This window comes from Citrobacter sedlakii (genome assembly GCF_018128425.1).
GTDB classification, from domain to species: domain Bacteria; phylum Pseudomonadota; class Gammaproteobacteria; order Enterobacterales; family Enterobacteriaceae; genus Citrobacter_A; species Citrobacter_A sedlakii.
Map to the genome: position 1 here is coordinate 460,519 of NZ_CP071070.1, position 113,408 is coordinate 573,926.

Annotated in this window: 118 protein-coding genes, 3 tRNA genes, 4 rRNA genes and 1 pseudogene (2 of these 126 only partly in view); 90 read left to right on the forward strand and 36 right to left on the reverse strand. The window is 53.7% G+C overall.

Going from position 1 to position 113,408, the window contains the following annotated elements; translation table 11 throughout:
- The 10 genes from JY391_RS02145 to bfr form a co-directional block, all read left to right on the forward strand.
- A protein-coding gene (locus JY391_RS02145; RefSeq protein ID WP_042286247.1) for a helix-turn-helix transcriptional regulator crosses the window boundary here: on the forward strand, positions 1-146 show its 3' end. Its footprint begins 577 nt before the window's first position; only the last 146 of its 723 coding nucleotides appear in the window; its start codon lies off the left edge, out of view; the stop codon is at positions 144-146.
- Positions 146-532: a sulfurtransferase complex subunit TusD gene (gene tusD, locus JY391_RS02150; protein ID WP_042286241.1), complete on the forward strand. Its 387-nt coding sequence runs from the start codon at positions 146-148 to the stop codon at positions 530-532. Before JY391_RS02145 ends, tusD begins: the two co-directional genes overlap by 1 nt.
- On the forward strand, positions 532-891 hold the full coding sequence (gene tusC, locus JY391_RS02155; protein WP_042286238.1) for a sulfurtransferase complex subunit TusC: 360 nt from the start codon (positions 532-534) through the stop codon (positions 889-891). The genes tusD and tusC overlap by 1 nt, the downstream gene beginning before the upstream one ends.
- A 7-nt stretch (positions 892-898) precedes the next feature.
- Positions 899-1,186: a sulfurtransferase complex subunit TusB gene (gene tusB, locus JY391_RS02160; RefSeq protein ID WP_211935169.1), complete on the forward strand. Its 288-nt coding sequence runs from the start codon at positions 899-901 to the stop codon at positions 1,184-1,186.
- A gap of 125 nt (positions 1,187-1,311) precedes the next feature.
- Positions 1,312-1,686, forward strand: coding sequence for a 30S ribosomal protein S12 (rpsL, locus tag JY391_RS02165; protein WP_000246815.1), 375 nt, complete (start codon positions 1,312-1,314; stop codon positions 1,684-1,686).
- A gap of 96 nt (positions 1,687-1,782) precedes the next feature.
- A complete protein-coding gene (gene rpsG, locus JY391_RS02170) occupies positions 1,783-2,253 on the forward strand; it encodes a 30S ribosomal protein S7 (RefSeq protein WP_002920113.1) in 471 nt (156 codons plus the stop codon).
- 96 nt (positions 2,254-2,349) lie between these two features.
- Positions 2,350-4,464, forward strand: a complete 2,115-nt coding sequence (gene fusA / locus JY391_RS02175; protein WP_042286235.1) for an elongation factor G — start codon at positions 2,350-2,352, stop codon at positions 4,462-4,464.
- 70 nt (positions 4,465-4,534) lie between these two features.
- Entirely contained in the window at positions 4,535-5,719 is a 1,185-nt protein-coding gene (tuf, locus tag JY391_RS02180; RefSeq protein ID WP_181822206.1) for an elongation factor Tu, read from the forward strand.
- Positions 5,720-5,899: 180 nt separating this feature from the next.
- On the forward strand, positions 5,900-6,094 hold the full coding sequence (gene bfd, locus JY391_RS02185) for a bacterioferritin-associated ferredoxin (RefSeq protein ID WP_042293128.1): 195 nt from the start codon (positions 5,900-5,902) through the stop codon (positions 6,092-6,094).
- A gap of 72 nt (positions 6,095-6,166) precedes the next feature.
- Positions 6,167-6,643, forward strand: coding sequence for a bacterioferritin (bfr, locus tag JY391_RS02190; protein WP_042293126.1), 477 nt, complete (start codon positions 6,167-6,169; stop codon positions 6,641-6,643).
- Here the strand turns inward: bfr and JY391_RS02195 are convergent.
- The gene (locus JY391_RS02195; RefSeq protein WP_211935170.1) at positions 6,633-7,109 is read right to left on the reverse strand and encodes a prepilin peptidase; all 477 of its coding nucleotides are present in this window, start codon (positions 7,107-7,109) and stop codon (positions 6,633-6,635) included. The two genes, bfr and JY391_RS02195, sit on opposite strands and share 11 nt — an antisense overlap.
- Positions 7,110-7,487: 378 nt before the next feature.
- On the opposite strand from JY391_RS02195, the gene rpsJ reads away from it, so the two are divergent.
- The 31 genes from rpsJ (at position 7,488) to arfA (ending at position 22,331) form a co-directional block, all read left to right on the forward strand.
- Positions 7,488-7,799 carry a 30S ribosomal protein S10 gene (rpsJ, locus tag JY391_RS02200; protein WP_001181005.1) on the forward strand — a complete coding sequence of 104 codons (312 nt, stop codon included), beginning with the start codon at positions 7,488-7,490 and terminating at the stop codon, positions 7,797-7,799.
- A 32-nt stretch (positions 7,800-7,831) separates the two neighbouring features.
- A complete protein-coding gene (gene rplC / locus JY391_RS02205; protein WP_042293120.1) occupies positions 7,832-8,461 on the forward strand; it encodes a 50S ribosomal protein L3 in 630 nt (209 codons plus the stop codon).
- Positions 8,462-8,471: 10 nt separating this feature from the next.
- A complete protein-coding gene (gene rplD / locus JY391_RS02210; protein ID WP_000424395.1) occupies positions 8,472-9,077 on the forward strand; it encodes a 50S ribosomal protein L4 in 606 nt (201 codons plus the stop codon).
- Complete coding sequence (gene rplW / locus JY391_RS02215) at positions 9,074-9,376, forward strand: 50S ribosomal protein L23 (RefSeq protein ID WP_000617546.1); 303 nt, start codon at positions 9,074-9,076, stop codon at positions 9,374-9,376. The genes rplD and rplW overlap by 4 nt, the downstream gene beginning before the upstream one ends.
- A gap of 17 nt (positions 9,377-9,393) precedes the next feature.
- A complete protein-coding gene (rplB, locus tag JY391_RS02220; RefSeq protein ID WP_000301864.1) occupies positions 9,394-10,215 on the forward strand; it encodes a 50S ribosomal protein L2 in 822 nt (273 codons plus the stop codon).
- Between the two features lie 16 nt (positions 10,216-10,231).
- Positions 10,232-10,510 carry a 30S ribosomal protein S19 gene (gene rpsS, locus JY391_RS02225; RefSeq protein ID WP_001138117.1) on the forward strand — a complete coding sequence of 93 codons (279 nt, stop codon included), beginning with the start codon at positions 10,232-10,234 and terminating at the stop codon, positions 10,508-10,510.
- Positions 10,511-10,524: 14 nt separating this feature from the next.
- A complete protein-coding gene (gene rplV, locus JY391_RS02230) occupies positions 10,525-10,857 on the forward strand; it encodes a 50S ribosomal protein L22 (RefSeq protein ID WP_000447529.1) in 333 nt (110 codons plus the stop codon).
- A gap of 17 nt (positions 10,858-10,874) precedes the next feature.
- Positions 10,875-11,576, forward strand: a complete 702-nt coding sequence (gene rpsC, locus JY391_RS02235) for a 30S ribosomal protein S3 (protein ID WP_000529945.1) — start codon at positions 10,875-10,877, stop codon at positions 11,574-11,576.
- Between the two features lie 12 nt (positions 11,577-11,588).
- Positions 11,589-11,999, forward strand: coding sequence for a 50S ribosomal protein L16 (rplP, locus tag JY391_RS02240; protein ID WP_000941208.1), 411 nt, complete (start codon positions 11,589-11,591; stop codon positions 11,997-11,999).
- Positions 11,999-12,190 carry a 50S ribosomal protein L29 gene (gene rpmC, locus JY391_RS02245; protein ID WP_000644742.1) on the forward strand — a complete coding sequence of 64 codons (192 nt, stop codon included), beginning with the start codon at positions 11,999-12,001 and terminating at the stop codon, positions 12,188-12,190. Before rplP ends, rpmC begins: the two co-directional genes overlap by 1 nt.
- Positions 12,190-12,444, forward strand: a complete 255-nt coding sequence (rpsQ, locus tag JY391_RS02250; RefSeq protein ID WP_002438707.1) for a 30S ribosomal protein S17 — start codon at positions 12,190-12,192, stop codon at positions 12,442-12,444. Before rpmC ends, rpsQ begins: the two co-directional genes overlap by 1 nt.
- A 162-nt stretch (positions 12,445-12,606) precedes the next feature.
- The gene (rplN, locus tag JY391_RS02255; protein WP_002919748.1) at positions 12,607-12,978 is read left to right on the forward strand and encodes a 50S ribosomal protein L14; all 372 of its coding nucleotides are present in this window, start codon (positions 12,607-12,609) and stop codon (positions 12,976-12,978) included.
- Between the two features lie 10 nt (positions 12,979-12,988).
- The gene (rplX, locus tag JY391_RS02260) at positions 12,989-13,303 is read left to right on the forward strand and encodes a 50S ribosomal protein L24 (protein ID WP_000729185.1); all 315 of its coding nucleotides are present in this window, start codon (positions 12,989-12,991) and stop codon (positions 13,301-13,303) included.
- Positions 13,304-13,317: 14 nt separating this feature from the next.
- Positions 13,318-13,857, forward strand: coding sequence for a 50S ribosomal protein L5 (gene rplE, locus JY391_RS02265; protein ID WP_001096202.1), 540 nt, complete (start codon positions 13,318-13,320; stop codon positions 13,855-13,857).
- A 14-nt stretch (positions 13,858-13,871) separates the two neighbouring features.
- Positions 13,872-14,177, forward strand: a complete 306-nt coding sequence (gene rpsN / locus JY391_RS02270) for a 30S ribosomal protein S14 (protein ID WP_012135425.1) — start codon at positions 13,872-13,874, stop codon at positions 14,175-14,177.
- A 33-nt stretch (positions 14,178-14,210) separates the two neighbouring features.
- Positions 14,211-14,603, forward strand: a complete 393-nt coding sequence (rpsH, locus tag JY391_RS02275; protein WP_000062611.1) for a 30S ribosomal protein S8 — start codon at positions 14,211-14,213, stop codon at positions 14,601-14,603.
- Positions 14,604-14,615: 12 nt separating this feature from the next.
- Complete coding sequence (gene rplF / locus JY391_RS02280) at positions 14,616-15,149, forward strand: 50S ribosomal protein L6 (RefSeq protein ID WP_012135817.1); 534 nt, start codon at positions 14,616-14,618, stop codon at positions 15,147-15,149.
- A gap of 9 nt (positions 15,150-15,158) precedes the next feature.
- Positions 15,159-15,512, forward strand: a complete 354-nt coding sequence (gene rplR, locus JY391_RS02285) for a 50S ribosomal protein L18 (RefSeq protein WP_000358960.1) — start codon at positions 15,159-15,161, stop codon at positions 15,510-15,512.
- A gap of 14 nt (positions 15,513-15,526) precedes the next feature.
- Positions 15,527-16,030, forward strand: coding sequence for a 30S ribosomal protein S5 (gene rpsE, locus JY391_RS02290; protein ID WP_000940121.1), 504 nt, complete (start codon positions 15,527-15,529; stop codon positions 16,028-16,030).
- A gap of 3 nt (positions 16,031-16,033) precedes the next feature.
- A complete protein-coding gene (rpmD, locus tag JY391_RS02295) occupies positions 16,034-16,213 on the forward strand; it encodes a 50S ribosomal protein L30 (protein WP_001140434.1) in 180 nt (59 codons plus the stop codon).
- Between the two features lie 3 nt (positions 16,214-16,216).
- Positions 16,217-16,651, forward strand: coding sequence for a 50S ribosomal protein L15 (gene rplO, locus JY391_RS02300; RefSeq protein ID WP_012908430.1), 435 nt, complete (start codon positions 16,217-16,219; stop codon positions 16,649-16,651).
- Positions 16,652-16,658: 7 nt separating this feature from the next.
- Entirely contained in the window at positions 16,659-17,990 is a 1,332-nt protein-coding gene (gene secY, locus JY391_RS02305) for a preprotein translocase subunit SecY (RefSeq protein WP_001118864.1), read from the forward strand.
- Positions 17,991-18,021: 31 nt separating this feature from the next.
- The gene (gene rpmJ / locus JY391_RS02310) at positions 18,022-18,138 is read left to right on the forward strand and encodes a 50S ribosomal protein L36 (protein ID WP_000868187.1); all 117 of its coding nucleotides are present in this window, start codon (positions 18,022-18,024) and stop codon (positions 18,136-18,138) included.
- A gap of 146 nt (positions 18,139-18,284) precedes the next feature.
- Complete coding sequence (gene rpsM, locus JY391_RS02315) at positions 18,285-18,641, forward strand: 30S ribosomal protein S13 (RefSeq protein WP_012908431.1); 357 nt, start codon at positions 18,285-18,287, stop codon at positions 18,639-18,641.
- Between the two features lie 16 nt (positions 18,642-18,657).
- A complete protein-coding gene (gene rpsK / locus JY391_RS02320; protein WP_001029684.1) occupies positions 18,658-19,047 on the forward strand; it encodes a 30S ribosomal protein S11 in 390 nt (129 codons plus the stop codon).
- A 33-nt stretch (positions 19,048-19,080) separates the two neighbouring features.
- Positions 19,081-19,701, forward strand: coding sequence for a 30S ribosomal protein S4 (gene rpsD / locus JY391_RS02325; RefSeq protein ID WP_012908432.1), 621 nt, complete (start codon positions 19,081-19,083; stop codon positions 19,699-19,701).
- A 25-nt stretch (positions 19,702-19,726) separates the two neighbouring features.
- The gene (locus JY391_RS02330) at positions 19,727-20,716 is read left to right on the forward strand and encodes a DNA-directed RNA polymerase subunit alpha (RefSeq protein WP_001162094.1); all 990 of its coding nucleotides are present in this window, start codon (positions 19,727-19,729) and stop codon (positions 20,714-20,716) included.
- A 40-nt stretch (positions 20,717-20,756) separates the two neighbouring features.
- A complete protein-coding gene (gene rplQ, locus JY391_RS02335) occupies positions 20,757-21,143 on the forward strand; it encodes a 50S ribosomal protein L17 (protein ID WP_001216372.1) in 387 nt (128 codons plus the stop codon).
- A gap of 108 nt (positions 21,144-21,251) precedes the next feature.
- On the forward strand, positions 21,252-21,620 hold the full coding sequence (locus tag JY391_RS02340) for a DnaJ family domain-containing protein (protein WP_042293094.1): 369 nt from the start codon (positions 21,252-21,254) through the stop codon (positions 21,618-21,620).
- A 10-nt stretch (positions 21,621-21,630) separates the two neighbouring features.
- Positions 21,631-22,056 (forward strand): Zn(2+)-responsive transcriptional regulator, encoded by a 426-nt coding sequence (gene zntR / locus JY391_RS02345; RefSeq protein ID WP_042293092.1) that lies wholly within the window; start codon positions 21,631-21,633, stop codon positions 22,054-22,056.
- A 56-nt stretch (positions 22,057-22,112) separates the two neighbouring features.
- Entirely contained in the window at positions 22,113-22,331 is a 219-nt protein-coding gene (gene arfA / locus JY391_RS02350) for an alternative ribosome-rescue factor ArfA (protein ID WP_211935171.1), read from the forward strand.
- Here the strand turns inward: arfA and mscL are convergent.
- The 5 genes from mscL to def all read right to left on the reverse strand — a co-directional run bounded on the left by mscL (position 22,328) and on the right by def (position 27,092).
- On the reverse strand, positions 22,328-22,741 hold the full coding sequence (mscL, locus tag JY391_RS02355) for a large-conductance mechanosensitive channel protein MscL (RefSeq protein WP_042293089.1): 414 nt from the start codon (positions 22,739-22,741) through the stop codon (positions 22,328-22,330). The genes arfA and mscL overlap by 4 nt on opposite strands.
- A gap of 139 nt (positions 22,742-22,880) precedes the next feature.
- The gene (gene trkA / locus JY391_RS02360; RefSeq protein ID WP_042293086.1) at positions 22,881-24,257 is read right to left on the reverse strand and encodes a Trk system potassium transporter TrkA; all 1,377 of its coding nucleotides are present in this window, start codon (positions 24,255-24,257) and stop codon (positions 22,881-22,883) included.
- Between the two features lie 21 nt (positions 24,258-24,278).
- On the reverse strand, positions 24,279-25,568 hold the full coding sequence (rsmB, locus tag JY391_RS02365) for a 16S rRNA (cytosine(967)-C(5))-methyltransferase RsmB (protein ID WP_211935172.1): 1,290 nt from the start codon (positions 25,566-25,568) through the stop codon (positions 24,279-24,281).
- 52 nt (positions 25,569-25,620) lie between these two features.
- Positions 25,621-26,568 carry a methionyl-tRNA formyltransferase gene (fmt, locus tag JY391_RS02370; RefSeq protein WP_060570675.1) on the reverse strand — a complete coding sequence of 316 codons (948 nt, stop codon included), beginning with the start codon at positions 26,566-26,568 and terminating at the stop codon, positions 25,621-25,623.
- A 14-nt stretch (positions 26,569-26,582) separates the two neighbouring features.
- Positions 26,583-27,092: a peptide deformylase gene (def, locus tag JY391_RS02375; protein ID WP_060570674.1), complete on the reverse strand. Its 510-nt coding sequence runs from the start codon at positions 27,090-27,092 to the stop codon at positions 26,583-26,585.
- A gap of 129 nt (positions 27,093-27,221) precedes the next feature.
- Here def and dprA point away from each other — a divergent pair, with 129 nt between their 5' ends.
- The 6 genes from dprA to JY391_RS02405 are packed head-to-tail and all read left to right on the forward strand — an operon-like array spanning position 27,222 to position 31,014.
- Positions 27,222-28,346, forward strand: a complete 1,125-nt coding sequence (gene dprA / locus JY391_RS02380; protein WP_042293077.1) for a DNA-protecting protein DprA — start codon at positions 27,222-27,224, stop codon at positions 28,344-28,346.
- Entirely contained in the window at positions 28,318-28,791 is a 474-nt protein-coding gene (smg, locus tag JY391_RS02385) for a DUF494 family protein Smg (RefSeq protein ID WP_211935173.1), read from the forward strand. Before dprA ends, smg begins: the two co-directional genes overlap by 29 nt.
- Positions 28,792-28,817: 26 nt before the next feature.
- The gene (locus JY391_RS02390) at positions 28,818-29,372 is read left to right on the forward strand and encodes a DNA topoisomerase family protein (protein ID WP_060570672.1); all 555 of its coding nucleotides are present in this window, start codon (positions 28,818-28,820) and stop codon (positions 29,370-29,372) included.
- Positions 29,365-29,937: an L-threonylcarbamoyladenylate synthase type 1 TsaC gene (gene tsaC / locus JY391_RS02395; protein WP_211935174.1), complete on the forward strand. Its 573-nt coding sequence runs from the start codon at positions 29,365-29,367 to the stop codon at positions 29,935-29,937. Before JY391_RS02390 ends, tsaC begins: the two co-directional genes overlap by 8 nt.
- A gap of 4 nt (positions 29,938-29,941) precedes the next feature.
- Positions 29,942-30,760: a shikimate dehydrogenase gene (gene aroE, locus JY391_RS02400; RefSeq protein ID WP_211935175.1), complete on the forward strand. Its 819-nt coding sequence runs from the start codon at positions 29,942-29,944 to the stop codon at positions 30,758-30,760.
- Positions 30,757-31,014, forward strand: coding sequence for a DUF1488 family protein (locus JY391_RS02405; RefSeq protein WP_042293067.1), 258 nt, complete (start codon positions 30,757-30,759; stop codon positions 31,012-31,014). The genes aroE and JY391_RS02405 overlap by 4 nt, the downstream gene beginning before the upstream one ends.
- Here the strand turns inward: JY391_RS02405 and JY391_RS02410 are convergent.
- Complete coding sequence (locus tag JY391_RS02410) at positions 30,990-31,544, reverse strand: gamma carbonic anhydrase family protein (RefSeq protein ID WP_211935176.1); 555 nt, start codon at positions 31,542-31,544, stop codon at positions 30,990-30,992. The genes JY391_RS02405 and JY391_RS02410 overlap by 25 nt on opposite strands.
- Positions 31,545-32,012: 468 nt before the next feature.
- On the opposite strand from JY391_RS02410, the gene JY391_RS02415 reads away from it, so the two are divergent.
- The 7 genes from JY391_RS02415 to rrf (JY391_RS02445) all read left to right on the forward strand — a co-directional run bounded on the left by JY391_RS02415 (position 32,013) and on the right by rrf (JY391_RS02445) (position 37,517).
- A 16S ribosomal RNA gene (locus JY391_RS02415) occupies positions 32,013-33,554 on the forward strand.
- Between the two features lie 69 nt (positions 33,555-33,623).
- Positions 33,624-33,700, forward strand: a tRNA-Ile gene (locus tag JY391_RS02420).
- A gap of 110 nt (positions 33,701-33,810) precedes the next feature.
- Positions 33,811-33,886 (forward strand) — tRNA-Ala (locus JY391_RS02425).
- A 172-nt stretch (positions 33,887-34,058) separates the two neighbouring features.
- Positions 34,059-36,963: ribosomal RNA gene (locus tag JY391_RS02430) — 23S ribosomal RNA — on the forward strand.
- A 192-nt stretch (positions 36,964-37,155) separates the two neighbouring features.
- A 5S ribosomal RNA gene (gene rrf, locus JY391_RS02435) occupies positions 37,156-37,271 on the forward strand.
- A gap of 14 nt (positions 37,272-37,285) precedes the next feature.
- Positions 37,286-37,361, forward strand: a tRNA-Thr gene (locus JY391_RS02440).
- A 40-nt stretch (positions 37,362-37,401) separates the two neighbouring features.
- Positions 37,402-37,517 (forward strand): 5S ribosomal RNA (rrf, locus tag JY391_RS02445).
- The 16S, 23S and 5S rRNA genes sit together here with 3 tRNA genes alongside, the layout of an rRNA operon.
- Before the next feature lie 104 nt (positions 37,518-37,621).
- On the opposite strand, the gene JY391_RS02450 is transcribed toward rrf (JY391_RS02445), so the two are convergent.
- From JY391_RS02450 to JY391_RS02475, 6 genes are all read right to left on the reverse strand, one after another.
- Positions 37,622-38,380, reverse strand: a complete 759-nt coding sequence (locus JY391_RS02450) for an amino acid ABC transporter ATP-binding protein (protein WP_211935177.1) — start codon at positions 38,378-38,380, stop codon at positions 37,622-37,624.
- A gap of 7 nt (positions 38,381-38,387) precedes the next feature.
- Positions 38,388-39,491: an amino acid ABC transporter permease gene (locus JY391_RS02455; protein ID WP_211935769.1), complete on the reverse strand. Its 1,104-nt coding sequence runs from the start codon at positions 39,489-39,491 to the stop codon at positions 38,388-38,390.
- A 9-nt stretch (positions 39,492-39,500) separates the two neighbouring features.
- Positions 39,501-40,682 carry an amino acid ABC transporter permease gene (locus JY391_RS02460; protein ID WP_211935178.1) on the reverse strand — a complete coding sequence of 394 codons (1,182 nt, stop codon included), beginning with the start codon at positions 40,680-40,682 and terminating at the stop codon, positions 39,501-39,503.
- A gap of 69 nt (positions 40,683-40,751) precedes the next feature.
- Entirely contained in the window at positions 40,752-41,777 is a 1,026-nt protein-coding gene (locus JY391_RS02465) for an amino acid ABC transporter substrate-binding protein (RefSeq protein WP_060571030.1), read from the reverse strand.
- Positions 41,778-42,297: 520 nt separating this feature from the next.
- Positions 42,298-45,411: an efflux RND transporter permease subunit gene (locus tag JY391_RS02470; protein ID WP_060571031.1), complete on the reverse strand. Its 3,114-nt coding sequence runs from the start codon at positions 45,409-45,411 to the stop codon at positions 42,298-42,300.
- 11 nt (positions 45,412-45,422) lie between these two features.
- Positions 45,423-46,586 (reverse strand): efflux RND transporter periplasmic adaptor subunit, encoded by a 1,164-nt coding sequence (locus JY391_RS02475; RefSeq protein ID WP_211935179.1) that lies wholly within the window; start codon positions 46,584-46,586, stop codon positions 45,423-45,425.
- A 406-nt stretch (positions 46,587-46,992) separates the two neighbouring features.
- Between JY391_RS02475 and envR the strand changes: the two genes are divergently transcribed.
- A complete protein-coding gene (gene envR, locus JY391_RS02480) occupies positions 46,993-47,655 on the forward strand; it encodes an acrEF/envCD operon transcriptional regulator (protein WP_042292027.1) in 663 nt (220 codons plus the stop codon).
- A gap of 27 nt (positions 47,656-47,682) precedes the next feature.
- Here envR and JY391_RS02485 read toward each other — a convergent pair whose 3' ends face one another.
- The 13 genes from JY391_RS02485 to acuI all read right to left on the reverse strand — a co-directional run bounded on the left by JY391_RS02485 (position 47,683) and on the right by acuI (position 58,975).
- A complete protein-coding gene (locus tag JY391_RS02485; RefSeq protein ID WP_211935180.1) occupies positions 47,683-47,847 on the reverse strand; it encodes a DUF2556 family protein in 165 nt (54 codons plus the stop codon).
- Positions 47,848-47,929: 82 nt separating this feature from the next.
- Positions 47,930-48,814, reverse strand: coding sequence for an adenine-specific DNA-methyltransferase (gene yhdJ, locus JY391_RS02490; RefSeq protein ID WP_042292021.1), 885 nt, complete (start codon positions 48,812-48,814; stop codon positions 47,930-47,932).
- Between the two features lie 85 nt (positions 48,815-48,899).
- Positions 48,900-49,196, reverse strand: a complete 297-nt coding sequence (gene fis, locus JY391_RS02495) for a DNA-binding transcriptional regulator Fis (protein WP_000462905.1) — start codon at positions 49,194-49,196, stop codon at positions 48,900-48,902.
- Positions 49,197-49,219: 23 nt separating this feature from the next.
- Positions 49,220-50,185, reverse strand: coding sequence for a tRNA dihydrouridine synthase DusB (dusB, locus tag JY391_RS02500; protein ID WP_181822458.1), 966 nt, complete (start codon positions 50,183-50,185; stop codon positions 49,220-49,222).
- Between the two features lie 326 nt (positions 50,186-50,511).
- Positions 50,512-51,252, reverse strand: a complete 741-nt coding sequence (locus JY391_RS02505) for a carbonic anhydrase (protein ID WP_211935181.1) — start codon at positions 51,250-51,252, stop codon at positions 50,512-50,514.
- 142 nt (positions 51,253-51,394) lie between these two features.
- Positions 51,395-52,276, reverse strand: coding sequence for a 50S ribosomal protein L11 methyltransferase (gene prmA / locus JY391_RS02510; RefSeq protein WP_042292014.1), 882 nt, complete (start codon positions 52,274-52,276; stop codon positions 51,395-51,397).
- A gap of 11 nt (positions 52,277-52,287) precedes the next feature.
- A complete protein-coding gene (gene panF / locus JY391_RS02515; RefSeq protein ID WP_181822459.1) occupies positions 52,288-53,739 on the reverse strand; it encodes a sodium/pantothenate symporter in 1,452 nt (483 codons plus the stop codon).
- A complete protein-coding gene (locus JY391_RS02520; protein ID WP_060571036.1) occupies positions 53,729-53,971 on the reverse strand; it encodes a YhdT family protein in 243 nt (80 codons plus the stop codon). The genes panF and JY391_RS02520 overlap by 11 nt, the downstream gene beginning before the upstream one ends.
- Positions 53,972-54,079: 108 nt before the next feature.
- The gene (gene accC / locus JY391_RS02525) at positions 54,080-55,429 is read right to left on the reverse strand and encodes an acetyl-CoA carboxylase biotin carboxylase subunit (protein ID WP_042292006.1); all 1,350 of its coding nucleotides are present in this window, start codon (positions 55,427-55,429) and stop codon (positions 54,080-54,082) included.
- A 10-nt stretch (positions 55,430-55,439) separates the two neighbouring features.
- The gene (gene accB, locus JY391_RS02530) at positions 55,440-55,907 is read right to left on the reverse strand and encodes an acetyl-CoA carboxylase biotin carboxyl carrier protein (RefSeq protein ID WP_042292003.1); all 468 of its coding nucleotides are present in this window, start codon (positions 55,905-55,907) and stop codon (positions 55,440-55,442) included.
- 383 nt (positions 55,908-56,290) lie between these two features.
- Positions 56,291-56,890 carry a protein-methionine-sulfoxide reductase heme-binding subunit MsrQ gene (gene msrQ / locus JY391_RS02535; protein WP_211935182.1) on the reverse strand — a complete coding sequence of 200 codons (600 nt, stop codon included), beginning with the start codon at positions 56,888-56,890 and terminating at the stop codon, positions 56,291-56,293.
- Entirely contained in the window at positions 56,891-57,895 is a 1,005-nt protein-coding gene (gene msrP / locus JY391_RS02540) for a protein-methionine-sulfoxide reductase catalytic subunit MsrP (RefSeq protein WP_042291996.1), read from the reverse strand.
- 105 nt (positions 57,896-58,000) lie between these two features.
- Positions 58,001-58,975 (reverse strand): acrylyl-CoA reductase (NADPH), encoded by a 975-nt coding sequence (gene acuI, locus JY391_RS02545; protein ID WP_211935183.1) that lies wholly within the window; start codon positions 58,973-58,975, stop codon positions 58,001-58,003.
- 205 nt (positions 58,976-59,180) lie between these two features.
- On the opposite strand from acuI, the gene csrD reads away from it, so the two are divergent.
- The 8 genes from csrD to tldD all read left to right on the forward strand — a co-directional run bounded on the left by csrD (position 59,181) and on the right by tldD (position 71,631).
- Positions 59,181-61,121 carry an RNase E specificity factor CsrD gene (csrD, locus tag JY391_RS02550; protein WP_042291991.1) on the forward strand — a complete coding sequence of 647 codons (1,941 nt, stop codon included), beginning with the start codon at positions 59,181-59,183 and terminating at the stop codon, positions 61,119-61,121.
- Between the two features lie 308 nt (positions 61,122-61,429).
- Positions 61,430-62,473, forward strand: a complete 1,044-nt coding sequence (mreB, locus tag JY391_RS02555) for a rod shape-determining protein MreB (protein ID WP_000913396.1) — start codon at positions 61,430-61,432, stop codon at positions 62,471-62,473.
- A gap of 63 nt (positions 62,474-62,536) precedes the next feature.
- Positions 62,537-63,562, forward strand: a complete 1,026-nt coding sequence (gene mreC, locus JY391_RS02560; RefSeq protein WP_060571040.1) for a rod shape-determining protein MreC — start codon at positions 62,537-62,539, stop codon at positions 63,560-63,562.
- Entirely contained in the window at positions 63,562-64,050 is a 489-nt protein-coding gene (gene mreD, locus JY391_RS02565; RefSeq protein ID WP_042291986.1) for a rod shape-determining protein MreD, read from the forward strand. Before mreC ends, mreD begins: the two co-directional genes overlap by 1 nt.
- A gap of 17 nt (positions 64,051-64,067) precedes the next feature.
- Complete coding sequence (locus JY391_RS02570; RefSeq protein WP_042291984.1) at positions 64,068-64,661, forward strand: Maf family protein; 594 nt, start codon at positions 64,068-64,070, stop codon at positions 64,659-64,661.
- Positions 64,651-66,120 carry a ribonuclease G gene (rng, locus tag JY391_RS02575; protein WP_042291983.1) on the forward strand — a complete coding sequence of 490 codons (1,470 nt, stop codon included), beginning with the start codon at positions 64,651-64,653 and terminating at the stop codon, positions 66,118-66,120. Before JY391_RS02570 ends, rng begins: the two co-directional genes overlap by 11 nt.
- Positions 66,121-66,214: 94 nt before the next feature.
- On the forward strand, positions 66,215-70,018 hold the full coding sequence (gene yhdP, locus JY391_RS02580) for an AsmA2 domain-containing protein YhdP (RefSeq protein ID WP_211935184.1): 3,804 nt from the start codon (positions 66,215-66,217) through the stop codon (positions 70,016-70,018).
- 167 nt (positions 70,019-70,185) lie between these two features.
- On the forward strand, positions 70,186-71,631 hold the full coding sequence (tldD, locus tag JY391_RS02585; RefSeq protein WP_042291977.1) for a metalloprotease TldD: 1,446 nt from the start codon (positions 70,186-70,188) through the stop codon (positions 71,629-71,631).
- Positions 71,632-71,731: 100 nt separating this feature from the next.
- On the opposite strand, the gene aaeR is transcribed toward tldD, so the two are convergent.
- Complete coding sequence (gene aaeR, locus JY391_RS02590) at positions 71,732-72,664, reverse strand: HTH-type transcriptional activator AaeR (protein ID WP_211935185.1); 933 nt, start codon at positions 72,662-72,664, stop codon at positions 71,732-71,734.
- A gap of 181 nt (positions 72,665-72,845) precedes the next feature.
- Here aaeR and aaeX point away from each other — a divergent pair, with 181 nt between their 5' ends.
- The 5 genes from aaeX (at position 72,846) to JY391_RS02615 (ending at position 77,800) form a co-directional block, all read left to right on the forward strand.
- Positions 72,846-73,049, forward strand: a complete 204-nt coding sequence (gene aaeX, locus JY391_RS02595; protein WP_000051841.1) for a p-hydroxybenzoic acid efflux pump operon protein AaeX — start codon at positions 72,846-72,848, stop codon at positions 73,047-73,049.
- Positions 73,050-73,056: 7 nt separating this feature from the next.
- Positions 73,057-73,989: a p-hydroxybenzoic acid efflux pump subunit AaeA gene (aaeA, locus tag JY391_RS02600; protein ID WP_060571045.1), complete on the forward strand. Its 933-nt coding sequence runs from the start codon at positions 73,057-73,059 to the stop codon at positions 73,987-73,989.
- A 5-nt stretch (positions 73,990-73,994) separates the two neighbouring features.
- Positions 73,995-75,962 (forward strand): p-hydroxybenzoic acid efflux pump subunit AaeB, encoded by a 1,968-nt coding sequence (gene aaeB / locus JY391_RS02605; RefSeq protein ID WP_042291969.1) that lies wholly within the window; start codon positions 73,995-73,997, stop codon positions 75,960-75,962.
- A gap of 87 nt (positions 75,963-76,049) precedes the next feature.
- A complete protein-coding gene (locus tag JY391_RS02610) occupies positions 76,050-77,498 on the forward strand; it encodes an NAD-dependent succinate-semialdehyde dehydrogenase (protein ID WP_042291967.1) in 1,449 nt (482 codons plus the stop codon).
- A gap of 29 nt (positions 77,499-77,527) precedes the next feature.
- On the forward strand, positions 77,528-77,800 hold the full coding sequence (locus JY391_RS02615) for a barstar family protein (protein WP_042291964.1): 273 nt from the start codon (positions 77,528-77,530) through the stop codon (positions 77,798-77,800).
- Positions 77,801-77,857: 57 nt separating this feature from the next.
- Here JY391_RS02615 and yhcN read toward each other — a convergent pair whose 3' ends face one another.
- Together yhcN and argR are read right to left on the reverse strand one after the other, a co-directional pair.
- Positions 77,858-78,121 carry a peroxide/acid stress response protein YhcN gene (gene yhcN, locus JY391_RS02620; RefSeq protein ID WP_042291961.1) on the reverse strand — a complete coding sequence of 88 codons (264 nt, stop codon included), beginning with the start codon at positions 78,119-78,121 and terminating at the stop codon, positions 77,858-77,860.
- Positions 78,122-78,488: 367 nt separating this feature from the next.
- Positions 78,489-78,959: a transcriptional regulator ArgR gene (gene argR / locus JY391_RS02625; RefSeq protein ID WP_012135369.1), complete on the reverse strand. Its 471-nt coding sequence runs from the start codon at positions 78,957-78,959 to the stop codon at positions 78,489-78,491.
- Between the two features lie 415 nt (positions 78,960-79,374).
- Between argR and mdh the strand changes: the two genes are divergently transcribed.
- The gene (mdh, locus tag JY391_RS02630) at positions 79,375-80,313 is read left to right on the forward strand and encodes a malate dehydrogenase (protein ID WP_211935186.1); all 939 of its coding nucleotides are present in this window, start codon (positions 79,375-79,377) and stop codon (positions 80,311-80,313) included.
- A gap of 201 nt (positions 80,314-80,514) precedes the next feature.
- Here the strand turns inward: mdh and degS are convergent, their stop codons facing one another.
- From degS to zapG, 3 genes are all read right to left on the reverse strand, one after another.
- A complete protein-coding gene (degS, locus tag JY391_RS02635) occupies positions 80,515-81,582 on the reverse strand; it encodes an outer membrane-stress sensor serine endopeptidase DegS (RefSeq protein ID WP_042291957.1) in 1,068 nt (355 codons plus the stop codon).
- Between the two features lie 90 nt (positions 81,583-81,672).
- Entirely contained in the window at positions 81,673-83,040 is a 1,368-nt protein-coding gene (degQ, locus tag JY391_RS02640; protein WP_211935187.1) for a serine endoprotease DegQ, read from the reverse strand.
- 168 nt (positions 83,041-83,208) lie between these two features.
- Positions 83,209-83,607 carry a Z-ring associated protein ZapG gene (zapG, locus tag JY391_RS02645; RefSeq protein ID WP_042292056.1) on the reverse strand — a complete coding sequence of 133 codons (399 nt, stop codon included), beginning with the start codon at positions 83,605-83,607 and terminating at the stop codon, positions 83,209-83,211.
- Between the two features lie 192 nt (positions 83,608-83,799).
- Between zapG and zapE the strand changes: the two genes are divergently transcribed.
- From zapE to nanQ, 11 genes are all read left to right on the forward strand, one after another.
- A complete protein-coding gene (zapE, locus tag JY391_RS02650) occupies positions 83,800-84,924 on the forward strand; it encodes a cell division protein ZapE (protein ID WP_211935188.1) in 1,125 nt (374 codons plus the stop codon).
- 241 nt (positions 84,925-85,165) lie between these two features.
- Complete coding sequence (gene rplM / locus JY391_RS02655) at positions 85,166-85,594, forward strand: 50S ribosomal protein L13 (protein WP_000847556.1); 429 nt, start codon at positions 85,166-85,168, stop codon at positions 85,592-85,594.
- Positions 85,595-85,609: 15 nt separating this feature from the next.
- A complete protein-coding gene (gene rpsI / locus JY391_RS02660) occupies positions 85,610-86,002 on the forward strand; it encodes a 30S ribosomal protein S9 (RefSeq protein ID WP_000829818.1) in 393 nt (130 codons plus the stop codon).
- A 304-nt stretch (positions 86,003-86,306) separates the two neighbouring features.
- The gene (gene sspA, locus JY391_RS02665) at positions 86,307-86,945 is read left to right on the forward strand and encodes a stringent starvation protein SspA (RefSeq protein ID WP_042291949.1); all 639 of its coding nucleotides are present in this window, start codon (positions 86,307-86,309) and stop codon (positions 86,943-86,945) included.
- Positions 86,946-86,950: 5 nt separating this feature from the next.
- Positions 86,951-87,448 carry a ClpXP protease specificity-enhancing factor gene (sspB, locus tag JY391_RS02670; protein WP_042291947.1) on the forward strand — a complete coding sequence of 166 codons (498 nt, stop codon included), beginning with the start codon at positions 86,951-86,953 and terminating at the stop codon, positions 87,446-87,448.
- Between the two features lie 118 nt (positions 87,449-87,566).
- Complete coding sequence (nanR, locus tag JY391_RS02675) at positions 87,567-88,349, forward strand: transcriptional regulator NanR (RefSeq protein WP_042291946.1); 783 nt, start codon at positions 87,567-87,569, stop codon at positions 88,347-88,349.
- 121 nt (positions 88,350-88,470) lie between these two features.
- Entirely contained in the window at positions 88,471-89,364 is an 894-nt protein-coding gene (nanA, locus tag JY391_RS02680) for an N-acetylneuraminate lyase (RefSeq protein WP_060571049.1), read from the forward strand.
- Positions 89,365-89,475: 111 nt separating this feature from the next.
- Complete coding sequence (locus JY391_RS02685) at positions 89,476-90,966, forward strand: MFS transporter (protein ID WP_042291941.1); 1,491 nt, start codon at positions 89,476-89,478, stop codon at positions 90,964-90,966.
- A 47-nt stretch (positions 90,967-91,013) separates the two neighbouring features.
- Positions 91,014-91,703: an N-acetylmannosamine-6-phosphate 2-epimerase gene (locus JY391_RS02690; protein WP_042291938.1), complete on the forward strand. Its 690-nt coding sequence runs from the start codon at positions 91,014-91,016 to the stop codon at positions 91,701-91,703.
- Complete coding sequence (gene nanK / locus JY391_RS02695; RefSeq protein ID WP_060571050.1) at positions 91,700-92,575, forward strand: N-acetylmannosamine kinase; 876 nt, start codon at positions 91,700-91,702, stop codon at positions 92,573-92,575. The genes JY391_RS02690 and nanK overlap by 4 nt, the downstream gene beginning before the upstream one ends.
- Positions 92,572-93,039 (forward strand): N-acetylneuraminate anomerase, encoded by a 468-nt coding sequence (nanQ, locus tag JY391_RS02700; RefSeq protein WP_211935189.1) that lies wholly within the window; start codon positions 92,572-92,574, stop codon positions 93,037-93,039. Before nanK ends, nanQ begins: the two co-directional genes overlap by 4 nt.
- Before the next feature lie 62 nt (positions 93,040-93,101).
- Here the strand turns inward: nanQ and JY391_RS02705 are convergent, their stop codons facing one another.
- Together JY391_RS02705 and codB are read right to left on the reverse strand one after the other, a co-directional pair.
- Complete coding sequence (locus tag JY391_RS02705) at positions 93,102-94,382, reverse strand: cytosine deaminase (RefSeq protein ID WP_211935190.1); 1,281 nt, start codon at positions 94,380-94,382, stop codon at positions 93,102-93,104.
- Complete coding sequence (codB, locus tag JY391_RS02710) at positions 94,372-95,622, reverse strand: cytosine permease (RefSeq protein ID WP_042291930.1); 1,251 nt, start codon at positions 95,620-95,622, stop codon at positions 94,372-94,374. The genes JY391_RS02705 and codB overlap by 11 nt, the downstream gene beginning before the upstream one ends.
- Before the next feature lie 885 nt (positions 95,623-96,507).
- On the opposite strand from codB, the gene JY391_RS02715 reads away from it, so the two are divergent.
- From JY391_RS02715 to JY391_RS02745, 7 genes and pseudogenes are all read left to right on the forward strand, one after another.
- Positions 96,508-97,068, forward strand: coding sequence for a fimbrial protein (locus JY391_RS02715; RefSeq protein ID WP_181822476.1), 561 nt, complete (start codon positions 96,508-96,510; stop codon positions 97,066-97,068).
- 127 nt (positions 97,069-97,195) lie between these two features.
- Positions 97,196-99,846, forward strand: a pseudogene (locus JY391_RS02720) (outer membrane usher protein).
- An 18-nt stretch (positions 99,847-99,864) separates the two neighbouring features.
- Complete coding sequence (locus JY391_RS02725; protein ID WP_060571053.1) at positions 99,865-100,608, forward strand: fimbria/pilus periplasmic chaperone; 744 nt, start codon at positions 99,865-99,867, stop codon at positions 100,606-100,608.
- 104 nt (positions 100,609-100,712) lie between these two features.
- On the forward strand, positions 100,713-101,129 hold the full coding sequence (locus tag JY391_RS02730) for a fimbrial protein (protein WP_060571098.1): 417 nt from the start codon (positions 100,713-100,715) through the stop codon (positions 101,127-101,129).
- A complete protein-coding gene (locus tag JY391_RS02735; protein WP_211935191.1) occupies positions 101,126-101,593 on the forward strand; it encodes a fimbrial protein in 468 nt (155 codons plus the stop codon). The genes JY391_RS02730 and JY391_RS02735 overlap by 4 nt, the downstream gene beginning before the upstream one ends.
- A complete protein-coding gene (locus tag JY391_RS02740) occupies positions 101,590-102,114 on the forward strand; it encodes a fimbrial protein (RefSeq protein WP_211935192.1) in 525 nt (174 codons plus the stop codon). Before JY391_RS02735 ends, JY391_RS02740 begins: the two co-directional genes overlap by 4 nt.
- A gap of 2 nt (positions 102,115-102,116) precedes the next feature.
- On the forward strand, positions 102,117-102,971 hold the full coding sequence (locus tag JY391_RS02745) for a StfH/YfcO family fimbrial adhesin (protein ID WP_211935193.1): 855 nt from the start codon (positions 102,117-102,119) through the stop codon (positions 102,969-102,971).
- 72 nt (positions 102,972-103,043) lie between these two features.
- On the opposite strand, the gene gltD is transcribed toward JY391_RS02745, so the two are convergent.
- Together gltD and gltB are read right to left on the reverse strand one after the other, a co-directional pair.
- Complete coding sequence (gltD, locus tag JY391_RS02750) at positions 103,044-104,462, reverse strand: glutamate synthase subunit GltD (protein ID WP_060571057.1); 1,419 nt, start codon at positions 104,460-104,462, stop codon at positions 103,044-103,046.
- 12 nt (positions 104,463-104,474) lie between these two features.
- A complete protein-coding gene (gene gltB / locus JY391_RS02755; RefSeq protein WP_211935194.1) occupies positions 104,475-108,935 on the reverse strand; it encodes a glutamate synthase large subunit in 4,461 nt (1,486 codons plus the stop codon).
- Between the two features lie 686 nt (positions 108,936-109,621).
- Here gltB and mnmL point away from each other — a divergent pair.
- From mnmL to elbB, 3 genes are all read left to right on the forward strand, one after another.
- A complete protein-coding gene (gene mnmL, locus JY391_RS02760; RefSeq protein ID WP_199957656.1) occupies positions 109,622-110,551 on the forward strand; it encodes a tRNA modification radical SAM protein MnmL/YtqA in 930 nt (309 codons plus the stop codon).
- A gap of 93 nt (positions 110,552-110,644) precedes the next feature.
- Positions 110,645-112,984 carry an aerobic respiration two-component sensor histidine kinase ArcB gene (gene arcB, locus JY391_RS02765; protein ID WP_042291921.1) on the forward strand — a complete coding sequence of 780 codons (2,340 nt, stop codon included), beginning with the start codon at positions 110,645-110,647 and terminating at the stop codon, positions 112,982-112,984.
- Between the two features lie 229 nt (positions 112,985-113,213).
- Positions 113,214-113,408, forward strand: the 5' end (the start) of a protein-coding gene (gene elbB / locus JY391_RS02770) for an isoprenoid biosynthesis glyoxalase ElbB (protein WP_042291918.1). Its footprint extends 459 nt past the window's final position; only the first 195 of its 654 coding nucleotides appear in the window; the start codon lies at positions 113,214-113,216; its stop codon lies off the right edge, out of view.

A 113,408-nucleotide genomic window follows, 5' to 3' on the forward strand; every position in this document is an offset into this window, starting at 1 on the left:
TCGTTCTGAATCTATACGAGAAAGGCATTTTTGATATTAAAGATGCGATCAACCAGGTCGCCGATCGTCTCAATATCTCCAAGCACACCGTGTATCTCTATATTCGCCAGTTCAAAAGCGGCGACTTCCAGGGGCAAGACAAGTAATGCGTTTTGCCATCATGGTTACCGGTCCGGCATATGGTACCCAGCAGGCGAGCAGCGCGCTGCAGTTCGCTCAGGCGTTACTGGAAGAAGGCCACACGCTAAGCAGCGTCTTCTTTTATCGTGAAGGCGTATATAACGCCAACCAGTTGACCTCGCCGGCGAGCGATGAATTTGACCTGGTTCGCGCCTGGCGGCAACTGCACACGCAGCATGGCGTTGCCCTCAATATCTGCGTGGCCGCGGCGCTGCGTCGCGGCGTGGTTGATGAAAGCGAAGCGGGCCGCCTTGGGTTGCTCTCCGCTAATCTTCAGCCGGGATTTACGCTAAGCGGCCTCGGCGCGCTGGCGGAAGCCTCGTTAACGTGCGATCGCATGGTACAGTTCTGATGAAACGCGTGGCTTTTGTTTTTTCCACCGCGCCGCATGGCAGCGCATCGGGCCGCGAGGGGTTAGACGCGTTGCTGGCGACCTCTGCTTTAACGGATGATCCCGGCGTCTTCTTCGTGGGTGACGGCGTGTTCCAGATCCTTGCCGGGCAAAAACCTGATGTCGTGCTGGCGCGTGACTATATCGCCACCTTTAAGCTGCTGGGATTGTACGATATCGAACAATGCTGGCTGTGCGCCGCCTCGCTGCGCGAGCGTGGGCTTGGCGATGACGCAGCGTTTGTGGTGGAAGCCACCGCGCTCGAGCCCGAAGCGCTGCGTCGGGAGCTGAGCCATTACGATGTGATCCTGAGATTCTGAGGCTCGTATGCTGCATACCTTACACCGCTCCCCGTGGCAGTCCGATTTCACATCCCTGCAGCGTTTACTCGCGGAAGGCGACGCGCTGTTATTACTCCAGGATGGCGTTATTGCTGCACTAGAAGGCTCTCACTTCCTTGAAACGCTGCACAACGCCCCCATAACGGTATACGCACTGAAAGAAGACATTGACGCCCGCGGCCTGGGTGGTCAAATTTCAGACAGCGTCGTCAGGGTTAGCTATACTGATTTCGTCAGACTGACGATCCAGCACACCAGCCAGTTGGCCTGGTGATTGTGTGATCGTTGTATATTTCTTGACACCTTTTCGACACCGCCCTAAAATTCGGCGTCCTCATATTGTATGAGGTCGTTTTATTACGTGTTTACGAAGCAAAAGCTAAAACCAGGAGCTATTTAATGGCAACAGTTAACCAGCTGGTACGCAAACCACGTGCTCGCAAAGTTGCAAAAAGCAACGTGCCTGCGCTGGAAGCATGCCCGCAAAAACGTGGCGTATGTACTCGTGTATATACTACCACTCCTAAAAAACCGAACTCCGCACTGCGTAAAGTATGCCGTGTTCGTCTGACTAACGGTTTCGAAGTGACTTCCTACATCGGTGGTGAAGGTCACAACCTGCAGGAGCACTCCGTGATCCTGATCCGTGGCGGTCGTGTTAAAGACCTCCCGGGTGTTCGTTACCACACCGTTCGTGGTGCGCTTGACTGCTCCGGCGTTAAAGACCGTAAGCAAGCTCGCTCCAAATACGGCGTGAAGCGTCCTAAGGCTTAATGGTTCTCCGTTAAGTAAGGCCAAACGTTTTAACTTAAATGTCAAACTAAACTCGTAGAGTTTTGGACAATCCTGAATTAACAACGGAGTATTTCCATGCCACGTCGTCGCGTCATTGGTCAGCGTAAAATTCTGCCGGATCCGAAGTTCGGATCAGAACTGCTGGCTAAATTTGTCAATATCCTGATGGTAGATGGTAAAAAATCTACTGCCGAAACAATCGTATACAGCGCGCTGGAGACCCTGGCTCAGCGCTCTGGTAAATCTGAACTGGAAGCTTTCGAAGTCGCTCTCGAAAACGTGCGCCCGACTGTCGAAGTTAAGTCTCGCCGCGTTGGCGGTTCTACTTATCAGGTACCAGTTGAAGTCCGTCCGGTTCGTCGTAATGCTCTGGCAATGCGTTGGATCGTTGAAGCTGCTCGTAAACGCGGTGATAAATCCATGGCTCTGCGCCTGGCGAACGAACTCACTGATGCTGCAGACAACAAAGGTACTGCAGTTAAGAAACGTGAAGACGTTCACCGTATGGCCGAAGCCAACAAGGCGTTCGCACACTACCGTTGGTAATCCCTTCGGAATTTTAGTCACCAGGCGGGCGCTTCCAGTAAGCAGCCCGCTTTGGGCTACTTAAATTGAACGCCTAAAAGATAAACGAGGAATCAAATGGCTCGTACAACACCCATCGCACGCTACCGTAACATCGGTATCAGTGCGCACATCGACGCCGGTAAAACCACTACTACCGAACGTATTCTGTTCTACACCGGTGTAAACCATAAAATCGGTGAAGTTCATGACGGCGCAGCTACCATGGACTGGATGGAGCAGGAGCAGGAACGTGGTATTACCATCACTTCCGCAGCGACTACTGCATTCTGGTCTGGTATGGCTAAGCAGTATGAACCGCATCGCGTAAACATCATCGACACCCCGGGGCACGTTGACTTCACTATCGAAGTAGAACGTTCCATGCGTGTTCTTGATGGTGCGGTAATGGTTTACTGCGCAGTTGGTGGTGTTCAGCCGCAGTCTGAAACCGTATGGCGTCAGGCAAACAAATATAAAGTTCCGCGCATTGCGTTCGTTAACAAAATGGACCGTATGGGCGCGAACTTCCTGAAAGTTGTTGGCCAGATCAAAACCCGTCTGGGCGCGAACCCTGTTCCGCTGCAGCTGGCAATTGGCGCTGAAGAAGCGTTCACCGGTGTTGTTGACCTGGTGAAAATGAAAGCCATCAACTGGAACGAAGCTGATGCAGGCGTGACCTTCACCTATGAAGACATCCCGGCTGACATGCAGGAACTGGCTGAAGAATGGCACCAGAACCTGATCGAGTCCGCAGCGGAAGCGTCTGAAGAGCTGATGGAAAAATACCTGGGTGGTGAAGAACTGACTGAAGAAGAGATCAAAAAAGCTCTGCGTCAGCGCGTTCTGAACAACGAAATCATCCTGGTTACCTGTGGTTCTGCCTTTAAGAACAAAGGTGTTCAGGCAATGCTGGATGCGGTAATTGATTACCTGCCATCCCCGGTTGACGTACCTGCGATCAACGGTATCCTGGACGACGGTAAAGATACGCCTGCTGAACGTCACGCTAGCGATGACGAGCCTTTCTCTGCACTGGCATTCAAAATCGCTACCGACCCGTTCGTGGGTAACCTGACCTTCTTCCGCGTTTACTCCGGTGTGGTTAACTCTGGTGATACCGTACTGAACTCCGTGAAATCCGCACGTGAGCGTTTCGGTCGTATCGTTCAGATGCACGCTAACAAACGTGAAGAGATCAAAGAAGTTCGCGCGGGCGACATCGCTGCGGCGATCGGTCTGAAAGACGTGACCACCGGTGACACTCTGTGCGATCCGGATCACCCGATCATCCTGGAGCGTATGGAATTCCCTGAGCCGGTAATCTCCATCGCCGTAGAACCGAAAACCAAAGCTGACCAGGAAAAAATGGGTCTGGCTCTGGGCCGTCTGGCTAAAGAAGACCCGTCATTCCGCGTATGGACTGACGAAGAATCTAACCAGACCATTATCGCCGGTATGGGTGAGCTGCACCTCGACATCATCGTTGACCGTATGAAGCGTGAATTCAACGTTGAAGCGAACGTCGGTAAACCTCAGGTTGCTTACCGTGAAGCGATTCGCGCGAAAGTTACCGATATCGAAGGTAAACACGCGAAGCAGTCTGGTGGTCGCGGTCAGTACGGTCATGTTGTTATCGACATGTACCCGCTGGAGCCGGGTTCCAACCCGAAAGGCTACGAGTTCATCAACGACATCAAAGGTGGTGTAATCCCTGGCGAATACATCCCTGCCGTTGATAAAGGTATCCAGGAGCAGCTGAAAGCAGGCCCGCTGGCTGGTTATCCGGTTGTTGACATCGGTATCCGTCTGCACTTCGGTTCTTACCATGACGTTGACTCCTCGGAACTGGCGTTTAAACTGGCTGCGTCTATTGCCTTTAAAGAAGGCTTTAAGAAAGCGAAACCAGTTCTGCTTGAGCCGATCATGAAGGTTGAGGTAGAAACGCCGGAAGAGAACACCGGTGACGTCATTGGTGACTTGAGCCGTCGTCGCGGTATGCTGCGCGGTCAGGAATCTGAAGTTACTGGCGTTAAGATCCACGCTGAAGTTCCGCTGTCTGAAATGTTCGGATATGCAACTCAGCTGCGTTCTCTGACCAAAGGTCGCGCATCGTACACTATGGAATTCCTGAAGTATGATGATGCACCGAGCAACGTTGCTCAGGCCGTAATCGAAGCCCGTGGTAAATAATCCACAGGATTAAAACCTAAGTCCCGTGCTCTCTCCATAAGGGGAGAGCGCTATAGTAAGGAATATAGCCGTGTCTAAAGAAAAATTTGAACGTACAAAACCGCACGTTAACGTCGGCACCATCGGCCACGTTGACCACGGTAAAACTACCCTGACCGCTGCAATCACTACCGTACTGGCTAAAACCTACGGCGGTGCTGCTCGCGCATTCGACCAGATCGATAACGCGCCGGAAGAAAAAGCGCGTGGTATCACCATCAACACCTCTCACGTTGAATACGATACCCCGACCCGTCACTACGCACACGTAGACTGCCCGGGCCACGCCGACTATGTTAAAAACATGATCACCGGTGCTGCGCAGATGGACGGCGCGATCCTGGTTGTTGCCGCGACTGATGGCCCGATGCCGCAGACCCGTGAGCACATCCTGCTGGGTCGTCAGGTAGGCGTTCCGTACATCATCGTGTTCCTGAACAAATGCGACATGGTTGATGACGAAGAGCTGCTGGAACTGGTAGAGATGGAAGTTCGTGAACTGCTGTCTCAGTACGATTTCCCGGGCGACGACACGCCGATCGTTCGTGGTTCAGCTCTGAAAGCGCTGGAAGGCGACGCAGAGTGGGAAGCGAAAATCATCGAACTGGCAGGCTTCCTGGATTCTTACATTCCGGAACCAGAGCGTGCGATTGACAAGCCGTTCCTGCTGCCGATCGAAGACGTATTCTCCATCTCCGGTCGTGGTACCGTTGTTACCGGTCGTGTAGAGCGCGGTATCATCAAAGTGGGCGAAGAAGTTGAAATCGTTGGTATCAAAGAGACTGCGAAGTCTACCTGTACTGGCGTTGAGATGTTCCGCAAACTGCTGGACGAAGGCCGTGCGGGTGAGAACGTAGGTGTTCTGCTGCGTGGTATCAAACGTGAAGAAATCGAACGTGGTCAGGTACTGGCGAAGCCGGGCACCATCAAGCCGCACACCAAGTTCGAATCTGAAGTGTATATTCTGTCCAAAGACGAAGGCGGCCGTCATACTCCGTTCTTCAAAGGCTACCGTCCGCAGTTCTACTTCCGTACAACTGACGTGACTGGCACCATCGAACTGCCGGAAGGCGTAGAGATGGTAATGCCGGGCGACAACATCAAAATGGTTGTTACCCTGATCCACCCGATCGCGATGGACGACGGCCTGCGTTTCGCAATCCGTGAAGGCGGCCGTACTGTAGGTGCGGGCGTGGTTGCTAAAGTTCTGGGCTAATTATTCATTAATTAGTATTGAACTGAAAAGGGCGCTTCGGCGCCCTTTTTGCTGCCTGCTACGCAGCTGTCACAAATCTTCGCAAATTTGTCTTTCCTTCCGCCGCGTAAGCAGAGTTGTGCTATTGTAATCATAACTATTCTCATTTACACTTTGCGCAGAAATTGAACGGGAGCGATCATGTACGTTTGTTTGTGTAATGGTGTAAGTGATAAGAAAATTCGTCAGGCTGTACGTCAGTTTCATCCTCAATCGTTCCAACAGTTACGTAAGTTTATTCCTGTCGGAAATCAATGCGGTAAATGTATACGAGCGGCACGTGAAGTCATGCAGGACGAATTGACGCAAATGCCAGAGTTTAAAGAAATCGCCTGAGTCACACTCTTTTTTTTGACATCCCTGTAGCCCCATCTACGCTCAAGAGAGTGGAAGCGGAGGGACTATAAAATGAAAGGTGATGTTAAAATCATAAATTATCTCAATAAACTATTGGGAAATGAGCTTGTCGCGATTAACCAGTATTTTCTTCATGCCCGTATGTTCAAAAACTGGGGACTCACTCGCCTTAATGATGTCGAGTACCATGAATCCATAGATGAGATGAAACACGCCGATAAATACATCGAGCGTATTTTGTTTCTCGAAGGGATCCCAAACCTGCAGGATCTTGGCAAGCTGGGTATCGGTGAAGACGTCGAAGAGATGTTACAATCCGATCTTCGGCTCGAGCTTGAAGGGGCAAAAGACCTGCGTGAAGCCATCGCCTATGCCGATACCATACATGATTACGTCAGCCGGGACATGATGATCGAGATCCTGGCGGATGAAGAAGGGCATATTGACTGGCTGGAAACCGAGCTGGATCTCATCGCTAAGCTGGGTATCCAGAATTACCTGCAATCGCAGATTCAGGTCACAAGCTAATACCCCCAGTCATCAATTGATGACATCCAGTGATGAAACCCGCCGCCGCCAGAAATGGCCCAAAAGGCAGCGGGTTTTTTAACGCTCTCTTTCCGCAAATGAGCGTCTCTACTGCGACGCACAGGCTGGCAAGCAGCGATGCGCAAAGCACCAACAGCGGTAACGATGACCATCCATGCCACGCGCCCAGCGCGGCAAGAAACTTCACATCACCATAACCCAGCCCCTCTTGTCTGCGAATAAACCGATAAGTCCAGTACAAGCCAGCAAATCCCATATAGCCTGCGACGGCGCCCCATAACGCATCGGCGAGCCGTGCCGGAAAGAAGCATTGATGAAAAACCAACCCGATCCACAACAGAGGGCAGGTGACGCGGTCTGGCAGCAAACCGGTGCGTAAGTCATAAAGCGCCAGATACAGGGTCGATGAAACATAGCAAAGCAGAAAGGGCAGGGCGGTTATCATTGGGCAATCTCCCAGCTAAAAAGCGCCACTGTAATGAAGGACTGCCGGAGAACAAGCGGCATTATCAGGATATGCGCGCGGATTTCCGCCGTCATTGTCAGCCGAGTTTGCATTGCAATACAACGCTGAAGGCCGCTCGCATTCAGGGGAAAATGTTTAATATCTACGCGATGCTTGCGTCAGGCTGAGATTTGCGTATAATGCGCGGGCTTGTCTTAATCGACGGCAGGTTCGATTTGAACCTCGGGTAACCGATTTGGTTATCTCACAATGCTCCCAATCGGGGAGCTACGTAAGAACGGTTACACTCTCCCATCAATCGTAATGGGTCTGAGGAGTAATCATTTTCGTTTATAAAATAATTGGAGCTCTGGTCTCATGCAGAACCAAAGAATCCGTATCCGCCTGAAAGCGTTTGATCATCGTCTGATCGATCAATCAACCGCGGAAATCGTCGAGACTGCTAAGCGCACTGGTGCGCAAGTCCGTGGTCCGATCCCGCTGCCGACCCGCAAAGAGCGCTTCACCGTTCTGATCTCCCCGCACGTTAACAAAGACGCGCGTGACCAGTACGAAATCCGCACTCACAAGCGTCTGGTTGACATCGTTGAGCCAACCGAGAAAACCGTTGATGCTCTGATGCGTCTGGATCTGGCTGCCGGTGTAGACGTGCAGATCAGCCTGGGTTAATCAGGTCATCGAGCGATTGAGAGGTTGAAACAATGATTGGTTTAGTCGGTAAAAAAGTGGGCATGACTCGCATCTTCACTGAAGATGGCGTTTCAATCCCAGTAACCGTAATCGAAGTTGAAGCAAACCGTGTTACTCAGGTTAAAGACCTGGCTAACGATGGCTACCGCGCAATCCAGGTTACCACCGGTGCTAAAAAAGCTAACCGTGTAACCAAGCCGGAAGCGGGTCATTTTGCTAAAGCTGGCGTAGAAGCTGGCCGTGGTCTGTGGGAATTCCGTCTGGCTGAAGGCGAAGAGTTCACCGTAGGTCAGAGCATTAGCGTTGAGCTGTTTGCTGAAGTTAAAAAAGTTGACGTAACTGGCACCTCTAAAGGTAAAGGTTTCGCAGGTACCGTTAAGCGCTGGAACTTCCGTACCCAGGACGCGACTCACGGTAACTCCTTGTCTCACCGCGTTCCGGGTTCTATCGGTCAGAACCAGACTCCGGGCAAAGTGTTCAAAGGCAAGAAAATGGCAGGTCAGCTGGGTAACGAACGTGTCACTGTTCAGAGCCTGGACGTAGTACGTGTTGACGCTGAGCGCAACCTGCTGCTGGTTAAAGGTGCGGTCCCGGGTGCAACCGGCTGCGACCTGATCGTTAAACCAGCTGTGAAGGCGTAAGGGGATAGCAATGGAATTAGTATTGAAAGACGCGCAGAGCGCGCTGACTGTTTCCGAAACTACCTTCGGTCGTGATTTCAACGAAGCGCTGGTTCACCAGGTTGTTGTTGCTTATGCAGCTGGTGCTCGTCAGGGTACTCGTGCTCAGAAGACTCGTGCTGAAGTAACTGGTTCCGGTAAAAAACCGTGGCGCCAGAAAGGTACCGGCCGTGCGCGTTCAGGTTCTATCAAGAGCCCGATCTGGCGTTCTGGTGGCGTGACCTTCGCTGCGCGTCCGCAGGACCACAGTCAAAAAGTTAACAAGAAGATGTACCGCGGCGCGCTGAAAAGCATTCTGTCCGAACTGGTACGTCAGGATCGTCTGATCGTTGTCGAGAAGTTCTCTGTTGAAGCGCCTAAAACTAAGCTGCTGGCACAGAAACTGAAAGACATGGCTCTGGAAGATGTGCTGATCATCACCGGTGAGCTGGACGAAAACCTGTTCCTGGCCGCACGTAACCTGCACAAGGTTGACGTACGCGATGCGACGGGTATCGACCCGGTTAGCCTGATCGCCTTCGACAAAGTCGTAATGACTGCTGATGCTGTTAAGCAAGTTGAGGAGATGCTGGCATGATTCGTGAAGAACGTCTGCTGAAGGTGCTGCGCGCACCGCACGTTTCTGAAAAAGCGTCTACTGCGATGGAAAAAACTAACACCATCGTTCTCAAAGTTGCTAAAGACGCGACCAAAGCAGAAATCAAAGCTGCTGTGCAGAAACTGTTTGAAGTCGAAGTCGAAGTCGTTAACACCCTGGTCGTTAAAGGGAAAGTTAAACGTCACGGACAGCGTATCGGTCGTCGTAGCGACTGGAAAAAAGCTTACGTCACCCTGAAAGAAGGCCAGAACCTGGACTTCGTTGGCGGCGCTGAGTAAGTCGGAGGAGTAATACAATGGCAGTTGTTAAATGTAAACCGACATCTCCGGGTCGTCGCCACGTAGTTAAAGTGGTTAACCCTGAGCTGCACAAGGGCAAACCTTTTGCTCCGTTGCTGGAAAAAAACAGCAAATCCGGTGGTCGTAACAACAATGGCCGTATCACCACTCGTCACATCGGTGGTGGCCACAAGCAGGCTTATCGTATTGTTGACTTCAAACGCAACAAAGACGGTATCCCGGCAGTTGTTGAGCGTCTTGAGTACGATCCGAACCGTTCCGCGAACATCGCGCTGGTTCTGTACAAAGATGGCGAACGCCGTTACATCCTGGCCCCTAAAGGCCTGAAAGCTGGCGACCAGATCCAATCTGGCGTTGATGCTGCAATCAAACCAGGCAACACCCTGCCGATGCGCAATATCCCGGTTGGTTCTACCGTTCATAACGTAGAAATGAAACCAGGTAAAGGCGGTCAGCTGGCACGTTCCGCAGGGACTTACGTTCAGATCGTTGCGCGCGATGGTGCTTATGTCACCCTGCGTCTGCGTTCTGGTGAAATGCGTAAAGTCGAAGCAGACTGCCGTGCAACTCTGGGCGAAGTTGGCAATGCTGAGCATATGCTGCGCGTTCTGGGTAAAGCAGGTGCTGCACGCTGGCGTGGTGTTCGTCCGACCGTTCGCGGTACCGCGATGAACCCAGTAGACCACCCACATGGTGGTGGTGAAGGTCGTAACTTTGGTAAGCACCCGGTAACCCCGTGGGGCGTTCAGACCAAAGGTAAGAAGACCCGCAGCAACAAGCGTACTGATAAATTCATCGTACGTCGCCGTAGCAAATAATTTTAGAGGATAAGCCATGCCACGTTCTCTCAAGAAAGGTCCTTTTATTGACCTGCACTTGCTGAAGAAGGTAGAGAAAGCGGTGGAAAGCGGAGACAAGAAGCCCCTGCGCACTTGGTCCCGTCGTTCAACGATCTTTCCTAACATGATCGGTTTGACCATCGCTGTCCATAATGGTCGTCAGCACGTTCCGGTATTTGTAACCGATGAAATGGTCGGTCACAAACTGGGTGAATTCGCACCGACTCGTACTTATCGCGGCCACGCTGCTGATAAAAAAGCGAAGAAGAAATAAGGTAGGAGGAAGAGATGGAAACTATCGCTAAACATCGCCATGCTCGTTCTTCTGCTCAGAAGGTCCGCCTTGTTGCTGACCTGATTCGCGGTAAGAAAGTGTCGCAGGCTCTGGATATTCTGACCTACACCAACAAGAAAGCGGCTGTATTGGTCAAGAAGGTTCTGGAATCTGCCATTGCTAACGCTGAACACAACGATGGCGCTGACATTGACGATCTGAAAGTTACGAAAATTTTCGTAGACGAAGGCCCGAGCATGAAGCGCATTATGCCGCGTGCAAAAGGTCGTGCAGATCGCATCCTGAAGCGCACCAGCCACATCACTGTGGTTGTGTCCGATCGCTGAGACTCTGGAGACTAGCAATGGGTCAGAAAGTACATCCTAATGGTATTCGCCTGGGTATTGTAAAACCATGGAACTCTACCTGGTTTGCGAACACCAAAGAATTCGCTGACAACCTGGACAGCGATTTTAAAGTACGTCAGTACCTGACGAAGGAACTGGCTAAAGCGTCCGTATCTCGTATCGTTATCGAGCGTCCGGCTAAGAGCATCCGTGTGACTATTCACACTGCTCGCCCGGGTATCGTTATCGGTAAGAAAGGCGAAGACGTAGAAAAACTGCGTAAGGTCGTAGCGGATATCGCTGGCGTTCCTGCACAGATCAATATCGCCGAAGTTCGTAAACCTGAACTGGACGCAAAACTGGTTGCTGACAGCATCACTTCTCAGCTGGAACGTCGTGTTATGTTCCGCCGTGCGATGAAGCGTGCTGTACAGAACGCAATGCGTCTGGGCGCTAAAGGTATCAAAGTTGAAGTTAGCGGCCGTCTGGGCGGCGCGGAAATCGCACGTACCGAATGGTACCGTGAAGGTCGCGTACCGCTGCACACTCTGCGTGCTGACATCGACTACAACACCTCTGAAGCGCACACCACTTACGGTGTAATCGGCGTTAAGGTATGGATCTTCAAAGGCGAGATCCTGGGTGGTATGGCTGCTGTTGAACAACCGGAAAAACCGGCTGCGCAACCTAAAAAGCAGCAGCGTAAAGGCCGTAAATAAGGAGCGTCGCTGATGTTACAACCAAAGCGTACAAAATTCCGTAAGATGCACAAAGGCCGTAACCGCGGTCTGGCTGCAGGCGCGGATGTTAGCTTCGGCAGCTTCGGTCTGAAAGCTGTTGGCCGTGGTCGTCTGACTGCCCGTCAGATCGAAGCAGCACGTCGTGCTATGACCCGTGCAGTTAAGCGTCAAGGTAAGATCTGGATCCGTGTATTCCCGGACAAACCGATCACTGAAAAGCCGCTGGCAGTGCGTATGGGTAAAGGTAAAGGTAACGTGGAGTATTGGGTTGCCTTGATTCAGCCGGGTAAAGTCCTGTATGAAATGGACGGCGTACCGGAAGAGCTGGCCCGTGAAGCATTCAAGCTGGCAGCAGCGAAACTGCCGATTAAAACCACCTTTGTAACTAAGACGGTGATGTAATGAAAGCAAAAGAGCTGCGTGAGAAGAGCGTTGAAGAGCTGAACACCGAGCTGCTGAACCTGCTGCGTGAGCAGTTCAACCTGCGTATGCAGGCTGCAAGTGGCCAGCTGCAACAGTCTCACCTGTTGAAGCAAGTGCGTCGCGATGTCGCACGCGTTAAGACTTTACTGACTGAGAAGGCGGGTGCGTAATGACCGATAAAATCCGTACTCTGCAAGGTCGCGTTGTTAGCGACAAAATGGAGAAATCCATTGTTGTTGCTATCGAACGTTTTGTGAAACACCCGATCTACGGTAAATTCATCAAGCGTACGACCAAACTGCACGTACATGACGAGAACAACGAATGCGGTATCGGCGACAAGGTTGAAATCCGTGAATGCCGTCCGCTGTCCAAGACTAAGTCCTGGACACTGGTTCGCGTTGTAGAGAAAGCGGTTCTGTAATACAGTACGCATTCTCAACGAATAAACGGCTCAGCGATGGGCCGTTTATTTTTTCTACCCATATCGTTTGAGCGGTGTTATAATGCCGCGCCCCCGATATGGGGCTTTTTTAACGACCTGATTTCGGGTCTCAGTAGTAGTTGACATTAGCGGAGCACTAAAATGATCCAAGAACAGACTATGCTGAACGTCGCCGACAACTCCGGTGCACGTCGCGTAATGTGTATCAAGGTTCTGGGTGGCTCGCACCGTCGCTACGCAGGCGTAGGCGACATCATCAAGATCACCATCAAAGAAGCAATTCCGCGTGGTAAGGTCAAAAAAGGTGATGTGCTGAAGGCGGTAGTGGTGCGCACCAAGAAGGGTGTTCGTCGCCCGGACGGTTCTGTCATTCGCTTCGATGGTAATGCATGCGTTATTCTGAACAATAACAGCGAGCAGCCTATCGGTACGCGTATTTTTGGGCCGGTAACTCGTGAGCTTCGTACCGAGAAGTTCATGAAAATTATCTCTCTGGCACCAGAAGTACTCTAAGGAGCGAATCATGGCAGCGAAAATCCGTCGTGATGACGAAGTTATCGTGTTAACCGGTAAAGATAAAGGTAAGCGCGGTAAAGTTAAGAATGTCCTGTCTTCCGGCAAGGTCATTGTTGAAGGTATCAACCTGGTTAAGAAACACCAGAAGCCGGTTCCGGCTCTGAACCAACCAGGCGGCATCGTTGAAAAAGAAGCTGCTATTCAGGTTTCTAACGTTGCAATCTTCAATGCGGCAACCGGCAAGGCTGACCGTGTAGGCTTTAGATTCGAAGACGGTAAAAAAGTCCGTTTCTTCAAGTCTAATAGCGAAACTATCAAGTAATTTGGAGTAGTACGATGGCGAAACTGCATGATTACTACAAAGACGAAGTAGTTAAAAAACTCATGACTGAGTTTAACTACAATTCTGTCATGCAAGTCCCTCGGGTCGAGAAGATCACCCTGAACATGGGTGTTGGTGAAGCGATCGCTGACAAGAAACTGCTGGATAACGCAGCAGCTGACCTGACAGCAATCTCCGGTCAAAAACCGCTGATCACCAAAGCACGCAAATCTGTTGCAGGCTTCAAAATCCGTCAGGGCTATCCGATCGGCTGTAAAGTAACTCTGCGTGGCGAACGCATGTGGGAGTTCTTTGAGCGCCTGATCACTATTGCTGTACCGCGTATCCGTGACTTCCGTGGCTTGTCCGCTAAGTCTTTCGATGGTCGTGGTAACTACAGCATGGGTGTCCGTGAGCAGATCATCTTCCCAGAAATCGACTACGATAAAGTCGACCGCGTTCGTGGTTTGGATATTACCATTACCACTACTGCGAAATCTGACGAAGAAGGCCGTGCTCTGCTGGCTGCCTTTGACTTCCCGTTCCGCAAGTAAGGTAGGGTTACTGAATGGCTAAGCAATCAATGAAAGCACGCGAAGTAAAACGCGTAGCTTTAGCTGATAAATACTTCGCGAAACGCGCTGAACTGAAAGCGATCATCTCTGATGTGAACGCTTCCGACGAAGATCGTTGGAACGCTGTTCTTAAGCTGCAGACTCTGCCGCGTGATTCCAGCCCGTCTCGTCAGCGTAACCGCTGCCGTCAAACAGGTCGTCCACATGGCTATGTGGGCAAGTTCGGGTTGAGCCGTATCAAGCTACGTGAAGCCGCAATGCGCGGTGAAGTACCAGGCTTGAAAAAGGCTAGCTGGTAATTGTCACCAATTGAATCACGGGAGTAAAGACAGATGAGCATGCAAGATCCGATCGCGGATATGCTGACCCGTATCCGTAACGGTCAGGCCGCGAACAAAGCTGCGGTCACCATGCCTTCCTCCAAGCTGAAAGTGGCAATCGCCAACGTGCTGAAGGAAGAAGGTTTTATCGAAGATTTTAAAGTTGAAGGCGACACCAAGCCGGAACTGGAACTGACTCTTAAGTATTTCCAGGGTAAAGCTGTTGTAGAAAGCATTCAGCGTGTCAGCCGCCCAGGTCTGCGCATCTACAAACGTAAAGATGAGCTGCCGAAAGTTATGGCGGGTCTGGGTATCGCGGTTGTTTCTACCTCTAAAGGTGTTATGACTGATCGTGCAGCGCGCCAGGCTGGTCTTGGTGGCGAAATTATCTGCTACGTAGCCTAATCGGAGGAAAAAATGTCTCGTGTTGCTAAAGCACCGGTCGTTGTTCCTGCCGGCGTTGATGTAAAAATCAACGGTCAGGTTATTACGATCAAAGGTAAAAACGGCGAGCTGACTCGTACTCTCAACGATGCTGTTGAAGTTAAACATGCAGATAATGCACTGACCTTCGGTCCGCGTGATGGTTACGTAGACGGTTGGGCTCAGGCTGGTACCGCGCGTGCCCTGCTGAACTCAATGGTTATCGGTGTTACCGAAGGCTTCACTAAGAAGCTGCAGCTGGTTGGTGTAGGTTATCGTGCAGCGGTTAAAGGGAATGTAGTAAACCTGTCCTTAGGTTTCTCTCACCCTGTTGACCATCAGCTGCCGGCTGGGATTACTGCAGAGTGCCCGACTCAAACTGAAATCGTGCTGAAAGGCGCTGATAAGCAGGTGATCGGCCAGGTTGCAGCAGATCTGCGCGCCTACCGTCGTCCTGAGCCTTATAAAGGCAAGGGTGTTCGTTACGCCGACGAAGTCGTGCGTACCAAAGAGGCTAAGAAGAAGTAAGGTAACACTATGGATAAGAAATCTGCTCGTATCCGTCGTGCGACCCGCGCACGCCGCAAGCTCCAGGAGCTGGGCGCAACTCGCCTGGTGGTACATCGTACCCCGCGTCACATTTACGCACAGGTAATTGCACCGAACGGTTCTGAAGTTCTGGTAGCTGCTTCTACTGTAGAAAAAGCTATCGCTGAACAACTGAAGTACACCGGTAACAAAGACGCGGCTGCAGCTGTGGGTAAAGCTGTCGCTGAACGCGCTCTGGAAAAAGGCATCAAAGATGTGTCCTTTGACCGTTCCGGGTTCCAATATCATGGTCGTGTCCAGGCACTGGCAGATGCTGCCCGTGAAGCTGGCCTTCAGTTCTAAGGTAGAGGTGTAAGATGGCTCACATCGAAAAACAAGCTGGCGAACTGCAGGAAAAGCTGATCGCGGTAAACCGCGTATCTAAAACCGTTAAAGGTGGTCGTATTTTCTCCTTCACAGCTCTGACTGTAGTTGGCGATGGTAACGGTCGCGTTGGTTTTGGTTACGGTAAAGCGCGTGAAGTTCCAGCAGCGATCCAGAAAGCGATGGAAAAAGCCCGTCGCAATATGATTAACGTCGCGCTGAACAACGGCACCCTGCAACACCCGGTTAAAGGTGTTCACACGGGTTCTCGTGTATTCATGCAGCCAGCTTCCGAAGGTACCGGTATCATCGCCGGTGGTGCAATGCGCGCCGTTCTGGAAGTTGCTGGGGTTCATAACGTTCTGGCTAAAGCATACGGTTCCACCAACCCGATCAACGTGGTTCGTGCAACTATTGATGGCCTGGAAAATATGAATTCTCCAGAAATGGTCGCTGCCAAGCGTGGTAAATCCGTTGAAGAAATTCTGGGGAAATAAACCATGGCAAAGACTATTAAAATTACTCAAACCCGCAGTGCAATCGGTCGTCTGCCGAAACACAAGGCAACGCTGCTTGGCCTGGGTCTGCGTCGTATTGGTCACACCGTAGAACGTGAGGATACTCCTGCCGTTCGTGGTATGGTCAACGCGGTTTCCTTCATGGTTAAAGTTGAGGAGTAAGAGATGCGTTTAAATACTCTGTCTCCGGCCGAAGGCTCCAAAAAGGCGGGTAAACGCCTGGGTCGTGGTATCGGTTCTGGCCTCGGTAAAACCGGTGGTCGTGGTCACAAAGGTCAGAAGTCTCGTTCTGGCGGTGGCGTACGTCGCGGTTTCGAGGGTGGTCAGATGCCTCTGTACCGTCGTCTGCCGAAATTCGGCTTCACTTCTCGTAAAGCAGCGATTACAGCCGAAGTTCGTCTGTCTGACCTGGCGAAAGTAGAAGGCGGCGTTGTAGACCTGAACACGCTGAAAGCGGCTAACATTATCGGTATCCAGATCGAGTTCGCGAAAGTGATCATGTCTGGTGAAGTCACTACTCCGGTAACTGTTCGTGGCCTGCGTGTTACTAAAGGCGCTCGTGCTGCTATCGAAGCTGCTGGCGGTAAAATCGAGGAATAAGTAGCAGATGGCTAAACAACCGGGATTAGATTTTCAAAGTGCCAAAGGTGGCTTAGGCGAGCTGAAACGCAGACTGCTGTTTGTTATCGGTGCGCTGATTGTGTTCCGTATTGGCTCTTTTATTCCGATCCCTGGTATTGATGCCGCTGTACTTGCCAAACTGCTTGAGCAACAGCGAGGCACCATCATTGAGATGTTCAACATGTTCTCTGGTGGTGCTCTCAGCCGTGCTTCTATCTTTGCCCTGGGTATTATGCCGTACATTTCGGCATCGATTATTATCCAGCTGCTGACGGTAGTTCATCCAACGTTGGCGGAAATTAAGAAAGAAGGGGAGTCTGGTCGTCGTAAGATCAGCCAGTACACCCGTTACGGTACTCTGGTGTTGGCAATATTCCAGTCGATCGGTATTGCTACCGGTCTGCCGAATATGCCTGGTATGCAAGGCCTGGTGATGAACCCGGGCTTTGCATTCTATTTCACCGCTGTTGTAAGTCTGGTCACGGGAACCATGTTCCTGATGTGGTTGGGCGAACAGATTACTGAACGAGGTATCGGTAACGGTATCTCAATCATTATCTTCGCCGGTATTGTCGCGGGTCTCCCGCCAGCCATCGCCCATACTATCGAGCAAGCGCGTCAAGGCGACCTGCACTTCCTCGTGTTGCTGTTGGTTGCAGTATTAGTATTTGCAGTGACGTTCTTTGTTGTATTTGTTGAGCGTGGTCAACGCCGCATTGTGGTAAACTACGCGAAACGTCAGCAAGGTCGTCGTGTCTATGCTGCACAGAGCACACATTTACCGCTGAAAGTGAATATGGCGGGGGTTATCCCGGCTATCTTCGCTTCCAGTATTATTCTGTTCCCGGCAACCATCGCGTCATGGTTCGGGGGCGGTACTGGTTGGAACTGGCTGACAACAATTTCGCTGTATTTGCAGCCTGGGCAACCGCTTTATGTGTTACTCTATGCGTCTGCAATCATCTTCTTCTGTTTCTTCTACACGGCGTTGGTCTTCAACCCGCGTGAAACAGCAGATAACCTGAAGAAGTCCGGTGCATTTGTACCAGGAATTCGTCCGGGAGAGCAAACGGCGAAGTATATCGATAAAGTAATGACCCGCCTGACTCTGGTCGGTGCGCTATACATTACCTTTATCTGCCTGATCCCGGAGTTCATGCGTGATGCAATGAAAGTACCGTTCTACTTCGGTGGGACCTCACTGCTTATCGTTGTTGTCGTGATTATGGACTTTATGGCTCAAGTGCAAACTCTGATGATGTCCAGTCAGTATGAGTCTGCATTGAAGAAGGCGAACCTGAAAGGCTACGGCCGTTAATTGGTCGCCCGAGAAGTTACGGAGAGTAAAAATGAAAGTTCGTGCTTCCGTCAAGAAATTATGCCGTAACTGCAAAATCGTTAAGCGTGATGGTGTCATCCGTGTGATTTGCAGTGCCGAGCCGAAGCATAAACAGCGCCAAGGCTGATTTATTCGCATATTTTTCTTGCAAAGTTGGGTTGAGCTGGCTAGATTAGCCAGCCAATCTTTTGTATGTCTGTACGTTTCCATTTGAGTATCCTGAAAACGGGCTTTTCAGCATGGTGCGTACATATTAAATAGTAGGAGTGCATAGTGGCCCGTATAGCAGGCATTAACATTCCTGATCAGAAACATGCTGTGATCGCATTAACGTCGATCTACGGCATCGGTAAGACCCGTTCTAAAGCCATCCTGGCTGCAGCGGGTATCGCTGAAAATGTTAAGATCAGTGAGCTGTCTGAAGGACAAATCGACACGCTGCGTGACGAAGTTGCCAAATTTGTCGTTGAAGGTGATCTGCGCCGTGAAATCAGCATGAGCATCAAGCGCCTGATGGATCTTGGTTGCTATCGCGGTTTGCGTCATCGTCGTGGTCTCCCGGTTCGCGGTCAGCGTACCAAGACCAACGCACGTACCCGTAAGGGTCCGCGCAAACCGATCAAGAAATAATCGGGGTGATTGAATAATGGCAAAGGCACCAATTCGTGCACGTAAACGTGTAAGAAAACAAGTCTCTGACGGCGTGGCTCATATCCATGCTTCTTTCAACAACACCATCGTGACTATTACCGATCGTCAGGGTAACGCGCTGGGTTGGGCAACAGCCGGTGGTTCCGGTTTCCGTGGTTCTCGCAAATCCACTCCGTTCGCAGCTCAGGTTGCAGCAGAGCGTTGCGCTGACGCCGTTAAAGAATACGGCATCAAGAATCTGGAAGTTATGGTTAAAGGTCCGGGTCCAGGCCGCGAATCTACTATTCGTGCTCTGAACGCCGCTGGTTTCCGCATCACTAATATTACTGATGTGACTCCGATCCCTCATAACGGTTGTCGTCCGCCGAAAAAACGTCGCGTATAACGCTTCGTTTTCCAGGTTTGTTGGAGAAAGAAAATGGCAAGATATTTGGGTCCTAAGCTCAAGCTGAGCCGTCGTGAGGGCACCGACTTATTCCTTAAGTCCGGCGTTCGCGCGATCGATACCAAGTGTAAAATTGAACAAGCTCCTGGCCAGCACGGTGCGCGTAAACCGCGTCTGTCTGACTATGGTGTGCAGTTGCGTGAAAAGCAAAAAGTTCGCCGTATCTACGGTGTGCTGGAGCGTCAGTTCCGTAACTACTACAAAGAAGCAGCACGTCTGAAAGGCAACACCGGTGAAAACCTGTTGGCTCTGCTGGAAGGTCGTCTGGACAACGTTGTATACCGTATGGGCTTCGGCGCCACTCGTGCAGAAGCACGTCAGCTGGTTAGCCATAAAGCTGTTATGGTAAACGGTCGTGTTGTTAACATCGCTTCTTATCAGGTTAGTCCGAATGACGTTGTTAGCATTCGTGAGAAAGCGAAGAAGCAGTCTCGCGTGAAAGCCGCTCTGGAGCTGGCTGAGCAGCGTGAAAAGCCAACCTGGCTGGAAGTTGATGCTGGCAAGATGGAAGGTACGTACAAGCGTAAGCCTGAGCGTTCTGATCTGTCTGCGGACATTAACGAACACCTGATCGTCGAGCTTTACTCTAAGTAAAGCTTAGTACCAAAGAGAGGACACAATGCAGGGTTCTGTGACAGAGTTTCTAAAACCGCGCCTGGTAGATATCGAGCAAGTGAGTTCGACGCACGCCAAGGTGACCCTTGAGCCTTTAGAGCGTGGCTTTGGCCATACTTTAGGTAACGCACTGCGCCGTATTCTGCTCTCATCGATGCCGGGTTGCGCGGTGACCGAGGTTGAGATTGATGGTGTACTACATGAGTACAGCACCAAAGAAGGCGTTCAGGAAGACATCCTGGAAATCCTGCTCAACCTGAAAGGGCTGGCGGTGAGAGTTCAGGGTAAAGATGAAGTTATTCTTACCTTGAATAAATCTGGCATTGGCCCTGTGACTGCAGCCGACATTACCCACGACGGTGATGTCGAAATCGTCAAGCCGCAGCACGTGATCTGCCACCTGACCGATGAGAACGCGTCTATTAGCATGCGTATCAAAGTTCAGCGCGGTCGTGGTTATGTGCCGGCTTCTACCCGAATTCATTCGGAAGAAGATGAGCGCCCAATCGGCCGTCTGCTGGTCGACGCATGCTATAGCCCTGTAGAGCGTATCGCCTACAATGTTGAAGCAGCGCGTGTAGAACAGCGTACCGACCTGGACAAGCTGGTCATCGAAATGGAAACCAACGGCACAATCGATCCTGAAGAGGCGATTCGTCGTGCGGCGACCATTCTGGCTGAACAACTGGAAGCTTTCGTTGACTTACGTGATGTACGTCAGCCGGAAGTGAAAGAAGAGAAACCAGAATTCGATCCGATCCTGCTGCGCCCTGTTGACGATCTGGAATTGACTGTCCGCTCTGCTAACTGCCTCAAAGCAGAAGCTATCCACTATATCGGTGATCTGGTACAGCGTACTGAGGTTGAGCTTCTTAAGACGCCTAACCTTGGTAAAAAATCTCTTACTGAGATTAAAGACGTGCTGGCTTCCCGTGGGCTGTCTCTGGGTATGCGCCTGGAAAACTGGCCACCGGCAAGCATCGCTGACGAGTAACCGGATCGCAGGTTAAGGTTTTACTGAGAAGGATAAGGTCATGCGCCATCGTAAGAGTGGTCGTCAACTGAACCGCAACAGCAGCCATCGCCAGGCTATGTTCCGCAATATGGCAGGTTCACTGGTTCGTCATGAAATCATCAAGACGACCCTGCCTAAAGCGAAAGAGCTGCGCCGCGTAGTTGAGCCGCTGATTACTCTTGCCAAGACTGATAGCGTAGCTAATCGTCGTCTGGCATTCGCCCGCACTCGTGATAACGAGATCGTGGCAAAACTGTTTAACGAGCTGGGCCCGCGTTTCGCGAGCCGCGCCGGTGGTTACACTCGCATTCTGAAGTGTGGCTTCCGTGCAGGCGACAACGCGCCGATGGCTTACATCGAGCTGGTTGATCGCTCTGAGTCGAAAGCAGAAGCTGCTGCAGAGTAATCTGTAGTAACGTAAAAAAACCCGCTCCGGCGGGTTTTTTTATATCCGCAGCATCCCCACTTATCTACAATAATTTGTATTCTTTTTGTTCATCCCCTGGAGCGTTGTATGTGGTTACTGGACCAGTGGGCGGAGCGCCATATCCTTGAAGCGCAGAGTAAAGGCGAATTTGACCATCTGCCCGGACGCGGAGAGCCGCTCATTCTGGATGACGACTCGCATGTTCCGGCTGAACTACGCGCTGGCTATCGCTTACTGAAAAATGCAGGCTGTCTTCCCCCTGAACTGGAACAGCGTAAAGAAGCGATTGCGCTGCTGGATTTGCTAAACGGGATTCGACAGGATGATCCTCAGTATCAGGAAGTCAGTCGTCGTTTGTCATTACTGGAGCTCAAGCTCAGACAGGCCGGGGTGAGTACGGAATTTCTTCGCGGTGAATATGCCAAAAAGCTGTCGCATAAAATCAGTGAGCGTTAAAGGAGAAGAGATGTATCGTATTGGAGAGTTAGCAAAGCTGGCCGAGGTTACGCCGGACACCATCCGCTATTATGAGAAGCAGCAGATGATGGAACATGAAGTCCGTACTGAAGGTGGGTTTCGCTTGTATACCGAAAACGATCTTCAACGTCTGAAATTTATCCGCTACGCGCGACAGCTTGGTTTTACACTCGAGTCGATCCGCGAACTGCTGTCGATCCGTATCGATCCCGAGCATCATACCTGCCAGGAATCAAAAGGGATCGTGCAGGAGAGGCTGAAAGAAGTTGAAGCAAGAATAGCGGAACTGCAAACAATGCAGCGTTCCCTGCAACGACTGAATGACGCCTGTTGTGGTACGGCGCACAGTAGCGTTTACTGTTCGATTCTCGAGGCCCTGGAGCAAGGCGCCAGTGGAATAAAGTCAGGCTGTTGATTTAGTCAACCATCAGGATTACACTCGCGCCGTTAAATCCTACAACTGGAGTAATTATGAGCCGTTATCAACATACGAAAGGGCAGATCAAAGACAACGCCATAGAGGCACTACTGCATGACCCACTTTTCAGGCAACGCGTGGAAAAGAACAAGAAAGGGAAAGGCAGTTATTTACGTAAAGGAAAACACGGCAATCGCGGGAACTGGGAGCCCAGTGGCAAGAAAGTGAATCACTTTTTTACCACTGGCCTTCTGCTTTTAGCGAGCAGTTAAGAACGGTTATTTTGTTCTTTGAGCAGGTCACGAATTTCAGTGAGTAGCACTTCTTCTTTTGTCGGAGCGGGTGGTGCCGCCGGCTCTTCTTTTTTCTTACGGTTGAGTTTGTTAATCAACTTGATCGCCATGAAGATAGCAAACGCGACAATCACGAAATCAAAGATGTTCTGAATAAACACACCGTAATGCATCACAACAGCCGGGATGTCGCCCTGCGCCTCACGTAGCGTAAAGGCAAACTGTTTGAAATCGATCCCGCCAATTAATAATCCCAGCGGTGGCATGATGATATCGGCAACCAGTGACGAAACAATCTTACCGAACGCCGCACCAATAATGACACCCACTGCCAAATCGACAACATTCCCGCGCATCGCGAATTCGCGAAACTCTTTAATAATGCTCATTTTTATTCTCCCAAGCAGCTGACGATAATAAGTTTAACAAATGTTAAGGCAATTTCCATTTATGTCATGAGATAAATGTTCGAATTAACCTTGTCAAATCAGTGGATTAAAAAGGGTGCTAATAATGCACCCTTCTCAGTTACAGGAAGAAAGGGCTTGGCTGGAATAAGCGTTCGACGTCGGTAATAAACTTTTTGTCGGTCAAAAACATAATGACATGATCGCCTTGCTCGATGCGCAAATTGTCATTCGCAATCATGACGTCATTGCCACGCACCACGGCGCCAATAATTGTTCCTGGCGGCAGTTTGATTTCATCAATAACCCGGCCCACCACGCGGGAGGTGCTCTCATCCCCGTGCGCCACAGCTTCAATGGCTTCCGCCACGCCACGGCGTAAAGAGGAAACGCCTACAATATCCGCCTTACGGACGTGGCTGAGTAACGCTGATATCGTTGCCTGCTGCGGTGATATGGCGATATCTATGACGCTCCCCTGAACGAGGTCGACATAAGCGCGGCGCTGGATCAGCACCATCACCTTTTTTGCGCCCATCCGTTTAGCCAACATTGCCGACATGATATTCGCTTCATCGTCGTTGGTCACCGCAATAAAGAGATCGACCTGATCAATATGTTCTTCGGTTAACAACTCCTGATCCGACGCATCGCCAAAAAAGACGATCGTATTTTGCAGTTTTTCAGCCAGCTCTGCCGCCCGTTGCTGATCGCGTTCGATCAGCTTCACGCTGTAATCTTTTTCCAGGCGACGCGCCAGGCCTGCGCCGATATTACCGCCGCCAACCAGCATGATGCGTTTGTACGGTTTTTCCAGCCGCTGCAACTCGCTCATTACCGCGCGGATATGCTGAGAAGCCGCAATAAAGAAGACTTCATCCCCGGCTTCGACAATGGTTGATCCCTGTGGGCGGATAGGACGATCGTGACGAAAAATAGCCGCGACTCGCGTATCAATATGCGGCATGTGCTCACGCATGGTTGACAGGGCATTCCCGATCAGCGGACCGCCGTAGTAAGCCTTAACGACAGCCAGGCTGACCTTGCCTTCCGCAAAGTTAACCACCTGCAGTGCGCCGGGATATTCGATCAGCCGGTAAATGCTATCGATAACCAGTTGCTCCGGGGCAATGAGATGATCGATAGGTACGGCCTCAGAATGAAACAGTTTGTCTGCATCGCGAACGTAGTCAGGAGAGCGTATACGCGCGATACGATTCGGTGTGTTGAATAAAGAATAGGCCACCTGGCAGGCGACCATGTTTGTTTCATCGGAACTGGTTACAGCTACCAGCATATCGGCATCGTCAGCCCCGGCCTCACGCAGAACGCGAGGATGTGAACCGTGGCCCTGCACCACGCGCAAATCGAACTTATCCTGTAAGCTTCGTAGACGCTCCCCGTTAGTATCGACCACGGTGATATCGTTGTTTTCGCCAACCAGGTTTTCTGCCAGTGTGCCGCCAACCTGCCCTGCGCCCAGAATGATTATTTTCATCAGTCGTGACCCGTTATCTCATCACTTTTTGATTAGCTTAGCGTAAAAGAAGCCATCACCTTCTTCTGCGCCAGGCAGATTTTGCCGGCCAGGTTGTTCAGGCGTACCGGTTTCGCTGAGAATGGCGTCTGCTGTGCGTTGCAGGAAAGCTTTAACCTGTAGACTGTTCTCTTCCGGCAGTACTGAACAGGTTGCGTACACCAGCGTCCCGCCTGATTTCAGATGCGGCCAAATGGCATCCAGTATTTCTGCCTGTAACTTCGCCAGTTCGGCAATGTCCCGATCCCGACGCAGCCATTTTATGTCTGGATGGCGACGGATAACGCCAGTGGCAGAGCAGGGAGCGTCCAGTAAAATACGATCAAACTGCTGCTTGCCGCACCACTGTGCCGGATAACGTCCGTCGCCTTGCTTAACGGTCGCTTTCATCCCGAGACGTTTAAGGTTGTCATAAACGCGAGAGAGCCGCAGTTCATCAACGTCTACGGCCAGAACATCGGCTTCGGGGGCCGCTTCGAGGATGTGTGTGGTTTTACCGCCTGGCGCCGCGCATAAATCTAATATATGTTCGCCGTTTTGCGGCGCAAGAAAGGTGACGCAGCCCTGAGCGGAAGCGTCCTGAACGGTGACCCAGCCTTCGTCGAAGCCAGGAAGCGCATGCACTGGTGAAGGCGTTTCCAGGCGTACCGCGTCAGGGTATGCCGGGTGGGTGAAGCCTGTTATGCCTGTTTCTTCCAGTCGTGCCAGCCAGGCGTCTCGTGAATGATGCGTGCGGTTTACCCGCAACCACATCGGTGGGCGCTGGTTGTTGGCTTCGACAAGAGCTTCCCATCGTTCCGGCCAGGCTTTTTGCAGGCGCTTAAGCAGCCAGGAAGGATGCAAAAAACGCGCTTCAGTGTTAGAAAATTCCGCCAGCAGCTCATCCTGCTTACGCTGGAACTGACGTAACACGCCGTTGATAAGGCCTTTCAGTTGAGGGCGCTTGATGGCGACTGCGCCCTCGACCGTTTCGGCCAGCGCGGCGTGAGGGGGAATGCGCGTATGCAGCAGTTGGTAGAATCCGACCATAATCAGGTAATGCACGGTACGCTGCTTGCCCGTCATTGGGCGAGACATGAGCTTGCTGATCAGCCACTCCAGTTGTGACAGCGTGCGCAGCACCCCAAAGCACAACTCCTGCAGCAGTGCCTTATCTTTGTCGGAAACCTTTTGTTGCATCGGCGGCAGAACATTGCTCAATGATTGTCCTTGCTCGACGACCTGTTCAATGGCTTGCGCCGCCATACTGCGTAAGTTGAGTTTCTTATTCATAACCGCAAAAATAAAAATGCCCGGCGACACCGGGCGGAGTAAGAAGTGACCGTCAGGCCAGACGGTTGCCAGGAATGAACCATTCCCGACGTGAATTTAAAAGATCCTGCGCGCTCATGGCTTTTTTTCCGGCGGGCTGCAACGAGAGCAAATTTAAAATGCCGTCGCCTGTGGCAACCTGAATGCCGTGTTTTGTCGCGTCCAGAATAGTCCCGGGCTGAGCCTGGGTGGCTGCAGCCACAACGGACGCCTGCCAGACTTTCACCGGCTGACCGTCAATTTCCAGCCAGCTCATCGGCCAGGGGTTGAACGCGCGAATGCAGCGTTCCAGTTGCGCTGCGGAAAGCGACCAGTCAATTCGGGCTTCTTCTTTGCTGAGTTTCTCAGCGTGGGTAACCAGCGCATCATCTTGAGCTTCTGGTTTTGTCCGCCCTTCGGCTAATTGTTTCAGCGTTTCGATCAAACCCTGCGGGCCCAACTCTGCCAGCTTGTCGTACAGCGTACCGCTGGTATCTTCTGCGGTAATCGGACAAGCGAGCTTGTAGAGCATATCGCCCGTATCCAGACCAACGTCCATCTGCATAATGGTTACGCCTGTTTCGGCATCGCCAGCCCAAAGCGAACGTTGAATCGGCGCCGCGCCACGCCAGCGTGGGAGCAAGGAACCGTGGACGTTAATGCAACCGAGCCGCGGCATATCCAGCACCGCTTTGGGAAGAATCAGACCATACGCTACGACAACCATAACGTCTGCGTGCAGATCGGCAACCAGGTGCTGGTTTTCCTGCGGGCGTAATGAGGCGGGTTGGAATACGGGAATGCCTTTTTCTTCCGCCAGCACTTTTACCGGGCTGGGCATGAGTTTCTTGCCGCGGCCTGCCGGGCGGTCGGGCTGGGTAAACACGCCGACAACGTTGTGTCCAGAAGACAACAGCGCGTCAAGATGACGCGCTGCAAAGTCAGGTGTACCCGCAAAAATAATACGTAGTGAGTCTGACACGTTGATTCTTGTCCTTAAGCTCGTGCGTTCAGGCGGTCGAGTTTTTCAACTTTCTGACGAATACGTTGCTGCTTCAGCGGCGACAAATAATCGATAAACAGTTTACCGACTAAATGATCCATTTCGTGTTGGATACAAATAGCCAGCAGGCCGTCGGCTTCCAGCTCAAATGGTTTACCCTCGCGATCGAGCGCGCGAATTTTCACTCTTTCCGCACGTGGCACCAAAGCGCGCTGTTCCGGAATCGACAGGCACCCTTCTTCGATACCGGTCTCGCCTTCTTTTTCCAGCAGTTCCGGGTTAATGAGTACCAGGCGCTCGTCGCGGTTTTCAGAGACGTCAATCACGATTATCCGCTGATGAATATCAACCTGCGTCGCTGCCAGGCCAATACCTTCTTCTGCGTACATCGTCTCGAACATATCATCGACGATACGCTGAATGTCTGCATTCACTTCTTCAACCGGTTTTGCGACTTTGCGAAGGCGCTCGTCCGGAATATGTAACACTTGCAAAACTGACATAGTTATCCAGAGTTGTGTTCAGGAGTTGAAAAGATTATTACCTCTATTCTAGACAAATCCCCCTCTGATTGACAGCATCAGTGACCAATCGCAAAGATTGCTGAGACTGCCTGTGGCAGGGGGACAAGGATGAACCGTACAGAGATTTGGCTACGTTTGATGCGGGTGAGTGAATTGTGCGGCGACGAGATGCTGCGCATCGCACACTGGCTTATCGCACAGCCACATATTGATGCCGCGGTGCTTCGCAACGCGGGGTTTTCGCCCTCCTGGATTAAACGCTTTTTCTCGCTTTCGGATGAAGAACGGGAGAAAACGCTGCTTTGGCTTGAGGCGCCTCATCATTATTTATTACTGGCAGATGATGATCATTATCCAACCCAACTTCGTGCTATTGACGATTATCCTGGTGCCCTGTTTGTTTCCGGAAGCCTTGCCTGTCTTCATGACGTACAGCTGGCGGTGGTGGGAAGCCGTACGCCTTCCTGGTACGGAGAACGGTGGGGGCGGATGTTCTGCGAAAAGCTCGCAGGTTGGGGAATTACGATCACCAGCGGACTGGCGCGCGGCATCGATGGAATAGCGCATACTGCGGCAATCCAGGCACAGGGTAAAAGTATCGCTGTGTTGGGCAGCGGTCTCGAGGTTATCTATCCACGTAGTCATGGCTATCTGGCAGAGCGATTGCTCGACGCGGGCGGGGCGCTGGTATCCGAATTTCCGCTGGCAATGCACCCGCTCCCGCGCAATTTTCCCCGACGAAACCGTATCATCAGCAGTCTGAGCAAAGGCGTGCTGGTGGTAGAGGCAGCGCAGCGCAGCGGATCTCTGGTGACTGCACGCTGCGCGATAGAGCAAGGCAGGGAAGTGTTTGCTTTACCGGGGCCAATAGGGAACCCGGGAAGCGAAGGGCCGCATTGGCTCGTGAAGCAGGGCGCCACACTTGTGACTTCGCCAGAGGAAATCGTGGAAAATTTGCAGTATGGCTTACATTGGCTGCCAGATGAGCCTGAAAATTCACTTTATTCACCAGATCGCGAAGCTGCGGCATTGCCATTTCCCGAGCTCCTGGCTAACGTAGGAGATGAGGTAACACCTGTTGACGTCGTCGCTGAACGTGCCGGCCAACCTGTGCCAGCGGTAGTGGCTCAGCTACTCGAACTGGAGTTAGCAGGATGGATCGCAGCTGTACCCGGCGGCTATGTCCGATTGAGGAGGGCATGCCATGTTCGACGTACTAATGTATTTGTTTGAAACGTATATCCACAACGAAACGGAATTACGTGTGGATCAGGACAAACTTGAACGGGATCTTACCGACGCCGGTTTTGATCGTGAAGACATCTACAATGCACTCCTGTGGCTGGAAAAGCTGGCTGACTATCAGGAAGGGCTTGCTGAGCCAATGCAGCTTGCTTCCGATCCTCTCTCTGTTCGTATTTATACTCCAGAAGAGTGCGATCGTCTGGATGCCAGTTGTCGGGGATTTTTGTTATTCCTCGAGCAGATTCAGGTGCTAAACCTCGAAACGCGAGAAATGGTGATTGAACGCGTACTCGCGCTGGATACCGCAGAATTCGACCTGGAAGATCTGAAATGGGTCATATTAATGGTGCTGTTTAACATTCCAGGATGTGAAAATGCCTACCAGCAAATGGAAGAATTACTCTTTGAAGTGAATGAAGGTATGCTGCATTAATCAATCTTAATCCAGCATGAGTTGTTATGGCTAAATCAGCACTGTTTGCGGTGCGTAAAAATGAGCCCTGCCCACAGTGTGGGGCTGAACTGGTTATTCGCTCCGGGAAACACGGTCCGTTTCTCGGATGCTCTCACTATCCGGAATGCGACTATATTCGTCCGCTGAAATCCACGGCGGACGGACATATTGTCAAAGTTCTGGAGGGGAAATTCTGCCCCGATTGCGGCGCCGAGCTGGTGCTACGACAGGGGCGATTTGGTATGTTTATCGGCTGCAGCAATTATCCGGAGTGTGATCATACCGAGATGATTGATAAGCCAGACGAAACCGCAATAACCTGCCCTCAATGCCTGACTGGTCACCTGGTTCAGCGGCGTTCCCGTTATGGCAAAACCTTTCATTCCTGCGATCGCTATCCGGAATGCCAGTTTGTCATTAACGCCAAACCGATAGCTGGAGAGTGCCCTGAGTGTCACTATCCGCTCCTTATCGAAAAGAAAACCGCGCAAGGTGTTAAGCACTTCTGCGCCAGTAAACAATGTGGAAAGCCGGTTTCGGCGGAACAAAAAAGTGAATAATAACCTGCCAACAGACTCTATCGCCGCAGCGGTAGAGGAACTTAATAATAAAAATGTCATCGCCTATCCAACGGAAGCTGTATTTGGTGTCGGGTGCGATCCCGACAGCGAAACGGCTGTAAATCGTCTGCTGGCGCTCAAACAACGCCCGGTAGACAAAGGGCTGATTTTGATCGCCGCAAATTTTGAACAACTCAGACCATATATTGACGACAGTATGCTCACCGAAGCACAGCGTGAAGCTGTATTTGCATGTTGGCCAGGGCCGGTAACCTTTGTTTTCCCTGCGCCTGAGAGCACGCCACGCTGGCTAACAGGTCGCTTCAATTCACTGGCGGTACGTGTGACAGATCATCCGCTGGTGGTCGCCCTATGTAAGGCGTATGGCAAACCGCTGGTATCAACCAGCGCCAACCTTAGCGGACTGCCGCCGTGTCGCACAACGGAAGATGTGCGGGCGCAATTCGGCGACGCCTTCCCGATTGTGGAAGGCGAAACGGGCGGTCGTTTGAATCCTTCTGAAATTCGCGATGCATTAACGGGCGAACTGTTTCGACAGGGGTAAGAGAATGGAAACCTATGCTGTTTTCGGCCATCCAATAGCACACAGTAAGTCACCGTTTATTCATCAGCAATTTGCGCAGCAGTTGCAAATCGATCACCCGTATGGTCGCGTACTGGCGCCCGTGGATGACTTTGTTAACACGTTAAACGCTTTTTTTGCCGGGGGAGGCAAAGGGGCGAACGTCACGGTGCCTTTTAAAGAAGAGGCTTTTGCCCGTGCGGATGAATTGACGGAGCGTGCGGCGCTGGCTGGCGCAGTGAATACGATCAAACGACTTGAGGATGGTCGTCTACTCGGAGATAACACTGACGGTATCGGTTTGTTAAGCGATCTTGAACGTTTATCCTTTATTCAACCGGGGCAGCGAATTTTGCTGATCGGCGCTGGCGGGGCAGCGCGTGGGGTTCTGTTACCGTTACTTTCTCTGGATTGTGGCGTGACCATTGTCAACCGAACGGCATCCCGGGCTCAGGAACTGGCGAAGGTCTTTGCGCATACCGGCAGTGTGCAGGCGTTGGGCATGGATGAACTGGCAGACCTTCACTTTGATGTGATCATCAATGCCACATCCAGCGGACTCAATGGTGAGATCCCGGCGATCCCTGCGTCGCTGATTTATCCCTCGGTCTGTTGTTACGACATGCTTTACCTGCAGGGACGGACGCCTTTTCTCTTGTGGTGTGAACAACATGGCGCGAAGCGCGTTGCCGATGGCCTGGGAATGCTGGTAGGGCAGGCTGCTCATGCCTTTTTGCTCTGGCATGGTATTTTACCCGAAATCGAACCGGTGATTGCGCGCCTCAAGCAGGAGTTGTCTGCATGAACCAGGCGATTCTGTTTCCTGACAGAGAGGAATGGCGTGTGGATGAATGCGCTGTTTGCTTCCCGGCGCTGGTGAATGGCATGCAGTTAATGTGTGCCATAAAGGGGGAATCGCTGGCGAAACGCTTTGGTGGCGAAACGGCGGAGGAGTGGCTGGCTCACTTTTGTGAGCACCGCTGGGATCTGGAAGAAGAGGCTGAAGCCTTGATCCAGTCCCAGCAGGAAGACGATCAGGGATGGATCTGGTTGTCCTGAGTCAGATAGTCGTCTTTCCATTTCACGTAGTTGTTGGCGGAATAGCGCAACGCCGTTTTCTCATCTTCCGTTAGAGGCCGGATCTGTTTAACCGGGCTTCCCAGATACAGATAGCCGCTTTGCAGACGTTTGTTTTGCGGCACCAGACTGCCGGCGCCAATCATTACGTCATCTTCAATGATCGCGCCATCTAACAGAATCGAGCCCATTCCGACCAGGACGCGGTTGCCAATAATGCAGCCGTGGAGCATTACTTTATGTCCAACAGTGACATCTTCGCCCACGATCAGTGGATTACCTTCAGGGTTGGAAGGCGATTTGTGAGTGACGTGTAAGACGCTGCCATCCTGAATATTGGTGCGTGCGCCAATCTCAACGTAATTTACATCGCCACGGATCGCGACAAGCGGCCAGATCCCGACATCGTCTGCCAGACGAACATCGCCAATGATAACGCTGCTGCGATCGAGCATCACGCGTTGTCCGATCTGCGGAAAAAGATCCTTATAAGGGCGTAATACGTCAGACATGTTTACCTCAGATAAAGAGAACAGTAATGATGACTTTGGTTGCATTTCTGGCCTTGTGCAAGTGATTTAGCTATCAAAAAAGCGTCACATTGCGCAGGAATGAAACGAAAGGAGTGAAAAAGCAGCAAATGGAAAAAAAGATCGAAAAAAGGCTTGTGCAAAAAATTGGGATCCCTATAATGCGCCTCCGTTGAGACGACAAAGTGAAACGCTTCACAAGATGGTCGTCACAACGAAGAGAAAAATCCTGAAATTCAGGGTTGACTCTGAAAGAGGAAAGCGTAATATACGCCACCTCGCGACAGAGCGCTGAAGCGCGTCGCAACTGCTCTTTAACAATTTATCAGACAATCTGTGTGGGCACTCAAAGTGACATGGATTCTTAACGTCGCAAGACAAAAAATGAATACCAAGTCTCTGAGTGAACACGTAATTCATTACGAAGTTTAATTCACGAGCATCAAACTTAAATTGAAGAGTTTGATCATGGCTCAGATTGAACGCTGGCGGCAGGCCTAACACATGCAAGTCGAACGGTAACAGGAAGCAGCTTGCTGCTTCGCTGACGAGTGGCGGACGGGTGAGTAATGTCTGGGAAACTGCCCGGTGGAGGGGGATAACTACTGGAAACGGTAGCTAATACCGCATAACGTCGCAAGACCAAAGAGGGGGACCTTCGGGCCTCTTGCCACCGGATGTGCCCAGATGGGATTAGCTTGTTGGTGAGGTAACGGCTCACCAAGGCGACGATCCCTAGCTGGTCTGAGAGGATGACCAGCCACACTGGAACTGAGACACGGTCCAGACTCCTACGGGAGGCAGCAGTGGGGAATATTGCACAATGGGCGCAAGCCTGATGCAGCCATGCCGCGTGTATGAAGAAGGCCTTCGGGTTGTAAAGTACTTTCAGCGGGGAGGAAGGGATTGTGGTTAATAACCGCAGTCATTGACGTTACCCGCAGAAGAAGCACCGGCTAACTCCGTGCCAGCAGCCGCGGTAATACGGAGGGTGCAAGCGTTAATCGGAATTACTGGGCGTAAAGCGCACGCAGGCGGTCTGTCAAGTCGGATGTGAAATCCCCGGGCTCAACCTGGGAACTGCATTCGAAACTGGCAGGCTTGAGTCTCGTAGAGGGGGGTAGAATTCCAGGTGTAGCGGTGAAATGCGTAGAGATCTGGAGGAATACCGGTGGCGAAGGCGGCCCCCTGGACGAAGACTGACGCTCAGGTGCGAAAGCGTGGGGAGCAAACAGGATTAGATACCCTGGTAGTCCACGCCGTAAACGATGTCTACTTGGAGGCTGTGCCCTTGAGGCGTGGCTTCCGGAGCTAACGCGTTAAGTAGACCGCCTGGGGAGTACGGCCGCAAGGTTAAAACTCAAATGAATTGACGGGGGCCCGCACAAGCGGTGGAGCATGTGGTTTAATTCGATGCAACGCGAAGAACCTTACCTGGTCTTGACATCCACGGAAGACTGCAGAGATGCGGTTGTGCCTTCGGGAACCGTGAGACAGGTGCTGCATGGCTGTCGTCAGCTCGTGTTGTGAAATGTTGGGTTAAGTCCCGCAACGAGCGCAACCCTTATCCTTTGTTGCCAGCGGTCCGGCCGGGAACTCAAAGGAGACTGCCAGTGATAAACTGGAGGAAGGTGGGGATGACGTCAAGTCATCATGGCCCTTACGACCAGGGCTACACACGTGCTACAATGGCATATACAAAGAGAAGCGACCTCGCGAGAGCAAGCGGACCTCATAAAGTATGTCGTAGTCCGGATTGGAGTCTGCAACTCGACTCCATGAAGTCGGAATCGCTAGTAATCGTGGATCAGAATGCCACGGTGAATACGTTCCCGGGCCTTGTACACACCGCCCGTCACACCATGGGAGTGGGTTGCAAAAGAAGTAGGTAGCTTAACCTTCGGGAGGGCGCTTACCACTTTGTGATTCATGACTGGGGTGAAGTCGTAACAAGGTAACCGTAGGGGAACCTGCGGTTGGATCACCTCCTTACCTTAAAGAACCTGCCTTTGTAGTGCTCACACAGATTGTCTGATGAAAAACGAGCAGTAAAACCTCTACAGGCTTGTAGCTCAGGTGGTTAGAGCGCACCCCTGATAAGGGTGAGGTCGGTGGTTCAAGTCCACTCAGGCCTACCAAATTCGCTCCCGTGCTTTGTTGTGGCAAAGCTCGCATACTGATGTATGCTTCGCTTCACCACGCCGCGCCCGGAAACGAATTATCGGTAAAGAGGTTCTGACTACACGATGGGGCTATAGCTCAGCTGGGAGAGCGCCTGCTTTGCACGCAGGAGGTCTGCGGTTCGATCCCGCATAGCTCCACCATTCTGTAGAACGTTTACGTAAGAAAACTTCAGAGTGTACCTGAAAGGGTTCACTGCGAAGTTTTGCTCTTTAAAAATCTGGATCAAGCTGAAAATTGAAACACAGAACAACGAAAGTTGTTCGTGAGTCTCTCAATTATCGCAATCAGAAGTGAAACATCTTCGGGTTGTGAGGTTAAGCGACCAAGCGTACACGGTGGATGCCCTGGCAGTCAGAGGCGATGAAGGACGTGCTAATCTGCGAAAAGCGTCGGCGAGGTGATATGAACCTTTGACCCGGCGATGTCCGAATGGGGAAACCCAGTGTGATTCGTCACACTATCGTTAACTGAATACATAGGTTAACGAGGCGAACCGGGGGAACTGAAACATCTAAGTACCCCGAGGAAAAGAAATCAACCGAGATTCCCCCAGTAGCGGCGAGCGAACGGGGAGCAGCCCAGAGCCTGAATCAGCCAGTGTGGTAGTGGAAGTGTCTGGAAAGGCACGCGATACAGGGTGACAGCCCCGTACACAAAACCGCACCGGTTGTGAGCTCGATGAGTAGGGCGGGACACGTGGTATCCTGTCTGAATATGGGGGGACCATCCTCCAAGGCTAAATACTCCTGACTGACCGATAGTGAACCAGTACCGTGAGGGAAAGGCGAAAAGAACCCCGGCGAGGGGAGTGAAAAAGAACCTGAAACCGTGTACGTACAAGCAGTGGGAGCCTCTTTATGGGGTGACTGCGTACCTTTTGTATAATGGGTCAGCGACTTATATTCTGTAGCAAGGTTAACCGTATAGGGGAGCCGCAGGGAAACCGAGTCTTAACTGGGCGTTAAGTTGCAGGGTATAGACCCGAAACCCGGTGATCTAGCCATGGGCAGGTTGAAGGTTGGGTAACACTAACTGGAGGACCGAACCGACTAATGTTGAAAAATTAGCGGATGACCTGTGGCTGGGGGTGAAAGGCCAATCAAACCGGGAGATAGCTGGTTCTCCCCGAAAGCTATTTAGGTAGCGCCTCGTGAATTCATCTCCGGGGGTAGAGCACTGTTTCGGCTAGGGGGCCATCCCGGCTTACCAACCCGATGCAAACTGCGAATACCGGAGAATGTTATCACGGGAGACACACGGCGGGTGCTAACGTCCGTCGTGAAGAGGGAAACAACCCAGACCGCCAGCTAAGGTCCCAAAGTCATGGTTAAGTGGGAAACGATGTGGGAAGGCTCAGACAGCCAGGATGTTGGCTTAGAAGCAGCCATCATTTAAAGAAAGCGTAATAGCTCACTGGTCGAGTCGGCCTGCGCGGAAGATGTAACGGGGCTAAACCATGCACCGAAGCTGCGGCAGCGACACTATGTGTTGTTGGGTAGGGGAGCGTTCTGTAAGCCGTTGAAGGTGTGTCGTGAGGCATGCTGGAGGTATCAGAAGTGCGAATGCTGACATAAGTAACGATAAAGCGGGTGAAAAGCCCGCTCGCCGGAAGACCAAGGGTTCCTGTCCAACGTTAATCGGGGCAGGGTGAGTCGACCCCTAAGGCGAGGCCGAAAGGCGTAGTCGATGGGAAACAGGTTAATATTCCTGTACTTGGTGTTACTGCGAAGGGGGGACGGAGAAGGCTATGTCGGCCGGGCGACGGTTGTCCCGGTTTAAGCGTGTAGGTGTGTGTTCCAGGTAAATCCGGTTCACTTTAACACTGAGGCGTGATGACGAGGCACTACGGTGCTGAAGTGACAAATGCCCTGCTTCCAGGAAAAGCCTCTAAGCATCAGGTAACATCAAATCGTACCCCAAACCGACACAGGTGGTCAGGTAGAGAATACCAAGGCGCTTGAGAGAACTCGGGTGAAGGAACTAGGCAAAATGGTGCCGTAACTTCGGGAGAAGGCACGCTGATATGTAGGTGAAGTGATTTACTCATGGAGCTGAAATCAGTCGAAGATACCAGCTGGCTGCAACTGTTTATTAAAAACACAGCACTGTGCAAACACGAAAGTGGACGTATACGGTGTGACGCCTGCCCGGTGCCGGAAGGTTAATTGATGGGGTTATCCGTAAGGAGAAGCTCTTGATCGAAGCCCCGGTAAACGGCGGCCGTAACTATAACGGTCCTAAGGTAGCGAAATTCCTTGTCGGGTAAGTTCCGACCTGCACGAATGGCGTAATGATGGCCAGGCTGTCTCCACCCGAGACTCAGTGAAATTGAACTCGCTGTGAAGATGCAGTGTACCCGCGGCAAGACGGAAAGACCCCGTGAACCTTTACTATAGCTTGACACTGAACACTGGTCCTTGATGTGTAGGATAGGTGGGAGGCTTTGAAGCGTGGACGCCAGTCTGCGTGGAGCCGCCCTTGAAATACCACCCTTTAATGGCTGGTGTTCTAACGTAGGCCCGTAATCCGGGTTGCGGACAGTGTCTGGTGGGTAGTTTGACTGGGGCGGTCTCCTCCTAAAGAGTAACGGAGGAGCACGAAGGTTGGCTAATCCTGGTCGGACATCAGGAGGTTAGTGCAATGGCATAAGCCAGCTTGACTGCGAGCGTGACGGCGCGAGCAGGTGCGAAAGCAGGTCATAGTGATCCGGTGGTTCTGAATGGAAGGGCCATCGCTCAACGGATAAAAGGTACTCCGGGGATAACAGGCTGATACCGCCCAAGAGTTCATATCGACGGCGGTGTTTGGCACCTCGATGTCGGCTCATCACATCCTGGGGCTGAAGTAGGTCCCAAGGGTATGGCTGTTCGCCATTTAAAGTGGTACGCGAGCTGGGTTTAGAACGTCGTGAGACAGTTCGGTCCCTATCTGCCGTGGGCGCTGGAGAACTGAGGGGGGCTGCTCCTAGTACGAGAGGACCGGAGTGGACGCATCACTGGTGTTCGGGTTGTCATGCCAATGGCACTGCCCGGTAGCTAAATGCGGAAGAGATAAGTGCTGAAAGCATCTAAGCACGAAACTTGCCCCGAGATGAGTTCTCCCTGAGACTTTAAGTCTCCTGAAGGAACGTTGAAGACGACGACGTTGATAGGCCGGGTGTGTAAGCGCAGCGATGCGTTGAGCTAACCGGTACTAATGAACCGTGAGGCTTAACCTTACAACGCCGAAGATGTTTTGGCGGGATTGAGAAGATTTTCAGCATTGATTACAGATTTTGCGAAAACGAAAGATTTTACGCTGAGGCAAGGCGGCAAGTGAAGCGACGGAAGGAGCATACCTAAGTATGTGACTGAGGTTCGCAAGCGCAGCATCAGTGGAAAAGATTCGTTTTAAGAGCACAAAGAATTTGCCTGGCGGCCTTAGCGCGGTGGTCCCACCTGACCCCATGCCGAACTCAGAAGTGAAACGCCGTAGCGCCGATGGTAGTGTGGGGTCTCCCCATGCGAGAGTAGGGAACTGCCAGGCATCAAATTTAGCGTGCTGATATGGCTCAGTTGGTAGAGCGCACCCTTGGTAAGGGTGAGGTCCCCAGTTCGACTCTGGGTATCAGCACCACTTAATTAGGTTAAAGTTCGGCACAGTAGAAAAGAATTTGTCTGGCGGCAGTAGCGCGGTGGTCCCACCTGACCCCATGCCGAACTCAGAAGTGAAACGCCGTAGCGCCGATGGTAGTGTGGGGTCTCCCCATGCGAGAGTAGGGAACTGCCAGACATCAATTAAGTGAGAAGGCCATCCGAAAGGATGGCCTTTTTGCGTTTGGAACCCTATGAATCTATAGGCCCGGTAAGCGTGGCGCCACCGGGCAAAACAAGCGTTTAATGAATGACCTGCGACAGGAACGCTCGCGTACGTTCTGATTTCGGATGCGCGAAGAACTCATCTGGTGGAGCCTGCTCTACAATCTCTCCCCGGTCCATGAAGATCACTCTGTCTGCCACGGTTCTGGCAAACCCCATCTCATGCGTGACGCAAAGCATTGTCATCCCCGACTGTGCCAGGCCAATCATGGTATCCAGCACTTCTTTAACCATTTCAGGATCCAACGCTGAAGTAGGTTCATCAAACAGCATGATTTTCGGTTTCATGCACAGCGAGCGAGCAATCGCTACGCGCTGCTGCTGACCGCCCGAGATCTGGCCCGGGAATTTATGAGCATGCTCCGCTATACGAACGCGTTCGAGATAGTGCATCGCCAGGGCTTCGGCATCTTTTGTCGGCATTTTACGTACCCAAATGGGAGCCAGCGTACAGTTTTGCAGAACAGTGAGATGCGGAAAGAGATTAAAATGCTGGAACACCATTCCAACCTCCTGTCTGACGCGTTCGACATTACGAATGTCCTCATTCAGCTCGATACCATCCACAACGATACGTCCTTGTTGATGTTCTTCGAGATGATTAATGCAGCGGATCGTCGTTGATTTCCCCGATCCGGAAGGACCACATAAAACAATGCGTTCTCCCTGTCTTACGCTCAGGTTAATATCCTTTAAAACATGGAACTGCCCGTACCATTTATTAACGTTTTCCAGCGTAATCATCGCGTCGGCAGATGGCATTAAAAGTTGGCTCATAGAATCCTCAGTGCGGCGTACGCCCGGTGTTAAAGCGCTTTTCCAGATACTGGCTGTAGCGCGACATGCTGAAGCAAAAAATCCAGTAAATCAGAGCGGCAAAAACATAGCCTTCGGTGGACATACCCAGCCAGGCAGGGTCAACCGTAGCTTGTTGCACGCTACTGAAGAGATCGAACAGGCCGATGATGATGACCAGACTGGTATCTTTAAACAGCGCGATGATGGTGTTGACCAGGCCCGGAATAATCATCTTCAGGGCCTGGGGAAGAATGACCAGCCCTTGCATTTTCCAGTAGCCAAGAGCTAACGATTCCGCCGCTTCATATTGACCCTTTGGCAGCGCCTGAAGACCACCACGAACGACTTCCGCGACATAGGCGGACTGAAACAGAATCACCCCTACCAACGCCCGAATGAGTTTATCGATACTTGTTCCTTCTTCCATGAACAATGGCAGCATAACCGATGACATAAACAGGACGGTGATCAGCGGCACGCCTCGCCAGAACTCAATGAAAATAACGGATAAGATCCGGACAACGGGCATATGGGAGCGGCGCCCCAGAGCCAGTAGAATCCCTAAGGGTAACGCCCCAGCGATCCCGACAGAGGCGATGATTAAGGTCAGGGTCAGCCCTCCCCACTGGCGCGTCTCAACCCGCTCCAGCCCCAGCAAACCGCCATACAACAACCACCAGACCACTAACGGGTAGATGACTGCCCAGACAGCAATATAACGTCCGCGCTGGGGCATCCTGTTCCAGAACATCGGAACAATTGAGACCAGCCCGACAAACAGCGCCAGCTTGATCCGCCAGCGTTGCTCGTGCGGATAAAGGCCAAACATAAACTGGCCGAAGCGTTCATGGATGAACACCCAGCATGCGCCTGATTGCGTGCAGTCCGCACGAGCAGAACCGACCCAATTGGCCTGCAAAAACGCCCAGTTTACAAAGGGAGGAATAAGCTCCCACATCAGCCACAGGCATAAGATCGTCAGTAGACTATTCAATACGCTGGAAAAAAGATTTTTACGCACCCAGGCCACGATTCGGCCATGACCATGACTGGCCGGACGCGCGGGATGTGACAGCAGGACTTTTGTCATCATGCTTCCTTAGCGCTCAACGCGGGCGATGCGGCGGTTATAAATATTCATCAGCAGTGAGATGCTCAGGCTGATGATCAGATACACCGTCATGGTGATGGCGATCGTTTCAATGGCCTGTCCTGTCTGATTCAGAACCGTTCCCGCGAACAGCGAAACCATATCGGGATAACCAATCGCGGCGGCCAGCGAGGAATTCTTAACAATATTGAGGTACTGGCTGGTTAATGGCGGGATAATCACCCGCAGCGCCTGAGGAATAATGACCTGACGTAGGGTGACCGTGTTTGGAAGCCCCAGCGAACGCGCTGCTTCATGTTGACCATACGGTACCGCCTGAATCCCCGCGCGAATGATTTCCGCAATAAACGCCGAGGTATAAACCGACAGTGCCAGCGTCAACGCCGCCAGTTCGGGGATAAGCACCATTCCGCCACGGAAGTTAAAGCCCCGCAATTCGGGGATGTCCCAATGAAGCGCAGCGCCAAAAAGCCAGTGGGCGAGCAGTGGCAACAGGACAATCAGCCCCAGCGCAGTAGGCCAGGTTTTACGTAACTGTCCTGTTTTTGTCTGGTGCATTTTATTGAAGCGAAACAGCCCAACGGAAATCGCAACGGCGAGGGCAATTGAGATCGTAAAAGGCAGTATGCCTTCTCCCAATTGCAGAGAGGGAATATAGAGACCCCGGTTACTCAGAAACACGGCATCCATCGCGCTGACAGCCTGCCGCGGGCCGGGCAAATTGCGTAACACCGCGAAGTACCAGAAAAATATTTGCAAAAGCGGGGGGACGTTGCGAAAGATCTCAATATACACCGTCGACAGTTTGCGCAGTAACCAGTTATCGGAAAGGCGTGCCAGCCCGAGAAAAAAGCCGAGAACGGAGGCAAACACAATACACAATGCGGAAACCAACAAGGTGTTAAGCAAACCAACCAGAAAAACGCGCCCGTAAGTATCACCCTGTTGATAGTCAATCAGGTGCTGGACAATACCAAACCCGGCACTACGGTCAAGAAACGCAAAACCTGAAGTAATGCCGCGATTGCTCAGGTTATTAATCGTATTGTGAACAAGGTAAATAACCACGGCGACGACCGCAAGAATGGCGATAATTTGAAACAGCCACGCGCGGACCACAGGATGAGAAAAGGAGAGCGATCCTTTTGCGTGAGAGCGGCGATGGAACATAAGCAAGCCTCGGTAACCATGACTCTGGACTGAGCGCCGCCTGTGCGGCGCTCGTTACAGCACAACGGCTTAACGTACGGGTGGTGCGTACTGGATGCCGCCGTTATTCCAGAGATTGTTTTGCCCACGTTTGATCTTCAACGGGCTTTCCGATCCCACGTTACGTTCAAAGATCTCAGCGTAATTACCCACCTGCTTGATGATGTTATATGCCCACTTGTTATCGAGTTTCAGGTCTTTACCGTAATCCCCTTCTTTACCCAACAGATGCGCCATATCCGGCGTTGCGGGGTTAGCCGCTTTCTCATCAACGTTTTTCGACGTGACGCCCATCTCTTCAGCATTAAGCATCGCAAACAACGTCCAGCGTACAACAGCAAACCATTCATCATCGCCGCGACGGACAACAGGGCCAAGCGGCTCTTTGGAGATTACCTCCGGCAGGACGATCCATTCGCCTGGGTTACTTAGCTTAATGCGCAGAGCGTAAAGCTGAGACTGGTCGGAGGCGAGGGTATCACAACGTCCTGACTCCAGCGCTTTTGCCGACTCGTCAGAGCGATCAAAGGTCACTGGGGTATACTTCATCTTATTCGCTTTAAAATAGTCAGCCACGTTCAGCTCAGTGTCTGTTCCTGCCTGTATACAAACAGTCGCACCATCAAGTTCTTTCGCGCTTTTCAGACCCGCTTTGTTGTGTGTCAGAAAACCGATGCCGTCGTAATAGGTTACGCCGGTAAATGACATGCCCATCCCGGCGTCACGCGAGGAGGTCCAGGTCGTATTCCGCGAGAGAAGATCCACTTCGCCGGACTGTAACGCGGTGAAGCGCTCTTTGGCCGTCAGCGGGGTGTATTTCACTTTGCTGTCGTCGCCGAGCACAGCAGCAGCGACACCGCGACATACGTCGACATCAATGCCCGAGAATTTCCCCTCCGCGTCGGCGTAAGAAAAACCGGGCAGTCCATCACTGATCCCACATTGTACGAAGCCTTTCTTTTTTACGGCATCTAGGGTTGCACCCGCATGTACCTGATTTGCAACCGTAAGCAGCACGCCGGCGGCAGCCAGCGTGGCGATCATCATCTTTTTCATAATGCATCCTGTGTGGCGAGAATTATTGTTATGGAGAACGTTATGCAACGTTTTAAACCTGTCTGTGGCCTGGCCATACTCTTATAAGCAAAGGGAGTGCCAGGTTTTGCGTCAGCGTGCACGACGCAATATCCAGAGTGTAGACAGGATTAAATACATGCAGCGCCCTTAAATAGGGCGAAAATGAAACGTAAGCCACATTTTGGAGCAAAATATTTTTAACATATTCACTAAAACGAAATACTAATTTCGGACGTGAATATCGACAGGGTGAGTAATAGAAAAGTATTTCGTAAATGAGCAGTAGGAAATTTACAGAGCTAACAGAAAAGTAAATCAATGAAGAGAAAAAGATAATTAAAGGTGATACCAGAAATCATTTTCAAACGGCTTAATTATGGTGATACAGGTAAAAGCGTAATGACACCCTGCCGGACAGAACAAAATAATGATTCGATTCATAAAGTAAGAACAAGGCAGAATGTCACAAAGGCGTCCAGAGACGCCTTTGTTGACACGGTTACTGGCGGGTTCGTCCAAAACGTCCTCTGACGACCACGAAGAAGACAGGCACAAAGAAGATTGCCAGCAGGGTTGCTGAAACCATGCCGCCCATTACGCCGATCCCGACCGCATTTTGCGCGCCGCTACCCGCGCCATTACTGATCGCAAGCGGCAATACGCCAAGTATAAAGGCCAGTGACGTCATGAGAATTGGACGTAAACGCATACGTGACGCAGAGAGGGTCGCTTCAATAACGCCTTTGCCTTCTTTATCCATTAAGTCTTTCGCGAATTCGACAATCAGGATCGCGTTCTTCGCGGACAGGCCAATGGTGGTTAACAGCCCAACCATAAAGTAAACGTCATTCTTTTGCCCAAATAACGTTGCGGCGAGCAATACCCCCACAATACCTAACGGCACAACCAGCATCACCGAGAAAGGTATCGACCAGCTTTCATACAGTGCGGCCAGGCAAAGGAAGACGACGACAAACGAGATGGCGATTAGCGCTGGCGCCTGGTCTCCGGAGAGCCGCTCCTGATACGACATTCCTGTCCAGTCATAGCCAATCCCCACAGGAAGATTGGAAGCCATGCTTTCCATTAAGGCCATCGCCTCACCGGAACTGGTTCCAGGGGCGGCTTCCCCCAGGATCTCCATTGAAGGCAGGCCGTTGTAACGTTCCAGACGCGGCGAACCGTAAATCCAGTGCGACGAACTAAACGTAGAGAACGGCACCATCTCTCCATTTGCGCTCCGCACATACAGATTATCGATGTCCTCTGGCAACATGCGGAACTGGGCGTCGGCCTGAACATAGACTTTCTTCACACGACCACGGTCAATGAAGTCGTTAACGTAGTAGCCGCCCAGCGCCGCAGAGATTGTCTCGTTGATATCGGACAGCGAGACGCCCAGCGCCTGCGCTTTTTCCTGATCGACGTCCAGCTTAAACTGCGCAGTGTCTTCCAGCCCATTCGGGCGAACGCGTACTAGCGTTTCAGGATGTTGAGCCACCATTCCTAAAAGCTGGTTTCTCGCCTGGGTTAACGCGTTATGCCCCAGCCCCGCCTGGTCGATAAGCTCAAAGTCGAAGCCCGTTGCGGTACCCAGCTCGACAATTGCTGGCATGTTGAAAGGGAAAACCATGCCATCCCGGATCTGGCTGAAAGCGCGAGTCGCCCGGGCGATAATCGATTCAACGTTGTTTTCTTCGCCGCTACGCTCCTCCCAGGGCTTGAGGCTCACAAAGGCCATCCCCGAGTTTTGTCCCTGACCGCTGAAGCTAAAGCCGTTCACGGTAAAGACGCTTTCAACGTTGGCTTTCTCGGTGTCCAGATAATAATGGGTCACTTGATCCAGCACGTTTTGCGTGCGCTCCTGCGTTGCCCCGGCAGGAAGTTGGATCATGGTCAGAAACACGCCCTGATCCTCTTCAGGCAAGAAGGATGTCGGCAAGCGTACGAACAGGAGCGCCATCCCGACAACAATCAGCAGATAGATTAGCAGGTAACGACCGGTGTTGTGGACAATGCCGCTGACGCTATTGGTGTAATGGTTGACGCTATGATCGAATTTGGCGTTAAACCAGCCGAAGAAACCGCTCTTTTTCTCATGATGCTCAGCGGAGACGGGTTTAAGCAACGTCGCGCAGAGCGCAGGTGTGAGTATCAACGCGACCAACACCGAGAGCGCCATTGCCGACACAATGGTGATGGAGAACTGGCGGTAGATTGCGCCTGTCGATCCGCCAAAGAAGGCCATCGGGATGAACACGGCGGAGAGCACCATTGCGATCCCCACCAGGGCGCCCTGAATCTGCGACATGGACTTCTCAGTGGCTTCCCGTGGAGGCAACTTATCTTCCATCATCACACGTTCGACGTTTTCAACCACCACTATCGCGTCATCGACCAACAGGCCGATGGCGAGCACCATGCCGAACATGGTCAGGGTGTTTATCGAGTAACCAAATGCCGCCAGTACCGCAAACGTCCCCAACAGGACAACCGGAACGGCAATGGTCGGGATCAGCGTGGCGCGGATGTTCTGCAGGAACAGATACATCACCAGGAATACCAGTACGATTGCTTCGAAAAGTGTTTTCACCACTTCATGAATGGAGATTTTCACAAACGGGGTGGTGTCATACGGGTAAACCACTTTCATTCCCGCCGGGAAGAAGGGCTGTAGCTCGACCAGTTTGGCCTTAATGGCGGTGGCAGTATCAAGGGCGTTGGCGCCGGTAGCCAGTTTAATCCCCAGACCGGATGCCGGTTTACCGTTAATGCGAGCGACAACATTATAGTTTTCTCCGCCAAGCTCAATGCGCGCGACATCTTTCAACCGCACGACGGAGCCGTCGCTGTTTACGCGCAGCGTGACTTTGCCGAATTCTTCGGGATCTTTCAGGCGCGTCTGCGCAATGATCGAGGCGTTAAGCTGTTGTCCCGGCAGGGCGGGCGTCCCGCCAAGCTGACCGGCCGCGATTTGGTCGTTCTGCACTTTCAACTGGTTGATAACATCTACCGGCGTGAGCTGGTATTTGTTCAGGAGATTGGCATCCAGCCAGATGCGCATCGCATACTGCGCGCCAAACAGTTGAACGTCACCGACGCCGTTCAGACGGCTGATGGAGTCTTTAACGTTTGAGGCGACATAGTCGGAGATATCGTCCTGGGTGGTCTGAGGATTATCGGAAACAAAGCCTGCAACCATCAGGAAGCTACTGCTCGACTTCTCAACGCTAATTCCCTGCTGCTGAACTTCCTGCGGCAGGAGCGGCGTCGCCAGCTGCAGTTTGTTCTGAACCTGAACCTGAGCGATATCCGGATCGGTACCCGACTCGAAGGTCAGCGTGATGGTTACGCTTCCCGCAGAGTCGCTGGTGGAGGACATATACATCAGGTTATCGATACCGTTCATATTCTGTTCGATAACCTGAGTCACGGTATCTTGTACCGTCTGGGCATCTGCCCCCGGATAGTTTGCGGAAATCGAAACCGCCGGTGGAGCGATGGTGGGGTACTGCGCAACGGGCAGTTGCATAATGGCCAGGGCGCCCGCCAGCATCAGAATGATGGCCAGTACCCAGGCAAAAATAGGACGCCTGATAAAAAAGTTTGCCATGTCCGTTTACCTTATTGCGCCGCTTGTGCAGCAGGGGCTTCGGTATCCGGCGTGGCTTTCACTTTGGTGCCTGGACGCGCTTTTTGCAACCCGCTCACGATCACCCGATCGCCAGGCTGTAACCCTTCGCTTATCAGCCATTTGTCGCCAATTGCCTGCGAAGCGATGACGGAGCGGGATTCCACTTTGCTTTCGTTGTTCACGACCAGTACCGTGGCATCGCCGCGCGGGGTCCGTGTGACGCCTTGCTGTGGTACTAGGATCGCGTTTGGCTGAACGCCTTCATCGATACGCGCGCGGACAAACATGCCCGGCAGTAATGTGTGCTGCGGGTTAGGGAACACGGCGCGTAAGGTGATTGAGCCGGTGCTTTCGTCAACGGTGACATCAGAGAACTGTAAAGCGCCTTTTAGCGGATACGCTTGGCCATTTTCCATGACCAGCTCGACGCTACTGCTGGCGTTATCCTTGTGCAGACTGCCTTGTTCGAGAGATTCTTTCAGACGCATGAAGTCGTTGCTGGACTGGGTCACATCGACGTAAATAGGGTCGAGCTGCTGTACGGTTGCCAGTTCCGTCGCCTGCCCGTTAGTCACCAGTGCGCCTTCGGTGACGCTTGATTTGCCAATCCGTCCGCTTATCGGCGAGGTGACTTTGGTATAAGCGAGATTGATACGCGCGCTTTCCACCGCGGCTTTTGCGGCTGTGACGGCGGCATCAGCCTGGCGCGCATCGGCAATGGCCTGATCGTATTCCTGTTGGCTGATGTACTTTGTACCAACCAGCGGAACATAGCGTTTCACCGTCAAATGGGCGATGGCGGCAGCGGCTTCGCTTTTCGCCAGCTCGCCTTTCGCACTGTCATAGTCGGCCTGATAGGTTGCCGGATCGATCTGGTAAAGCGACTGTCCGGCCTCGACATCGCTACCTTCGGTGAAATTCCGTTTAAGGACAATACCGCTAACCTGCGGGCGAACCTCGGCAATGCGGAAGGCTGTGGTGCGTCCCGGTAATTCTGTGGTCACGGCTAATGGCGCGGTGTTGACCACGTGTACGGTCACTTGCGGCTCGCTGGCATGCGCTTGTTGCTCTCCCTGATCGTTACAACCGGCCAGCAGCGCAGCAGAGATGATAATGAATGAGGGCAGGAGTGAAAACCTGGCATGTTTCGTCATTACTGTTCCTTAAAAACCAATAGCTCGTTATTTACCGGATAACGGTAAGGCGGTAACGTGCGCGAAAAAATAACAGCTTGCTATCCTACAAATTATTGGGTCGCGATGTAAGTAATACTTATTTTTAGGTTGGCGCAACGGCACGTAAAAACAAAAAAGGAACACTGGCTTACCGTATTGCCCTGTCGAATTTAGACATTCTTTATTGCGAGTTAATATATTTTGAAATATACATTTCTTGTGTGAATAATTTATCTATTGACATTCGCGCACTCTATTTATTTGAATGATTTGTGCGTCACAATCAGGCTTTTATTTCGTGTGCGCGGGTCTGAGATGTTACAGTCGGCTTTTCCAGAACGGCTTTACTGGCGTAATAATTACTCCGACTCTGATGTGATACTCCATGGCAAAAAAAACCAAGGCTGATGCCCTTAAAACGCGACAACATTTAATTGAAACGGCCATTACACAGTTTGCCGCACGGGGCGTAGGCAACACCACGCTCAATGATATTGCCGACGCCGCCCAGGTCACGCGTGGCGCAATCTACTGGCACTTCAGCAACAAGACGCAGTTGTTTAACGAAGTGTGGCAGCAGCAACCCCCTTTGCGCGATCTTATTCAGGAACGAGTCACTGCGCTGAATGCAGAAAACCCGTTACAACAACTGCGTGAGAAGTTTATCGTCGCATTGCAATATATTGCCGAAGTTCCACGACAGCAGGCTTTATTACAAATCTTATATCATAAATGTGAATTTCAGGATGACATGATATCTGAGCGGGAAATACGTGAGAAAATAGGTTTTAACCAGCAGGCGTTACGCGAGGCATTACAGGCCTGTATGGCGGAGGGCATGATACCCGGAACCCTTGATCTGGACGTGGCCTTAATCATTATTTGCGGCAGTTTTAGCGGCATCCTTAAAAACTGGTTAATGAACCCTGCCAGTTATAATCTTTATGAGCAGGCGCCTGCGCTGGTGGATAACGTATTAAGCATGTTAAGCCCGGACGGAAATGTCAGGCAATTAATAAAACCAACCAATATTCACGGGGAAATATAATCATTTCCCCAATTCAAAAACGTGACGCTATTGCAGGTCGGCACAGTTGACCAACTTAAGGGGATTCACCGAGTTCATGTTGCGACACTTGTCGGATTCCGTGGTGATAAGCTCGATCCACTGAATCAGTAACGCATCAAAGATAAAAACGGAGACCGCAAAAACAACCAGCCACCAATACTTGCGAATCATTGTCCAATCCTGTGTATTCATGCCCAAGCGTGCTGGAAATATACACGAAAAATGCGCTCTGAAAAGCGGGCTTACAATGCTTTTACTTTGTCACGACGCTGAGCGTTTTGGGCCCCGTCCGGCTCTTTTTCGACAAATTTTTCGTCTTCCGTTTTTTCACTTTCGCAAGCTCATCGCTGGTGAAGTGCGAGGTCACATTCATGCGTCGCAGGCCTATCTTGACGTATTCATCATTTACCTCAATACCAATGAACTTCCGTCCTGTCTCCAGCGCCACCGCGCCGGTGGTAAAGCTGCCCGCGAAAGGATCAAGGACGGTATCGCCAGGGTTTGAGGAGGCCAATACGATCCGCTTTAACAGGGCGACAGGCTTTTGCGTCGGATGGTTTTCATATTCATTCATCAGGTAACGCACACGGGGAAACTCCCAGACGTTTCCCGGGACTTTTTGCGTGTTGTAGGGCTGAGGCGGGTTTTTACGGTAGTCGATCAACGCTCGTTTAGCGCCGGTTTTTGTCTCAACCAGAATCGCTTCGCTATTGAAGGTGTAATTTTTGGCGTCTTTTACCATCATCAGGATCGGTTCGTACATTGAGCCGAAATATTTCTTCGCCTGTACGCCTGAGCTGTCGTAGGACCAGACGATCCGGCTCTTGATGGTAAACAGATTCCGGCACTTGAGATCAATATATGGCATGTTCTCGGTGCTGTTCATGATGTACATCGTGCCCTGCTTTTTCAGTACCCGATGACACTCTTCAATGCATTCGAACAGCCAGGCGAGGAAAACGTCCGCGTCCCAGGCTTCCCGCATGCCGTCAAAATCTTTTCCGATGTTATAGGGCGGATCGGCAAAAATTAAGTCGACGCTTTCAGTGGGTAATTTCTTGAGTTCGGCTAACGCATCTCCGTGAATGACCGACGTCGATTCATTGCCAAAGTAGTGTGGTTCAACTCCCGTTTTCATCTCTACTCCACAAGAAATGCGTATAAAAAAGGCGCTTCCCCATGCCGAGTAGCGCCTTTTATATCAGACAGTTAACTAATTAGTATCAGTTCATGCCGTATTTTTTCAATTTTTTACGCAGCGTACCACGGTTGATGCCCATCATCAGAGCAGCACGGGTCTGGTTACCGCGGGTGTATTGCATCACCATGTCCAACAGGGGCTGTTCAACTTCAGCCAGTACCAGCTCATAGAGGTCATTAACATCCTGACCGTTCAGTTGAGCAAAATAGTTCTTCAGTGCCTGTTTAACCGAGTCACGCAGGGGTTTTTGAGTTACCTGATCCTGAGAGTTAACGGTAGAAACGGTCAGTACGTCAGAATTTACGCGTTGTTCGAACATAGTTCTGTCAGCTCTTTATTTCATTACGCAAAATTTTCGAAGTATGCCTCCAACGCCTCCAGCTGTTCGCTGGCATCCTCAATGGCGTTGAATGTGCGCCGAAACTGGTCATTTGGAGCGTGCTCCTGGAGATACCAGGAGACGTGTTTACGCGCAATTCGGTACCCTTTTGCCTGGCCATAAAAGTCATGCAATTCCCGAACATGCGCACAAAGCAAGCGCTTAACCTCTGCCAAAGGCAGGGGGGACAGCAGCTCCCCAGTGTCCAGATAATGCTGGATTTCCCGGAAGATCCAGGGTCTTCCCTGAGCTGCGCGGCCTATCATCAGGGCATCAGCCCCCGTATAGTCGAGCACAGCTCTGGCTTTAAGCGGGTCAGTAATGTCGCCATTCGCGATAATCGGAATGGAAACTTTCTGCTTAACTGCCCGAATACTGTCGTACTCAGCATCTCCATTGAACAAACAGGCGCGGGTGCGTCCATGAATGGTCAGAGCCTGAATGCCACAATCTTCAGCCAGTTGGGCAATCTCTACGCAGTTACGGTGTTCCGGAGCCCAGCCGGTGCGAATCTTCAGGGTGACAGGAACGTCCACTGCTCTGACGACCTCGGTTAGTATTGACTTCACTAATTCCGGGTACTGCAAGAGGGCTGAACCTGCGAGCTTGCGATTCACTTTTTTAGCCGGACACCCCATATTGATATCAATAATCTGGGCGCCGCTTTCCACGTTGATACGTGCGGCATCGGCCATCTCAACAGGGTCGCTACCGGCAATTTGCACCGTGCGAATTCCTGGCTCATCAACGTGCACCATCCGTAGCCGGGACTTGTCGCTTTCCCAAACCTGCGGGTTAGAAGACATCATCTCGGATACGGTCAATCCTGCTCCCATCTCGTAGCACAGCGTCCGAAAGGGTCTGTCAGTGATGCCAGCCATTGGCGCTGCGATCAGGCGATTTCTGAGCTGGTATTGTCCGATGCGCATGAGTTAAGAAATGACCATACTGTGACTGCAAGGCGGCGTATATTACGCATTTTTTGCACGAGATGAAAGGCCAAACTTTGACCAATCCTCTGAGATGGATCAAAGAATCACCGTTAAACGAAGGTGACTTGAATAATTAGCTTTATAAATCATTAAATTAAAAAAATGTGTCGAATTTCTGTACGCGTATTATTTTGCGTAACTTCTCATTTTTTCTTCGATACCACAGGTGCTGACAAGATAATCTGCTGAATTAACCAGCAGATTAGCAGGTCATAGTGTGACTATGCTCTCATTTCAGGCATGAACGTTTACGGTGTCGTCGTTTACTCAACCACCACGCGGCCATTCAGCGGCTGTGCCGGGCGGCTGTTGTCATGATGCATGGTGTGGCTGAACTTCTCCAGCTGTGCCGCAGAAAGGGTCAGCGGCTGCTTAAGAACGATCCAGGTCACGCCTTCAGAGCAGGGCGGTGTGGTCAGAGAGCCGCTGAAACGCCAGTAAGATTTCTCTTTTGGCAACAGCGCGTTCAGGTCCATCTGGGTGGTAATCTTGACGTCCTGAGCGGCTTTTTCCGGCATCGTCGCCCACAGCTTTTCCAGCTCGCTATTGGCGGCACCTTTCTCGAACATGACGGCGACGACGGTAATCGCCCCTTTCGCATCTTTATGCACCAGATGCATCTCCATGGCGTAATGCTTACCGTGAACGGTGTTTTCGCTCGGCGCATGGAAGTGAAACTGCTGCAACGTGAATGGTTGGCCATCGATCGTTACGGTATCCGCAGTGGTGGATTTTAACCCGGCCTGAATGGTATGCCCGTTGTTGATCAGCGTGACAGGGCCATCAACATAGTGGGTAGCCAGCGGACTCAAATGGGCATTGACCGTATGGTCGATATTAACAGGGGACTGATTCATTCCTGTCTGACAGGTTTTATATTCCTCACTCAGCGTACCCCAGTGCTCCGGGGCGCCTTCGCCTTCATAGGTCCAGTGTGAGGCCAGTGCCGTAAACGGCATGATACTTAGCGCCAGAAGCGCTGCCTTGCTCAAAGAATGGTTCATCGTATTCTTCCAATGAATGTATATGATTTTTATATGTGTAACTTCAATTGGTTACGTCAATATTTTAGCGAATGGAAGGCGATGGAGAAGAGGTAAAAAGCCGAAAAAAAGGCCTGCTAACAGGCCATATTGAAAAAAGGGATTACTGTTTTATTCCGGTGATCCGGCACCACTCCTCTTTTTCCACTACCGGATCGAGGGCGAAGAGATCGGCATAGGCTTCGCAGACGCTTTCCGCCTGGCTGGCGAGGATACCGGAAAGGCCCAGCAAACCGCCTGTAACGGGCAGGACGCTGATTAACGGCGCCAGCTCGCGTAACGGGCCAGCAAGGATATTAGCGACCACCACGTCGGCTTTCAGGGCTTCTGGTTGATCCTGCGGCAGGTAAAGCGCCAGGCGATCGGAAACGCCGTTACGTTCGGCGTTGTCGCGACTGGCCTGAATCGCCTGCGGATCAATGTCCACGCCGATGGCTTTCGCCGCCCCAAGCTTCAGCGCCGCAATCGCCAGAATGCCGGAGCCACAGCCGAAGTCGATCACGGTTTTACCGGTTAAATCGAGGCTGTCCAGCCATTGCAGGCACAGGGAGGTCGTTGGATGTGTGCCGGTACCGAACGCCAGTCCCGGGTCGAGCATGACGTTGACCGCGTTTTCGTCGGGGACTTCACGCCAGCTGGGGCAGATCCACAGGCGTTCGCCAAAGCGCATCGGGTGGAAGTTTTCCATCCATTCGCGCTCCCAGTCTTTATCTTCTAACTGTTCGATTTTATGGGCAAAACCCGCGCCAAGCAGCGGATGATTCTCAAGAATCGCGACCACCTCTTTCATGTCCGTCTCGGCGTCAAACAGGCCGATCACATCAGTGTCGCCCCACAGGCGGGTTTCGCCCGGCAATGGCTCGAAAACCGGCGTGTCGTGGGTATCCTGGAAGGTAATGGAAACAGCGCCTGCTTCCATTAACGCATCACTCAGATCTTCCGCATTCGCACCGGTGGTATTCAGTTTTAATTGGATCCATGGCATGGCAAAACTCTTTATTTATCAGTAGACAATACGGCGGCCTGTGGTGCGGGGGAACCGAAACGGTTTCCGACCAGAAAGGCCAGCAGACTTAGCAGTAGCGAGGGCACTATCGGGTGAAAGCCCTGATACTGAATATTCAGGGTGGCGAGGATGGCGTATAGCCCACCACCGACGATCATCGCGCTCAACGCCCCGGTTGCGTTTGCGCGCTCCCAGTACAGCCCAAGCACCAGAGGCCACAGGAATACCGCTTCCAGTCCGCCAAACGCCAGCAGATTCAGCCAGATAATCATCTCTGGCGGCTTCCAGGCCGCCAGCAATAACAGCGCTCCCAGGATCAAGGTGATCGCCGCGGACATACGCTTCAGCCGCGTCTCATTTTCCGCGTGATCCGGGCGAATATTGAGGTAGAGATCTTTAATGATCGTAGCGGAACTCTGCAGCAATTGCGCATTGATCGTCGACATAATCGCCGCCATTGGCGCAGCCAGGAAGATCCCGGCAGCGAAAGGCGGCAACACCTTGACCATCAGCGTGGGAATCACCAGATCCGGCACCGTCAGGTCCGGGATCACCGCGCGTCCCAGCGCGCCCGCAAGGTGCATCCCGAACATCAGGATCGCGACCACGATGGTGCCGATGATCATCCCGCGATGCACGGCCTTGCTGTCTTTATACGAAATACAGCGTACCGCCGTATGCGGCAGCCCGATCACGCCAAAGCACACCAACACCCAGAACGAGGTCATAAAGGCGGGAGACAGGATATCATCCGCCCCCTGAGGGGAGATCAGTTGCGGATTAATGGCCTCGAGGGTTGCAACCGCGTGTCCTAAACCGCCTGCGGCGTGCACGATACCGACCAGCAGAACGATCGTACCAATAAGCATCACCAACCCTTGCAAGGTGTCGTTCAGCACGCTGGCGCGAAAGCCGCCAAAGGCGGTGTACAGCGCGATACTGACCCCGAAAATCAGCAGCCCGGTTTCGTAAGGAATACCCGCCGCCGTTTCCAGCAGCCGCGCGCCGCCGATGAACTGCACTGTCATCGCCCCGACAAAGGCCACCAGCAGGCTGAGACTCGCCAGCCACACCAGCAGTCGGCTTTGGTAGCGGGCAAACAGCATGTCATTAAGGGTCACGGCATTATAACGGCGCGCGAGAATGGCGAACTTTTTACCGAGGACGCCCAGCGAGAGCCAGACAGCGGGGAGCTGAATCATTGCCAGCAGAACCCAGCCCAGCCCGTATTTGTAGGCGGCGCCCGGGCCACCAATAAATGAACTGGCGCTGATATAGGTCGCGGTCAGGGTCATGGCCAGCACAACACCGCCCATTGAGCGGCTGCCGAGGAAATATTCATTCAGAAATGAGCCGGTCTGCCTTTTACGCATGGCATAAACCGAAATGGCAAATACTACAACCAGGTAGGCAACCAGCGGCAGAATGACTTCAAGCTGCATCGTCATCCTCCAGCGGAATGTCGCGATAGATAAATTTTACCATTGCCCAGCACAGCAGAATGAAGATCAGCGGCGTCAACAGGCAGGCCATCTCAAACCAATGGGGCAGCCCGGTGAAACCCGGCGCTACGCCTGGTAAGTAAGCAGTCACTAACCATGCAGCAAGATAAAGAAGGGTCAGCCACAGCGCCCAGCGCGCTTCTTTATGGGCCTGAACAAAACGTTTGTCCATTTTTTGTCCCTTGTGGATGAAGAAAGCGGGGATTGTACATGATGGGGCCTGGCGATCCCCAGAAATAAAAAAGGCCGGGTTGCCCGGCCTTTTCGCATTAACGCTGACTTACTTCTCGTTCAGACCGAGTTTTTTCTCCAGGTAGTGGATGTTCGTGCCACCATTCTGGAAGTGCTCGTCGTTCATAATGCGGGTCTGCAAATCAACGTTGGTTTTGATACCGTCGATGATCAGCTCCTGCAGGGCGTTCTTCATGCGGGCAATCGCCACGTCACGGTTTTCGCCGTAGCAGATGAGCTTGCCGATCATGGAGTCATAGTACGGCGGTACGGTGTAACCGGCGTAAATATGGGACTCCCAGCGCACGCCAAAGCCGCCAGGCGCATGGAAACGCGTGATTTTGCCGGGGCTTGGCAGGAAGGTATTCGGGTCTTCGGCGTTGATACGGCATTCCACCGCATGGCCGCGAACCACAACTTCTTCCTGTTTGATGGACAGGGGCTGACCCGCTGCGATACGCAGTTGTTCTTTGATCAGATCGACACCGGTAATCATTTCGGTAACCGGATGTTCAACCTGAATACGGGTATTCATCTCAATGAAGTAGAACTCGCCGTTTTCGAACAGGAACTCAAAGGTACCCGCCCCGCGATAGCCGATATCGACACACGCTTTCGCGCAACGCTCGCCGATGTAACGACGCAGTTCCGGGGTAATGCCCGGCGCTGGCGCTTCTTCGACGACTTTCTGGTGACGACGCTGCATGGAGCAGTCACGTTCCGCCAGATAGATCGCGTTCCCCTGGCCGTCCGCCAGCACCTGAATTTCGATGTGGCGTGGGTTTTCGAGGTATTTCTCCATGTACACCATGTCATTGCTGAAAGCCGCTTTCGCTTCCGCCTTGGTCATGGAAATGGACTGCGCCAGTTCAGCATCGCTGCGCACCACGCGCATACCGCGACCGCCGCCGCCGCCGGAGGCTTTGATGATCACCGGGTAACCGATGCGTTTCGCATGGGCGCGGTTCGCATCCATATCATCGGTCAGCGGGCCGTCAGAACCCGGTACAGTCGGTACGCCTGCTTTCTTCATGGCGGTAATCGCAGACACTTTGTCGCCCATCAGGCGAATAGTGTCGGCTTTCGGGCCGATGAAGATAAAGCCGGAACGTTCAACCTGCTCGGCAAAGTTGGCGTTCTCAGAGAGGAAGCCGTAACCCGGGTGAATCGCGACCGCGCCGGTGATTTCGGCGGCGCTGATGATCGCCGGGATGTTCAGATAGCTTTTTACGGACGGAGCCGGGCCAATACAGACCGTCTCATCCGCCAGCAATACGTGTTTTAAATCGCGATCCGCGCTTGAGTGCACGGCCACGGTCTTGATGCCCAGTTCTTTACAGGCACGAAGAATACGCAGTGCAATCTCGCCACGGTTGGCGATAACAATTTTATCCAGCATGTTCGCCTCGTTACTCGATGACGACCAGCGGCTCGTCAAATTCTACCGGCTGACCACTTTCGACCAGGATCGCTTTCACAGTACCTGATTTGTCTGCTTCGATCTGGTTCATCATTTTCATGGCTTCGACGATGCACAGGGTATCGCCGACGTTGACTTTCTGACCCACTTCGATGAACGCTTTGGCGTCCGGGCTCGGGGTGCGGTAGAAAGTACCAACCATTGGGGAACGTACGATGTGACCACTGATTTCCGCTGCGGCGGCTGCCGGCGCTTCTGCTGCCGGAGCAACTGCGTTAGACAGAGCCGGTTGCTGCTGCATCACTGGCGCAGCGTAAGCCTGTTGCATAACCGGGAAGCTGCCTGCCGGCGCTGCACGACTGATGCGTACAGATTCTTCGCCTTCAGAAATTTCCAGTTCGGAGATGCCTGATTCTTCAACCAGCTCGATCAGTTTTTTAATCTTACGAATATCCATGAGTGGGTTCCGTACTCTTTGTTTAGTGTGATTGTGACAGAGGGGTTACCGCTGTCTGTAAAGCGTGAGTCCCAACGGCAACAGCGCGTTTGCCTGTCAGGACGTCGGACTATTTCGCCTTTACGCCTCAAGTGAGACTTGTCGGTCAAAATGCTGCGATTTGCGGCAATCCTCCGGCAAAAAACAAAATATACCTTCAAAGCGCGATTGTCACCCTTTCAGCGGCTTAAAAACGCCTTCCGGGAGGTCAGGGTCGCACATTATAACGATTTCGTAGCAATTGGCAGCTAAATACTGGTCTTATCAGGGAAGATAATCAACCGCTAACACGTAAATAACATCTGAGTCTCTGCGTTTTGTAACCGACAGCACACTTCGCTGAACTAGCGCCACCACTGGCGAAACTTCTTGTAACGACAGGCTAAAAGCGCCAGCGCCAGCAGGGCGTAAATAACGGGTTGCGGGGATAAAACCTTCACTGACCAGAGATAATGTAAAGGGGCGAAGATCGCCACCAGATAGACGACGTTATGCAGTAATTGCCAGCGTTTGCCCAGCTTGCGCTGCGCCGCCTGCGTGGAGGTCAGCGTCAGCGCCAGCAAAATAAGCCAGCTGATAATGCCCAGCGTCAAATACGGGCGCGTAATCAATTCGCGGCCCAGTAAACCCAGATTCTGAATGCCCAGCTCCAACAGCGCATAGCTGGTTAGATGCAGCGTGGCCCAGGCAAAACACCATAGCCCCAGCAAACGCCGCGTGCGTATCAATAAGGGCTGTTTAGCGTAACGCGCCAGCGGCGTGACCAACAAGGTCGCCAGGAGAAATTTCAGAGCGGTCCTACCGGTAAAATGTTGAATATCTTTCACCGGATCGGCGCTTAACCCGCCGCTGTTAATTGCCCAGAACAGCCAAAGCAACGGCACAATTCCCGCCAGGTGAAGGAGGATTTTCAGCCAGGTAATCTGTTTTGCATTCAGCCGCACTTATATGTTCTCCCGCAGATCCAGTCCCCGGTATAACGACGCCACCTGCTCGCCATAGCCGTTGAACAGCAAGGTCGGCTGGCGCTTAACGTCAAGGATCCCGCCCGTACCGATAAATCGCTCCGTGGCCTGCGACCAGCGCGGATGATCGACGTGCGGATTCACGTTGGCGTAAAAACCGTACTCATCCGGGGCGGCGAGATTCCAGGTGGTCGGCGGTCGTTCGCGGGTGAGTTTGATGCTAACGATCGATTTAATGCCTTTGAAGCCATATTTCCACGGCACTGTCAGACGGATGGGCGCGCCGTTTTGCGGCGGTAGCGCTTTACCGTAGACGCCAACGGTGAGCAGGGTAAGCGGGTGCATGGCTTCGTCAAGCCGCAGGCCTTCAACGTAGGGATACTTCAACCCGCCGCCGATAAAACGATCTTTTTGTCCCGGCATATCGTCCGGCGCGTAAAGCGTCTCGAACGCCACATAACGGGCATTGCTGGTGGGTTCGACAAGTGCGAGCAGCTTATGTAAAGGAAAGCCAATCCACGGTACCACCATTGACCAGGCCTCGACGCAGCGCATTCGGTAAATGCGTTCTTCTAAAGGAAAGCGGGTGGTTAAGGCGTCGTGGTCCAGCGTCAGGGGTTTAGCGACCTCTCCGCTGATTTTCAGCGTCCAGGGATCGGTTTTCATGCTGCCGGCATTGGCCGCCGGATCGGCTTTATCCAGTCCGAATTCATAGAAGTTGTTATAGCCAGTGACCTTATCTTCCGGCGTTAAAGGCAGGCTGTTTTGCCACTCGCTGGGTTTACTGAAGTCGAGCGGCTTTCCGGCAGGCGCGGGGGGGCGATCGTTGCCTTTAAACCATCCCAACAGATCGGCCTGCGCCGTTGTAGGGAGCGAGAGGGCGGCAGCGCTGATGCCCAGGGCTTTAAGCACCTGGCGTCGATGCATAAAAAAAGCCGATTCGGCGGTGACATCGGCTTCAGTAAGTGGACGGTATTTTTTCATAACAGACTCCCGGCATACGCGTAACGCGTAGTTACTATGGCAGGGAGTCTGTCAATGCGCTGAGAAATTTCGTTATTTAAATGTAAATTTTTGCAGCGCTACGGCTTATTTAACCTTAACCAGCGTACGGCCCTGAACCTGATTGTTCATGATGGCGTCGGCGAATTTCGGCGCGTCGGCCAGCGCGATCTCCGTTGTGGCTTGCGCGTAGAAGCTTTCCGGCAGGTCACGAACCAGTCGTTCCCAGGCCTGGGCGCGGCGGGCGGGCGGCGTCATCACGGAATCCACACCCTGCAAACGCACGTTGCGCAGAATAAACGGCATCACCGTTGTCGGCAGGGCAAAACCGCCCGCCAGGCCACAGGCCGCCACGCAACCCCCGTAGTTCATCTGTGCCAGAACTTTTGCCAGCACCTTATCGCCAACGGTATCCACCGCGCCTGCCCACAGCTGTTTTTCCAGCGGGCGAGACTCGGCGAACTCGTCGCGTCCCAAAATGCGCTGGACGCCAAGTTGTTTCAGATAAGTATGGGTGCTTTCACGACCCGATACGGCAACGACCTGATAACCCAGCTTATGCAGCAGGGCGACAGCCGTACTGCCCACGCCGCCGCTGGCGCCGGTCACCACGATTTCGCCATCTTCAGGACGGATACCGGCCTCTTCCAGAGCCATTACGCAGAGCATGGCGGTGAAGCCCGCCGTACCGATCACCATTGCCTTACGGCTATCCAGGCCTTTCGGCATCGCCACCAGCCAGTCCGCTTTGACGCGCGCCTGCTCGGCCAGACCGCCCCAATGATTCTCGCCAACGCCCCATCCGGTCAGTAAAACGTCCTGACCGGCATGAAAACGCGGATCCTCGCTTGTGCGCACAGTGCCAGCGAAATCAATTCCAGGAATCATCGGAAAATGACGAATAATTTTTCCCTTTCCGGTGATCGCGAGCGCATCTTTGTAGTTCAGACTGGACCAGTGCACGTCCACGGTAACATCGCCTTCCGGCAACCGGCTTTCTTCAAGCGTCTGCACGGATGCGAGGGTTTTACCGTCCTGCTGTTCCAATATCAAAGCCTGCATAACCTGTCCTCAATGTTGCGTAGTGGATTGGAAAATGATTCCTGAAGACTATACTCGCTAATTGAAACGTGACGTCGATTCAACGCAATAAATTGCCAGATACACCTGATTTGGTAGTATGCACTCACTCTTTGCGCAACCAGGCGGATTTCGCGTTTGGTTATGCATTTTCGTGTCGCAATTTACTGGCGGAGTTAACACAAGGATGCGATTAACGACGAAATTCTCAGCTTTTGTTACGCTACTCACCGGGTTGACCATTTTTGTCACCCTGATCGGCTGCTCGCTGAGTTTTTACAATGCCATCCAGTACAAAATGAGTCATCGTGTGCAGGCGGTCGCCACTGCCATCGATACGCATCTCGTTTCGCGCGATTACAACGCGCTGTCACCACACATCAACGAACTGATGATGTCTGCGGATATCGTCCGGCTTGATTTGCGCCAGGGTGAAAAAACGATCTTTACCCAGACGCGCGCCAGCAGCTACCGTCCGGTTGGCACCAGTAATATGTTCCGGGAACTGTCGGTACCGCTGTTAAAACATCCGGGCATGACGATGGATCTGGTTTATCAGGATCCGATGGGGAATTATTTTCATTCGCTGATGACCACCGCGCCGCTCACGCTGGCGATCGGTTTTATTATCCTGATGCTGTTTCTGGCGGTGCGCTGGCTGCAGCGCCAACTTTCCGGCCAGGAGCTACTGGAGGTGCGTTCTACGCGGATCCTGAACGGCGAGCGCGGACCGAATGTTCGCGGCAGCGTGTATGAATGGCCGGCGCGCACCAGCAGCGCGCTGGACATGCTGCTCTCCGAGATCCAGAGCGCGCAGGAGCAACGCAGCCGACTCGATACGCTTATTCGCTCGTACGCGGCTCAGGACACCAAAACCGGCCTCAGCAACCGTCTCTTTTTTGATAACCAACTGGCGACACTGCTGGACGATCAAGAAAAGGTCGGCGCTCATGGGGTGGTGATGATGATTCGTCTGCCGGACTTCAATTTGCTGCGTGACAGTTGGGGACGCAACCTCGCCGAAGAAGAACTGTTCAGCCTGATCAATTTGTTATCCACCTTTATCCTGCGCTTTCCGGGCGCGCTGCTGGCGCGTTACCATCGCAGTGACTTCGCCGTGCTGTTGCCGCACCGTACCCTGAAAGAGGCGGAGAGCGTCGCCGGGCAACTTCTGAAAGCGGTCGATGCGCTGCCAACCAATAAAATGCTCGATCGCGACGATATGTTCCATATCGGCATTTGCGCCTGGCGTAGCGGCCAGTCGACCGAACAGGTGATGGAACATGCGGAAGCGGCCACCCGCAACGCGGTATTGCAGGGCGGAAATAGTTGGGCGGTGTACGATGATACGCTGCCGGAAAAAGGGCGCGGCAACGTACGCTGGCGCACCCTGATTGAACAAATGCTCAGTCGCGGCGGGCCGCGCATTTATCAAAAGCCAGCGGTTACCCGTGAAGGGCGCGTTCACCACCGGGAACTGATGTGCCGCATTTTTGACGGCCATGAAGAGGTTAGCTCGGCGGAATATATGCCGATGGTGCTTCAGTTCGGCCTGTCGGAAGAGTATGACCGTCTGCAGATCAGCCGGGTCATTCCGCTCCTGGGCTACTGGCCGGAAGAAAATCTGGCGATTCAGGTCACCGTAGAGTCGCTGATTCGTCCGCGTTTTCAACGCTGGCTGCGTGATACCTTGATGCAGTGTGAAAAATCACAACGTAAACGCATAATTATTGAACTTGCAGAGGCAGATGTGGGTCAACACATCAGCCGGTTACAGCCAGTTATTCGTCTGGTGAATGCGTTAGGCGTTCGGGTGGCGGTAACCCAGGCGGGTTTAACGTTGGTCAGCACCAGTTGGATCAAAGAGCTCAATGTGGAATTACTCAAGCTCCACCCGGGATTGGTCAGAAACATTGAGAAGCGAACAGAGAACCAGTTACTGGTGCAAAGCCTGGTGGAAGCCTGTTCGGGCACCCATACCCAGGTTTACGCGACAGGCGTACGGTCGCGTGGCGAGTGGCAGACGCTGACAGCCCGCGGCGTTGCGGGCGGACAGGGGGATTTCTTTGCCTCCTCCCAACCGCTGGATACAAACGTGAAAAAATATTCTCAAAGATACTCGGTTTGACCTGCCGTTTGTTCAGTTTTCACGTAGAATAACGCGCGCTGTGCTTTCATGGGGGTGTGCTTGTCTGCTCGCCAGGGTGTTGCAGCACATATGCAGGTGAATGACCTTAAACAGGTTGCAAATGAAAGCGAGGATTGCTGCTGAAAAGCTCAGCCCTGAGGGACTCAGGTAGAGATTTGTAACAGAGGAAACGAACTGCACTAATTTTCACCGTAGCAGATGATTTTTGCGCCTTGTCGCTGCTGCGTGTGGTTGGTAAAGTAAGCGGATTTTGTTTTCCGCCCCAGCTTTCAGGATTATCCCTTAGTATGTTGAAAAAATTTCGTGGCATGTTTTCCAATGACTTGTCCATTGACCTGGGTACCGCGAATACCCTTATTTATGTAAAAGGACAAGGCATCGTATTGAATGAGCCTTCCGTTGTGGCCATTCGTCAGGATCGTGCCGGTTCGCCGAAAAGCGTGGCTGCAGTAGGTCATGACGCGAAGCAGATGCTGGGCCGTACGCCGGGCAATATTGCTGCGATTCGCCCAATGAAAGACGGCGTGATCGCCGACTTCTTCGTGACTGAAAAAATGCTCCAGCACTTCATCAAGCAAGTGCATAGCAACAGCTTTATGCGTCCAAGCCCGCGCGTGCTGGTGTGTGTGCCGGTTGGCGCGACCCAGGTTGAACGCCGTGCTATTCGTGAATCCGCGCAGGGCGCAGGCGCCCGTGAAGTGTTCCTGATCGAAGAGCCAATGGCTGCCGCTATCGGCGCAGGCCTGCCGGTCTCTGAGGCAACCGGTTCCATGGTGGTGGATATCGGTGGCGGGACGACGGAAGTGGCCGTTATCTCTCTGAACGGCGTCGTTTATTCGTCATCTGTGCGTATCGGCGGCGACCGCTTCGACGAAGCAATCATCAATTACGTCCGCCGTAACTACGGCTCTCTGATCGGTGAAGCGACCGCAGAACGTATTAAGCACGAAATCGGTTCCGCTTACCCGGGTGACGAAGTGCGCGAAATCGAAGTGCGTGGTCGTAACCTGGCGGAAGGCGTTCCACGCGGCTTTACCCTGAACTCCAATGAAATCCTGGAAGCGCTGCAGGAACCGCTGACCGGTATCGTGAGCGCGGTGATGGTTGCGCTGGAACAGTGCCCGCCGGAACTGGCGTCTGATATCTCCGAGCGCGGCATGGTGCTCACCGGCGGTGGCGCGCTGCTGCGCAATCTTGACCGCCTGTTAATGGAAGAAACCGGTATTCCAGTTGTTGTCGCTGAAGACCCGCTGACCTGTGTGGCGCGTGGCGGCGGCAAAGCGCTGGAAATGATCGACATGCACGGCGGCGACCTGTTCAGCGAAGAGTAATCGGATGCAGGCAGGGGCGTGTCTGGCGCCTTTGCCGAATCTGATACGAGAATACGCAAACTTATGAAGCCAATTTTTAGCCGTGGCCCGTCGCTACAGATTCGCCTTATCCTGGCGGTGCTGGTGGCGCTCGGCGTCATTATCGCCGACAGCCGTCTGGGTACGTTCAGTCAAATCCGCACGTACATGGATACCGCCGTCAGTCCTTTCTACTTTATTTCCAATGGTCCCCGTGAACTGCTTGATGGCGTCTCGCAAACGCTGGCTTCGCGCGACCAGCTTGAGCTTGAAAACCGGGCGCTGCGTCAGGAACTGCTGCTGAAAAACAGCGAGCTGCTGATGCTCGGGCAGTACAAACAGGAGAATGCGCGTCTGCGCGAGCTGCTGGGATCGCCGCTGCGTCAGGATGAACAAAAAATGGTGACGCAGGTCATCTCGACGGTTAACGATCCCTACAGCGATCAGGTGGTTATCGACAAAGGCAGCGTGAACGGCGTTTACGAAGGCCAGCCGGTCATCAGCGATAAAGGCGTTGTTGGCCAGGTGGTCGCGGTGGCGAAGCTGACCAGCCGTGTATTACTGATTTGCGACGCGACCCATGCGCTGCCGATTCAGGTACTGCGTAACGATATCCGTGTGATTGCCGCCGGTAACGGCTGCACCGATGATTTGCAGCTCGAACACCTGCCAGCCAATACCGACATTCGCGTCGGCGATGTGCTGGTGACGTCGGGGCTGGGCGGGCGCTTCCCGGAAGGTTATCCGGTGGCCGTGGTTTCCTCCGTTAAGCTGGATACACAGCGGGCATATACCGTGATACAAGCGCGTCCAACCGCCGGTTTACAGCGTCTGCGCTATCTGCTGCTGCTGTGGGGCGCCGACCGTAACGGGTCAAATCCCATGACGCCGGAAGATGTGCATCGCGTGGCGAATGAGCGCCTGACGCAGATGATGCCTCAGGTGCTGCCCTCGCCGGATATGATGGGGCCGCCTGCGCCAATGCCCGCGCCAGCGACCGGGATCGCCACGACGCCCGTAACGCCGCCGCAGCCTGCGTCGCCTCAGCCGCGTCCGTCGGGAGGTCAGTAGTGGCGAGCTATCGTAGCCAGGGTCGCTGGGTTATCTGGCTCTCGTTTCTCATCGCGCTTTTATTACAAATCATGCCCTGGCCGGAGGAGATCATCGTCTTTCGGCCAAACTGGGTGCTGCTCATTTTACTGTACTGGATCCTCGCGCTGCCGCACCGCGTAAATGTGGGCACAGGCTTTGTGATGGGTGCCATACTGGATCTGATTAGCGGTTCCACGCTTGGCGTGCGGGCGCTGTCGATGAGCATCATCGCGTATCTGGTCGCATTAAAATTTCAGTTATTCCGCAATCTGGCGCTCTGGCAGCAGGCTCTGGTGGTGATGTTGCTTTCGCTGGTGGTGGATATTATTGTTTTCTGGTCAGAGTTTTTAGTGATCAACGTCTCTTTCAGACCTGAAGTGTTCTGGAGTAGTGTAGTCAACGGCGTGCTCTGGCCGTGGCTGTTCTTGCTGATGCGTAAAATCCGCCAGCAGTTCGCGGTGCAATAAGTGCAATAAAGGTTTCTATGACGTCTCTATACTTAGCTTCCGGTTCACCCCGCCGCCAGGAACTGCTCACCCAATTGGGCGTTGCGTTCGAGCGTATCGTTACCGGTATCGAAGAGATGCGCGGCGCAGGGGAAAGCGCGCAGCAGTATGTCTCTCGGCTGGCGCGTGAAAAAGCACAGGCAGGCGTGACGCAGACCCCGCGCGATTTGCCGGTGCTGGGGGCGGACACGATCGTCATCCTTCATGGTGAAGTTTTAGAGAAACCGCGCGATGCAGAACACGCCGCGACAATGCTGCGTAAGCTATCCGGGCAGACGCACCAGGTGATGACCGCCGTGGCGCTGGCCGACAGTCAGTACGTGCTCGACTGTCTGGTGGTGACCGACGTGACGTTCAGAGCGTTGTCGGATGCGGATATCGCTGACTATATCGCCAGCGGTGAACCGATGGATAAAGCAGGTGCATACGGTATTCAGGGGCTGGGTGGCTGTTTTGTCAGGAAGATAAATGGCAGCTATCACGCCGTAGTCGGCTTACCGCTGGTTGAAACGTATGAGTTGCTAAGCAATTTTAACTCACTGCGTGAGAAAAGGGATAAACATGACGGCTGAATTGTTGGTAAACGTAACGCCATCGGAAACGCGTGTGGCGTATATCGACGGCGGGATCCTCCAGGAGATTCACATTGAGCGTGAGGCGCGACGGGGAATCGTAGGCAATATCTACAAAGGTCGGGTAAGTCGCGTACTGCCGGGTATGCAGGCGGCTTTTGTAGATATTGGGCTGGATAAAGCCGCATTTCTTCATGCTTCTGACATCATGCCGCATACCGAATGCGTGGCGGGCGATGAGCAGAAACAGTTTACCGTACGGGACATTTCCGAACTGGTGCGTCAGGGACAGGATCTGATGGTGCAGGTGGTGAAAGATCCCCTCGGCACCAAAGGCGCGCGTCTGACCACCGACATCACCCTGCCTTCCCGTTATCTGGTCTTTATGCCCGGCGCGTCACACGTTGGGGTGTCTCAGCGTATTGAAAGCGAAGCCGAACGCGAAAGACTGAAAAAGGTGGTGGCGGAATATTGCGACGAGCAGGGTGGATTTATCATTCGCACCGCGGCAGAAGGCGTATGTGAAGACGATCTGGCTTCCGATGCCGCCTACCTCAAGCGTGTCTGGACGAAAGTCATGGAGCGCAAAAAGCGTCCGCAGACGCGGTATCAGATGTACGGCGAACTGGCGCTGGCGCAGCGCGTATTGCGTGATTTTGCCGATGCGCAGTTGGATCGCATTCGCGTGGATTCCCGTCTGACCTACGAGGCTCTGCTGGAGTTTACCGCCGAGTACATTCCGGAAATGACCAGCAAGCTGGAGCATTACAGCGGGCGTCAGCCGATTTTTGATCTCTTTGATGTGGAAAATGAGATCCAGCGGGCGCTGGAGCGCAAGGTTGAGCTGAAGTCCGGCGGTTATCTGATTATCGATCAGACCGAAGCGATGACGACCGTTGATATCAATACCGGCGCTTTTGTCGGCCATCGCAATCTCGACGACACCATTTTTAACACCAATATCGAAGCAACGCAGGCCATTGCCCGCCAGCTTCGCCTGCGCAATCTGGGCGGCATTATTATCATCGACTTTATCGATATGAATAATGACGATCACCGCCGTCGGGTTCTGCATTCTCTGGAGCAGGCGCTGAGCAAAGACCGTGTGAAAACCAGCATCAATGGCTTTTCACAGTTGGGACTGGTGGAAATGACGCGCAAACGCACGCGTGAAAGCGTGGAACATGTGCTCTGCAACGAGTGTCCAACCTGTCACGGTCGCGGTACGGTGAAAACGGTGGAAACCGTGTGTTATGAAATTATGCGTGAGATCGTACGCGTGCATCATGCATACGATTCCGACCGTTTCCTGGTTTATGCTTCTCCGGCGGTCGCGGAGGCCCTGAAAGGGGAGGAGTCGCACGCGCTGGCGGAAGTGGAAATTTTTGTTGGCAAACAGGTTAAAGTGCAAATCGAACCGCTCTATAACCAGGAGCAGTTCGACGTCGTAATGATGTAATCATTTACGTAGGCCAGATCACGCGTTCACGCCGCCATCTGGCACCCTTTGCTTGCAGTTTGCGAGCCACTTTCAGGCAGACAAGGAGAGACGCGTGAGGCGATTGCCGGGGATATTACTGCTCACTGGAGCCGCGCTCGTCGTCATCGTAGCGCTGCTGGTCAGTGGCCTGCGCCTGGCCCTGCCGCATCTCAACAGCTGGCGTCCTGCCATCCTCGCCAAGTTCGAATCCGCGACCGGTTTACCGACGGAGGCCAGCCAGCTTACCGCCAGTTGGCAAAATTTTGGTCCGACGCTGGAAGCGCGGGACATCCGCGTACAGCTAACTGACGGCGGCGAGTTCGCGGTGAAGCGCGTCACCCTGGCGCTGGATGTCTGGCAAAGTTTGCTGCATATGCGCTGGCAGTTTCGCGATCTGACGTTCTGGCAACTGAACCTACGCACCAATACCCCCATTCAACGTAGCGGAGACGCGGATACCCCTGAAGCGGGACGCATCAGCGATCTTTTTCTGCGTCAGTTCGATCACTTCGATCTCCGCGACAGCCAGATTAGCTTTCTGACCCTTTCAGGCCAGCGCGCCCAGTTGGCTATCCCCCAGTTGACCTGGCTTAACAGCCGAAACCGTCACCGCGCGGAGGGGCAGGTCAGCCTGTCGAGCCTGACCGGTCAACATGGCGTAATGCAGGTCCGTATGGACCTGCGCGACGATGATGGACTGCTGAATAATGGCCGCGTCTGGTTGCAGGCGGACGACATTGACGTCAAGCCGTGGTTGGGGCGATGGATGCAGGACAACGTGGCGCTGGAAACCGCGCGCTTTAGTCTTGAGGGCTGGATGAACATCAGCAAGGGAGAGATCGCTGGCGGCGACGTCTGGCTGAAAAAGGGCGGCGCGAGCTGGAAAGGCGAAAACACGACCCACACGCTTGCAGTCGATAACCTGACGGCGCATATCAGTCGCGAACAGCCCGGTTGGCAGTTCGCCATTCCAGATACCCGCATCTCCATGGACGGCAAGCGCTGGCCGAGCGGCGCACTGCAGCTTGCCTGGATCCCTGAGCAGGACGTGGGCGGCGCGGACGGTAAACGTAGCGACGAGCTACGCATTCGCGCCAGCCATCTTGATTTAGCCGGCCTTGATGGGCTGCGCCCCGTGGCGGCGAAGCTCTCGCCTGCGCTTGGTGAAGTCTGGCAGGCGACGCAGCCGAGCGGAACGATTGACACGCTGGCGCTGGATATCCCCCTTGATGCGACCGAAAAGACCCGTTTTCAGGCTGCATGGCGCGATCTGGCGTGGAAGCAGTGGAAGCTGTTGCCGGGAGCAGAGCATTTTTCCGGGACCCTTTCAGGAAGCGTTGAGGATGGTCGGCTAACCGCCGCTATGAAGCAGGCGAAAATGCCGTATGAAACGGTTTTCCGCGCGCCGTTAGAAATTGAAGATGGCGTAGCGACCCTGCACTGGCTGAAGAATGAGAAAGGTTTTCAACTGGATGGGCGCGATATCGACGTTAAAGCCAAAGCGGTACATGCCCGCGGCGGTTTCCGCTATCTGCAACCCGCAGGCGACGAGCCGTGGCTGGGCATTCTGGCGGGTATCAGCACCGACGACGGCTCCCAGGCCTGGCGGTATTTTCCGGAAAACCTGATGGGTAAAGCGCTGGTGGACTATCTCAGCGGGGCGATTCAGGGCGGTGAAGCGGATAACGCGACGCTGGTCTATGGCGGAAACCCCCATCTGTTCCCTTATAAACATAACGAAGGCCAGTTTGAAGTGCTGGTGCCGCTGCGTAACGCCAAATTCGCTTTCCAGCCGGACTGGCCTGCGCTAACCAATCTGGATATCGAGCTGGATTTCCTTAACGACGGCTTGTGGATGAAAACCGACGGTGTCGATTTAGGTGGTGTAAAAGCCTCCAATCTGACAGCGGTCATCCCCGACTATTCGAAAGAAAAACTGTTGATTGATGCCGATATCACTGGGCCTGGCGACGCAGTGGGGCCGTATTTTGACGGTACGCCGCTTAAAGAGTCGCTCGGCGCCGCTCTTGAGCAGTTGCAAATTGGCGGCGATGTGAATGCTCGCTTACATCTGGATATTCCCCTCGACGGCGAGCTGGTAACGGCGAAAGGCGACGTCACGTTGCGCGACAACAGTCTGTTGATAAAACCGATCGACAGCACCCTGAAAAACCTTAGCGGTAAATTCAGCTTTACCAATGGCGATCTCAACAGTGGGCCGATGACGGCGAACTGGTTTAATCAACCGTTGAACGTCGATTTCTCCACGACCCAGGGAGCAAAAGCGTATCAGGTCGCGGTGAACCTCAACGGTAACTGGCAGCCCACCCGTACCGGTGTATTGCCTGCTCAGGTGAATGACGCGCTCGGTGGCAGCGTGGCGTGGAAGGGAAAGGTAGGGATTGACCTGCCGTATCGTTCAGGCGCGCATTACCACGTTGAGTTGAACGGCGATCTTAAAAATGTAAGTAGTCGCTTACCTGCGCCGCTGAATAAAAAAGCCGGTGAACCGTTACCCGTTAACATTACCGCTAACGGCGACCTGCGTAGCTTTGCCCTCACCGGCAACGCAGACAAAGAGAACCATTTCAACAGCCGCTGGCTGCTGGGTCAGAAGCTTACCCTGGACCGCGCCATCTGGACGGCGGAAAGTCGAACCACACCGCCACTGCCCGAACAGGAAGGTATCGAACTTAATCTGCCCGCGTTGGATGGCGCCGAATGGCTGGCGTTATTCCAGAAAGGTGCGGCGGATAACGTGACCAGCAGCGCGAAGTTTCCTCAGCGCATTACCCTGCGTACGCCAGCGCTGACGCTGGGCGGTCAACAGTGGAACAACATGAGCATTGTTTCGCAGCCAGCGCTGAACGGAACGACCGTTGAAGCGCAGGGGCGAGAGATCAATGCGACGCTGGCGATGCGCAATAACGCGCCGTGGCTGGCGAATATCAAATACCTTTATTACAACCCGTCCACAGCGAAACCTGCAGAAAAAAACGACGCTCCCGCGACGCCGTTTGCCACTGTAGATCGCGTCAGTTTCCGCGGCTGGCCTGACATGCAGCTGCGCTGTAGCGAATGCTGGTTATGGGGGCAGAAGTATGGACGCATCGATGCCGATCTGGCGATCAACGGCGATACGCTGAACCTGAGCAACGGGTTGCTGGACACCGGCTTTGCCCGGCTCACCGCGGACGGCCAGTGGGTCAACGCGCCTGGCCGCGAACGCACTTCGATTAAAGGCAAACTGCGCGGCAACAAGATTGATGCGGCGGCAGGCTTCTTTGGCGTGACCACGCCGATGCGCAACGCGTCGTTTAATGTCGATTACGATCTGCACTGGCGCAATCCGCCGTGGCAACCAGATGAAGCCTCACTCAACGGGATTATTCGTACCCGTCTGGGCAAAGGGGAAATCACCGACTTAAGCACCGGCCACGCCGGGCAGCTCCTGCGCTTGCTCAGCGTAGACGCGCTGCTGCGTAAACTGCGCTTTGATTTTAGCGACACCTTTAGCGAAGGGTTCTACTTTGATTCGATCCGCAGTACCGCGTGGATTAAAGACGGCGTGTTGCATACCGATGATACGCTGGTGGACGGCCTGGAAGCGGATATCGCTATGAAAGGATCGGTTAATCTGGTGCGACGCGAACTGGACATTGAAGCGGTCGTGGCGCCGGAAATCTCTGCCACGGTGGGCGTGGCTGCCGCGTTTGCGGTCAACCCGATCGTCGGCGCGGCGGTATTTGCCGCCAGTAAGGTGCTTGGGCCGCTGTGGAACAAAGTGTCGATTCTGCGCTATCGCATCACTGGTCCGGTCGATCAACCGCAGATCAACGAAGTTCTGCGCCAGCCGCGGAAAGAAAAAACGCAATGATTTGACGGCGACGCGGAATTACCCCACTCTCAGTACATAGTCTTGCCGGAGGGTAACGTAGCGGCCTACATTATGACGTTTCCGTAGGCCGCATAAACGCAGCGCCATCCGGCGTAAATTTTTTAGCATAGCGCTCTCCTACGCAGCAACTAACGAGTAGCAAAACGATGAGTCTGAACCTGGTAAGTGAACAATTGCTGGCAGCAAACGGCCTGAAACATCAGGATCTGTTTGCCATTTTGGGCCAACTGGCCGAACGCCGTCTCGATTACGGCGATCTCTATTTTCAGTCGAGCTATCACGAATCCTGGGTTTTAGAAGATCGCATCATTAAGGATGGTTCTTACAATATTGACCAGGGCGTGGGCGTACGGGCGATCAGCGGCGAAAAAACCGGGTTTGCGTATGCTGACCAGATCAGCCTGCAGGCGCTGAGCCAGAGCGCACAGGCTGCGCGCACCATTGTCAGAGACAGCGGCGACGGGAAAGTGAAAACGCTGGGCGCAGTGGAACACTCCGCGCTTTATACCTCAGTGGACCCGCTCCAGAGCATGACCCGTGAGGAGAAGCTCGATATCCTGCGTCGTGTCGATAGCGTGGCGCGAGACGCTGATACGCGCGTGCAGGAAGTCACCGCGAGCCTGACCGGCGTCTATGAACTGATCCTTGTGGCGGCAACGGACGGAACGCTGGCGGCGGATGTGCGTCCGCTGGTGCGTCTTTCCGTTAGCGTACAGGTGGAAGAAGACGGTAAACGCGAGCGCGGCGCCAGCGGCGGCGGCGGTCGTTTCGGCTATGACTGGTTCCTTGCGGATCTGGACGGGGAGGTTCGCGCAGACGCATGGGCGAAAGAAGCGGTACGTATGGCGCTGGTTAATCTCTCCGCCGTCGCCGCGCCGGCAGGCACGTTGCCGGTGGTGCTTGGCGCGGGCTGGCCGGGCGTGCTGCTCCATGAAGCGGTAGGCCACGGACTGGAAGGCGACTTTAACCGTCGTGGTACGTCGGTGTTCAGTGGACAGGTCGGCGAGCTGGTCGCTTCTGAACTCTGTACGGTGGTGGATGACGGCACGATGGTCGATCGTCGTGGTTCTGTCGCGATTGACGATGAAGGCACGCCGGGCCAGTACAACGTGCTCATCGAAAACGGCATTCTGAAAGGTTACATGCAGGATAAGCTGAATGCGCGCTTAATGGGCGTTGCGCCAACCGGAAACGGTCGTCGTGAGTCTTACGCACATCTGCCGATGCCGCGCATGACCAACACCTATATGTTGCCGGGGAAATCCACCCCGCAGGAGATCATTGAATCCGTCGAATATGGCATCTACGCGCCAAACTTTGGCGGTGGTCAGGTGGATATCACTTCTGGTAAGTTTGTCTTCTCGACTTCGGAAGCCTATCTCATTGAAAACGGTAAAGTGACCAAACCGGTAAAAGGCGCAACGCTGATTGGTTCCGGGATCGAAGCGATGCAGCAGATCTCTATGGTGGGTAATGACCTGAAGCTGGACAACGGCGTCGGCGTCTGCGGCAAAGAAGGACAGAGCCTGCCGGTGGGCGTCGGTCAGCCGACGTTGAAGGTGGATAACCTGACCGTCGGCGGCACCGCGTAAGTCGCGGGTCTGCCGTGCCGGATGGCCGCACGTTGCGAGTTATCCGGCCTGGCGTGTTGTGTTCCTGCGTGCCCGATAAGCGACTGCGCCATCGGGCAATTTAGCTTTTCTCTTTTCCCCGACCGTACATTCCCTGAAACAGCTGCGATACATCGACAAAATAATCGGTCAGGTAGTTAATCACGACCTGCACTTTCAGCGGCAGCTTATCTTTTTCGGTATACAAGGCATAAACCGGACGCGGATCGGACTGATAACGCGGTAATAAGATCTCCAGCTCTCCGCGGTTAATCTCGTTGATCACCCACATCAACGGGACGTAGGCGACGCCCGCACCGGCGGTCAGCCAGCGACTCAGGGTCATCGGATCGTTGGTGACAAAGCGTCCCTGCGGGATCAGACGGGTTGAAATCCCTTCTGGCGCGATCAGCTCAAACTCATTGTCCGGACGGACGCTGTACTCCAGCCATGAGTGGTTTGCGAGGTCGGCTGGCTTCTCCGGTATGCCATACTGCGCGAGATAGCGTTTGGCGGCGCAAACCACCATTGGCATCGCCCCCAGGCGGCGGGAAAACAGACTGGAATCCTGTAACGCGCCCACGCGGATCACCACGTCCAGGCCGTCAGCAATCAGGTCGGGTGCGGGAATACCGGTGACCAGATTTACCGTCAGGCCGGGGTACTCTTTCAGCATTTTTGCGGTCAGTCCGGCGAGGACATTTTGTGCCATCGTTGAAGAACAGCCGATCCGCAACGTGCCGATAGGGGTATTGTTAAACGCGTAAAGCTGCTCGTGAACATCCTGCACTTCATGGAGCATTCGACGGCAGCCCTGGTAGTAAATTTTTCCGGCTTCAGTCAGCCCAATGCTGCGCGTACTGCGGTTGAGCAGTTTAACCTGCAGTTCATCTTCCAGTTTTGCAACCGTCTGGCTGATGGATGAAACGCTCATTTGTAGCTGTCTGGCCGCGGCGGTGAAGGAGCCAAATTCCACGACTTTGGCAAACACCGACATCCGTTTTAATCGTTCCATTATTCACTCTGGCTTAAAAGTGATTTAGATCACATATTATAGATAACAGCATAACAGTTACGTTAATATATTATTATTCAAATAACGGCTGCGTCGCTCTCGCCTGGCTTTCCTTGCCCTTCTCCGCGGCGACACGGCTAAAAACTGTATCGCCTGCACTCTCTAAAAAATCAAGGTCAACATGAGTCTGTTTCCCGTTATCGTGGTGTTTGGTCTGTCCTTCCCACCGATATTTTTCGAATTGCTTCTGTCACTGGCGATTTTCTGGCTGGTGCGCCGGGTGCTTGTGCCCACGGGCATCTATGATTTTGTCTGGCATCCGGCTCTGTTCAATACCGCGCTGTATTGCTGTCTCTTTTACTTAATATCGCGCCTGTTCGTTTGAGGTTGAAGTGAAAACACTAACAAGAAAACTCTCCCGTACGGCCATTACCCTCGTTCTGGTCATCCTGGCGTTCATCGCTATTTTTCGCGCCTGGGTCTATTACACCGAATCACCGTGGACGCGTGACGCGCGCTTCAGCGCCGACGTGGTCGCCATTGCGCCCGATGTTTCCGGGCTGATCACTAACGTGAATGTGCATGATAACCAGCTGGTAAAGAAAGATCAGGTGCTGTTTACCATTGACCAGCCGCGCTACAAGAAAGCGCTTGAAGAAGCAGAAGCCGACGTTGCCTATTACCGGGTGCTGTCGCAGGAAAAACGTCAGGAGGCCAGCCGCCGTAACCGTCTTGGCGTACAGGCGATGTCACGAGAGGAAATCGACCAGGCCAATAACGTTCTGCAAACCGTCTTACATCAGCTTGCGAAAGCGCAGGCGACCCGCGACCTGGCAAAATTAGATCTTGAGCGTACCGTGATCCGCGCTCCGGCCGACGGCTGGGTCACTAACCTTAACGTTTATACTGGCGAATTTATTACCCGCGGCTCCACCGCTGTGGCGCTGGTGAAGCAAAACTCGTTCTACGTGCTGGCCTATATGGAAGAGACCAAACTGGAAGGCGTGCGTCCGGGTTACCGCGCCGAGATCACCCCGCTGGGCAGCAACACGGTGCTGAAAGGTACGGTGGACAGCGTGGCGGCGGGGGTGACCAACGCCAGCAGCACGCGTGACGACAAAGGTATGGCCACCATCGATTCTAACCTTGAATGGGTCCGTCTGGCGCAGCGCGTGCCGGTGCGTATTCGTCTTGACGATCAGCAGGAGAACCTGTGGCCTGCCGGGACGACCGCCACCGTGGTTGTCACCGGTAAGCAGGATCGCGACGCCAACAACGACTCGTTCTTCCGTAAAATGGCGCACCGTCTGCGCGAGTTTGGTTAATCGCGATGGGTATTTTTTCCATTGCCAACCAGCACATCCGCTTTGCGGTTAAACTGGCATGCGCCATCGTACTGGCGCTGTTTGTTGGCTTTCATTTTCAGCTTGAGACGCCGCGCTGGGCCGTTCTGACCGCGGCTATCGTCGCAGCGGGACCGGCTTTCGCCGCTGGCGGCGAACCCTATTCCGGCGCTATCCGCTATCGCGGGATGCTGCGTATTATTGGGACTTTCATCGGTTGTATTGCCGCCCTGGTGATCATCACGACGATGATCCGCGCGCCGCTGCTGATGATTATGGTGTGCTGTATCTGGGCGGGGTTTTGCACCTGGGTATCGTCGCTGGTGCGTATCGAAAACTCCTATGCCTGGGGATTGTCGGGCTATACCGCCCTGATTATCGTTATCACCATTCAGCCGGAACCGCTGTTGACGCCGCAGTTCGCCGTTGAACGATGTAGCGAAATCGTCATCGGGATTGTCTGCGCCATCATGGCGGATCTTCTGTTTTCTCCGCGATCCATCAAACAGGAAGTGGATCGCGAACTGGACAGCCTGCTGGTCGCGCAGTACCAATTGATGCAGCTGTGTATCAAACATGGCGACAGCGAAGAAGTGGATCAGGCCTGGGGCGATCTGGTGCGGCGAACCGCCGCGCTGGAGGGAATGCGCAGTAACCTGAACATGGAATCATCGCGTTGGGCGCTTGCCAACCGCCGTCTGAAGGCGATTAACACGCTTTCGCTGACCATGGTGACTCAGTCCTGCGAAACCTATTTGATTCAGAATACGCGACCGGAAGCGATCACCGATACGTTCCGGGAGTTCTTCGATATGCCCGTTGAAACGGCGCAGGACGTGCATAAACAGCTTAAACGCCTGCGTCGGGTGATTGCGTGGACCGGCGAGCGCGAAACGCCGGTGACCTTGTACACCTGGGCCGGGGCGGCGACGCGCTATCTGCTGCTTAAACGGGGAGTAATCGGTAATACCAAAATTAGCGGTACCGAGGAGGAGATCCTGGAGGGCGAGCCGGTGGTGAAAGTGGAATCCGCCGAGCGTCATCATGCGATGGTCAACTTCTGGCGTACCACGATTTCCTGCGTACTGGGCAGCCTGTTCTGGCTGTGGACCGGCTGGACCTCCGGCAACGGGGCAATGGTCATGATCGCGGTGGTGACCTCGCTCGCCATGCGTTTGCCGAATCCGCGGATGGTGGGGATCGATTTTATCTACGGGACGCTCGCGGCGCTGCCGTTGGGGGCGTTTTACTTTCTGGTGATCCTGCCTAATACCCAGCAAAGCATGTTGCTGCTGTGTCTGAGCCTTGCGGTGTTGGGGTTCTTTCTCGGGATCGAAGTACAGAAGCGGCGGCTGGGATCGATGGGTGCGCTTGCCAGTACCATTAACATTATCGTACTGGACAACCCGATGACCTTCCATTTCAGTCAGTTTCTCGACAGCGCGTTAGGGCAAATTGTCGGCTGCGTGCTGGCGTTCCTGGTTATCCTGTTGGTGCGTGATAACTCCCGCGCCCGTACCGGGCGTGTGCTGCTGAACCAGTTTGTCTCTGCGGCGGTCTCGGCGATGACCACCAACGTGGTGCGTCGTAAAGAGAATCATCTTCCGGCGCTTTATCAGCAGTTGTTTTTGTTGATGAACAAATTTCCTGGCGACCTGCCGAAATTCCGTCTTGCCCTGACGATGATCATTGCGCATCAGCGCCTGCGCGACGCGCCTGTTCCAGTCAACGAGGATCTGTCAGCGTTTCACCGCCAGCTGCGCCGTACAGCGGATCACGTAATATCGGCCAGCAATGACGATAAGCGTCGACGCTACTTCGCGCAATTGCTGGAGGAGCTGAACGTCTATCAGGAAAAACTGCGAGTCTGGGAAGCGCCGCCGCAGGTGACCGAGCCGGTAAAACGTCTGACCGGCATGCTACACAAGTATCAACATGCGCTCACCGATAGCTGACCTGAAACCGACGCCAAAAGCGTCGGTTTTTTTATGGCTATACTTATTCGATGTGCGCAAAACCATGACATCGAAAGGAGAAACACCATGCAAACGCTCCAGGAGAACGAACTTTTCCAGACGGGATATCTGGTTGATGGATTGTGGAAAACGCTGGATACCACCTTTGATGTCCTGAACCCGGCCACCGGCGAGATAATCGCGAAGGTCGCCAAAGCGGGTAAACAGCAGACCGAGGAGGCGATTGCCGCCGCCAGCAAAGCGTTTCCCGCCTGGCGAGCGAAAACGGCGAAAGCGCGCTCGGCTATTTTGTACCGTTGGTACGAATTGATTATTGAGAATAAACGTTGGCTGGCCCAGTTAATGACCACCGAACAGGGGAAACCGCTGAAAGAAGCGGAAGGCGAAGTGGAGTACGCCGCCAGCTTTATCCAGTGGTTTGCGGAGCAGGCTAAACGCGCTAACGGTGAAATTATTCCGCCGGTCAAACCCGGATCGCGCATTCTGGCGACCCGTGAACCGGTGGGGGTGGTGGCGGCCATAACCCCGTGGAACTTCCCGATGGCGATGTTGACGCGAAAACTTGGCCCGGCGCTGGCCGCTGGCTGCACCGGCGTGATTAAACCCGCCAATAACACACCGCTAAGCGCCTTTGCGCTGCTTACCCTGGCGAAGAAAGCGGGCGTACCGGATGGCGTCCTCAACGCCGTGGCGGGCAATACGCAGGAGATCAGCGACGCGATTATGGCCAGCCATGAAGTGCGCAAAATCTCCTTTACCGGTTCCACTGCCGTCGGGAAAACGCTGGTGCGAAACGCGGCGGAAACGATGAAAAAGGTCTCGATGGAGCTGGGCGGCAACGCGCCTTATATCGTATTTGACGATGCCGATATCAATGCCGCCGTGCAGGGTGCGATCGCCAATAAATTCCGCAATGCCGGTCAGGTATGCGTGAGCGTCAACCGTTTCTATATTCAGGAGAACGTCTACGACGAATTTACCCGCAGGCTGGCGGACGCAGTACAGGCGCTGAAGGTCGGCAACGGATTGGACGAAGGCGTAGTGGTTGGGCCGCTCATAGAGCCGTCTGCGGTCGACAAAGTGCGTGAGCACGTCGACGATGCAGTGGCGAAAGGCGCGAAGGTGTTGGCGGGCGGCAAGGCGCATCCGTCTGGCGGTAACTTCTGGCTACCGACGGTGCTGGGGGAGTGCAGTGATGGCATGAAGCTGGCCAGCGAGGAGACTTTTGGGCCGGTTGCCGCCTGCTTCCGTTTTACCAGCGAAGACGAGGTCATTCAGCGAGCGAATAACACGCCGTTTGGTCTCGCCGCCTACTTCTATACGCAAAACCTGCAGCGGGTTTTCCGCGTCTCGCAGGCCATTGAAAGCGGCATGATCGGCATTAACGAATGTGCTGTTTCCACCGAGCTGGGGCCGTTTGGCGGCGTGAAAGAGTCAGGGTTGGGACGTGAAGGATCGGTGCTGGGGCTGGACGAATTCCTGGAAGTGAAAACCCTGCACATTGGCGGCCTGTAAGTGAGGTGGCGTCGGGAAGGTGGCGACAAATGAACATCTATACATTTGATTTTGATGAAATTGAGGATCAGAACGATTTTTATCGTGAATTTACCCGGATGTTTGGCCTCGCCAGCGAAAACGTGAACGATCTCGATGCGCTGTGGGATATCGTTATGAGCGAAAAGCTGCCGCTGCCGCTGGAGATCGAGTTTGTGCATCTCCCCGACAAGCTGCGCAGACGCTATGGCGCGCTGATTCTGCTGTTTGATGAAGCGGAAGAAGAGCTGGAAGGGCAGTTGCGCTTCAACGTCCGTCATTAAGGCATAAAAAAGCCCCCGACAGTCGGGGGCAAGGTCGTCGGACTAGACGACGAGGGTTTATTTGTACAGTTCGGCAGTGGCATGCCAGTTGTCACCGCTGCGGGCTTCAGTGATCTGATACGCTGATGCGCCTTTTTCTTCGGCTTTTTTGTTCAGCATTTCATGCATGTCCATCGGGTTTGAGCCGATCGCACTTACGGAGATAGAACCCATTGCTTCGCGATTTTGTGCTTGTTCTGCGGTAATCGAATCTGCGGCGAAAGCGCCGAAAGAAAGAACAGAGAGAACGCTTAATGCTGCAACAGTAGTTTTGATTTTCATGATAAGTACCTCGTCGAATTTTATTATTGGGGGTCTTCGTTTCGTGACCCTCATCACAGAACTGAGTATACACTAATAACGCGATAAATTAATACCACGCTAACTGTTTCGCTGCTTTGTCAGTGATTAAAAACGACATTTTTATAACAATGCGTCATTAAAAATGCAGGCATTTAGTGTCTTTTTCAATAAAATCAATACATTATATAATTTGGCGATTTGTGCGTTTTAGCGGAGATGTATTCACTATGTGAATGTCTTTAGGCAGTAAAAGGCACTAACTGTTAAATCAGATGCAGCAGAAAAGCGGGTGAATTGAGGTGTGGCCGGGTTTTCCCCGCCGCGAAACGCAGCGGGGTGAAGGAGATTAAAGCTCTTGCTCGAACAGCTCCAGAATGGCTTCGTACAGATCTTTCACCGTAAAGCCGTTCGCCGGCGTGGTGAAGATAGTGTCATCACCGGCGATGGTGCCAAGGATACCTTCGGCTTTACCGAGCGAGTCCAGCAGGCGCGCGATCAGCTGCGCGGCGCCAGGACTGGTGTGGATTACCACCACCGCATCGTTATAGTCGATGTCCAGCACCAGATTCTTCAGCGGACTGGAGGTCGTGGGGACGCCGAGTTCAGCCGGCAGGCAGTAAACCATCTCCATTTTCGCGTTGCGGGTGCGTACCGCGCCGAACTTGGTCAACATGCGGGATACTTTGGACTGGTTGATATTATCAAAGCCCTGATCCTGCAACGCGAGGACGATTTCGCCCTGGGAACTGAATTTTTCTTCTTTGAGCAGCGCTTTAAACGCTTTAACTAACTCTTCTTGCTTAGCGGAGCTTCGCATAAGTCACCCGTAGTATGAGGATGGAAACAACATTATTATGCATACAGATGAATTTTTATGCAAACAGTCTGCCTTAGTGAAGGCTGAAATAATGTTATGAAAGAGCGGAATTTTATCAAATTTCGTTATCAAGAAACATGCCTGTGTCACGCCTCGCAAATAAGCTTAAAAGTAAATTAATTGTTATCAAAATGATGTTGTTTTGGTCGGGCAGTAGGGTATATTGTCACCACCTGTTGGAAAGTTGCTCGACTGCGCTGGCGTCCTCGTATTACGTAAATTAAATGCATAAAAGCTAAATTCGCGTGACTACACATAATTGAGTATGAGTGATTGTATTCATCGTATTTGTGGATTATGGTCGCCGCCGCGGAGCAACAAACACTTAGTTTATCAATATAATAAGGAGTTTAGGATGAAAGTCGCAGTCCTCGGCGCAGCTGGCGGCATCGGCCAGGCGCTTGCACTACTGTTAAAAACCCAACTGCCTTCAGGTTCAGAACTCTCCCTGTACGACATCGCTCCAGTGACTCCCGGTGTGGCCGTTGATCTGAGCCATATCCCAACTGCTGTGAAAATCAAAGGCTTCTCCGGTGAAGACGCGACCCCGGCGCTCGAAGGCGCTGACGTGGTGCTGATCTCCGCAGGCGTTGCACGTAAGCCGGGCATGGACCGTTCCGACCTGTTTAACGTTAACGCAGGTATCGTTAAGAACCTGGTTCAGCAGATCGCGACCACCTGTCCGAAAGCCTGCATCGGTATCATCACCAACCCGGTGAACACCACCGTGGCTATCGCCGCTGAAGTGCTGAAAAAAGCGGGCGTTTACGATAAGAACAAACTGTTTGGCGTCACCACGCTGGACATCATCCGCTCCAACACCTTTGTCGCGGAATTGAAAGGCAAGCTGCCAACCGACGTTGAAGTTCCGGTAATTGGCGGACACTCTGGCGTGACGATTCTGCCGCTGCTGTCGCAGATCCCGGGCGTGAACTTTACCGAGCAGGAAGTGGCTGACCTGACCAAACGTATCCAGAACGCGGGTACTGAAGTGGTTGAAGCAAAAGCCGGTGGCGGTTCCGCAACCCTGTCGATGGGCCAGGCGGCGGCACGTTTTGGCCTGTCTCTGGTTCGCGCGTTGCAGGGCGAAAAAGGCGTGGTGGAATGTGCCTACGTTGAAGGTGATGGCCAGTATGCGCGTTTCTTCTCTCAGCCGCTGCTGCTGGGTAAAAACGGCGTGGAAGAACGCCAGTCTATCGGCAAACTGAGCGCATTCGAACAGAACGCGCTGGAAGGCATGCTGGACACGCTGAAGAAAGACATTCAGCTTGGCGAAGAGTTCGTTAACAAGTAAGCGAACCGTAGCCAGAAAAGACAAAACCGGAGCGCAGACTCCGGTTTTTTTGTGATTGGGTTTGGCGATATTCTCTGTACCCCGAATCATTCACGTAGCGTCGGGGCAGCAAGTCAGTGAATCCCCAGAAGCGTACGAACAGTACGAGACTGGGGAGAATGACCATAGCCAACAAAGCGGCAGCGTGACGGATGCAGCGTATTAATTGGTCGCCGGGTATTCCTGAATGGTGACCTGCAACGTCAGTTGCTTGTCATCACGCATGACCACCACAGGGATCACCGATCCCGGTCGGATCTCCGCCACCTGATCCATCGTTTCCAGCGCGGACACTGCCGGCTTATTGTTCACCGAGATAATCAGATCGTTAACCTGAATTCCCGCCTGCGCCGCCGGGCCATCCGGGGCGACTTCATTTACGACGATCCCCTGGATCTGATCCATCCCGCTGCCTTGTGCGTGCAGTGGCGCAATCTCGCGACCGCCAATGCCAATGTAGCCGCGGATCACGCGCCCGTCGCGGATCAGCTTATCCATAATTTTGGTCGCCAGCTGGAACGGGATGGCAAAGCCGATCCCCTCCGGGGTTTCACCATCGTTGCTCTTGTCAAACGACAGCGTGTTGATTCCCATCAGTTCGCCCAACGAATTCACCAGCGCGCCGCCGGAGTTTCCGTGGTTGATCGAGGCGTCCGTTTGCAGGAAGTTCTGCCGTCCCGTCGGGTTCAGGCCGATGCGCCCCGTCGCGCTGATAATCCCCTGGGTAATGGTCTGCCCGAGGTTGTACGGGTTACCAATAGCCAGCACGACGTCGCCAATGTGTGGCGTGCGACGGGTGTTGATCGGAATGGTTGGCAGGCCGCCGGTGGCGTTGATTTTCAGGACCGCCAGATCGGTCAGCGTGTCGGAGCCGACCAGCAGCGCTTCGAACACCCGACCATCCTGAAGGGCGACGATGATTTGGTCGGCATCGTTGATCACGTGCTTGTTGGTAATGATATAGCCGCGTTGATCCATAATGACGCCCGAACCGAGCGTGCGGATCTCCAACTGGTTATGCGCGGTGCTGTTCATGCTGCGGTTATAGACGTTGACCACCGCAGGCGCCGCGCGACGTACCGCAGAGTTGTAGCTCGCCGGCGTCTCGTCGGCGCTGTCGTATTGCGGTACGGAAAGGGTGTTGATTTTGCGTAGCGAAGGCATGGCGGCCAGAAGAATGGCGCCGACAATCAAACCAATTGCGACCGAACGTAAGAGCTTCACAAACATGATGGAGGCGTCATTAATAAAGGAAACGGCAGCAGCATACCACGAGTTAACCGGACATCACACGCGGGGCTGATGTCCGGTTAAGTCGCATTAGCGCAGGAGCAGGTAAATACTCTCGTTACCGCGAACCACCTGTAGCGCGATGATTGACGGTTTCGCTTCCAGCAATTTGCGCATTTCGGCGATGGAATGGACGCGATCGCGGTTGACCCCGATAATCACATCATCTTTCTGCAAACCAGCCTGGGCGGCCGGGCTGCTTTTCTCCACGCTGTCAATTTTGATGCCTTTGCTGCCGTCTTTCAGCTGACCGTCGCTCAGCGTCGCGCCCTGAAGCGCCGGGGCGATCATTTCCGCACTCGCAGAGGCGGAAGTACTGGTGTCGAGCGTGACTTCCACGTCCAACGGCTTACCGTTACGCAGCAGGCCCAGTTTTACTTTTGTGCCCGGTTCAGTGGTGGCAATACGCGATCGCAGTTCGGCAAAGCTATTGAGCGGCTTACCGTTGAGGCTGGTGATGACGTCGCCGGATTTCACGCCTGCCTTCGCGGAACCGGAGTTCGGCAGCACTTCGCTGACAAACGCGCCGCGCTGAACGTCAAGTTTGAACGCTTTGGCGATGTCAGCGGTCATTTCGGTGCCCTTGATACCGAGCAGGCCGCGTTTGATTTCGCCAAACTGAATCAACTGCTGCGCCAGAATGCGCGCCATATTACTGGGGATGGCAAAGCCAATGCCCACGCTGCCGCCCCCGGGCGCGAGGATGGCGGTGTTGATGCCAATAAGCTCGCCGTTCAGGTTAAGCAGCGCGCCGCCGGAATTCCCGCGGTTAATCGAGGCGTCGGTCTGAATAAAGTTTTCCAGTCCTTCCAGATTCAACCCGCTGCGCCCCAGCGCGGAGACGATACCCGAGGTGGCGGTCTGTCCCAGACCGAACGGGTTGCCTACGGCCACCGCAAAATCGCCGACGCGCAGTTTGTCGGAGTCGGCGATAGCGATTTGCGTCAGCTTGCTGGCGTTCTGAATTTGCAGCAGGGCGATGTCGCTCTGGTCGTCACTGCCAATCAGCTTCGCGTCAAACTCGCGACCGTCGTTAAGCTGTACGCTGATTTTTTGCGCCTGGTTAATGACGTGATTGTTGGTCAGCACATAACCTTTCGCGGCGTCGATGATCACCCCGGAGCCGAGACCTTCGAACGGCTGCGAGGGCTGATCCGGCAGTTCGTCACCGAAGAACTTTTTGAACTCTTCCGGTACTTTCTGGCTTTGGGTGGCGGTGCCTTCAACCTTCACGCTCACCACGGCAGGCAGCACCTTTTCGAGCATCGGCGCCAGGCTCGGCAGCGCGGGCTGGCCCGGAACCTGACCGGGAATCGAGGCGACGGCCTGAAACGGTGCCGAGAGAGTTAACCCGACACTTAACGCTAAAGCACTCAACAGCTGGGTGTGTTTTTTCATGGATCCTGCTCTCGTACCTTGAGTGAAAGGAAAGTCGATTCAAAACAGGTTGATGTTATTGAATTTTCAGTCAGCTAACAATGCGGATAATGATTAAATGATAGTCGGGACGGGAGAGAAGAGGCGGGCGCAATGAGCGCGCCCGGAAAATTTCGTGCCGATGTGCGATCAGTCGCGCTTTGCGCCGCTACGCAGCAGGCCGGATGCGCCTTCAGAGTAGTCACGCGGCATTTGCACCGGCGCTTGATCGTTGCTGGCTTCAGACTCCGCCAGGCGGTTACGGAAAGGATTCGACTCCGCAGACAGTTCCGGCAGCAGGCTGCTGGAGCTTTTCGCCATGTGCTGATACAGCTGGCGGTAATCATGGGCCATGGTGTCCAGCAGTTCGGCGCTGCGGGCAAAGTGGCTCACCAGTTCTTCACGGTACTCTTCCAGCTCAGCTTTGTTCTTTTCCAGTTCGTACTGCAACGCCTGTTGCTGACGTAATTTGCGATTACCAAAACGCATGGCTACGGCGCCGATGATGATGCCGACGACTAAACCAATTAGCGCATATTCCCAGGTCATGAACATCTCCCGTTGTCTTTTGTTTCCGTAGGGTGTTGGCTTTAGGCTCCATGCCCGCGCCTGATATAGCCACTATAACCGCTAATCCCGCAGAAGTGGAATCCCACGTGTATATCGCGTAGTGTAGAACGGCCTTTTTTTCGACAACCGTGAACGACGGCACACCGATTTTCAAGGAATAACAATAACATCATGCAAAGCATTTCCCCCACATCGCGTTATCTGAAAGCCATTAACGACGGCACCCACCAACCCGACGACGTACAAAAAGAGGCGGTTAACCGCCTAGAGGCGATCTATCAGGCGCTAACGGTGAAGACGCCGCCAGCCGCCCCGCTGAAAGGCTTTATGGCCCGCGTCGGCCAGCTGTTGGGAAAACGAGAAGTGACGCAGCGCGTCCCGGTGCGCGGCTTATATATGTGGGGCGGCGTCGGGCGTGGGAAAACCTGGCTGATGGATCTTTTCTACCATAGTCTGCCGGGCGAACGTAAACAGCGTCTGCACTTTCATCGTTTTATGCTGCGCGTCCATGAAGAACTGACGGCGCTCCAGGGGCAGAGCGATCCGCTGGAAACGATCGCTGACCGTTTTCAGGCCGAAACGGACGTGCTGTGCTTTGACGAATTTTTTGTTTCCGACATTACCGACGCGATGCTGCTCGGCGGGCTGATGAAAGCGCTGTTTGCCCGCGGTATCACGCTGGTGGCGACCTCGAATATTCCGCCTGACGAGCTGTACCGTAATGGCCTGCAGCGCGCACGCTTTCTTCCCGCCATTGATGCCATTAAGCAACATTGCGACGTCATGAACGTGGACGCGGGCGTTGATTATCGCCTGCGAACCCTGACCCAGGCGCACCTGTGGCTTTCACCGCTTAACGATGAAACGCGGCAACAGATGGATACGCTGTGGCTGGCGCTGGCAGGGGTGAAGCGCGAGCAGGAGCCGACGCTGGAAATCAATCACCGTCCGCTGCCGACGCTGGGCGCCGAAAACCAAACGCTGGCGGTGTCGTTCGATACGCTGTGCGTCGACGCCCGCAGCCAGCATGACTACATTGCCCTGTCGCGCCTTTACCATACGGTAATGCTGTTCGATGTGCCGGTGATGACGCCGCTGATGGAGAGCGAAGCGCGGCGCTTTATCGCGCTGGTGGATGAGTTTTACGAACGCCATGTCAAGCTGGTGATCAGCGCGGCGGTGCCTTTATATGATATTTATCAGGGGGAGCGGCTGAAGTTCGAGTTCCAGCGCTGCTTGTCGCGGTTGCAGGAGATGCAGAGCGAGGAGTACCTCAAGCGGGACCATATGCCCTGAACGCTCGCCCTCCGGCGCGGATGACCGTTACACAAATCACAAAAAGGGGTCGATCTTTGACCCCGACTTCTCTATAATCCTGCGACCCCACGTTACAAGAAAGTTTTTTTCCCGAAACTTTTTGTGTGCTGGCATTGGCTATTCGAAGGGGTAGGTTTGCCGGACTTTGTCGTGTGAACCTCAACTGACTAAACGTTTGGGTGTTCACCAACGTGTAACTTATTTATTGGGTAAGCTTTTAATGAAAACTTTTACAGCTAAACCAGAAACCGTAAAACGCGACTGGTACGTTGTTGACGCGACCGGTAAAACTCTGGGCCGTCTGGCTACTGAACTGGCTCTTCGCCTGCGCGGTAAGCACAAAGCGGAATACACTCCGCACGTAGATACCGGTGATTACATCATCGTTCTGAACGCTGACAAAGTTGCTGTAACCGGCAACAAGCGTACTGACAAAGTGTACTATCATCACACCGGCCACATCGGTGGTATCAAACAAGCGACCTTTGAAGAGATGATTGCTCGCCGTCCTGAGCGTGTGATTGAAATCGCGGTTAAAGGCATGCTGCCAAAAGGCCCGCTGGGTCGTGCTATGTTCCGTAAACTGAAAGTTTACGCTGGCAACGAGCACAACCACGCGGCACAGCAACCGCAAGTTCTTGACATCTAATCGGGATTATAGGCAATGGCTGAAAATCAATACTACGGCACTGGTCGCCGCAAAAGTTCCGCAGCTCGTGTGTTCATCAAACCGGGCAACGGCAAAATCGTAATCAACCAACGTTCTCTGGAACAGTACTTCGGTCGTGAAACTGCTCGCATGGTAGTTCGTCAGCCGCTGGAACTGGTCGACATGGTTGAGAAACTGGATCTGTACATCACTGTTAAAGGTGGTGGTATCTCTGGTCAGGCTGGTGCGATCCGTCACGGTATCACCCGCGCTCTGATGGAGTACGACGAGTCTCTGCGTTCTGAACTGCGTAAAGCTGGCTTCGTTACTCGTGACGCTCGTCAGGTTGAACGTAAGAAAGTCGGTCTGCGTAAAGCACGTCGTCGTCCGCAGTTCTCCAAACGTTAATGGTTCTCTGCCTCAGGCAGAAGACTCTTGGCGAAAAAACCCGCTTCGGCGGGTTTTTTTATGGATAAATCGGGCGTAATCCCCTGACAACTCCCTCTTTTTCCCCATTTCCGGAATCGACTCACCACAAAGGTCACAAAATCTGGTAAACTATCATCCAATTTTCTGCCCAAATATCGGGTATTGCTCATTTTTTGTTTGCTTTTTGAACGATGATGACCTGTCCGATGTGGGTGACATCACTTCTGGCTGGCCACGCGGTGGCTGGTAGCAGTAAAAATTCTGAATATACCTGGAGGTTTTCATGGCTGTCGCTGCCAACAAACGTTCGGTAATGACGCTGTTTTCTGGTCCTACTGACATCTATAGCCATCAGGTCCGCATTGTGCTGGCTGAGAAAGGTGTGAGTTTTGAGATCGAGCACGTGGAGAAGGACAATCCACCTCAGGATCTGATTGACCTCAACCCGAATCAGAGCGTCCCGACACTGGTGGATCGTGAGCTGACCCTGTGGGAATCTCGCATCATTATGGAATACCTGGATGAGCGTTTCCCTCATCCGCCGCTGATGCCGGTTTACCCGGTCGCACGTGGCGAAAGCCGCCTGTACATGCACCGTATCGAAAAAGACTGGTACACCCTGATGAACGTCATCGTCAACGGGTCTGCCTCGGAAGCGGACGTCGCGCGTAAGCAACTGCGTGAAGAACTGCAGGCGATTGCGCCGGTCTTCGGTCAGAAGCCGTACTTCCTGAGCGATGAATTCAGTCTGGTCGATTGTTACCTGGCGCCGCTGCTGTGGCGTTTACCGATCCTGGGCATTGAGTTCAGCGGTGCGGGCGCGAAAGAGCTGAAAGGCTATATGACCCGCGTCTTTGAACGTGACTCTTTCCTGGCTTCTTTAACCGAAGCTGAACGTGAAATGCGCCTCGGCCGGGGTTAATGCCTATGGATTTGTCACAGCTGACACCACGTCGTCCTTATCTGCTGCGTGCTTTCTATGAGTGGTTGCTCGACAACCAGCTCACGCCGCATCTGGTGGTGGATGTGACGTTGCCTGGCGTGCATGTTCCAATGGAGTATGCGCGCGACGGTCAGATCGTCCTGAATATCGCTCCGCGCGCGGTGGGGAATCTGGAACTGGCCAACGACGAAGTGCGTTTTAATGCGCGTTTTGGCGGCGTACCGCGCCAGGTTTCCGTCCCGCTGGCGGCAGTGCTGGCGATTTATGCGCGTGAAAACGGCGCCGGAACGATGTTTGAACCGGAAGCGGCGTACGACGAAGACGTTGCCAGCCTGAATGATGATGACGCGGCGTCTGGCGCTGAGAGCGAAACCGTCATGTCGGTTATCGACGGCGATAAGCCGGATCGTGATGACGACGACAATCCGGATAACGATCCGCCGCCGCGCGGTGGACGACCAGCGCTTCGCGTGGTGAAGTGATGTCAAACAGGCTCGTCAGAGCCTGTTTTTTTATGCCTGCCGCCCTGTTTCCCCCTTATTTCGATCCTGTGTTAGGATGAAGCTGCTATACATTCCCGTAACGTGCTGATCAGGTCTTATGAAAACATTTGATTCACAAGCTGAAAATTCGTCTGCCCTTATCGGTCGTAGTCTGCGAAAACGTCCGCTGGCGCGGAAAAAGCTCTCTGAGATGGTGGAAGAAGAACTGGAACAAATGATTCGTCGTCGGGAATTTGGCGAGGGCGAACAGCTTCCGTCTGAGCGTGAGCTGATGGCGTTCTTCAACGTGGGACGCCCCTCGGTGCGTGAAGCGCTGGCGGCGCTCAAGCGTAAAGGGCTGGTGCAGATCAACAATGGTGAACGCGCCCGTGTCTCCCGTCCTTCCGCCGACACGATCATCAGCGAATTGTCCGGCATGGCGAAAGATTTCCTCGCCCATCCCGGAGGCATTGCCCACTTCGAACAACTGCGGCTGTTTTTTGAATCGAGTCTGGTGCGCTACGCCGCGGAGCACGCCACTGACGCACAGATCGATCTACTGGCGAAAGCGCTGGAACTCAACAGCCAGTCGCTGGATGACAACGCGCTGTTTATCCGGTCCGACGTGGATTTTCACCGCGTGCTGGCGGAGATCCCCGGTAATCCGATTTTCATGGCGATCCATGTCGCTTTGCTCGACTGGCTGATCGCCGCGCGTCCAACGGTACCTGATCGCGAGCTTCATGAGCATAATAGCGTTAGCTATCAGCAGCATATCGCGATCGTCGAAGCGATTCGTCAACGCGATCCTGACGAAGCCGATCGTGCGTTACAAACCCATCTCAATAGCGTCTCCGCCACCTGGCACGCCCTCGGACAACAGTCTCGATCAAAAAAATAACGATCCTTTAGTGAAGCAGATCGCAATATAAGCACGATGTATTGCACTGCTGCTTATTTGATCTGGTATAACAGGTATAAAGGTATGCAATCAGATAACACTAACAGTGACAGAGGTCGGTATGGCAAAAGAGTTACGAGGCGTAATGCCAGCGTTATTAACCCCTTTCGATTCGCAACAGCAACTGGATATCGACAGTCTGCGCCGTCTGGTGCGCTTTACTGTCTCGCAGGGCATCGATGGGCTTTATGTGGGTGGGTCGACCGGGGAAGCCTTCGTTCAGAGCATCGCGGAGAGAGAGCGAGTACTGGAAGTTGTCGCTGAAGAAGCGAAGGGCGACGTCACGCTGATTGCCCATGTGGGAACGGTGAGTACCGCGGAAAGCCAACAGCTCGCCCGGGCGGCGCATCGCTATGGTTTTGACGCTGTCTCCGCGGTGACGCCGTTTTACTATCCGTTTAGTTTTGAGGAGCATTGCGACCACTATCGGGCAATCATTGATTCGGCAGAGGGATTACCCATGGTGGTTTATAACATCCCGGCGCTCAGCGGCGTGAAGCTCAGCCTGGATCAGATCAACACGTTGGTGACGCTGCCGGGCGTCGGCGCGCTGAAGCAAACTTCTGGCGATCTGTATCAGATGGAGCAAATCCGTCGCGCGCATCCGGATCTGGTGCTGTACAACGGCTACGATGAGATTTTTGCTTCCGGCCTGCTGGCCGGGGCGGATGGTGGGATCGGCAGCACCTATAACATTATGGGCTGGCGCTACCAGGGCATTGTAAAGGCGCTCAAGGCCGGTGACATTCAGGCTGCACAACAACTGCAAACCGAGTGTAATCAGGTTATCGATCTGCTGATAAAAACCGGGGTATTCCGTGGGCTGAAAACGGTACTGCACTACATGGACGTGCTGTCCGTCCCGCTGTGCCGTAAGCCGTTTGCCCCGGTAGACGAACGCTATCTACCGGAACTGAAGGCGCTGGCTCAGCAATTGTTGGCAGAGAAGGCGTAACCGTGAAAAGCCGGGGGCGCTTCGCTTGCCCGGCCTGCAAAACATACTCTGTAGGCCGGATAAGGCAACGTCGCCGTCCGGCATAACAGCAAAAATTATCGGGAGAGTGTTATGAGTAAGTGTACCCAAAGCATCCCGTGGTATCGCCATCTCAATCGCGCCCAATGGCGGGCGTTTTCTGCCGCATGGCTGGGATATTTGTTGGATGGTTTTGACTTTGTGTTAATTGCCCTTGTCCTGACCGAAGTACAGAGCGAATTTGGGCTGACGACGGTACAGGCGGCAAGCCTGATTTCGGCGGCCTTTATTTCCCGCTGGTTTGGCGGGCTGATGCTGGGGGCGATGGGCGATCGCTACGGGCGTCGTCTGGCGATGGTCACCAGCATCATTATGTTCTCTGTGGGAACCCTGGCCTGTGGTTTTGCGCCGGGATACACCACCATGTTTATCGCCCGACTGGTGATCGGCATGGGCATGGCGGGGGAATACGGCTCCAGCGCCACGTACGTCATTGAAAGCTGGCCGAAACATCTGCGTAACAAAGCCAGCGGCTTTCTGATTTCCGGTTTCTCCGTCGGTGCGGTGGTTGCCGCACAGGTTTATAGCCTTGTCGTTCCTGTCTGGGGATGGCGTGCACTGTTTTTTATCGGCATTTTGCCAATCGTCTTTGCCCTTTGGCTGCGTAAAAACATTCCGGAAGCCGAAGACTGGAAAGAGAAGCATGAAGGCAAAGCGCCGGTGCGCACGATGGTCGATATTCTCTATCGGGGCGAGCATCGCGTCGTCAACGTATTGATGACGATCGCGGCGGCAACAGCGCTGTGGTTCTGCTTTGCCGGCAACCTGCAAAATGCGGCGATCGTTGCCGTGCTTGGCCTGTTGTGTGCGGTTATCTTTATCAGCTTCATGGTGCAAAGCAGCGGCAAGCGCTGGCCGACAGGGGTGATGCTGATGGTCGTCGTGCTGTTTGCGTTCCTCTATTCATGGCCTATCCAGGCGCTGTTGCCAACGTATCTGAAAACCGAACTGGCGTACGATCCGTCAACCGTGGCGCGCGTGCTGTTCTTTAGCGGCTTTGGCGCGGCGGTCGGCTGCTGCGTGGGCGGTTTCCTCGGCGACTGGCTTGGCACGCGCAAAGCCTACGTCTGCAGCCTGCTGGCCTCGCAAGTATTGATCATTCCGGTGTTTGCGATTGGCGGCACAAACGTCTGGGTGCTCGGTTTGCTACTGTTTTTCCAGCAGATGTTAGGGCAGGGGATCTCCGGGATCTTACCGAAACTGATCGGCGGTTATTTTGACACCGATCAGCGTGCGGCGGGCCTGGGCTTCACCTACAACGTGGGGGCATTGGGCGGCGCGTTGGCCCCGATCCTCGGCGCGCTTATCGCCCAGCGTCTGGATCTGGGTACCGCGCTGGGATCGCTCTCGTTTAGCCTGACCTTTGTGGTGATCCTGCTGATTGGCCTGGATATGCCGTCCCGCGTGCAGCGCTGGCTGCGCCCGGAAGCATTACGTACGCACGACGCCATTGATGGCAAACCGTTCAGCGGCGCCGTACCGCTCGGCGGCGATAAAAGCGCGTTAGCGAAAGGTAAAAGTTAAGCCATTTACCCGGTCTCGTACCGGGTAACACTCGGAAGGGAAGAAGTATGTCGTTACTTGCTCAACTGGATAAAAGTATCGCCGCAAACGGCGGCCTGATTGTCTCCTGTCAGCCGGTTCCCGGCAGTCCGCTGGATAAGCCGGACATCGTTGCGGCGATGGCGCTGGCGGCGGAACAGGCGGGGGCGGTCGCCCTGCGTATTGAAGGCATCGACAATGTACGGGCAACGCGCGCTGTGGTGAACGTGCCGATTATCGGCATCCTCAAGCGCGATCTGGACGACTCTCCTGTGCGCATCACCGCGTTTCTGGACGATGTCGATGCGCTGGCGCAGGCCGGGGCGGATATTATTGCGTTTGATGGTACCGATCGCGTGCGACCGGTTCCTGTGGACGCGCTGCTGGCGAGGATCCATCATCATCAGCGTCTGGCGATGGCGGACTGCGCGTCGCGTGAGGACGGACTGGCCTGCCATCAGCGGGGCGCGGATATGATTGGCACCACGCTTTCCGGTTACACGACGCCGGAAACGCCAGAAGAGCCCGATCTGGCGCTGGTCAAAACCCTGAGCGACGCCGGGTGTCGGGTGATTGCCGAAGGGCGCTACAACACGCCAGCGCAGGCCGCGGAGGCGATGCGTCACGGCGCCTGGGCGGTGACGGTGGGGTCTGCGATTACGCGTCTGGAACACATCTGCGGGTGGTACAACGCGGCGCTGAAAAAGGCGGTGCTATGACGACGCTGGCGATTGATATTGGCGGCACCAAACTCGCCGCCGCCCGGGTGGATGAGGATTTACAGATCCGCGAACGAATTGAACGTCCAACGCCCGCCAGTAAAACGCCAGATGCCCTGCGCGAAGCGATCGCGGAACTGATTGCGCCGCTGCAGGCGCAGGCGCAGCGGGTTGCTGTCGCGTCAACCGGGATAATTCGCGACGGTAGCCTGCTGGCGATTAATCCGCAAAATCTCGGCGGGTTGCTACACTTTCCGCTAGTTGAAACAGTAAAAGCGATCACCGGGTTACCGACCCTGGCGGTCAACGATGCGCAGGCAGCGGCTTGGGCGGAATACCATGCGCTGGCCGATGCGACCCGCGATATGGTGTTTATCACCGTGTCGACCGGTGTGGGCGGCGGGGTGGTGAGCGGCGGCAAACTGCTGACCGGTAGCGGGGGGCTGGCCGGGCATCTCGGACACACCCTGGCGGATCCGAACGGCCCACGGTGCGGCTGCGGTCGGATTGGCTGCGTGGAGGCGATTGCCTCGGGACGCGGCATTGCCGCCGCCGCGCAAGGCGATCTTGCTGGTTGCGACGCCAGAACCCTTTTTGCACGCGCGGCGGAAGGGGATGCGCAGGCGGCACAGCTGGTTACGCGCTCGGCGAAAGTACTGGCGCGGCTGATCGCCGATGTCAAAGCGATCACCGACTGCCAGCGGGTAGTGGTGGGCGGCAGCGTCGGACTGGCGGAAGGTTATCTGACGCAGGTCGGCGATTTTCTGGCCCAACAACCGCCGGTCTATCACGTTGCATTATCCGCCGCGCACTACCGACACGATGCAGGGTTACTGGGCGCAGCGCTGCTGGCTCAAGGAGAACGTCTATGATATTGGGTGAAGTTCGTTCGTTACCGTACGCAGGTTTGCATCCTGTGCTTCTGGATGCGCTGACGCTCGCGCTGGCGGCAAGGCCGCAGGAAAAAGCGCCTGGTCGCTATGCGCTGCAGAGCGACAATATTTTTATGAATGTAATGGAATTTTTCACGCAGTTGCCGACGGAAAAGAAAGCGGAGCTGCACGAGCAGTATATCGATATCCAGCTGCTGTTAGCAGGGAAAGAGCGTATTCACTTTGGCGTGAACGGCGCGGCGCGACGTTGCGAAGAAATGCATGAAGAAGAGGATTACCAGTTGTGTAGTGAGATCGCAGACGAACAGTCGGTCACCCTGCAACCGGGGATGTTCGCCGTGTTTATGCCGGGAGAGCCGCATAAGCCAGGATGCGTATTTCGGGAGCCAGGCGAAATTAAGAAAGTGGTGGTGAAGGTACGAGCCAGTTTGCTGGCCGTTTAGACCGGATGCATTTACAGGCCGGACAGGGATGACTCCGCTATCCGGCAATATTCTTCAGCACATTACCGCTTAAACGTGACCGCTTCTGGCTGCGTCAGATGCAGCGTTGTCTGGCTGGGAACCGTCTCGGCAATGATCTTTCCGCGGCGGATGGAATAGCGCGCAGGCGTCTGGCGACGAACCGCATCAAAACCATTCTCAGCCGGTAAAATCACCAGGTTCGCCGAATTTCCTACCTTCACGCCGTAATCCTGGAGGTGGAGCGTTTTCGCACTGTGGCTGGTGATCAGATTTAGCCCATCGTTAATCTGTCCGTACCCCATCAGTTGGCAGACGTGTAATCCCATATGCAGCACCTGCAACATGTTTGCGGTGCCCAGCGGATACCACGGATCGAAAACGTCATCATGACCAAAGCAAACGTTGATTTCCGCTTCCAGCATTTCTTTCACCCGCGTCACGCCGCGACGCTTAGGATAGGTGTCGAAACGGCCCTGCAGGTGAATGTTCACCAGCGGATTAGCGACGAAGTTAATGCCCGACATTTTCAGTAAACGGAACAGGCGGGACGCGTACGCGCCGTTATAAGAGTGCATCGCCGTGGTATGACTGGCCGTAACGCGTGGGCCCATCCCGTCACGATGCGCCAGCGCGGCGACGGTTTCAACGAAGCGCGACTGCTCATCATCGATTTCGTCACAGTGCACGTCGATCAGCCTGTCGTACTTCTGCGCCAGCGCGAACGTTTTATGCAACGACTCAACGCCATACTCGCGGGTAAATTCAAAGTGGGGGATCGCGCCAATTACGTCCGCGCCCATCCTCACCGCTTCTTCCAGCAATGCCTCGCCGTTGGGGTAAGAAAGAATGCCCTCCTGCGGGAACGCCACGATTTGCAGATCGACCCATGGGGCAACATCCTGCTTCACTTCCAGCATCGCTTTAAGCGCCGTCAGCGTGGGATCGGAGACGTCAACGTGAGTACGGACATGCTGGATACCGTTGGCCATTTGCCACTTCAGCGTCTGCATTGCGCGAGTCTTAACGTCTTCGTGGGTGAGGAGCGCCTTACGCTCTGCCCAGCGTTCAATACCTTCGAATAACGTACCCGACTGGTTCCAGCTCGGTTCACCTGCTGTTTGCGTTGTATCCAGGTGAATATGCGGCTCGACGAAAGGCGGAATCACCAACCCGCCTTCGGCGTCAAGTTGTTGACCTGCAGGCGCTGAGGCGGTTTCCTGCTGTTCAATACGGCTGAATCGTCCGTTTTCAATCGCGATCTGCCATAGCCCTTCTTGCCCCTGCAAGCGGGCCTGACGAATCGTGAGCGTATTATTCTGCATGGGTGGCCTCCGGGGCGTTAGCAAAGGTTCGTCTGGCGAATGGGGTTAACAGGATGTAGCTGAATACGCCGCCGAGGACCGCATTCACCGGCACAATACCGGGGAGATAGTGCCCGGCTGCCACGCCGAGCGCGACTGACAAGATGGCGACCCAGTTGACCGTCACAAAAGTTGCGTTGTGGAAGTTGGCGTAGCGGCGGCGGTTGATCAGATAATCGGCGATAATCACCCCGCCAACGGGGGGAATCGCTGCCGACAGAAAGGTCAGCCAGCCGACAAAGTTATTGTACAGCCACAGCGCGCAGAGCGTACCGATAATCCCATTTACTACTGACAGCGTGCGGCTGGAGAGCCCGGTAATGTTGGCAAAGCCCAGACCCGACGCGTAGAGCGCGTTGTCATTGGTCGTCCAGATGTTCAGGCCAAGAACGATAATGGCGGGCAGTAGCAGGCCCTGAGCAATCATAACGTCAGAGATATCAGCCTGGCCCACCGCGGCGGCGCCTGCGGCACCGAAAATAAACATCAGCGAGTTGCCAAGGAAAAACGCCACCATCGCGACCAGTACGGCGCCTTTCGCGTTGCGGCCAAAGCGGACGAAATCGGCGGTGAGCGTCCCGGCGCTGATGAACGAGCCGACGACCAGCGCCAGCGCGCCTGAAAAATTGAGCGGTGTCTGCGGCACGATCGCTTTTAAGTGATCCAGACCGCCCACTCCGTCCACAGCCAGCCACACGGAGTAGCTGCCGAGGATGACAATCGCGGGAACGGCGATGATCGATAACACCGTCAGCGCCGATATGCCAAAGAAAATGGTCATGGTCATCAGCAGGCCGGAAACCGCGATGAGGATATTGACGTCAATTCCCGTAGCTTTACTCACCGGGATTGCGAACATGGCCACGCCAACCCCAAACCAGCCTACCTGCGTCCCGCCTAATAGCAGGGAGGGAAGCCATGAGCCTTTCACACCAAATGAGTAGCGGGCGAGGAGGTGGGTCGAAAGGCCAGTTTTGGCGCCAATGTAACCGAGAAAAGCGGTGTAAATACCGAGGAGAAGATTACCGAAGAGAACTGCCAGGAAGAAATCATGATAGGAAAGACCGGTGCCGAGCGTGCCGCCGGTCCACATACTGGCGGAAAAAAACGTCAATCCCAACATTACAAACGTTAATGGAATGACACCTTTCCGCGCCGTCAGTGGGACGGGTCCCTGGCTATAATTGTTATCTTGCGACACAACGCCTCCTTGAATTTTGGTCAAAAAATCCGCCGCATAATATACATTTTTCTGGTGAATGCAAACGTTTCCGTCCGGATTTACATACGTTGCGGGGGCACCGCGAGACCAGCGTGGGGAGAGTAACGTTGCCGCCGGACAGTATCCGGAGGTGTCCGTATAAAAATGTCGTTAAAGGCCCTGGTACAATCGGAAGGTGTCCGCAATATTGTTGCCAATTACTTTTTTATTTTCACATTTGCGGCAATCATGACTTTGAATTAATAACCTCGTAACAAATTAAAACATCATCATTATCTTTTTATTTTATTCGGGGATCGGGTATGACGCCCGTTTTACCTCTGCGACGTTATTCCGTGCAATCATGCCAGAAGCATAGCGTTAGACGTATTAATATGAAATTTATCACCATTAATATTTATGGTGTTAATTTGAAAAACAGCAATGATCAATAAGGGTGATACGCGAACCCCGTGAACAATGATTTCTTTACTTAAGCGAACTTTAAGTTAAATTGAATTAATGTAATAGTCATATGTCAGATTTATTTTTTTGTGCAGGGTTTGAGCACTGGCTGATGCTATTTTAATCTTTTCATGCATCTCTTTTATGGGGATTTCCTTAAATTAAGAAAACAGATCTTTAGTAAGTTATCTACCATTAAAAGTGGTTTGTTTGGGGGTTTTTATGGGTAATAATGCGTGGCGAAAATAAAATTTAGTTATTTTCAGTACGCATTTTACATTTTGCTGAATTCTAAAATGAAAATCAACAAAAATAATCTTATCTGAGTGAAGAGTATGCACTCTGCATCGGCTTCGATGTTTTTATTGGAGACGCGTGTTAATCATACTCATCTTATTTTAAATGTTTAAAGGATTAAGAATGAAAACTGTAGTGAAAACAATCGCTGCTTCGGCAATGATTATGGGGTTCGTGTCTTTCGCTAATGCGGCGGGTACGAATATGGGTAACGTAACATTTACCGGTACGATTGAAGATTCTCCATGTTCGATTGCGGTGGGCGACGAGCATCAGACCGTTAACCTGGGACATATTGGCACCGGTTCTCTGTTGAAAGGCGGTCAGTCTTCCGCAGTTGATTTCCATATCAAACTGGAAAATTGTGCGTTCACTACCGAGAAAACCATGTCGACGACATTCTCAGCGGCGGGTAATGAATCCACAACGAGTGCAGGCAATATCGCCTTAATGGGCGCGAACGGTGAAATGGCAGGATCAAGTATCGTTTTGGCAACTTATAAAGGCGCACAGATTAAGCTGGACGAAGCTGATAGCCAGCCTCTGGCTGTCGATGCCAGCGGCGTAGGGCTGGCTGATCAGACGCTGAACTTCAAAGCATGGGTAAAAGGGGACGACGCGGCAACGTCGATCGATACTGGTGAATTTAACAGTGTCGTGAACTTCGCAGTGAGCTACCTGTAAGGTATGCCATTCTCTACGGCAGTCGTGCCGTAGAGAAACCAATCAAGATAATTTTATTCGCCATCCATCAGATCGTCTGAGGGTTTATTTCGCTTGCTATCATTAAATTATCAGGGATAGATATCTGATGAGCCGTTATTCATCATTTCGCTCGCATGCGCTAACGTTTCTCGTCGGTATGGCGTTAATTGGCGATCTGGGAAATAGCTTCGCCGAAGATGCTATTCAGTTTAATACTCAGTTTCTCGACGTTAAGGATGGTTCGAAATTCGATCTCAACCGCTTTTCCCGCAAAGGGTACGTCATGCCGGGCAAATACACATTACAGGTGATGGTAAATCAGAGCCAGATTGCCCAAGAACGCATCGTAAATTATATAACAGCGCAGGCTGATAACACGGTTACTTTTCCCTGTTTACCCCCTGAATTGATTGCGCAATTTGGATTAAAAACAGATGTTCTCGACAAATTACGCTGGATAAATTCAGGCGGCTGCCTGATGCCTAATCAACTCGATGGCGTCGAATTTCAAACGGATTTAAGTAAGTCGACTCTGGTGGTTATAATCCCACAAGCCTATCTCCAATATTCAGATAAAGACTGGGACCCGCCATCGCGCTGGGATGAAGGTATTCCCGGAATATTCATCGACTACAATATTAATAGCCAGTGGCAGCACCCTGAGCATACAAAAGGTGACGAATATGACGTCAGCGGGAATGGTACGCTGGGGGCAAACCTAGGGTCGTGGCGTTTGCGCGCCGACTGGCAGGCCAATTACTGGCATCAGGATGCGGACGATCGTGAAAATGACGAGGTTTCTGCTCATTCTGACCGTAACTGGGACTGGAGCCGCTATTACGCCTATCGTGCTATTCCGTCCCTGGGGGCGCAGCTGAAATTTGGCGAAGATTCGCTAACGTCAGATATCTTTGACAGCTTTCGTTATATCGGTGGCAGTCTGAATACCGACGATCAGATGCTGCCGCCGAATCTGCGAGGCTACGCGCCGGATATTTCCGGCGTCGCCCGAACGCACGCCAGGGTCACCGTTACTCAGCAAGGACGGGTGATCCATGAAACGCAGGTACCGGCGGGTCCGTTTCGCATTCAGGATCTCAACGAGGCCGTCTCCGGCGACCTTCACGTACGTATTGAAGAACAGAACGGTCAGGTGCAGGAATATGACGTCAGCACCGCGTCTGTCCCTTATCTGACACGACCTGGACAGGTGCGTTATAAAGTGGCGATCGGCCGCCCGCAGGACTGGGACCGTCATTTGCAGGGTTCGCTGTTCAGCGTCGGGGAGGCGTCCTGGGGGGTGGCGAACGGTTGGTCATTGTACAGCGGCGGGATCGGCGAAAAAGATTACCAGGCGCTGGCGATCGGCGTCGGGCGGGATATGGCGGTTCTGGGGGCGCTGTCGATCGACCTGACCCATTCGCGAGCGCGTATGCCTGAAGGCAGCGTTTATGGCGAGGGAATCATCCACGGGAACGCCTTTCGGGCCAGCTATGCTAAAGATTTTGACGCGTTGAAAAGTCGTCTGACCTTCGCGGGTTTTCGTTTCTCGGAAGAGAACTATATGACGATGGATGACTATCTGGATGCTCAGTATGCGGATGAGGATCGGGTGCGCAGCGGCCATGATAAAGAGATGTATACGCTGACGTACAGTCAGAACTTTGCCGAGATTAACGTCAACGCCTATCTGAATTTTACTCACCGGACCTACTGGAACCGACCGGACGAAGACAGCTATAACCTGACGGTTTCCCACTATTTCAACGTTGGCGACATGCGCAATGTCAGCTTATCGATCAATGGTTATCGCAACGACTATGACACTGATACCGACGATGGGGTTTTCGTCTCGCTGAGCGTCCCCTGGGGAAGTGACCGCACGCTAAGTTATAACGGCTCCTTCAGCGACGGCAATAACAGCAATCAGGTGGGGTATTACGAGCGCATCGACGATCGTAATAACGTCCAAATCAACGCCGGTCATAGCAACGACGGTGCGACGATGGACGGCTACTATCGCTATGCCGCTAATTTTGCCGATGTGGATGCCAGCGTGAATTATCAGGAAGGGGAATACCTTTCCGGCGGGCTCTCCTTACAGGGAGGAGCAACGTTAACGCCGTACGGAGGCGCATTTCACCGTACTGGCGTGAATGGCGGTACCCGATTATTGGTTAACGTTGACAGTCAGGCGGATATTCCGGTCAGTGGCTACGATACGCCGGTGTACACCAATGGTTTTGGTAAAGCGGTGCTCACCGATGTCAACGATTACTACCGCAATCAAATCCGTATCGATCTGACGGAATTACCCGAAAATGCCGAAGTGATTAATTCGGTAGCGCAGGCGACGCTAACCGAAGGGGCAATAGGCTACCGTCATATGGACGTGATCAGCGGCGAAAAAGCGATGGCGGTTATCAGGTTGCAGAACGGTGATTATCCCCCTTTTGGCGCAGAGGTTCGCAACGAGCATCTCCAGCAGGTGGGCATTGTTGACGGCGACGGCAGCGTCTATTTGATTGGCGTCAACGCGGCAGAGCGGATGCAGGTTATCTGGGACGGACTGCCACAATGTGAAATCGTGCTGCCGACGCCGTTGCCGAAAGCGTTATACAGCGGGCTGCTGCTTCCCTGCAGGAGCGAGGGGGCTGTCATGAAAGAGCCGGCTCTCGACCTGTTCTCCCGATGACACAGCAGAAAACCCGGTTAGCGCCTTCCGTAAAACCGGAAGCGCTTTTAACCCGAAACTGATCACAAAGGATTTATTTTATGAAAGGACATCTTCTGACCGTGTTGGTGAGCTGCGCAATGGGCACAATCGGCGCGGCGCAGGCGGCCGTATCCCCGGACCGCACGCGACTGGTATTCAAAGGGGATGATAAATCCATCAGCGTGGATTTAAAAAATGCCAGCGAGAAAATGCCTTACCTTGCTCAGTCGTGGATCGAAGACGAAAAGGGCGTGCGGATCAGCTCGCCGCTGACCGTCGTACCGCCGGTGCAGCGCATTGAAGCGAAAAGTATCGGCCAGGCCAGGATTCAGGGAATGCCGGGTTTAGCTGCGCTGCCCCAGGACAGGGAAAGCTTATTTTTCTACAACGTACGTGAGATCCCGCCCAAAAGCGATGCGCCCAACACGCTGCAAATTGCGCTGCAAACGCGGATCAAGCTGTTCTATCGCCCCGTGTCGCTAGCGAAAGTCGATCCCATGAATCCCTGGCAGTATGACGTGGTGCTGGAGAAAAAAGGGGGTCAGTATCAGGTGAATAACACCACGGGTTATTACGTCATAGTGAGCGATGCCAGTCGCGACGTGGACGGCGAGACGGCGAAAGGGTTTACGCCAATGGTGATTGCGCCGCAGACCAGCCAGATGATGGTCGCCGGTATCGCCGAATTGGGTAACACGCCGGTACTTACTTACGTGAATGATTATGGCGCTCGCTTGCCGCTGATTTTTAACTGCTCAGCAGAGAAATGCACAGTCAATAAAGAGAAGAGCAGAAAATCGTGAGTGTCTTCAGCAGGAAGAACGTGGCGCGTATAGGGGCGGCGGCGTTAACGTTATTCATTTGCGCAGGAATAGCCCCGGTTAATGCGAAAAGTAAAACGGTCAATATGAAATTGATCGTGCTGGTGAACGCGGCTCCGCCCTGCACCGTCACGGGCGGGTCGGTTACGTTTGGCGACGTGCTGACGACCGAAGTGGGGAAGGCGGAGTATATCCAGCCGGTTAAGTACTCATTGAACTGTAACGGAAGGGTATCCGATTACCTGAAATTGCAGATCCAGGGCGCACCCGTGACGATAAACGGTGAGTCGGTATTAAAGACCAGCGCCAGCGGGCTGGGTATTCGTATCCAGACGGCCAGCGACGGAACGCTGGTCCCCCTTGATAACAGCAACTGGCTGAATTTTACCTACGCTTCCACGTCCGGCATACCGCTGGAGGCCGCGTTGGTTAAGGCGAGCGGTAGCGAACTTCAGGCACAGGAATTCAGCGCGGCCGCAACGTTAGTGGTGGATTATCAATGAAAAAAATACTCCTGGGCTTCCTGCTAAGCAGCTTTACGCTGTCGGCGGCGGAAAACCTGCAATTCAGCGGGACGCTGATCGCGCCACCCACATGCACAGTTAACAATGAAGAGACAATAGAGATCGGCTTCGGTGATGTCGCCATTGAGAAGATCGATGGCGTCAACTATACGACGCTGATTGGACTTAATGTTTATTGCAACTATCCCGGCAGGAACCACCAAATGACGTTAACCATCGGTGGGGCGATCAGCGATTTTAATCCTGCGGCAATTGAAACAGATGTTGATGGTCTGGGTGTCGAAATCAAACAGAATGGTCAACCCTTCACCATTAATGATGTGCTGTCGGTTGAGGAACTGACTTTCCCGTTGCTGGAAGCGGTGCCGGTGAAAAAGAGCGGGGCAAGCTTAAAGGACGGTTCCTTTGAGGCATGGGCAACGATAAAGGTGGAGTATCAATGAGCGTCGTGAAAGATGCGCTCTGCTTGCTGGCGCTGTGGGGAATATTGGGACAGACGGTGAACGCAGAGACGAAAATTCATTTTACCGGTCGGTTGCTGTCATCGCCCTGCTCGTTGGTGGTCAACGGCAATACGCTTACAGAAGTCCTTTTTCCCTCATTGAGCGCGCCAGAGCTGGCTACCCGCGGGAGATCGAAGCCTGTCGCGTTCAGCTTACAGCTTAAAGACTGCAATACAGTGACAAGCAAGTCTGTTTCCGTGCGTTTTTCCGGTATGGAAGTCAGCGGCATGAGCGGCTTTCTGGCGCTGGAAGGGGGCGCCGACGCCAGCGGCATTGGCATCGGCATTGAGACTGAAGACGGCGCACAGGTGAAGATCAACGGCGCTTCAGGAAATGAATTTATGCTGAGCGATGGGCTGAATACATTGAATTTTAATGCCTGGATTCAGGCGGTGGAAGGCCAGGAGATAACGCCTGGAACCTTCAGTGCGACAACTCTCGTTGCTTTTGAGTACTTATAACGATGAAACAATTTATCTGCATCAGCGTATTTTTTCTTTGCTTACCTTTATTTTCCCCTTCCGCGACTGCGGCTGGGGATCAGTTGGCGAACTCAAAATTTAATAGTGAAACGATCTACTACGGGCGTAATCGGACAATTGATAGTGGACCGACGACGTTAAATGTTACTGTTGCCACGCCTCAGGGGGTTACCTATGGGGCTTATAAAATTCCCTATGTGTCACATAAAGGCGCAGTCATTCCAGCAACATCCTGGTCGGGTACGGGAAAGGCGCCCGTCCTGACGATAGTCGATTTTGCATCGGCATCGAACTCAAGCTGTCCCGGCATAGATACCTCTAAATGGCAATGTGGTCAACTCGTCATCAGCGTTGAGGTTGAATCGGATAACTATGGCTGTCCATGGATAGCGACAATATCGGCGACATCGACAATGCGTTTGAGTGGCAACTTTTATACGGGACCAGTGACCCGCGACTCGGTATGCCCGACAGTACCGGTGGACACATTTGATATTTCCTGGGATCCCAACATCGTAAAGCATGAGACCGTTCTCGCTGTTGATGCTACAGGCGGGACGGTGACCTCCTCGCTGCAAACCTATTTAATGGAGAGCGGTTCGCTATGCGATAAAAGCAAGTATGATTCGCGCGGCGCGTACTGCCGTTTTGTGGGGACAGGAGTGACGTTGAGTGTACTGGGATGCGATGACAATCATGTCCAAAGCAGAGCCTCGCCCTTTGCGCTAACAGATAAAGCCTTGCACGATATTACTGTTTCGGTGAACACCAAAAATATAGGCACGGGAATGGTAAAAGCAACCTGTAATTTCCAGTATATTCTTGAACAGCTATAAGACGTTTTCCGCTGTACAGGCTTGCAGATAGCCCCCATCCCTGACTTATCTTCCGGATGGGGGCGGTGGTGATTAAACTTCCAGGTAGTTCATGATCCCGTCAGCCGCTTTACGGCCTTCGGCAATGGCGGTGACCACCAGATCTGAACCGCGTACGATGTCGCCACCGGCGAAGATTTTCGGATTGCTGGTCTGGAACGCGTTATCGCTGCTTTCCGGAGCGATAATACGGCCCTGTGAGTCCAGCTCGACGCTGTGCGCTTTCAACCATTCCATGCTGTGCGGACGGAAACCAAACGCCATCACGACGGCGTCAGCCGGGACCACGTGTTCTGAACCGGCGACGATCTCCGCGCGACGACGGCCTTTCGCATCCGGCGCGCCCATTTCGGTGCGCGCCATTTTCACGCCGCACACCTTGCCGTTGGCGTTGACTTCAATACCCAGCGGCTGCACGTTGAACTGAAACTCGACGCCTTCTTCACGCGCGTTTTTCACTTCGCGTTTTGAACCCGGCATGTTTTCTTCGTCGCGGCGATAGGCGCAGGTGACGTGCGTCGCGCCCTGACGAACAGAGGTACGCACACAGTCCATCGCCGTATCGCCACCGCCCAGCACGACCACGCGCTTGCCTTCCATACTGATGAACGGCGCGTCGGTGGTTTCGCCAAAGCCCATGATCTGCCTGGTGTTGGCGATCAGGAACGGCAGCGCGTCAAACACGCCATCGGCGTCTTCGTTTTCCAGCCCGCCGCGCATGGACTGATAAGTGCCGACGCCGAGGAACACCGCATCGTAATCCTTCAGCAGGTCGTCGAGCTGTATGTCACGACCCACTTCCACGTTGAGTTTGAACTCAATGCCCATGCCGGTGAAGATTTCGCGGCGACGGGTCATCACCTCTTTTTCCAGCTTAAACGCCGGGATGCCGAAGGTCAGCAGGCCGCCGATCTCCGGATGACGATCAAAGACCACCGCCTTTACGCCGTTGCGGGTCAGCACGTCGGCGCAGGCCAGCCCGGCAGGACCGGCGCCGATAATCGCCACGCGTTTGTCGGTCTGACGTACCCCGGTCATATCCGGACGCCAGCCCATCTCGAACGCTTTATCGTTGATATAGCGCTCGATATTGCCGATAGTCACCGCGCCAAACTCGTCGTTCAGCGTACAGGATCCTTCGCACAGGCGATCCTGAGGGCAGACGCGACCGCACACTTCCGGCAGGGTGTTGGTCTGGTGAGACAGCTCGGCGGCCTCGAAAATACGCCCTTCGTTGGCCAGTTTCAGCCAGTTCGGGATGTAGTTATGTACCGGACACTTCCACTCGCAGTACGGGTTGCCGCAGGACAGGCAGCGGTCTGCCTGTGCTTTGGCCTGACCTTCAGAAAACGGCTCGTAGATTTCGACGAACTCGATTTTGCGAATTTTCAGCGGCTTCTTCGGCGGATCAACGCGCTGCAGGTCGATAAATTGATATACGTTTTGACTCATGACCAGACCCTCTTACTGCGCCTGCACGCGCAGCTCGGCTGCGCTACGACTACGGTGACCCAACAGGGCTTTCACATCACTGGATTTCGGCTTCACCAGCGCGAACTTCGTGGCAAAAGCTGACCAGTTCGCCAGAATTTCTTCGCCACGCTGCGATCCGGTATGCTGCACATGTTCGGTAATCAATCCACGCAAATGCTCCTCGTGAATCGCCAAATCGTCAACGCTCAGCACTTCCACTAATTCCGGATTCACGCGTTTGCGGAACTCACCGTCTTCATCCAGCACGTAAGCAAAACCGCCCGTCATGCCTGCGCCGAAGTTCACGCCGGTTTTGCCGAGAATGCAGACAATACCGCCGGTCATGTATTCGCAGCCGTTGTCGCCAATGCCTTCCACGACGGTGATTGCCCCGGAGTTACGCACCGCAAAACGTTCACCTGCGCGGCCTGCGGCGTACAGGCGACCGCCGGTCGCGCCGTACAGGCAGGTGTTACCAATAATGCTCGCCTCATGACTGCGGAAAGCTGAACCGACCGGTGGACGTACCGCCAGCAGCCCCCCCGCCATGCCTTTACCGACATAGTCGTTAGCATCGCCGGTCAGGTATAACTCAACGCCGCCGGCGTTCCAGACGCCGAAGCTCTGGCCCGCGGTGCCGTTAAAGTGCGCTTTGATCGGATCAGACGCCAGCCCCTGATCGCCATGCGTCTGGGCGATATAGCCCGACAGCGACGCGCCAACGGAACGGTCGGTATTGCGAATGTCAAACCAGAAGGTTTTGCTCTGACGTTCGTCAACGTACGGTTTCGCCTGTTGTAACAATTGCGCGTTCAGCACGCCGTTATCGAACGGCGGGTTGTTTTCCGTGCAGTACAGCGCTTTGCCTGGATGAGGCTCGGCGGTTTCCAGCAGACGGGACAGGGCCAGTTTCTGCTGTTTGGCGGTAAAGCCTTCCAGCTCTTTCAGCAGGTCGGTACGGCCAATCAGATCCACCAGGCGGGTGACGCCCAACTGCGCCATCAGCTCGCGGGTTTCACGGGCGATAAACTCAAAGTAGTTGGTCACTTTGAACGGCAGTCCGTGATAGTGGTTCTTACGCAGTTTGTCATCCTGCGTTGCGACGCCCGTCGCGCAGTTATTCAGGTGACAAATACGCAGGTATTTACAGCCCAACGCCACCATCGGGCCGGTACCGAAGCCGAAGCTTTCCGCGCCCAGAATCGCGGCTTTGATAATATCAACGCCGGTTTTCAGGCCACCGTCCACCTGCAAGCGGATCTTATGACGCAGACCGTTTGCCACCAGCGCCTGCTGGGTTTCCACCAGACCCAGCTCCCACGGACAGCCCGCGTATTTCACCGAGGAGAGCGGGCTGGCGCCAGTACCACCGTCGTAGCCAGCGATGGTGATCAGATCGGCATAGGCTTTCGCCACGCCGGTCGCAATGGTGCCGACGCCCGGCTCGGAAACCAGCTTCACGGAGATCATCGCTTTCGGGTTAACCTGCTTCAGGTCGAAAATCAGCTGCGCTAAATCCTCGATAGAGTAAATATCGTGGTGCGGCGGCGGGGAGATCAGCGTCACGCCCGGTACCGAGTAGCGCAGTTTGGCGATGTATGGGGTGACTTTATCACCCGGCAACTGGCCGCCTTCGCCCGGCTTCGCGCCCTGCGCGACCTTGATCTGGATAACATCGGCATTGACCAGATACGCTGGCGTTACGCCAAAGCGACCGGATGCCACCTGCTTGATACGCGACACTTTATTGGTGCCGTAGCGCGCCGGGTCTTCACCGCCTTCGCCGGAGTTGGAGTTCCCGCCGAGGCTGTTCATGGCTTCCGCCAGCGCTTCGTGGGCTTCGGGACTCAGCGCGCCGATGGACATTGCCGCCGTGTCGAAACGCTTGAACAGTTCGCTGGCCGGTTCAACGTCGTCAATACTCACGGCGTCGTCACCCGGAGTGATAGCCAGCAGATCGCGCAGCGTCGTGGCGGGACGTTCGTTGACCAGCTTCGCGTATTCCTGATAGTCGCTGTACTCGCCGCTTTGTACCGCCTGTTGCAGGGTACGCACCACGTCCGGGTTATAGGCGTGGTATTCGCCGCCGTGCACATACTTCAGCAGGCCGCCCTGGGCGATTGGTTTGCGCGCCAGCCAGGCGCGTTTGGAGAGATTCAGCAGATCCTGCTGGAAGTCGGCGAAGCCCGCCCCGCCGATGCGACTCACCACGCCCTGGAAGCACAGGTTCACCACGTCGTCATGCAGGCCGACCGCTTCAAACAGCTTCGAGCAGCGGTAAGAGGCGATGGTTGATATGCCCATTTTGGACATGATCTTGTACAGCCCTTTGTTGATGCCGTTACGGTAGTTCAGCATCACGGTGCGGTAGTCTTTGGCAATCGCCTGGGTGTCGATCAGACGGCCCAGCGTTTCGTATGCCAGATAGGGATAGATGGCGGTCGCGCCGAAGCCGAGCAGCACCGCAAAATGATGCGGGTCACGGGCGCTGGCGGTTTCAACGATGATGTTCGCGTCGCAGCGCAGGCTTTGTTCCACCAGACGCGTCTGTACCGCGCCCACGGCCATCGGCGCGGGCACCGGCAGGCGGTTCTTGCCAATGTTGCGGTCGGAAAGCACCAGCAGGACGGTACCATTACGCACCATCTGTTCGGCGGTGTCGCAGAGCGTTTTCACGGTCTCTTCCAGCGTGGTCTGCGTGGCGTCGAAGGTGATATCAAGCCAGTCGGCGCGATAATGTTCCTCTTTCATCGTCGTCAACTGTTTAAAGTCAGAGTACAACAGGATCGGCGATTTAAAGCTCAGACGATGCGCCTGGCCTTCCGCTTCGCAGAAGACGTTCATTTCGCGACCAATGCTGGTGGCCAGCGACATGACGTGAGCTTCGCGCAGCGGATCGATTGGCGGGTTGGTTACCTGCGCAAACTGTTGGCGGAAGTAGTCGTAAATAATGCGCGGCTGGCTGGAGAGCACGGCAAACGGGGTGTCATCACCCATAGAGCCGACCGCTTCCTGGCCGTTTTCGCCCAGCACACGGATGACGGAGTCCACCTCTTCCGCGCTGTAGTTAAATTGTTTCTGGTAGCTGGCGAGCGCGTCGTCGTCCAGTTCGCGGCTTCCCACCTGATCGTCAGCCAGCTCTTCAAACGGTACCAGGCGGCGAACGTTTTTCTCCATCCACTCTTTATACGGGTGGCGGCTTTTCAGATCGTCGTCGGTTTCGGCGGAATGCAGAATACGGCCGCCGCGGGTGTCGATTACCATCAGTTCGCCAGGCCCAACGCGGCCTTTTTCCACCACTTCGTCAGGCTGGTAATCCCAGATGCCGACTTCCGAGGCGCAGGTGATCAGTTTGTCTTTGGTGATGACGTAGCGCGCCGGACGCAGACCATTACGATCGAGGTTACAGGCAGCGAAGCGACCGTCGGACATGACGATCCCCGCCGGGCCGTCCCAGGGCTCCATGTGCATGGAGTTAAAGTCGAAGAAGGCGCGCAGCTCGGGGTCCATATCGGGGTTGTTCTGCCAGGCTGGCGGCACCAGCAGGCGCATCGCGCGAACGATATCCATCCCGCCGGCCAGCAGCAGCTCCAGCATGTTATCCATGGAGCTGGAGTCGGAGCCGGTTTCGTTAACAAACGGCGCGGCGTCGTGCAGGTCCGGGATCAGCGGCGTCTGGAATTTATAGGTACGGGCGCGCGCCCACTGACGGTTACCGGTGATGGTGTTGATCTCGCCGTTATGCGCCAGATAGCGGAACGGCTGCGCCAGCGGCCAGCGCGGTACGGTGTTGGTGGAGAAGCGCTGATGGAACAGGCAGATGGCCGACTCCAGACGCAAATCCGCCAGGTCCAGGTAGAAGCGCGGCAGATCCGCCGGCATACACAGACCTTTATAGATGTTGACCAGGTTCGACAGGCTACAGACGTAGAAGTCTTTGTCGTCCTGCAAACGCTTTTCAATGCGGCGGCGGGCGATGAACAGGCGGCGTTCCATATCGCGCGGACGCCAGCCTGCAGGGGCGTTGACAAAAATTTGCTCAATGCGCGGCAGAGAGGAGAGGGCAATTTCACCGAGAACGCCTTCGTTGGTTGGCACATCACGCCAGCCGACAATTGACAGGGTTTCCTGCTGCAGCTCTTCTTCAACAATACGGCGAGAGGCGGCGGCCAGATCCGGATCTTTATTTAAAAAGATCATCCCGACGGCGTAGTTTTTGGCTAAGCGCCAGCCGCGCTCTTCGGCAACGATACGAAAAAAGCGGTCCGGTTTTTGTAATAGCAAGCCGCAACCGTCGCCGGTTTTACCATCGGCGAGGATCGCGCCACGGTGCTGCATTCGGGCCAGTGCGTGGATTGCGGTACGCACTACCTTGTGGCTAGGTTCGCCTTCTATGTGGGCGATCAGGCCAAAACCACAGTTATCCTTCTCAAGGGATTTATCGTACAACATATCAGTGAACCTCCCCAGGCTCTGCGGGATCCCCTTCCGACACCGTTTGCGCGCGGGCACACCAAGAGCATGGCGACGGGGTTTGCGCATCTTACGCTTACCTCGCATTCGCCCTCTTTATCCTTTTCGCGTAGGTCAAACAAGTTTGAGGACTTGCTGTCAGAGGGAATCTCAATTACTGCATAAATATGATGAGCGCAGCGCTCATCCAGAAAGCTTCCAGCGGATTTCCAACTTATCGGGAATCTACACACAGGTCAAATGGCAAGCTTATTTATGCCAAAATGTGCTACGCAGCATGTATCTGAATGAAATTACTGGAATTACTGACATTTTTACATTGCTTTAACGTGGGAGAGACGGGATGCGGAGTGTGATCTGTCTCACTGTCATATCCCTCTGTGAACCCTTATCTCAGCTTGATTCCCCGTGAGATGCAGTGTTTTGTGCTGGTTGTCACTGTGAAGGCAATTCATCATACTGTTTTTGCGCAATCGGCGTCAGAAGATAAAAAAAATGGAAGGAGATAAGGAAAAATAATTGAACAGCTTATGAATGAAATAGCGTTTATTTTGACTGGATATGCAATTGATAAAAGCCCGCCGTGGCGATTGATCCAGGTCATCGCCGAACGGGGCTAAAAATGGCAGGCTTTGGCCTCTTTTTAAGAGGCGGTCTATCAGATTATGCAGTTACAGAAATTAGTCAATATGTTTGGTGGGGATCTTTCGCGTCGTTATGGACAAAAGGTTCATAAACTGACGCTGCACGGCGGGTTTAGCTGCCCTAACCGTGACGGCACCATCGGTCGTGGCGGCTGCACTTTCTGTAACGTCGCCTCTTTTGCCGATGAAGCCCAGCAGCATCGATCGATCGCCGAACAGCTTGCCCATCAGGCGCATCGGGTCAATCGCGCCAAACGCTATCTGGCTTATTTCCAGGCTTATACCAGCACCTTCGCCGAAGTGCAGGTGTTGCGCGCGATGTATCAGCAGGCGATAAGCCAGGCCAACATGGTCGGCCTGTGCGTCGGCACGCGTCCCGACTGCGTGCCGGATGCGGTGCTCGATCTGCTCTGTGAGTATAAAGACCAGGGCTACGAAGTGTGGCTGGAGCTTGGGTTACAGACCGCGCATGATAAAACCCTGCATCGTATTAATCGGGGTCACGATTTCGCCTGCTACCAGCGCACCACCCGGCTGGCGCGCGAGCGCGGACTGAAGGTGTGCGCGCATCTTATCGTCGGCTTGCCGGGCGAAGGCCAGCGTGAATGCCTGCAAACGCTGGCGCGGGTGGTGGAGACGGGGGTGGATGGCATTAAGCTGCACCCGCTGCATATTGTCACGGGCAGCATTATGGCGAAGGCCTGGGAAGCGGGGCGGCTGACCGGCATTGCGCTGGACGATTATACCTTGACGGCAGGAGAGATGATCCGCCATACGCCGCCGGAAGTGATTTACCATCGTATCTCCGCCAGCGCCCGTCGTCCGACGCTGTTGGCGCCGCTGTGGTGTGAAAATCGCTGGACCGGAATGGTCGAGTTGGATCGCTATCTTAACGAACACGGCGTTCAGGGGTCGGCGCTTGGACGCCCCTGGATTTCGCCCGACGCCTGATCTATGACGGGCGCTCGCATTTCTTGCACATTCTTCAACGTCACGCCCAGAATTGAGTATTATTGTGCCAGGTTGTCGTAAAGGAAATTCCTGATGAAGCAAATTCGTATGCTGGCGCAGTACTATGTTGATCTAATGATGAAATTGGGTCTGGTGCGCTTTTCGCTGCTTTTGGCGTTAGCGCTCGTTGTGCTGGCAATTGTCGTGCAGATGGCGGTCACTATGGTGCTGCATGGCCGGGTCGAACAGATTGACGTCATCCGCTCCATCTTCTTTGGTTTATTAATCACTCCCTGGGCCGTCTATTTTCTGTCGGTGGTGGTCGAGCAACTGGAGGAGTCACGCCAGCGGCTTTCCCGGCTGGTGCAAAAGCTGGAGGAGATGCGCGAGCGCGACCTTAAGCTCAACGTTCAGTTAAAAGATAATATCGCGCAGTTGAATCAGGAGATCGCCGATCGCGAAAAGGCGGAAGCTGAACGTCAGTCGACCTTTGAACAGCTGAAAGTGGAGATCAAAGAGCGCGAGGAAGCGCAAATTCAGCTTGAGCAACAGTCTTCTTTTCTGCGGTCATTCCTTGATGCATCTCCGGACCTGGTTTTTTATCGCAACGAAGATAAAGAATTTTCCGGCTGTAACCGGGCGATGGAATTGCTGACCGGCAAAAGTGAAAAGCAATTGGTGCACTTAAAGCCTGCTGATGTTTATTCGCCGGAAGCGGCAGAAAAAGTCATTGAAACCGATGAAAAAGTGTTCCGCCATAACGTGTCGTTGACCTACGAACAGTGGCTGGACTACCCGGACGGACGGAAAGCCTGTTTTGAAATCCGCAAAGTGCCGTACTACGACCGCGTGGGTAAACGCCACGGTCTGATGGGCTTTGGCCGTGATATTACCGAGCGGAAGCGTTACCAGGATGCCCTTGAGCGCGCCAGCCGCGACAAAACCACCTTTATCTCCACTATTAGCCATGAGCTTCGTACGCCGCTGAACGGCATCGTCGGCCTGAGCCGCATTCTGCTCGACACCGACCTGACCGCCGAGCAGGAAAAATACCTGAAAACGATCCATGTTTCCGCCGTGACGCTTGGAAATATTTTCAATGATATCATTGACATGGATAAGATGGAGCGGCGAAAAGTCCAGCTTGATAATCAGCCCGTGGATTTCACCAGCTTTATGGCCGACCTGGAGAACCTCTCCGGTCTGCAGGCGCAGCAGAAAGGGCTGCGTTTTGTGCTGGAGCCGACGCTGCCGCTGCCGCATAAGGTGGTGACCGACGGTACGCGTCTGCGCCAGATTCTGTGGAATCTGATCAGCAACGCGGTGAAATTTACCCAGCAGGGTCAGGTGACGGTGCGGGTTCGCTATGACGAAGGCGATATCCTGCATTTTGAGGTGCAGGACTCCGGCATCGGTATTCCGCAGGATGAGCAGGATAAAATCTTCGCCATGTATTATCAGGTGAAAGACAGCCACGGCGGTAAACCGGCCACCGGCACCGGGATTGGTCTGGCGGTTTCCCGTCGTCTGGCGAAGAACATGGGCGGCGATATCACCGTGTCCAGCCAGCCGGGGAAAGGTTCCACCTTTACGCTGACCGTGCATGCGCCCGCCGTCGCGGAAGAAGTGGAAGACGCGTTTGAAGAGGACGATCTGCCGCTGCCGGCGCTGCATGTGCTGCTGGTGGAAGATATCGAACTCAACGTCATCGTGGCGCGTTCGGTGCTGGAAAAACTCGGTAACAGCGTAGACGTGGCAATGACGGGCAAAGCGGCGCTGGAGATGTTCACGCCGGGCGAGTATGACCTGGTGCTGCTTGACATCCAACTGCCGGACATGACCGGTCTTGATATCTCCCGTGAGCTGACCAAACGCTATTCGCGTGAAGATCTGCCGCCGCTGGTGGCGCTGACCGCGAACGTTCTGAAAGATAAACAAGAGTATCTGGATGCCGGAATGGATGACGTGTTGAGCAAGCCGCTGTCGGTTCCGGCATTAACCGCGATGATCAAGAAGTACTGGGACACGCAAAACGAGGAGGAGAGCACGGTGACACCTGAAGAAAGCAGTAAATCACAAGCGCTGTTAGATATTCCGATGCTGGAACAGTATATCGAGCTGGTGGGACCGAAGCTGATTACCGATGGCCTCGCCGTGTTTGAAAAGATGATGCCGGGCTATTTGAGCGTGCTGGAGTCCAATCTGACGGCGCGCGACAAAAAAGGCGTGGTGGAAGAAGGACATAAAATCAAAGGCGCCGCTGGCTCTGTCGGTCTGCGTCATTTGCAACAGTTGGGGCAGCAGATCCAGTCTCCGGATCTCCCGGCCTGGGAGGATAACGTCGGCGAATGGATAGAAGAGATGAAGCAGGAGTGGCAGCACGACGTGGCGGTGCTGAAAGCCTGGGTGGCGGCGAACGGCGGAAAAAAATGACCCCGGCTTGACCGGGGTGCGCGAATACTGCGCCAACACCAGGGAAATCGTGGCTGCGCCGTAAGTTATACTCATTATCTCAAAAGGCGCAGCGCTCATTTTCAGGCCGCACGCAGATAAGATAGCAAATCTTAAATGTTTTGTTACATGAATCAGTTAAATGTGTGAAGCGCGGCAGTGTAATCACAATTATTAATGCGCTTCATACGAAGGGAAAAGGACATTTTGCATGAAGAAAATTGGCGTAGTGCTCAGCGGATGCGGCGTCTATGACGGCGCGGAAATTCATGAAGCGGTGCTGACTTTGCTGGCGATTGCCCGTAGCGGCGCGCAGGCCGTTTGCTTTGCGCCGGATAAGCCCCAGGCCGATGTGGTTAACCATGTGACGGGAGAGTCGATGGCGGAAACCCGCAATGTGCTGATC

Excerpts from the sequence above, each read along its gene's own strand:
- tusD (WP_042286241.1), top strand. The coding sequence starts at position 146 with ATGCGTTTTGCCATCATGGTTACCGGTCCGGCATATGGTACCCAGCAG.
- tusC (WP_042286238.1), top strand. The coding sequence starts at position 532 with ATGAAACGCGTGGCTTTTGTTTTTTCCACCGCGCCGCATGGCAGCGCA.
- tusB (WP_211935169.1), top strand. The coding sequence starts at position 899 with ATGCTGCATACCTTACACCGCTCCCCGTGGCAGTCCGATTTCACATCC.
- rpsL (WP_000246815.1), top strand. The coding sequence starts at position 1,312 with ATGGCAACAGTTAACCAGCTGGTACGCAAACCACGTGCTCGCAAAGTT.
- rpsG (WP_002920113.1), top strand. The coding sequence starts at position 1,783 with ATGCCACGTCGTCGCGTCATTGGTCAGCGTAAAATTCTGCCGGATCCG.
- fusA (WP_042286235.1), top strand. The coding sequence starts at position 2,350 with ATGGCTCGTACAACACCCATCGCACGCTACCGTAACATCGGTATCAGT.
- bfd (WP_042293128.1), top strand. The coding sequence starts at position 5,900 with ATGTACGTTTGTTTGTGTAATGGTGTAAGTGATAAGAAAATTCGTCAG.
- bfr (WP_042293126.1), top strand. The coding sequence starts at position 6,167 with ATGAAAGGTGATGTTAAAATCATAAATTATCTCAATAAACTATTGGGA.
- JY391_RS02195 (WP_211935170.1), bottom strand. The coding sequence starts at position 7,109 with ATGATAACCGCCCTGCCCTTTCTGCTTTGCTATGTTTCATCGACCCTG.
- rpsJ (WP_001181005.1), top strand. The coding sequence starts at position 7,488 with ATGCAGAACCAAAGAATCCGTATCCGCCTGAAAGCGTTTGATCATCGT.
- rplC (WP_042293120.1), top strand. The coding sequence starts at position 7,832 with ATGATTGGTTTAGTCGGTAAAAAAGTGGGCATGACTCGCATCTTCACT.
- rplD (WP_000424395.1), top strand. The coding sequence starts at position 8,472 with ATGGAATTAGTATTGAAAGACGCGCAGAGCGCGCTGACTGTTTCCGAA.
- rplW (WP_000617546.1), top strand. The coding sequence starts at position 9,074 with ATGATTCGTGAAGAACGTCTGCTGAAGGTGCTGCGCGCACCGCACGTT.
- rplB (WP_000301864.1), top strand. The coding sequence starts at position 9,394 with ATGGCAGTTGTTAAATGTAAACCGACATCTCCGGGTCGTCGCCACGTA.
- rpsS (WP_001138117.1), top strand. The coding sequence starts at position 10,232 with ATGCCACGTTCTCTCAAGAAAGGTCCTTTTATTGACCTGCACTTGCTG.
- rplV (WP_000447529.1), top strand. The coding sequence starts at position 10,525 with ATGGAAACTATCGCTAAACATCGCCATGCTCGTTCTTCTGCTCAGAAG.
- rpsC (WP_000529945.1), top strand. The coding sequence starts at position 10,875 with ATGGGTCAGAAAGTACATCCTAATGGTATTCGCCTGGGTATTGTAAAA.
- rplP (WP_000941208.1), top strand. The coding sequence starts at position 11,589 with ATGTTACAACCAAAGCGTACAAAATTCCGTAAGATGCACAAAGGCCGT.
- rpmC (WP_000644742.1), top strand. The coding sequence starts at position 11,999 with ATGAAAGCAAAAGAGCTGCGTGAGAAGAGCGTTGAAGAGCTGAACACC.
- rpsQ (WP_002438707.1), top strand. The coding sequence starts at position 12,190 with ATGACCGATAAAATCCGTACTCTGCAAGGTCGCGTTGTTAGCGACAAA.
- rplN (WP_002919748.1), top strand. The coding sequence starts at position 12,607 with ATGATCCAAGAACAGACTATGCTGAACGTCGCCGACAACTCCGGTGCA.
- rplX (WP_000729185.1), top strand. The coding sequence starts at position 12,989 with ATGGCAGCGAAAATCCGTCGTGATGACGAAGTTATCGTGTTAACCGGT.
- rplE (WP_001096202.1), top strand. The coding sequence starts at position 13,318 with ATGGCGAAACTGCATGATTACTACAAAGACGAAGTAGTTAAAAAACTC.
- rpsN (WP_012135425.1), top strand. The coding sequence starts at position 13,872 with ATGGCTAAGCAATCAATGAAAGCACGCGAAGTAAAACGCGTAGCTTTA.
- rpsH (WP_000062611.1), top strand. The coding sequence starts at position 14,211 with ATGAGCATGCAAGATCCGATCGCGGATATGCTGACCCGTATCCGTAAC.
- rplF (WP_012135817.1), top strand. The coding sequence starts at position 14,616 with ATGTCTCGTGTTGCTAAAGCACCGGTCGTTGTTCCTGCCGGCGTTGAT.
- rplR (WP_000358960.1), top strand. The coding sequence starts at position 15,159 with ATGGATAAGAAATCTGCTCGTATCCGTCGTGCGACCCGCGCACGCCGC.
- rpsE (WP_000940121.1), top strand. The coding sequence starts at position 15,527 with ATGGCTCACATCGAAAAACAAGCTGGCGAACTGCAGGAAAAGCTGATC.
- rpmD (WP_001140434.1), top strand. The coding sequence starts at position 16,034 with ATGGCAAAGACTATTAAAATTACTCAAACCCGCAGTGCAATCGGTCGT.
- rplO (WP_012908430.1), top strand. The coding sequence starts at position 16,217 with ATGCGTTTAAATACTCTGTCTCCGGCCGAAGGCTCCAAAAAGGCGGGT.
- secY (WP_001118864.1), top strand. The coding sequence starts at position 16,659 with ATGGCTAAACAACCGGGATTAGATTTTCAAAGTGCCAAAGGTGGCTTA.
- rpmJ (WP_000868187.1), top strand. The coding sequence starts at position 18,022 with ATGAAAGTTCGTGCTTCCGTCAAGAAATTATGCCGTAACTGCAAAATC.
- rpsK (WP_001029684.1), top strand. The coding sequence starts at position 18,658 with ATGGCAAAGGCACCAATTCGTGCACGTAAACGTGTAAGAAAACAAGTC.
- rpsD (WP_012908432.1), top strand. The coding sequence starts at position 19,081 with ATGGCAAGATATTTGGGTCCTAAGCTCAAGCTGAGCCGTCGTGAGGGC.
- JY391_RS02330 (WP_001162094.1), top strand. The coding sequence starts at position 19,727 with ATGCAGGGTTCTGTGACAGAGTTTCTAAAACCGCGCCTGGTAGATATC.
- rplQ (WP_001216372.1), top strand. The coding sequence starts at position 20,757 with ATGCGCCATCGTAAGAGTGGTCGTCAACTGAACCGCAACAGCAGCCAT.
- JY391_RS02340 (WP_042293094.1), top strand. The coding sequence starts at position 21,252 with ATGTGGTTACTGGACCAGTGGGCGGAGCGCCATATCCTTGAAGCGCAG.
- zntR (WP_042293092.1), top strand. The coding sequence starts at position 21,631 with ATGTATCGTATTGGAGAGTTAGCAAAGCTGGCCGAGGTTACGCCGGAC.
- arfA (WP_211935171.1), top strand. The coding sequence starts at position 22,113 with ATGAGCCGTTATCAACATACGAAAGGGCAGATCAAAGACAACGCCATA.
- mscL (WP_042293089.1), bottom strand. The coding sequence starts at position 22,741 with ATGAGCATTATTAAAGAGTTTCGCGAATTCGCGATGCGCGGGAATGTT.
- trkA (WP_042293086.1), bottom strand. The coding sequence starts at position 24,257 with ATGAAAATAATCATTCTGGGCGCAGGGCAGGTTGGCGGCACACTGGCA.
- rsmB (WP_211935172.1), bottom strand. The coding sequence starts at position 25,568 with ATGAATAAGAAACTCAACTTACGCAGTATGGCGGCGCAAGCCATTGAA.
- def (WP_060570674.1), bottom strand. The coding sequence starts at position 27,092 with ATGTCAGTTTTGCAAGTGTTACATATTCCGGACGAGCGCCTTCGCAAA.
- dprA (WP_042293077.1), top strand. The coding sequence starts at position 27,222 with ATGAACCGTACAGAGATTTGGCTACGTTTGATGCGGGTGAGTGAATTG.
- smg (WP_211935173.1), top strand. The coding sequence starts at position 28,318 with ATGTTCGACGTACTAATGTATTTGTTTGAAACGTATATCCACAACGAA.
- JY391_RS02390 (WP_060570672.1), top strand. The coding sequence starts at position 28,818 with ATGGCTAAATCAGCACTGTTTGCGGTGCGTAAAAATGAGCCCTGCCCA.
- aroE (WP_211935175.1), top strand. The coding sequence starts at position 29,942 with ATGGAAACCTATGCTGTTTTCGGCCATCCAATAGCACACAGTAAGTCA.
- JY391_RS02405 (WP_042293067.1), top strand. The coding sequence starts at position 30,757 with ATGAACCAGGCGATTCTGTTTCCTGACAGAGAGGAATGGCGTGTGGAT.
- JY391_RS02410 (WP_211935176.1), bottom strand. The coding sequence starts at position 31,544 with ATGTCTGACGTATTACGCCCTTATAAGGATCTTTTTCCGCAGATCGGA.
- JY391_RS02450 (WP_211935177.1), bottom strand. The coding sequence starts at position 38,380 with ATGAGCCAACTTTTAATGCCATCTGCCGACGCGATGATTACGCTGGAA.
- JY391_RS02455 (WP_211935769.1), bottom strand. The coding sequence starts at position 39,491 with ATGACAAAAGTCCTGCTGTCACATCCCGCGCGTCCGGCCAGTCATGGT.
- JY391_RS02460 (WP_211935178.1), bottom strand. The coding sequence starts at position 40,682 with ATGTTCCATCGCCGCTCTCACGCAAAAGGATCGCTCTCCTTTTCTCAT.
- JY391_RS02465 (WP_060571030.1), bottom strand. The coding sequence starts at position 41,777 with ATGAAAAAGATGATGATCGCCACGCTGGCTGCCGCCGGCGTGCTGCTT.
- JY391_RS02470 (WP_060571031.1), bottom strand. The coding sequence starts at position 45,411 with ATGGCAAACTTTTTTATCAGGCGTCCTATTTTTGCCTGGGTACTGGCC.
- JY391_RS02475 (WP_211935179.1), bottom strand. The coding sequence starts at position 46,586 with ATGACGAAACATGCCAGGTTTTCACTCCTGCCCTCATTCATTATCATC.
- envR (WP_042292027.1), top strand. The coding sequence starts at position 46,993 with ATGGCAAAAAAAACCAAGGCTGATGCCCTTAAAACGCGACAACATTTA.
- JY391_RS02485 (WP_211935180.1), bottom strand. The coding sequence starts at position 47,847 with ATGATTCGCAAGTATTGGTGGCTGGTTGTTTTTGCGGTCTCCGTTTTT.
- yhdJ (WP_042292021.1), bottom strand. The coding sequence starts at position 48,814 with ATGAAAACGGGAGTTGAACCACACTACTTTGGCAATGAATCGACGTCG.
- fis (WP_000462905.1), bottom strand. The coding sequence starts at position 49,196 with ATGTTCGAACAACGCGTAAATTCTGACGTACTGACCGTTTCTACCGTT.
- dusB (WP_181822458.1), bottom strand. The coding sequence starts at position 50,185 with ATGCGCATCGGACAATACCAGCTCAGAAATCGCCTGATCGCAGCGCCA.
- JY391_RS02505 (WP_211935181.1), bottom strand. The coding sequence starts at position 51,252 with ATGAACCATTCTTTGAGCAAGGCAGCGCTTCTGGCGCTAAGTATCATG.
- prmA (WP_042292014.1), bottom strand. The coding sequence starts at position 52,276 with ATGCCATGGATCCAATTAAAACTGAATACCACCGGTGCGAATGCGGAA.
- panF (WP_181822459.1), bottom strand. The coding sequence starts at position 53,739 with ATGCAGCTTGAAGTCATTCTGCCGCTGGTTGCCTACCTGGTTGTAGTA.
- JY391_RS02520 (WP_060571036.1), bottom strand. The coding sequence starts at position 53,971 with ATGGACAAACGTTTTGTTCAGGCCCATAAAGAAGCGCGCTGGGCGCTG.
- accC (WP_042292006.1), bottom strand. The coding sequence starts at position 55,429 with ATGCTGGATAAAATTGTTATCGCCAACCGTGGCGAGATTGCACTGCGT.
- accB (WP_042292003.1), bottom strand. The coding sequence starts at position 55,907 with ATGGATATTCGTAAGATTAAAAAACTGATCGAGCTGGTTGAAGAATCA.
- msrP (WP_042291996.1), bottom strand. The coding sequence starts at position 57,895 with ATGAAAAAATACCGTCCACTTACTGAAGCCGATGTCACCGCCGAATCG.
- acuI (WP_211935183.1), bottom strand. The coding sequence starts at position 58,975 with ATGCAGGCTTTGATATTGGAACAGCAGGACGGTAAAACCCTCGCATCC.
- csrD (WP_042291991.1), top strand. The coding sequence starts at position 59,181 with ATGCGATTAACGACGAAATTCTCAGCTTTTGTTACGCTACTCACCGGG.
- mreB (WP_000913396.1), top strand. The coding sequence starts at position 61,430 with ATGTTGAAAAAATTTCGTGGCATGTTTTCCAATGACTTGTCCATTGAC.
- mreC (WP_060571040.1), top strand. The coding sequence starts at position 62,537 with ATGAAGCCAATTTTTAGCCGTGGCCCGTCGCTACAGATTCGCCTTATC.
- JY391_RS02570 (WP_042291984.1), top strand. The coding sequence starts at position 64,068 with ATGACGTCTCTATACTTAGCTTCCGGTTCACCCCGCCGCCAGGAACTG.
- rng (WP_042291983.1), top strand. The coding sequence starts at position 64,651 with ATGACGGCTGAATTGTTGGTAAACGTAACGCCATCGGAAACGCGTGTG.
- tldD (WP_042291977.1), top strand. The coding sequence starts at position 70,186 with ATGAGTCTGAACCTGGTAAGTGAACAATTGCTGGCAGCAAACGGCCTG.
- aaeR (WP_211935185.1), bottom strand. The coding sequence starts at position 72,664 with ATGGAACGATTAAAACGGATGTCGGTGTTTGCCAAAGTCGTGGAATTT.
- aaeX (WP_000051841.1), top strand. The coding sequence starts at position 72,846 with ATGAGTCTGTTTCCCGTTATCGTGGTGTTTGGTCTGTCCTTCCCACCG.
- aaeB (WP_042291969.1), top strand. The coding sequence starts at position 73,995 with ATGGGTATTTTTTCCATTGCCAACCAGCACATCCGCTTTGCGGTTAAA.
- JY391_RS02610 (WP_042291967.1), top strand. The coding sequence starts at position 76,050 with ATGCAAACGCTCCAGGAGAACGAACTTTTCCAGACGGGATATCTGGTT.
- JY391_RS02615 (WP_042291964.1), top strand. The coding sequence starts at position 77,528 with ATGAACATCTATACATTTGATTTTGATGAAATTGAGGATCAGAACGAT.
- yhcN (WP_042291961.1), bottom strand. The coding sequence starts at position 78,121 with ATGAAAATCAAAACTACTGTTGCAGCATTAAGCGTTCTCTCTGTTCTT.
- argR (WP_012135369.1), bottom strand. The coding sequence starts at position 78,959 with ATGCGAAGCTCCGCTAAGCAAGAAGAGTTAGTTAAAGCGTTTAAAGCG.
- mdh (WP_211935186.1), top strand. The coding sequence starts at position 79,375 with ATGAAAGTCGCAGTCCTCGGCGCAGCTGGCGGCATCGGCCAGGCGCTT.
- degS (WP_042291957.1), bottom strand. The coding sequence starts at position 81,582 with ATGTTTGTGAAGCTCTTACGTTCGGTCGCAATTGGTTTGATTGTCGGC.
- degQ (WP_211935187.1), bottom strand. The coding sequence starts at position 83,040 with ATGAAAAAACACACCCAGCTGTTGAGTGCTTTAGCGTTAAGTGTCGGG.
- zapG (WP_042292056.1), bottom strand. The coding sequence starts at position 83,607 with ATGACCTGGGAATATGCGCTAATTGGTTTAGTCGTCGGCATCATCATC.
- zapE (WP_211935188.1), top strand. The coding sequence starts at position 83,800 with ATGCAAAGCATTTCCCCCACATCGCGTTATCTGAAAGCCATTAACGAC.
- rplM (WP_000847556.1), top strand. The coding sequence starts at position 85,166 with ATGAAAACTTTTACAGCTAAACCAGAAACCGTAAAACGCGACTGGTAC.
- rpsI (WP_000829818.1), top strand. The coding sequence starts at position 85,610 with ATGGCTGAAAATCAATACTACGGCACTGGTCGCCGCAAAAGTTCCGCA.
- sspA (WP_042291949.1), top strand. The coding sequence starts at position 86,307 with ATGGCTGTCGCTGCCAACAAACGTTCGGTAATGACGCTGTTTTCTGGT.
- sspB (WP_042291947.1), top strand. The coding sequence starts at position 86,951 with ATGGATTTGTCACAGCTGACACCACGTCGTCCTTATCTGCTGCGTGCT.
- nanR (WP_042291946.1), top strand. The coding sequence starts at position 87,567 with ATGAAAACATTTGATTCACAAGCTGAAAATTCGTCTGCCCTTATCGGT.
- nanA (WP_060571049.1), top strand. The coding sequence starts at position 88,471 with ATGGCAAAAGAGTTACGAGGCGTAATGCCAGCGTTATTAACCCCTTTC.
- JY391_RS02685 (WP_042291941.1), top strand. The coding sequence starts at position 89,476 with ATGAGTAAGTGTACCCAAAGCATCCCGTGGTATCGCCATCTCAATCGC.
- JY391_RS02690 (WP_042291938.1), top strand. The coding sequence starts at position 91,014 with ATGTCGTTACTTGCTCAACTGGATAAAAGTATCGCCGCAAACGGCGGC.
- nanK (WP_060571050.1), top strand. The coding sequence starts at position 91,700 with ATGACGACGCTGGCGATTGATATTGGCGGCACCAAACTCGCCGCCGCC.
- nanQ (WP_211935189.1), top strand. The coding sequence starts at position 92,572 with ATGATATTGGGTGAAGTTCGTTCGTTACCGTACGCAGGTTTGCATCCT.
- JY391_RS02705 (WP_211935190.1), bottom strand. The coding sequence starts at position 94,382 with ATGCAGAATAATACGCTCACGATTCGTCAGGCCCGCTTGCAGGGGCAA.
- JY391_RS02715 (WP_181822476.1), top strand. The coding sequence starts at position 96,508 with ATGAAAACTGTAGTGAAAACAATCGCTGCTTCGGCAATGATTATGGGG.
- JY391_RS02725 (WP_060571053.1), top strand. The coding sequence starts at position 99,865 with ATGAAAGGACATCTTCTGACCGTGTTGGTGAGCTGCGCAATGGGCACA.
- JY391_RS02730 (WP_060571098.1), top strand. The coding sequence starts at position 100,713 with ATGAAATTGATCGTGCTGGTGAACGCGGCTCCGCCCTGCACCGTCACG.
- JY391_RS02735 (WP_211935191.1), top strand. The coding sequence starts at position 101,126 with ATGAAAAAAATACTCCTGGGCTTCCTGCTAAGCAGCTTTACGCTGTCG.
- JY391_RS02740 (WP_211935192.1), top strand. The coding sequence starts at position 101,590 with ATGAGCGTCGTGAAAGATGCGCTCTGCTTGCTGGCGCTGTGGGGAATA.
- JY391_RS02745 (WP_211935193.1), top strand. The coding sequence starts at position 102,117 with ATGAAACAATTTATCTGCATCAGCGTATTTTTTCTTTGCTTACCTTTA.
- gltD (WP_060571057.1), bottom strand. The coding sequence starts at position 104,462 with ATGAGTCAAAACGTATATCAATTTATCGACCTGCAGCGCGTTGATCCG.
- gltB (WP_211935194.1), bottom strand. The coding sequence starts at position 108,935 with ATGTTGTACGATAAATCCCTTGAGAAGGATAACTGTGGTTTTGGCCTG.
- mnmL (WP_199957656.1), top strand. The coding sequence starts at position 109,622 with ATGCAGTTACAGAAATTAGTCAATATGTTTGGTGGGGATCTTTCGCGT.
- arcB (WP_042291921.1), top strand. The coding sequence starts at position 110,645 with ATGAAGCAAATTCGTATGCTGGCGCAGTACTATGTTGATCTAATGATG.